Genomic DNA, 115,343 nt, shown 5'->3' on the forward strand with positions numbered 1-115,343 from the left:
ATTTTACTTTCTGATAAAGAAGTAATTAACTTTATATCTAGTAAAGTTAAAGAAATATTAAATCAATATGACATTTTGATAAATGTAGATGAAAAAAGATTTAATTTATTATTACAATCACTTCTTAACAACGAGTCAATCAAAGACTTAGCAAATAGTTTAGTTAACGTGTCAACAGAAACAATAATTAATTTTGTAAAAAATAATTATCAAAACTATAATGAAATTTCAAAAATACTAATCGATGCTGTAAAATCAACATTAAACTTCAATTCATCAACAAACTCAGATTTTGCACAACTATTAATTCCTGTTTTTGAAATATTAAACTCTAAGATTCTTGACAATAACATCGATATTATTGAAAAGATGTTGTACAACTTTCTTGAAAGCGAAAAAATTAACCATAGTGATTTGATATTTTCAATAATTCCAGGAAATATCAAACAATTAATTGACGATTTTGCCAACACACAAGAACTCAAAAATAAATTATCAAAAATACTTGATAATAAAAACAATAAAGACATTTTAGTTAAAACAGTAATTAATGCAATAAAAGAAAAATCAAAATCAAAAACCCAAATAAATGATATAAATGATGTTCTATTCTTTCTTGCAAAGGGATTTTCTCAAAACGAGAGAAAAAATATTCTAGAGTTTATTAAATACATAAAAGATGAACTAGAAATTGAAAAATCTATTAGAAAAATACTTGAAAAATTCTATGAAATTATTAAATTAGATCATACAACTCCACAAAATAGTAAATTAATTGATGATACCACTTTAATATTTGAAGCATTCATTAAAGATGATAAAAATTTCGAAACTTTAATAGATAATTTACTTTATGCTATAAAAAACTCAGATAATTTCGTATCGCTAAAAGACAATACGCATAATTTATTAATTTCTTATATAAAGAACTTATTAAATTTAAATGAATTTAATTTCAATGAGATTTTGAATAAACTTATTTATTCTGATTTAGTAAATAAAAACCAAAATGCTATTAGAGATTTGGTTAAAGCTGCCGTTAACTATTTACTTGAGGATGATAATAAATATTTAGATATGTTGCTCACTTTACTTTTTGGCGACAATAATAATTTAAATAATCAATTCATATCAACAATTTCAAAAAACTTAAAAGGTCATTCATTTAAGGTAATAATTAATCAATTTATTGATAATTTGCTTTCTGGTGATTGAGTAAGTAAATTAAAAAATCAAGATCTTCCGTCCCTTATTTATAATTCATTAAAAGACAAAACTATAATTAACGAAGTTAAAAATAATAAGGAAACAATTATTTCATTACTAAAATTACCTAAAGTCAAATCCTCAATTATTGAGTTAGTAATTGATAAAACTAAAGAATTAGGATTAAATAAGGAAATTTTTAATTATGAAGAATTTGTTTCAAATATCTTAGAAAATTTAATTAATAATTTATTAAAAAAATCTGAAGTTAACAATGTTTTAGATTTAATTATAAATACATTCGAAAACAGCGTAACTTTAGAACAATTTTTGAATAATATCAAGAGTGAAATAAGTAAAAATTCAATTGATTTACTTAAAAGTTTTTTACCTTCAATAATTAAATCTATAAAAGATGCTGATTCGCCAGTAAAAACTTCTCAATTCATACAAAATATCATTAAATTATTAATTAATCAAGAAAATATTATTAAATTGCTAGATAAAACCGAAATTGAAACTAAGTTTGATTTAAGTAAATATAGCGAACTTAAAAGATTTATTTTAAGTGAATTAACAGATGAAGAATTTAATAAAATTATTAACAAAATATCAGTTTCCTTTGTTGATGGAATTCAAAAAACAAATATATATTCAGAAAACATTATTGATGAATTAATAAAACAAACTTTTTCATCGAATAATATCGATCAAGAATTAATTAGTATCATCAATAATAAATTAGTAAAAGCAATAAACAATGAAGCAGTTCAAGAATTAATGACAAAATCATTAATGAAAACCATTCAAAAATTAGATTATGGGTGAATTTTTGAAAATGTACAAAATCCCGAATTTGTTATTTATAAATTAATTAAATTATTGGCTAAAAGTAATGATAAACTAGAATTAACACAAAAAATAATACAAACTCTTTTATCCCAACTTTCATCAAAAGGAACTCAACTAAATCTTAACGATATATTGTTAACTTTCAGCTCTCTATTTAACTTTGGAAGTGAAAAAACTGAAAAAACAATTGTTGAATTTATTAATTATTTAGCTAGTGACGAAGAAATAAATAAATTAACATCAGACTTAAAAACAATAATAAACAATTTATTCAGTAGAGTTAAAAATGATTCTAAATTCTTGAATTCAATTACTACAAAACTATTTGAATCAGTTGAATCAAACTCTATCTTTACACAACAAAGTGATTTTGAAGACTTAATTAGAGAAATATTCAACAACAATAACTTTAATCCATTACTAAATCAAATCATTGATTTATTCTTTAACAATGTTGAAAAATTGGGTAATGCTTCAAGTTTTGAAGACCTATTTAAGATTCTTTTCGCAAACTTTAAATTTAAAGAATTGGGACAAAATCTTGATAATTTATTTAATGATTTAATAAACTCGGAATCTATTAAAAAACTTTTAACAAACATTATAAAAAATCAATTAGTCTCAGCCAAAACCGAATTAACTGAATCTCAAATCTTAAAATTATCAAGTGATTTAGCTAATGATATTCCTGAAATATTTAAGATTTTAGGTATCAAAAATAATTTATTTTCAAGTATAGCTGAGGAATTAGATAACTTAAATAAGAATAATAAACTAATTGAATTCAAACAAATACTTGATGTTATTATTAAGAAAATATCTTCAGACTTAAGTTTTGATTTTAAGAATAAATTAAACAAGTTATTGAAATTAAATTCAATTCAATCAAATAGAGAAGAATTAATAAGTTTAATTACTGTTTATTTACCTACTATAAAAGATAAAATTATTAATGAATCGTTATACGAAAAACTACTTGAAATAAAATATCAACAAGATAAAAGTGTTGAGCTTTTGGTAGATAAAAACGAAATTTATGGCTTACTAAATCTAATTAAATTAGATCCTAATTTTGATAAATTAGTTCTTAACTTAACTAAAAAAATAATAGATAATCCAGATATTTTAATATCAAATGATGGAAAAGAAATCATTAATTCTTTAATATTCAGCAATGAGTCTCAAACTAAAAACATTCTTGCCTCATTAACTCAAAATGTTTTACAAAAATTTGATATTGCAGAATTGGAAAAAACCATCAATAAAATTGTTGAAAGATTCTGCATAGATAATAATTTAATTTACTCAAATGAACAAATTAAATTATTTACCACATCATTTATCGATTACTTAAAAAATGATCAATCTAAATTAAATATAAATAAAATTTCAATTGCATTTAGTAAATCTATTAAAAATTCAAATGATATTGACCAATTTATCAAAAATATTCAAAAAGAATTGTTAGAAATAATAAATGTAAATAACTATGAATTTGTAAAACAAATTTTAAACAGTGACTTTATTTCACCATTAAAACAATTTATATCTGAAAATTTTGACTATTTATACAATAAGATTTTTAATGAAATCAATATATTTGAAAAAATCAAAAATATTGATCTTGCATCACAATTAAATATTAATAACAGCAAAATTAATTCTAACTTCATATCTATAACTAATATGTTAGAAAATGACGATGACTTCAAAAACATATTAAAGAAAATATTAAAAGATGCAATTACTAATATAGATAAATACAAAAATGCTAATAGTTATACTGAATTAATTACTTTAGTTGTTAAAAATCAAGAAAACTTGAGTAAAAATTCAGAACAAATTAAGAAAATAATTGATAAACTATTAAGTAATCAAGAACTAAAAGAGTTGATATCAATAATAATTGAACAAAAATTATTCAATAATATCGACTTAAAAGAAGTTTTTAGTGGAATAACAAATAGTTCAAGATTTGCAAGAAATATTGTTGAATTAATTAATTCAGCTAACACCAAATTTAATTTATCCAACTTAATTCTAGATAATCTAACAAAAGAAATTACTAAAGAAAACTTTTCTATAAATGAGTTTTTATTAAGTATTTTCAGTGATTTTAAAAACAAGTATTTAAGTAATGAAATAGATGTAATTGAATTTATCAAATATGTATTTAATGAAAAAATATGAATTGAAGATAAACAAAATATATTACAGATAGTCAAAAATATAATTAATTCTGATTTGTCTAAAGTAATAAATATTAATTCATTATTAGATCTACTAATAAAAAATGATGAATATTTAGACATTCAATCATTAAAAAGCATTACTGAAATCACAACAGGAACAAAAGAATTCAAAAATATCATCAATAAAATAATAGATAGTTTAAATACAAACAATATCAATCTTGAAAATGTAACAACTTACAGTCAATTAACTTCGGAATTATTAAAAAATATCGATTTTAATGTTATAAAAACAGATATTAAAAACCTTGTGAATAATCTATTAAACAATCATGATATTCAAATTAACATTTCCTTGATTATTGAAAAAATTATCTATAAATTTACAAAAGTTCCTCAAGATAATTCTGTTAGAAAACTTTCTCAAGATATCGCAACTAACTTACACACGGTTCTTGAGTATAATGAATTACTAAACAAAATTATTGATTCGATATTTGATGAGTTAGATAAATTAAAAAATAATGGTAATTTTGAACAAATAATTTCACAAATTCCTAATTCAATACTAGATACAGTAAAAAAAGTTGTATCAGATCCTCTTGATTTTGCTAAATTTATCTTTAACAGCCCTATAATTTCAAACAATTATCAAGGAATAAATTACATAATACAAAACGGTTTAGAAAATATTATTAATATACCTAAAATCAAACAACAAATCACTAATCTATCAAATTCAATCGATGATAAATGAGTTGATAGAAATGAAATTAGTAACTTGATTAATGAATTAATTAGTGATAATAAATTTATCCAACTAATTAAAAATACCGCTACAAATCTTTTAAAATCAAATAAGTGAATTAATCAAAACACTACTCAAGAAATTATTCTTTCAGCTTTAAAACAAAGTCAATTGTTAGATAATAACCAAGACATAATTGAAATTTTAAAGTCAAGATTAAATAACAATTCTTTAGCAAAAACATTCAACAAAATTATTAATAATTTATTAATTGAAAATAAGATAATTAGCGAAACAGAAAAGCTTTCTATTACTTTAACCAATTCTTTATATAGTTCTTTAATTTCAAATGATTCATTTAGTTCATTAAATAAAATTTTAGAAATTGCTAATAATAAAATAAGTTCAAGTTCAACATTTGAAGAATTATTTAGTCAAATGAAATCTGAATTATTTGACTTAATTAAACAAGATCACTACAAAATAATTAAAAATATCTTTGATTCAAAAGTAATTTCAAAAAACAAAGATGAAGTTAAATCATTTATTTACAGATTATTAAAGAATTTTGTTCCAAATAATGTAGAAAACTGAGTTGATAAAATTGATTTAACAGAATATGCATCAAAATATGAATTTAATCAATCAGAAATTAAAAAAGCTTTAATTGATCTATTTAACTCAACTAATATCATTGATATAACAGATGTAGTTATTGATGATATTTCAAATAGAGAGAATATTTATAAAAATACAAATAACATAGAAGAATTTATTCAAACTTTATTATGAAATAACCAAACTAGAGCAAAAATTGAAAATTCATTAAGCTTAATTATTAAAGAATTTATTAACAAACCTAATGTAAAAGATATAATTAAGAAAATTTTAGTTAAAGAATTAAGTGGACCTACTGTAGATTTAATTCTCGAAGGTGTTTCAAATAAGGAAAACCTTATTTCGAACATAATTAGCGTTTATAATGACATTGATTCAGTTATAAATTTAACTAAGAGTGTAGTAGGTTCAGTTACTGAAGAGATAAAATTAAATGGACTTAGTGTTTCGATTAGTTCTATAATTTCTAACATTTTCAACAAAATTAAAGAAAATAATTTTAATTCAGAAAATAGTAAAGAAACTGGATTTAAATTAATTAAAGTTATTTTAGATTCTAAACTAATAAACGAAAACAAGGAAGACTTAATTAAAATAATTAACAATTTAATAAAACTACTTTCAAACGAACAAACAATTTTTCGATTAATCGATAGTCTTTCAGATTCAATCAAAAACCAATTATTTAAATATGCAGGAAAAGATGAATTAATTCAAATAATTAGATTTATAGCAACCAATACTAACTTTACTCAAATAATTAATGTTATCACTCAAGATTTGCTAAATAATGTAAATGCCTTAAAACAAGCAACTAACTTCGATGAATTTATAACTAAGATGTTATCGTTAATAAATCTTGATAACCTAAAAGATAATATAAAAGGCTTAATTAATGATTTACTAACAAATCAAAATATTAAAGAAATTCTAAAGAAAGTTCTAAAACAAACATTAATTAGTTATGGTGCTACAAATGACACTAAATTAGAATTATTAATTTCTGAAATAATTTCTGAAATCGATGTTTTAGTTAAAGATCTAGAATTATTAGATCCAATTATTGATAAAACTGTCGAACTACTTAATTCAGCCAAAAATAGTAATGACCCTAATTCATTCTTGGTTCAAATTCCATCGGAAATTTCACAAATTATTTCTAAAAAAATAATTGATAATCCGTATGAATTTGTTAATGGAGTAATTGAACATAAATCAATAAAAAATAATTTTGACACCTTAACTAGAACAGTTCAAGAAGTTATAATTTTCTTAATAAATAACGGAACTGCTGAAAATATATTAATTAAACAAATTAACTCAGTTGACCCTTCTAATGAATTATTTAATTATTCTAATAAAAATGATTTAGTAGAGTTAATTAGATTTATTTTAAAAGACATTGATTTTCAAAGTGTTATAAAAAATGTGGTTCCTAAATTATTGAATAATCGTGAATGACTCAAAAACTTAAATAATATTAACGAACTAATAAAATCAATATTTAAAATTAATGGAATTATTGATGAAAATAAATTAAATATCAATAATTTAATTGAAAAAATAATTACAAGCGTTCAATTTAAGTCTATTACGACAAAATCATTAATATACATTTCTAAACAAAGTGAAATTAACCTAAATATAAATGGAATTAATGAGTTAATCAGTTCAACTTTAGATACAATAATCCCTATTCTAAAAGAATTAAACCTCTATGAAGAATTAATTTCTGATGTATTAAATATTGTTAAAGACCCAGAAAATATTACAACTACAATCAAAGAATTGGTTGATAAACTTAAAAACAAATTACTAGAAAATAATTTTCAAATAATTCAAAAATTATTAGCTTCAAGAATATTTAATGATCCAAAAAACAAAACAACTTTAAAAGCTATTACTAATGAAATATTAAGTAAATCAAACAATGTCGAAAATATTAAAAACTTCATTAAAACAATAGGGTTGGACAAATTACTTGAAAAATTTAATGTAACTAGTGAACAAGTTAATACTTTAAGTATAAAAATATTGAACAATACCAATAGCATTAACTTAATAAGAGATATTATTTACAACATAATTGATAATTCATCTGAATATTCAACAAGTAAAAATTACAATGAATTAATTAAAAAAGTTTTCAATAAACCACAAATCCAAAATTCATTTAAAACCAACTTTAGCTCTGTAATTAAAGAACTATTGAATGATAATGAAGTAAGAAATATTATCGTAGATCCGCTTACTACATTACTTACGAAACTTGAAAATAACTGATTGTTAAAAAATACTATAAATTCTAAATCGCTATTATCTGAATTGTTAACAATTGCAAATTCAATTAACAACACTTTACATTTGACTGATAAATTGATTAACTCACTTGTTAATGAATTAAAAGTTAATGGACTTGAAGTAAACTTCAATAATGTTATAAACTCAATTTCAAATGGTTTAACAAGTGAATTTGAAAATAATCTAGATCAAAAAGTTACTGAATTAATTAAAATTATTGCAGGAACTAACATTTTTAGAAATTCAACAAATTATGCTGATCTAAAAGTTGTTTTAACAAATCTTTTAGAATATCTAAATAGAAATCAAATTATTTCTAATAGTTTTATAAATTCTTTAAGTTCATCAACTGCAACTGAAATTTACAAATATACTGATGAAACTTCATTAAAAACTGCAATAACTATAATTTTTGATAATCAACATTTAAGAAACAGTATTTTCACAATCTTAGATTCAGTTAAAACAAAAGTTAACAAAATTTCACAAGCAAGCAATTTAACTCAAATTGTGCAAATTTCATTAGACGATTCTTTAGTAAAAAACACAATTAAAGAAGAGCTAAAACTGCTTTTAAGAGATATTTTCACAGACCCAACAATTAAGAAAATTCTTAAAAATGTTGTAAAGCACTTCTTTGATTTTATAGAAATAAATTCAACAAATATACCTGAAGCTGACACATTTATGAATAAAATTGTCGATGGTTTATACAATTTATTAAGTAGATTAGATTTAATTGATAATTTGGTTGATCCGCTTGTTGAACAAATTAGTTCATCGAATGACATAATTAGTTTATTTACTTCAATCTCTTCACAAATTTTTGACAATCTAAAAATCACCGAATACTCAACTTTTAGTAAATTCTTAAAAGATAATTTAGTAACACAAAATAAACAAACAATTATCAAAATAATTAATCATATTATTAATAAATTAACTTCTGACGAAACTAAAGTAAGAAGAATATTGGAAAAACTAGATATTCCATCATTACTCCTAGATGAAACTTCAACGCTTGATAAAAACAAAATCAATAACTTTATTATAAAAATATTGAATAACCAAGACCTTAAAAAACTGTTAACAATTTTAGTTGAAGAAGTGATTAATAATAATTTAGAGTATGCTAAATTAAGTACTTGATGAGAATTGATTAATAAATTACTTAATAGTTCAAAATCAAATGATATTAAAAACTCAATTAAAAAATGACTGATCGACACAGTAAATAGTAACGATGTTGACTTTGAAAAGGGTATTGGTGAATTAGTTGTTGAATTGTTAAGAAAAAGTGGATTTAATTTAATTGAGGATGATAAGAATTTATTTGGTAGAGTAATGAAAAATGCTCTTAAAGCAATTGTTAATACAAATGAATTTGATCAGATAATCAATAAAATTTATGATAATATCAAGAATTTAAAACCTAGTTCAGCAAATCCAATTACTTCAGAAAAAATATCTCAAGCTGTTATGAAAGGTGTTTTAAGTATTATTTCAAATGATGATGGATCAGCAATTCAGGTAGTTAAGATCCTTGATAAATCTGAATTGATCGGAAAAATCATAAATCAAATTGGTTCAGAAGATTTTGTTAAATTAATTGATAGAATTTTTGAATCAAGTAGTTTAACTAAAAACACTGGTATTTATGCAATACTTAAGCCTATACTTAGTCCCGGAAGCACATCTTCAAGCACAAGTACTAAAGTTGAAATAGGAACATTAAACTTACTTTCAATTCCTGATAAAGCAAAGAACTTCTTAGCACAGATATTTAAACCTTTCTATGAAGAGTTATTCAAAAAAGCTATTAATCACTCTCTACCAACATTTAAACAAGACACTGTTGAATATAAAAACTTATTTAGAGTTACTGAAATTGTTCTTTGATTCTTATGAAATAACAATCCAAGTGGAGTAACATATTGAAATACAAACTTGCTTAGAGCAACTACACTTGAAGGAATCGTAAATCTTGCTCATGAAAAGGCTATGTGAGATGATTTATATATCCCAATCTATAAAAAACCAATCGACGTCTTACGTGATGAAACTACATATAGAAAAATAGGATTCATCAATGGTGGATTTAATAAAGAATTTGTTTTTGGTAGTCGTTCGAACTGAACGAACAACAATAATTATGATCCAGATCAACTTCTCGCTTACATTTACTATATAAAAAATGGAAATGACAGACATAATTCTAATAAAACTAAAGAACAAGTGCTTTGAGAAGCCTTGGAAAAAGGATATTTAGGTCCTAAAAAATAGAGATCTCATTATGAGGTCTTTTTTTGCAAAAAATTGACCAAAAAATTCAGAAAATAAGTCTTTAAAAAATAGTAAATCTATATAATATAAAAGAGTAATTTTACTCCTTGGTTTTTAATAACCCTGAATGTCCAAAAGGAGGCTTAATATGGCTAAATACGAAATCATGATGATTGTTGATCCTAAAGCTGACGTTAACGTTGCTTTCGATTTACTTAAAGAAGTATTTGGAAACGGTGTTAAAAAAGCTGAAAAATTAGCTATCAACGAATTATCATACTCAATTAACAAATCAAAACATGCTCAATATGTAAATGCAGAAGTTGAATCAAAACCTGAATTAATTTCTGAATTTGTACGTAAATCTAACATTGTAAAACAAGTTTGAAGACAATTAGTTATCAATCTTGATACAGAAAGCGGTTTAAAACCTGCAAACACTAAAAAAGCTACAAAAAAAGTAGTTCGTAAATCAACACCTAGAAAAGTCGCATCTAAGACTGAAGAATAATTAATAGTTGATTTTAAGATAAGGGGTTAATATGAATAAAGTACTTTTGATTGGTAGAGTTTCATCTGATATAAGGATATTTCAAACTCAAAGTGGAATAAGATATGCTAGAGTGAGATTAGCAATTAATCGTCGTGGAACAACAGATGTAACAGATTTTATTCCATTAGTTGTATGAAGAGCAAATGCTGATTTTATGGCTTCAAATGTATTCAAAGGAACTTTAATAGCAGTGGAAGGTTCAATTTACATGAGTTCTTATCAAAGAGACGGAGCAAATGTGACTTCATTTGAAGTAAATGTTGATAATATTAGTATTTTGGAACCCAAATCAGTTGTTCAATCTAGAATTAATTCATCAAATCAAAATGTTAATAATAAATTTGTTGCAGATATGCCTTCAAGAGATTTTAGCGAACGCATTCAAAGTGTCCCAAATCAACAAGTGCATAGATTTGATGATAACATTTCAAACCAATCATTATATAGCAATACATCAAACAATAGTTTTGCTGGTTTTACAGTTGACGAAACTTTTTCAAGACCTTCTACACAAAGTGAGATGGGTAATACAAAAATGAGTTTTACACCAACTGAAAAACTAAATGAATTAAACCTATCAAATAACCAAAATTCTAAAAATCAAGATTTCTTAAGTAATCTTGATGATGAAGATGATGAATATAGTTTTAATAGTTCTTTATTCGATGATCAAAACTCGTCTAATAAAAATGACACAAGTTTATTTGAATTAGATAGTGATGATGAATTAGAAGATGATATTTTCAACCCTAATCATAGTTTAGATTTCGATTAATAGAAAATAAATAGGAGAAAAAATGAACTTTAAGAAAAATAAAAAAGGTTTTAGTTCAAGAAGAAAAGTTTGTGAATTCTGTGAACAAAACATGAATTATGTTGATTACAAAAATTTAGAATTACTTAAAAAATACATTAGTGGTACAGGTCAAATTAAATCATCATCAATGTCAGGAACATGTGCAAAACACCAAAGAAGCGTATCAAACGCAATTAAAAGAGCTAGATTTGTTGCATTATTACCATACACAATCGTTCGTGTTCGTGTACAAAAATAATGTTTACTCAGTTTAACTAGGATTTAATCCTAGTTTTATTTTTGCAAAATAAAAAGCCCCATGGGCTTAATCTCTAGAACCAAAAAGTCTTAATAAATATCAAATCATATAAACTATGTTAATAAAAATAAATATTGCATCACTTATAGACTCTTTAAGCATTTCCTTAGTTGAATTAAATGCAAATTCATTATTTTTCTTACTAATAATGTAGAATGAGAAGAAAATATTAATTCCTGATATCGCAAGTCCAACTAGTGAATAAATCATCTCAATTGTACTGTTAAACACAAATATACTTGTGATAAACAATACAACAAATCCAACAAGTAAAACTATTGATAAAACTCACATAACCTTTACTTTTATTAACTCAAAATAACCTATAATTCCACAAGCCATAGTTAATAGAACACTAATTAAAAATATTAAGGCAATCAATCAAAGATTATTGGTTGAAATATTATTAGCATACATTGAAATAAATGTTACAAGTGCCATGTAAATAACTGTAAATATATATCCAACAACTAAAACTGGAAAAGGCATTTTTTTGTGTAGATAAGAAAATAAAAATAGTCATACAATAAATACTATTGTTGAAACTAGATAAGTAATGTAAAAACTATCATTAGTAAAGTTGCTTGCAATGAATCTCTCTACATTTTTTGAAAAAATTCCTAAACCTAAAACTAGTGCTCCAAAAACAAATAAACCTATACCTACAAAAATTAAGGTCAGAGATAAATAAGAACTTTTGGTTTTTTTCTTTGTAATTCCATAACTTAATTCATTCATACAAAAATTATATATTAATTAAATAATATTAAAAATAAAGATAATTAATTTAATATAATAAAACTATGCAACAAAACAGTTATACAGAAAAAGATATAAAGAAATTAAATGGTCTTGAAGCAGTAAGAAAAAGACCAGGTATGTACATTGGTGGAACTGATGTAAATGGTTTGCACCATTTGGTTTGAGAAATAGTAGATAACTCAATTGATGAAGCTCTTGCTGGATATGCAAATAAAATTATCGTAACTATAAACAAAGATAGTTCGGTTTCTATTGAAGATAATGGACGTGGAATACCAGTTGGTAAAACCGAAGATGGACGTAGCGCTGTTGAACTTGTTTTTACTGAATTACATGCTGGTGGTAAATTTAATGAAGGCGCATATAAAAGTAGTGGAGGACTTCACGGAGTTGGTTCAAGTGTAGTTAACGCTCTCTCATCTAAATTAGATGTAACTGTTTTTAGAGACGGGCAAATTTGATACACTGAATTTGAGCAAGAAAAAATTATAAAAAGAACTAGTTCAATAGGTAAAACAAATAAAAATGGAACAATAGTCCACTTTATGCCTGACTACTCATTCTTTAAGAAAGCCAAGTTAAACACTGACATTATAAGTGAAAGACTTAAAGAAAGTTCCTTTTTAATTTCTAGTTTAGAAATAGTATTAAATGATGAAATTAATGAAACAAGCGAAACATTCAAATATGAAAATGGAATTAAAGAATTTGTTAATTTTATAAATGATTCTAAAACGCCTATAATTGAACCTTTTTCATTCAAAGATGAAAAAAATGGAGTTGAAGTTGAATTTGGTTTTCAATATACTGACACATATAATGAACTTATTTTAAGTTTTGTTAATAATGTTAAAACTCGTGATGGCGGAACACATGAAACTGGTTTTAAAAGTGCATTAACTAAAGTTTTTAACGCTTTTGCTGAAGAAGAAAAAGTTATCAAGGGGAAAAATACACTTGATGGAAGTGATGTACGTGAAGGACTTACTGCTATTATTTCTCTTAAAGTTCCGGAAAACATCTTGGAGTTTGTAGGCCAAACTAAAGATAAATTAGGTACTCCTGAAGCTAAAGGTATTGTTGAGGATATCGTAACTAAATTCATGAAGCAATGAATCACAGAAAATAAACAAATCGCAAGAAAAGTTCTTGAAAAAATAAAACGTGCTTATGAAATTAGAAATGATGAGCGCAAAAGAAAGAATGAATTGAGACAAACTAAGAACATTCTTAAAACTAAGCAAATTCTTTCTGATAAATTAACTCCTGCTCAATCTAAAAAAGTTGAAGAAAAAGAATTATTCTTAGTCGAAGGTGATTCTGCTGGTGGAACAGCAAAGACCGGAAGAGATCGTAGATATCAGGCAATTTTACCACTTAGAGGTAAGGTGTTAAACACTGAAAAATCTAAGCTTCTTGAAATATTAAAAAATGTTGAAATCAACACAATTATAAATACTATTGGAGCTGGTTATGGAAAAGATTTCGACATTACAAGAGCCCAATATGGAAAAATAGTTATTATGACTGACGCGGATACCGATGGTGCTCACATTCAAATTTTACTTTTAACATTCTTATATAGATATATGCGTCCATTAATAGAACATGGTAGAGTATTTATTGCTCGTCCACCACTATATAAAGTAACATCAAAAGGTAAAAATAAAAATGAAATCATTTATGCATGAGATGATGATGAACTTAAAGAAGTACTTGAAAAATTAACAAGTTATGAAATTCAACGTTATAAAGGTCTTGGAGAAATGAATGCTGATCAAATTTGAGACACTACAATGAATCCAAAAACTAGAACAATAATTAAAGTAGATATAAAAGATGCTTCACTAGCCGAAAGAAGGGTTACTATGTTAATGGGAGATAATGTCCAAGCTAGAAGAGAGTGGATTGATAAGAATGTTGATTTCTCAACGGATGATGATTTTATATTAAATATAGAGAATTAGTAAAAAATAAGTTGACAAATAAATGTCAACTTTTTATATTCATGATAAATTCTAACTAAAATTCTTAAATGTTTGAAAGACCAGACATATCAACATCTTTTTTAGATTCTTTACTTGCAGCAAATAAAGACATTGAATGCAACTTCATCTTTTGAGCTTTAATCAAGATTGGGAAAGTGAAAATTTCCGTGTTGAATTCACTTACTCTTTTATTGTATAATCTTCTACTTGCTGCAATCTCTGATTCAATATATTCACTCGAACTCATTAATTCAGAAACAATTTTTGAAGCTTTTAATTCTGGATATGCTTCAACCGAAATATTAATATCTCTTGAGATATTTTCCATCAAAGTGTTCATTTCTTGGGTTGTTTTAGCATCTTCACTCATCCCTTCACTCTTAAGACTTCTCAATTTTGCAACATTTGTGAAAGTTTCGTTTTCAAATTTTAAATATGCTTTTGTTTCTTCAAATAATTTTACTAATGTATCTTTTCTTTTTTGTAAATTAACATCGATTAATGACGCTGCGTCATTAACTTCAAGTTGTAATCTATTTAACTTATTTGGTCATGATGAAATTCATTTATATGGTCAGTAAATTAAACCAAAAATTAAAATGCAGCTAAAGAAAATCATTAAAGCAAAAAGAATTTTTTGTGAAGTTGTTGCCTTAGGCGAAATAATCTGGTTTTGAACATTAATTTCAGGTTGTTCACTTTGTTCTATTCTAGTGTCTATTAACATAAAAATCTCCTATTTTTGTATTTCAAATAATTTTTTTGATAGTTTAATCAATTGATTTATCACATTTGTTCTACTACTTCAATTTTGATTATTTACACAAATTGATATCCCGACCTGATTACAGTGAATTGCAAAATCATCAGGTAATATTTTGCACATTTCTTTAATTATAGATAAAATTTCATTTTCTTTTACACTTAATTTATTATTAAAAATGCTTTATGAAATAGAAAAGTCATTTAACAATGCATTTTAATCAAAGTCCTTGAAGTACGTTAGTGCTACGATTTATATAATTATAATGCTTTTTTATATAAAAAAGCACACCAAAAGAATCGGTCATGACCGATTTTAAAATTTTTAGTAAAATTATTGATTGATAAGTGTTAAATATTCATTAATTCTTTTGCTCATCACATAAATTTGTTTATTTGTGAATTTATCCATAGACACACCCTTAGGAATAAATCTTCTAATGTGTCTGTGGATATTTTCTATTGAACCTTTTTGGTATGAACAATATGCATCACATTTAAACAAATTGTTATTAGAAATAACTTCGTGCAAGCGCACGTTCTCGGAGCCGTTATCAACCGTTAATGTTGTTATTTTTATGGAATTAACTTTAATCATTTCAAGTAAAGCATCTTTCACTGCCTCAGAAGTTTTGCGTGATAATATTACATAAAGTTTTCTAGTTTTTCTATCTAATAAAGTTACCAAACAATTCTTATCCTTGCTTTGTCCAATCACAGTATCAAGTTCAAAATGACCTTCCTTTAATCTATGGTTGGCCTCATCAGGCCTTTGATGAATACTAACAGCATTTTTAAGAGAACTTTTTTGAACTTTTCTAGTTTTCTTGTGATATTTTCCTACAGAAAGAAAGAGCAAAATATCTATAGATAAATTAAACTCATTTGACTTTAAGCACTTGTATACAGTGCTAGGAGTAGGGCAGAAACTGTTAGGAAACATCTTCTTAAATTTATTAACAAGAGCTTTAGCTGAAACTTTGATTGCTCTTTTTGTAAAATCTTTATTGAATCTATTTTTCCTATAATAACTAACTTCAGATTTTCAAAATCTAATAAAATCTCTTCATTTATTTTTAATAGTCTTTGAATGAAGTCTTGTTCTTTTGGACTTATAAAGCATAAGATGTTCGGCAATTAATTGGAAATCAATATAGTTTACATAATTAATATATTGATCACAGTTGCGACAAACTTTTTTATATTTTTTGACAAAATCACCTTGATTTGTTGTTGAAATTTTCAATAACTTTTTAATGGTGTGTGTTTGAAATCCAATCACTTCTGAAACTTTAGAAAAATTCTTTCCTTCTTTGAATAATCTTAGGCATTCATTTAAATGAAGAATGTTCATTTGATTCGCTTTGAGTAATCTGTTATTTATAACTTTTGAATGAAGAATTCTGATTTCTTCTTCAGAATTTTTGATTAAATAGTGATTGTTTGGTAAATGTTTTTCTTTAGTTTTAATACACACAACTTTTTCAAGAGAATTTTTAATATTTGCTATAATCATATTGGTTCCTTTCTTATTTTTTTGCACTATAATTTTACTAAAAGGACCAAGAATATAAAACAGTCATGCAACAATTGTTGTATGACTGTTCTTTTTTACGATTAAAAATGCTTTTCCCAAATCATAATCTAATTAGTGTTCAAATTTCATCCTTATCAGGATACTTAATCCCTTTATAGCCATCAGCTTCTATTTTTGAAATTGCTTCATTAAAATACTTAATATCTTTTTGAGACAAAATTATTGAAAATTCATGAAGTAAAATACCTTTAGTATTTTCAATAAAAAACACTGACTTAGATTCGCTCATATCATAAAATCTTCGATACTTGACTGGAATTACTTTAGCACCAACATGTCTACCAACAACGACAACGTTATCAATAAGATCTTTATGATAAAATGAATTATTTTTAATATTATAAAGCATGCAACCGTTTTCTTCATCATAAACCTCAGAACTTACGAACGACAATCAAGTACTTAATGAAGGTTTATGTCCTTTAAATGTGAAATATTTGTCACTATTTAAAACGGTTAATAAATGTGTGTTATCTATTTTTCTAGTTTCTTTTTCTTTTTCTACTTCATATATATTAGATGTTTTATAATTACCATCCTCTTCATATAGTTCTCTGCTTATAACGGGTGGAATTAATAAAGTTGTTAAATCCTTTAGAACATTTTGTACATAAGTAGATACATCCTGTTGAACTTTCGAAGACTTATAATCTATAGTATCTTCAAAATTAAATGAACTAGTTTCATTATTTATTAGTAATGACGAGTAATTCGCATTATTGCTTTTTACAATTCAAAATTTACCTTTTTTTGAAAAAATTGGCTTAGTATTTTTTAAGTATTTATACCAATTTACATAATCTTCTTGTGTTTTTATAGTGAAAAACTGTAATAAATCAACTTCAGAGTTTTTTGAATTACTTCTTGGTGTAATTTGGATAAATTTATTAAAGTCTTTGTTTTCAAATTTATAATTAAAATCAGCACCAATATTGTCAAATTCTAATTCTTTGGAAAAATTAGTTTTAAGCAATATGTAATCATTATTATCTATAAAAGGTGTATCTTCATTATGATAAGCAGTTAATCTTTCGTATTTTGTAACAATTTTGCCATTAACTCTAGCTTTGTAAGGAAAGCTTTCGGAGTTGGAAGTAGTAATAATTTTAAAGTATAAATCACTAAGTGAAACTTTATATATAGGCGTATTTTTATACCTAATTTTTAAAAATGATTTTATACCTATAACATTCTTTGGAAAAATATTATTTCTCGTATCAATAAATAACTCATTTAATAAATTAAAATCAAAACTATATTCAAGATTAAATCCAAAATTTTTCATAACATAATCAACAACAGTACTATTGTCAATATTTGAAAAATAACCTGTTTTAAGTCACTGAATTCTATTTTTTTGATTACTAATTACTTTTAAATTTTCAAGTTTAAAAGCTTTAAAGCTAGAGATAATTTTACTATTCTCTTTATAAAATTTTATAAAGAATAATCCTACAATCACAAAGAAAGAAATAAAAATGAAAAAATTTGTAATTTTTCTTAGAATTATTTTGTCTTTCTTTTTCCTATCTTTTATATTCTTAGATATATCGTTACATGAATCAGTTAAACTATTTACTTCATTTCTGTATTCAATATTTTCATTATCATGATAACTAAAATAATTTTTTAATATTTCATTAATAGATGACTTATTTTTTTCATATATATTTTCTATAGGTTCTAAAGTATTATTTTTATAGTCTATTTGTTTTTTTGATTCACTCATTAATTCCTTTCTAACTATAATTCTACCCTGCTTATAAAAAAAAAAAAAAAACAATTTACAATGTTTGATATATGAAAATATTTCATAATTTGCACTATAGACATTCACATTTTTCGTAAATAAAATTAAAAACAATTCGATAAATATTGGGAATCTCGATCTTTTAATTTTTAGTTTTATAATGACATTTTAATTCTTTGGAGAAATTTCAACAATTCATAAACATAACTGCAATAGTCTGGTGATTATGCAAAAATATAAAACGTAAAAACAGAAAAGTCACATGAAATATTTTTCACATTCTTGATCATACTATCAAGTGCAACAATAGTTACATGACTGTTGTTTTTACAACATTTTAAATTTAAAAAGTATAATTAGTGTATGATTAAAAAAATTAATGATAAGAAGAAAATATTAATAAAAAGTTTATTTAGAATTAATTTCCCTTGGTTTATTACAATTTCAATTTTAGTAGCAATATCTTTGCTTATGATTTTATCAACAATACCTTGAATTGTTAATCATAGAGATAATATTACATGAAATATATATAACAATTCTTATGGATGATATTCTGTTTGAGTAAGTTCAATATTCAAAAATGGAATATTTAGTTTTAGTAATTACTCTTTTAGTTCAAATAGTTTTTTAACAATTTTAATTGTTGTATTTTTCATAATTTTAGAATACAAAGTCAATAGTATTTATTTCAAAAAGCATGCAATGCAACTAACTGAAGAAAAAAACATTAAATATATCCCGCTCATTTCATCAATTTCGTTATGTTTATATACTTTTCTTACTTTTATAATTGTTGATCTTGTAATTTTTGCTGTATTAAAGGACGTAAGAAATCAATTGATTAATGGTGCTAATTTTGCTTTTCAAAATTTTAATATTAATTTTTGAAAAAGTGAATTTATAGTTATAGTTGAACAAACCGTTCATTACATTTTTTTAGTAGGATTAATTTATTTAATAATTGATTTTTACAGATATAAAATAAGTAATACTACCTGAGTAAAAATTAGTTTATTAATTCTAATTTTCTCAGTAGTTATTCCGTTTGTTTTAATAATGCTTTGAAGAATAATTTTTAATGTATATCCTAATCAGATACCATTGAAAATTATTCAATGAATAGTTATTATATCAAATCCTTTTGACAGTAGTTTTATCGGAGCGTATCCATTGTTTAGTGAAGTGTTTTTTTTAGAATCAGAAGAAACACAAAAGTTAATAATTGCTAATATTGAAAATATTAAGTGAATTATAAAAGGAATTTATGTAGCTTTCGCAATAATTTATGTTATATTTCACTTCATTTTCAAAAATAGAAAACATGAATAAATTTTATATTTTGTTTAGTTTAATATGTAAAAGAATAGCATTTATATCTAATTGAAACTATGAAAATATTGAAATTTATGATGAAAAAAATAAAAAAATATTGTTATTGATATAATTTAAATATGGTAGATGGAGGATTTATGAAAAGAAATAAAAAAATGTCTTTTTTACTTGTTAGTAGTGTTTCATTGATAGCATCACCTTTAATTAGTTATAATACAAATACTACAATTAACAAGAGCTCAAAGATAGTTTTTGAAGGATTCGAGGGATTTGAGGTTCAAAGTGTTAAAGAATTTGAACAATTTGATAATAAAAATGAAAAAAGTAAATTACCATTCATGTTAATTCTAAATGAAAATATGTCTAATGATGAGTTATCGGATATGATGGAAAAAATAAGAAATTTTGATTCAATTATCAAAATTTCAAGAAGTAAAGTTTTAGATAATTATTTAATGGGTTCGCTAAAAAATGATAAAACCAAACTTAAAAAAATATTTGAATTTTTCGAAAATAATCAGTACATATCCAATGTATACATAAATTATAGTTCTAATTTGATAGTAGAGTCAACTCCAAACGATGATGTAAAATTTGAATCATATAAATCTTATGATGGTTATTTGAATAATTTCATATCAAATAATTACACTAAAGAGTTCAGAGATGAAATTATTGATAAATTCAAGGATTATATGTGATATGACAACAAGCGAATTGGTATTGGTGTATTAGAGGTAGGTGATGAAACTAAATGGTGAAATCACAATGCATTAATAAATGAAAAAGATGAGTTTTATTTCGACATATCAAAAGATACCAAACAAATAATCGTTAATGACCAATCAACATTTTATGTACCTCCTTTTTGAAATATAAAACCACAATATGGTATACATTCTACACAAGTAGCATCTATAATTGGTGGAAAAAACGGTGTTAATCCATTATTAAAACTATACGGCGTTAAATTGAACACATTAAATAATGACGATGTTTATAAATCTCTAGATGATGAAATTAGTTATTTAACAAGACAAAAAGATGTAAAAGTAATCAATAATTCTTGAGGTGAAAAAAATCCATCAAATAAATTGTATAAATATAACTCGTATTCAAGATATTTTGACGAAGTAGCTAAAAAATTTCCAGAGATAATTTTCGTATTTTCAGCAGGTAATAACGGAGGCGAAGAGAACGAACAAAAAAGAAAGCTAAATGCTGAGAAACTATCTTATAATTCGATAATGGTCGGATCGAATAATAGTATAGGGAGCGTATCAGGTTTTTCATCATATAATTCTGATACAGGTAAAAGTGTTTTATTATTGGCGAATGGTACAAATTATAAATTTAAAGATGGTTATGAATCAGGTACAAGTTATGCTGCACCATTTATATCAGGTGTTTTAGGAAACACTTTGGTTAAATATGAAGATAAATATGACTACGGAAAAAATAACATTATTGCAATGGCTACATTGGCAGCATCTACATCTAACGAAAGAAACTACAATTCACACAGTCAATCAAAACTAAATCCAAGAGTTGGTGCTGGAATATTAGATTATTCTAAATTAGACCAAGCTTTTAACAATTTAAAATATATAAAATGATTAAAAGACAAAAGCAAGGTGAATAATACACCTAACAAAAATACAGATAAAAAAGAAGTATCTATCAATAATATTACAATTGAAAAAGGTAAAACAATACGAATATCATTAGCTTGAGAATTTGATGGAAAAACATTTTATAATAGTGATAAAACAAAACCTAATGTAAAAGATTTTGACTTATATCTTTATGATGAAAACGATAAATTGCTAGCATCATCTAAGGATGAAAGGCATAATATAGAATTCATTAAATTTAAAACTACTGAAACTGGAAATTATAAAATTAAAATTTATGATTCCTCATACGATCCTTATAATGAACAAGAATGAGAACTTGCATTGACTTGAACTATTGGATAACTTATGAAAAAAATATTACTATTAAAGATTTTATTTAAACAAAATATTCGTTGAGTATCAGCAACAATAATAGGAATAGTTATAGTTCTAGGATTCTGCTTATCCGCTGTACCTTTTGTTGTAAAATTACCTAGTTCATCGTTAGAATCGACAATAGATTGAGAATATAGCGCATACGATAAATATGCAAACGTTGTTTTTTCTTATTATTTTAAGAAAGGTACATTTAATTTTATAACTGAAAATTTATTAACTTTAGGCTATTTTACAATTATTAATTCTATATTTGTAATCAAATATAATTTCAAATTAAAAAATATTTATCAAATTAAAAGACTTAATAACCTTATAAGTTCTAATAAACTAAATTATATTCCATTAATAGTTTCTGGATCATTATTCTTAGTAACTCTTCTTAGCTTTTTAGTATTCGATATATTTTTCATTAATATCATTGTGGCACAAAAAAAAGACTATTTAAGTTTACAAATAAATAAATTATGATTACAAGAAGTAAAAAATTTATTAAACAGTATATTACATTATATTTTTGTGTTAGGAATTTGTTATTTAATTATTGATTTAGCAAAATATAGAATTTCTAAATTTGTATCATTAAAATTAATTTTCATTATTTTGTCAATAATATTAATCATACCTTTCATTTTAAACACAATAAACCAATCGTTGGTTGATTCAAACGGAAGCTTTTTAAATAAAATTTTGGATTTATTTAGATTTATTCTAAATCCATTTGATGAATGATATTTATTTTATATAGGTAGTGCTAAAGAATATATGAGAAATTTTTCTTTTGAAAACATAGAACAAATTTATCAAGTTTTAAGAATAATTTACTCTTTAGTTGCTTTATCATACATAATATATCATTTTAAAGCAAACAGAGGTAAATATGAGTAATGTAATTTTAGAAGTCAAAGACATTAAAAAAAGTTTTAAAAGTAGACACATTTCTTCGAAAATACTTGAGGTACTAAAAGGGATTAATTTAGAAGTAAAAGAACAACAAAAAATAGCAATCGTTGGTAAAAATGGTTCAGGTAAAACTACCTTAGCTAAAATCATTGCTGGTTTTACTCAACAAACTTCTGGTGAGGTTTTATACAATTATGATTTTGAAATCTCTCCAAAGGAAAAGATAGCATTACAATTTCAAAGTGAAATAGATTTTTATAGACCATACGTTAAAAATATATATAAAGATTTAATTTTAGGATTTAAAAAATTCCTAGATATGGAATTTGTTAATAAACTTGATGAAATTTTAATGATAAATAAACTCATGAAACGTAGATATGATCGTCTTAGTGGCGGTGAACGTAAAAAAGTTGATTTATTCTTTACTTTATATAATAAACCTAAAATTGTTATATTAGATGAATTTACCTCTGGTTTAGATACTGATACTAGAGTAAAAATTAGAGAAGTAGTTGAGAATTACATTGATAAATATCAAGCAACTTTAATTTTAATCAGTCATAATGCTAATGAAATAAGAAAACTGGCTAATGAAATTTATGTTTTAGAAGATGGTGTTTTTAATAACCATATCGAAAATATCCAAGGTAAATTTGCCAATGACGATGATTTAGAAACATTTATTCGTCAAATAACTAATACTATTACTGAAGTTAAACTTTAAGGACTAAGCAATCAACTTGATTGCTTTTTTTAAATAAAAAAGTATCGTTAAATTTGTTTTCTATTTTATAGTATGAATGAATGTATTTCATCAAATGTGGAAACGATAACATTAATGATATAATTTTAAAGTATTAAAAAGAGGTATTTATGAAAAAAAGCAAAAAATTTTATTCACTATTATTAACTGGTGCCATTGTTACAACATCAACATCACTTATCAGTATAAAATCAAATGAAAAAGAAATAGAAAAATCTAAAATAATTATTGAAGGTTTACAAAACTTTAATAATTTATCAATTCATGACATCGATCAAGAAAGTGAAAAAATAGATAATTCCAAATTATCGTTACTTATAGTTTTAAAAGAAAATATATCCAAAGATGAAGTAAGCAAAATAATTGAAAAATTTAGTAATTTTAAATGTAGTATAGGAATAGAGGAAAGTAAATTATTAAATAATTTTTTAATAGGTTCTGTTGATTTAAAAGAGAATGATAATAAATTATTATTTGATTTTTTAGAAAAAAATAAATTTATTAATGTGGTATACGTGAATGTTGAAAGCGAATTTATAGACACAAGCATTTATCACACCGAGGCAAAAGCCCAAGAATATAAATTTGAAACTTTATATATGAAAAATTTCAAAGTCAATAAATATACTGTTGATTTTAGAGATGACATCATTGATAAATTCAGAGATTACATAAATAAAAACAATGATGATAGAATAGGTGTGGGTGTTTTAGAAGTAGGAGATAAAACTGATTGATTCAACCATAACGCTTTAATTGAAAATGTTGAAGATTACTACTTTGATACATCAAAAGAAACAGGGCATATTATAATAAACGATTGATCTAAATTTTATGTACCTCCTTTTTGAAATATTAAACCTCAATACGGAAAACATGCAACACATGTAGCTTCTATTATAGCTGGAAAAAATGGAGTAAATCCATACTTAAAATTATATGGTGTTAAATTGAATTTATTAAATGACAAAAATAATGTATATAAAGCATTAGAAGATGAAGTCCTATATTTAATTAAACAAAAAGATTTGAAGATAGTAAATTCATCATGAGGTTTAATAACAAATGACGAAAATTTAAGAAAATACAATTCATATTCACATTATTTTGATGAAGTTGCTAGAAAAAATCCCGAAATATTGTTTGTCTTTGCTGCCGGAAATAATGGTGATGAAGTTTCGATTGAAAAAAGAAAATTATCCGGTCCGCAGCTTTCGTATAATTCTATTATTGTAGGATCAAATAATGCTAATAGAGAAACTAGTGATTTCTCTTCATATGGATCGAATTCTGGAAAGAAAGTTTTATTATTAGCTAATGGTGAAAATTACGATTTTAAGCAAAAACCAAATTCAAAGGGAACTAGTTATTCGGCACCGTTCATTTCCGGAGTATTAGGTAACACTTTAATAGAATATGCCGACAAATATGACTATGGTAAAAACAATATTATAGCAATGGCCGTTTTATCGTCCTCTACATCATTAGAATTCTCACAAAAAGGCAAAGATTTTCAATCTGGATTAGATGATAAATTTGGTTCTGGTGTATTTAATTATTCTAAGTTAGATCAAGCTTTTAGTAATCTTAAATATATTAGATGAGATAGAGAAAAAAGCACTATAAATAACAAAAATAATCCAAAAACAACCAAAAACGAAATTATAATTGATGACCTTGAATTTAAGCCAAATTCAAATATAAGAATGTCTTTAGCTTGAGAATTTAATGCTGAAACATTTTATGAAAAAGATGAAACCAAGCCGGATTTAAATGACTTTGATTTATATATAATAGATGAAGATAATAAAATAATTGCTAAATCAGTTACTGAAAAAAATAATATTGAATATTTAAGATTCAAAACCAATGAAAAAACAAAATACAAAATTAAAATAACAAATTCGCGATTCGATCCATATAAAAATAATAATATTGAATTAGCTTTAAGTTGAAGTGTAGATGGTAAATATGAATAAAAAAATATACAAAAAATTTATCTTTATAAAATTAATACTTAAACAAAATTTTTGATGGATACTATCAGTTTTAATAGGATTAGTAATAATTTTTAGTTTTATTTCTTTAACAATTCCTTGAGCGTTAAAGCAGGATAAAACATATAATATCGGACGCGGGCCGGAACAAAGTCGCTTTGATGATTTTGCTCGGATGATTTTTCACTTGTATTTCGAAAAAGGATCGCTTCAATTCATAAATACAAATTTCTTTGTTTTAGGTTATTTAACATTTATAAATATAATTTATATAGTTAAATATAATTTCAGACTTAAAAATGTATTTCAAATAAAGAAACTAAATTCTTTAATTAAAGCTAAAAATATAAAGTTTATTCCATTAATTTTTTCATTATTATTATTTATTTTTACAATTGGTTCAATATTAATTTATGATGTGTGTTATTACAAAAACGTTTTAAACGTTCAAAAAGATATATTTTATCTTGATTTAAGTAAATTTTGAATAGATGAATTTTATGTCGTACTTAAATTATTTCTTCATTATATATTTATTATAGGCTTAGTTTACTTGTTTATTGATATTTTCAAATTCGGAGTTTCAAAATTTATCACTCTTAAAATTGTATCTTTAATCTCACTGATAGTTATAGTTTTACCTGCTATATTATGAATAGTAAACTCAAGTATAAGACCAATCGATTCTTCAAATGAAACTAATAAAACTATTCATTTTGTGACATTGTTATTAAATCCTTTTGATGAATGATATTTATTTTATATAGCTACTATGAAAGAATTTATCGAAAGTTACTCATTAGAAAATCATGAACACATTCGTTATATACTTAGAATAATTTATTCTTCTTTAGGGTTCTTATACACTATATATCATTTTGTAGCAAATAGGGGAAAATATGAGTAATGTAATTTTAGAAGTTAAAGATATTAAAAAGAGTTTTAAAAGTAGACATATTTCATTTAAGAAACTTGAAGTATTAAAAGGTATTAATCTAACAGTGAGCGAACACCAAAAAATAGCAATCGTTGGTAAAAATGGTTCAGGTAAAACTACCTTAGCTAAAATCATTGCTGGTTTTACTCAACAAACTTCTGGTGAGGTTTTATACAATTATGATTTTGAAATCTCTCCAAAGGAAAAGATAGCATTACAATTTCAAAGTGAAATAGATTTTTATAGACCATACGTTAAAAATATATATAAAGATTTAATTTTAGGATTTAAAAAATTCCTAGATATGGAATTTGTTAATAAACTTGATGAAATTTTAATGATAAATAAACTTATGAAACGTAGATATGATCGTCTTAGTGGTGGTGAACGTAAAAAAGTTGACTTGTTCTTTACTTTATATAATAAACCTAAAATTGTTATATTAGATGAATTTACCTCTGGTTTAGATACTGATACTAGAGTAAAAATTAGAGAAGTAGTTGAGAATTACATTGATAAATATCAAGCAACTTTAATTTTAATTAGTCATAATGCTAATGAAATAAGAAAACTAGCTAATGAAATTTATGTTTTAGAAGATGGTATTTTTAATAACCATATCGAAAATATCCAAGGTAAATTTGCCAATGACGACGATTTAGAAACATTTATTCGTAAAATAACTAATACTATTACTGAAGTTAAACTTTAAGGACTAAGCAATCTATGTGATTGCCCTTGATTATACTTTCAAGTGCAAACATATTTGTGTTTGTGCTTTTTAGTTTAAATTAGTTTAAAATAAAAAAAGAGAAACCAACTAAAACCAAACAACGTTTCTCTTTTAACCCTTAAATTTGAAATGAGGTCATATGAATTATACACAATTAAAACCAGAAGAAAGATTAATTATTGAAATCAACTACAGTTCCAAAACATTAAAAGAAATTGCAGAAATGTTAAAAAGATCTGTAAGTACAATCTCTAGAGAAGTTAAACGAAATTCGAATATCTATGGAGAATATGATGCTGCATACGCTAATAAAAAAACTAAAATTCGAAAATGCTATTCAAGGAATCATAATGCTTTTGCAGACAAAGAATTTAATGATTTCTTTGCAGCACACTATGAAAAAAATTACCATGGAGTTGAAGCTACTCTTAAACTTTATCAGGAAAAAACAGGTAAAAAAGGTTATTCTATCAGAACTATTTACAAGTGAATTAAATTAAATATTTGAGTCCTGAAAATGAAAAATCGTTTAAGAAAAGGTTATGTTAAGAATGGTAAAAGAAAGACTGATTATAAGATTAGATTAACTCATGGTAACAAGTTTGTTTTCCCTATACCTATGCGGCCTAAAAGTATAGAAACTAGAAAAAAATGGGGTCATTGAGAAATTGACTTAGTTATTGGAAGAAAGGGAAAGGGATATCACAACTTACTAACTTTAACAGAAAGAAAAACACGTTTTACCATTATAAAAAAGGTCACTAGCAAATTTTGATTTGAGATAAACAAGGTGCTGAATGAAATAATTAAGGATTATCCATTCCCATTTTTATCAATAACTTCTGATAATGGATTTGAATTCCAAGCCTTGGGATTAGTAGCCTATAAAAATGACTTATTAATTTATAAAGCACAACCATATTGTTCATTTCAAAGAGGTTCGAATGAACATTTAAATGGACTAATTCGTAGAAAATTCAAAAAAGGATTTGATTTTACAGAACTGAATGACGAAGAAGTTCAAGAACTTCAAGATGAAATAAACAATATGCCAAGAAAAATTTTTGGTTTTAAATCTTCTAGAGAAATGGCTGAACAAGAGTTAAATATAGAAATGATTTTGCTAGATCTATTACCTAATCTTGAATAATAAAATGTGGTCTTTGACCACATATATCCCAATTTCAACCACAATACGTTTTACATAATTATTTTGTTGATAAACTTTCCACTCAAACGCCGTGGAGAGGCTTTTGATTTTTTCCGTTATTAAACCACACTTCTAATGTGGTTCTTTTTCTCTACGCTCAGTCGCCACTCTGGCTTTTCTTTTTAAAAATTTATAGGGAAGCGTCCTAACGGACTGATCTGCTCAAGCGCCGCAAGGCTTCTTTTCTCAAAAAATCTGCCAATTTTAATGTAAAATATTGTTAAGAGAAGCGTTTGCACTTCAAGGTTTAAAAAAGGAGCAATCTATGTGATTGCTTTTTTAATTAAATAAAAAGTCACAATGTGACTTAATATTATTCTAACCCTTGTTTATTCTTAAAGTTCATTTTTATTGGACAACCTTTGAAATTAAATGTACTTCTAAGTTGGTTTTCTAAAAATCTTTGATATGAGAAATGAAGAAATTTCTTATCATTAACATAGAAATTAAATGTAGGTATTTTATCTAAAGTTTTTCTTACAAAGTATATATTTAATTTTCCACCATTATATGGTGCTGCGGGTTGAATCATTTGTGTTTCCATAATAAAATTCGATAATAAAGAAGGTTTGATATCTCTCTCAAGATTTTCTCTAACTTCATTTAATGTTTCTGTTAATTTATTTAATCTTTGATTGTATTTTGCAGAAATAAATACAAAAGGAACTCATGGGACGAAATGCAAAGTATTTCTCATTTTTTTCTCAAATTGAGCCATCGTATTAGTTTCTTTTTCAACAAGATCTCACTTATTAACTACCACAATAATCGGTTTATCGTTTTCTAGTGCATAACCAATAATTCTTGCATCAAAGTGTGAAAGTTCAGTTGTAGCATCAATTAAAATTAATGATAAATCAGATTCACTTAAGGAATTCATAGCTCTCATTAAAGCATAATGATCAACTGATTCAACTAGTTTACTTTTACGCATAATTCCAGCTGTATCAATAACATTGTAAAATTTATCACCAATTTTTACCTTAGTTTTAACACTATCTCTAGTGGTACCTGCTATATCAGAAACAATTGAACGTTCTTCTTTAGCTAAATTATTCAGTAATGAGCTTTTTCCAGCATTAGGTTTACCTATAATTGATAGTTTAAATAATTCTTCCTCTTGTTCTTCACTAAAATCTAGGTTTTTAACAACTTCATCAAGCAATTCACCAACACCTTCGCCATGAAGTGCACTAATTCTAAAAATTTCACCACCTAGTTTGTAAAGTGAATAATCAAAATCTTGATTAGATTCTAATTTATTTGCTCCAATAATAATTGGTTTATTAGACTTTCTTAAAATATTCATAATAAATGCATCATCATTAGTTAATTCCATTGTTCCATCAATTATAAAAACAATTACATCAGCTTCTTCAATTGCTATTTTTGCTTGAATTTGAATTTGTTCCTGAAATGGTTTGTTTTCTATTTCAATTCCACCAGTATCGATTATTTTTATATTTTTACCGGTTCAAGTGATAGTTTCATACAATCTATCTCTTGTGACACCTGGTTCATCATAAACTATTGACGATCTTCTACCAACAAGTCGGTTAAACAATGTGCTTTTACCGACATTGGGTTTTCCTATTATTGCTACTGTATTACGCATCTAATTCCTCAGCTTTATTTTTTATTATATTTATAATATGTTGAACAACTTCATCAAAAGTCATATTGGTGCAATCAACTAAAATAGCATCTTCTGTTTTATGCAATGGATCAACTTCACGATTCATATCTTGAGCATCACGCATTTTAACATCATAAAGCACTTCTTCATAATTGCTACTATAACCAAGTGACAGATTTTGCTCGCATCTACGTTTTGCTCTTTCTTCCGGTTCTGCTCATAAGAAAATTTTAACTTCAGCATGTGGCATTAATTTAAATGTTGTATCGCGACCATCAACAATAAAACCTTTATTGGTTTTAGTCATTTTTTGAACGTAATCCACAACAAAATTTCTTACTTCTTGATACTTAGCAACTACAGCGGCAGCTTTAGAAACATGTTCAGCTCTAATTTGAGTTGAAACATTTTCACCATTTAAATAAACACTTTCATCTTCTTTTAATTCAATCATACCTTCAACTAAAGTGTTTAGTACTGCAAATTTGTCAACTAAATCAACTCCTAATCTTAAAGCATTAAGAGCAATAGCACGATAGAGACTTCCACTGTTTATTGGAGTGTAAGATAATAAATTAGAAATCTCTTTACTTACACTACTTTTACCTGCTCCACTTGGTCCATCAATAGCAACATTAACTTTCTTCATAAAATCCTCATTAAATTATTATCTTATTAATATACCATAATTTTTTAAATTTTAACTTGGTTAACAATAACTCTTGTGGTTTTGGTTAAATCAATAATCGAATCGTCGTCATCTTTTTCCTGAGTATTCAAATCTAATAAGCCACAAAGATATTTAACATCATTACTTTCAAAAGAATAATTTTCCATAAAACTACTGTCATAAATTTGTGAAAATAACTCAGTAAAAACATTATCTAATAACTCTAATTTTGAATTGACTTCAATAAATTTACTCATCTCAGGACTAATTGATTTTTTAGGTAAATTTTCATTAGTTAAATTTAACTTAAAATCAATTTTAGGATCTAAATTTTTAAAAATTTTTTTAACTTTTTTATAATCTTTTTCAACTTCAGAATTATTTTTTAAACTTAGTTTGTAAAGTAGTTCTAAATCATACAAATCTTTAGTTTCACTAATTACAGTTTTATTTTTTATCATATCAATATTTTACTTATTTTGCTTAAATTTTATAAAATATAAGTATGAAACTTTTTAAAAAATTAAAAGATTTCTTTAGTAAAGATCAAACTAGAGAACAACTTGAAAAAATATCACATTATGATAAAGGTTTAGCTAACACTAGTTCTTTTGGTGCTAAAATTCGTGAATTGCAAAATAAACACGTAAAAATTGATGAAGAGTATTTTGAGGAACTTGAAGAAATTTTGATAATGTCGGATATTAACTACAATTTAGTAGACCAAATTATTGAATTAATTAAAGGTGAAGTTAAAGCTAATAAAATCACTGACCCTAAATTAATTGGTGAGATTGTAGCTGATGGTATTTTTAAGGCTTATACAAATAACACAGTTGTTAATACTAATTTAAATGTTAAAGATGATCGTTTAAATGTTTTTATTATGGTTGGTGTAAATGGTTCAGGTAAAACAACAAGTATTGCTAAATTAGCAAATAAATTTAAAAATGAAGGCAAGAAAGTTTTAATTGCAGCTGCTGATACTTTTAGAGCTGCGGCAGTTGAACAACTCAGTGAATGAGCTAAAAGAGTTGATGTTGACATTATAAAACCTGATAAACCAAATCAAGATCCTTCTTCAGTAGTTTATAAAGCAATGGATTATGCAAAAAGTAATAATTATGACTTGTTAATTATTGATACTGCTGGAAGACTACAAAATAAAGTTAATTTAATGAATGAGTTAAATAAAATGGTAGGAGTTATTAAAAAATTTCAAAATGATGCTCCACATGAGTCACTTTTAGTTATGGACGCTACAACTGGTCAAAATGGTTTAAGTCAAGCCAAAGTATTCAAAGAGGTATCTAATTTAACTGGAATTATTTTGACTAAATTAGATGGAACAAGTAAAGGTGGAATAATCCTTTCAATCAAAAATGAATTTGATTTAAATGTTAAATATGTTGGTATGGGAGAAAAACTTGACGATTTACAAGAATTTGACCTTGAATTATTCATTTACGAAATGACTAAGGAATTAATTAATGAGTAAAGAAATAATTATTGATGAAAATGAGTATTATGTAAGTCTCTATGAAAAATATAAGAATTTTTTAACTCAAACTCAAAGTCAAAATTTCTATTTATATTACTTCGAAGATCTTTCATATGCTGAGATTGCTAAAATAAGTGCTACAACTAGAGCAGCTGCACAAGATTCAATCAAAAAAGCTAAAATAAAACTAAAGAAAATACATGAAAGTATTGATGAATAAGTATTTCAAGAAATAAAAAAAGCCATAAGGCTTCAAAAAAGACTTCTTGAAATATTTTTTTATTATTTCAGGACAGTGAGCGCTAGACTCCAGAAGTTGCCTTTGCAACAATAGTTCAATTAATGAACTCAACGTAATTATTATACATAAAAATTCAAAAATAATCAAATTTTATTTTGTGTAAAGTTTTTTTAATTAAAAACACAAACCTATTATTCGGTTTGTGTTTTATCATTCTTACTATCTTTTCGCTTTTCTAGCGTTAATTTTGAATGAAATTCCATTTCCAATAGGAATTCCTTTTCATTTTCCAAGTTCTGGGTTTTCAACATTTCTCTTGAGTGCTCCAAGAACAAAAGCACCAATAACAGTACCAACAACAAGTGAGAAGATGTATCAGTATCATTTTTGAGCAACGATAAATACGAATACCCCCCCGTGAGGAGCAGGAATTGATGCTCCTAAACCTGCTGATAAAGCACCTGCAATAGCTGAAGCAATAATTGATGAAAGGATAACTCTTAGTGGGTCAGCTGCTGCATAAGGAATTGCACCTTCAGTAATAAATGAAATTCCCATTAAATAGTTAATTTTTGAATCATTTCTTTCTTTTTTAGTGAATTTTTGTGGGAATAAATCTGCTGCTAAAGCAATAAGAAGTGGTGGAACCATACCACCAACCATAACAGCTGCCATAATTCATGGTTGATTGATTCCATTTGGATCTAATGATGCTACACCGATAGTGTAAGCAACTTTGTTGATTGGACCACCCATATCAACTGCCATCATACCAGCAAGTAAAGCACCAACACCAATTTTAAATCCAATTGATACACTTGCATTTTTACCAACAATGTATTCAAGACCTAAATTAATGTATTTATTTAAGTAAGCTAATGGTGTATTAACTACAAAGAACATAATAAGAGCAACAATTAATAATCCTAATAATGGGTAGATAAGCATAGGTTTGATTCCATCCATCGATTTAGGAAGTCAAGTAAAGGCTTTACCAAGTAAAACTACTACATAACCTGCTAAGAATCCTCCAATTAAGGCACCGAGGAATCCAGCATTCGAACCAGTTTGAGAAACCATGAAGCTTGAGCTTGCTGCTATAGCTCCAGCAGCCATACCAACTGCTAAACCAGGACGACCTGCAATTGAGTAAGCAATATATCCAGCTAAAACTGCTAACATGAATCCAAAAGCAAATTGTCCTGAATCCATAAAGAATTTAGCTACGACTGAGTATGAACCAAAATTTCCACCAACAGCATCAGTTCCATAGAAAGAGTCGATAAGGAATGATAATGCAATTAAAATTCCACCACCTATAACGAATGGAAGCATATGTGAAACCCCACTCATTACATGTTTATAAACAGTTTGAATAAATGTAGGTTTAGTTGTCTGAGTTGTTTTTTTCTCAACATCTTTAGGTGAATAAATTTCTACATTTTCCTTCAATACCTTATTAATTAAGTTTTCAGGTTCTTTAATTCCTTGAGTAACAGAAGCTTGTAAAAGTTTTTTACCAACAAAACGATCTAATTCAACATTAGTATCAGCTGCAATAATTACTCCAGCTGCTTTTTCAATTTCAGAGTCAGTTAAAATATTTTTAGCTCCACCTGAACCTTGTGTTTCAATTTTAATATCAACATTTAGTTTTTTTGCTGCATTTTCTAATGCTTCTTGAGCCATATATGTATGTGCTATACCAGTTGGACAAGAAGTAATTCCAACTAAAAATACTTTATCTGAATTTACTTGTGCTACTTCTCTAGCATTTATTTCATCTTCTTTAGCTTCAATTAAGTTAAGTAATTCTTTTGCTGATTTAGTATTTACTAATTTGTTAATAAACTCTTTATCTAGAAGCATTTTGCTTAATTTTGCAAGTACTTCTAAATGTAAGTTTTCTTCACCTTTAGTTTCTGGTGCTGCAATTAAAAATACTAATTTAACATCTTGTCCATCTAGTGATTCATAATCCACACCATTTTTAATTACTAAAGCTGCTAATGCAGGTTTTTTAACAAATTTTCCTCTACCGTGAGGAATTGCTAAACCATCACCAAGACCAGTTGTAGATTGCTTTTCTCTGTCCCAAACAGCTTTAGCAAAATCATCTTTATCAGTTAAAATATCATTTTTGAATAATAAATTAACAGCTTCATCGATTACTTCAGATTTATTCTGAGCTTTAGAAAGAACATTAATCGTCGATTCTGATAAGAGATCTTTTATTCTCATTTTTTACCTCCTTTAATGAGTTCTTCAATTTCGTTTTTTGTTGCGATACCTTTATTAAATGCTGTAGCTGCACCACAAGCAATTGAGAAAGATAACGCACTTTGAAAGTCTCTTGATTTATCATATTCATAGATAAATCCAGCAAGCATACTATCTCCTGCACCAACTGTGTTTTCTACATTTCCTTTATATGTGTGTTCATGATAAACTTTTTTATCATTTGTAACTAAGATTGCACCTTTAACACCCAAGGAAACTAAAACATTTCTAGCTCCTAAGTTAATTAATTGACTTGCTTTTTCTACAATTTCTTCATTACTTTTTAATTTAGTTCCAAATATTTCTTCAAGTTCGTCTAAATTAGGTTTAATAAGAAATGGATTGTATTTTAAACAAGATAATAAATAGTTTTTAGTAGTATCTAAGAATACTTTAATTTTTTTATTTGAAACTAACTTAAAGATATTTTCATAAATAGTATTACTAATTGAACTTGGTATATTACCTGATAAAACTAAAATATCGTCATCTTTTAAATTAGAAAGCATGTCATATAAACTTCTTAGGTTGTCCTCACTAATAACTGGACCATTTGCATTAATAGCACTTTCACTATCTTTATCATTGATCTTTACATTAATTCTAGTGATTCCATCCACTTCAACAAATTTGTGTTCTATGTTTAACTCATTTAAACTAGACTTAACAAATTCTCCAACAAAACCACCAACAAAACCTAAAGCAATAGATTTAGTGTTTAAATTATTTAATAGTATAGATACATTAATTCCTTTTCCACCAACTTGGTAGTTTTCTTGTACCGATCTATTAATTTCATTTTCTTTGAAATTATCTGATAATCTAACTTGATAATCTAGTGCTGGTGATAATGTAACTGTATAAATCATTAATTTTCTCCCTTCATTTATAATTCTACAAAATTCTACAAAATTCTTTAAAAACTGCACTAAAATTACAAAAATCTACAAAAAACTGGAAATAATTTTCACATTTTATAATTCAAAAAGTACAATTATGATATATTTTAAATATATTAAGAGGTAAAAATGTTAAAGAAACAAAGACATGAAATAATAATAAACGAAGTTAACTCAAAGGGTGCGGCAACATTAAAAGAGTTATCAAAATTAATGAAAGTTTCAGAGTCAACAGTAAGACAAGATGTAATTGAACTTGACCAAAAAAAGGCAATTAAAAGAGTTCATGGTGGTGCTTATACTAGAGATAATAAGGCTTTAAACTTAGATATTTGACTTGAATCAAGAGAACAACTCGAGCAAGACGCAAAAATGAATATTGCACAAAAAGCACTTGAATTTATAAAAAACAAGAGTTTGATTTTCATTGATGCTGGTACTACCACAAATGAGTTAGCCAAACTTTTACCTAATTCTAAAATTTGTGTTGTAACTAATTCTTTCAGTATAGCTAACACTCTAAGAAATAAAAGTGAAATCGAAATAATTTTAATTGGTGGTAATGTTAAAAAAACAACATCTAACGTAATCGGTTCTCTTGCAATTGATAATCTAAGTATGTTTAACTTTGATGCGGGTTTTTTTGGAGCTAATGGATATGAAAAAAGTGTAGGTTTTACAACTCCAGAACTACAAGAATGTTTATTCAAGAAAGCTGCATTAAATAAAAGTAAAGAAAAATTTATTTTGCTAGACGAAAGTAAACTAAATATGAATTATAAATTTAGCTTTGCTTCAAATAAAGATGATGTAACTTTAATTACCAACGCTGATAAAGATGACATTTCTTTTGAAAAGACAATTTTTGTTTAATAAAAAATGAGTCGTTTAGTAATTGACTCATTTTTTATTAAAAATTATTTTTTAGCATTTTCTTTATCTAATTTTAGAGCTGCACTACGAGCTGCTTCTCAAACAATTTCGTTGAAAGTTGGGTGTGGATGAATTGTGTGAGCTAATTCGTGAACTGTAACTTCTTGTTCCATTGCTAAAGCGATTTCAGCAATGTAATCTGTTGAGTTTGCACCGACAATACTTGCACCAAGAATTTCACCGAATTCTTTATCTACAACTAATTTTACAAATCCTTCAGTTTGTACTGTAGCAATTCCTTTTCCTAAATATTCAAATAAGTATTTTGAACTGAATACATTTCTTCCGGCTTTTTTAGCTTCTTCTTCAGTCATACCAATAAATGAAATTTCAGGAGTTATATAAATACATCCAGGCACTGCTTTTCCATGGTATGTAGATTTTTCTTTATTTCCTAAAATATGTTGAACAGCTACAAGAGCATGCGCATAAGCGACGTGAGCTAACATGTTTTGAGCTGTCACATCACCAATTGCATAAACGCCTCTAACATTTGTTCTTTGGTGTTTGTCAACAAGAACTTCATTAATTTTTCCTAATTTGATTCCAACTTCAGCAAGACCTTCAGAGACTGGTGCTCTACCTGTAGCTGTTAAAATTAATTCAGCTTCAACAGCAACCTCTTTAGAATCTAATGTGTAATATAATTTACCATTTTCAAATTTATTGGTTTGTACATTGAATAATACTTCAACTCCCATGTCTTTTAATGCTTTAGCAGCTGCTTTACCAACCTCAGCATCTGAACCTGGAAGTAATCTATCTGTATTTTGCAATAATGTAACTTTAGTTCCACTTAATGAAAATACTTGAGCAAATTCAACACCAATTACTCCACCACCGATAATTACAAGAGATTTAGGTAATTTTTCTTTGTAATTAATTGCTTCACGCGAAGTAACAATTTTACCTTGTTCATATCCTTCTTTGAATCCTGGAATCATATCAAGTTTTTTAGGTCTTGAACCAGTTGCTAAAATTAAATTTTTAGCTCTATAAACTTTTCCGTTTACTTCAATTTCACGAGCTCCTACAAATTTAGCTTCAGCTTCTAAAATTTTACATTTTGAACCAAGCATTAAGTTTCTAACACTTCCAGAAACTTTATTTACAACACCTTCTTTTCTAAGGTGCATTTCTTTTCATGTTTTTTCTTCATCAAATTTAATTTTGTCAAAGTTAGCAACTAAACCATATTTTGAAGCAGTTTTAACTTCATAAATCATTTCAGTAGATTTTAATAATGCTTTTGTTGGAATACATCCAGTATTTAAACAAACTCCACCTCATGCTCATTTTTCAACAATTAAAGTTTTAAGTCCTGATTTACCAGCCTCCTCAGCTGCTAAATATCCACCAGGACCTGAACCTACAACAATAACATCAAATTCTTCTTCGATAGCTCCATTGTAAGCTTTGCCTTCTTCTAATTGATCTTCTGATTCGACTTTTTCTTCTTTTTTAACTTCTGAAACTGGTGCACTTGGTTGTGAAAAACTTGAAAAGTCAATTAAACTATTGTCAACTGTAACTTCTCCAACAACACTAGCTCCACCTTCATTGTCAGCTTTGGTTTCAACAGGTGCATTATTGTGAACTTTACCATCATCAATTAAGAAAATATCTTGACCAACGTGAATTGTATCACCTTTGTTCATCATAATTTTTTTAATTGTTCCACTAACTGGAGAAGGAATGTCTGAAGTTACTTTATCTGTTTCTACTGAGAAAAGTGAGTCACCTTCTTTAACTGAATCGCCTTCTTTGAAGAAGATTTCAGCAACAACTCCTTCATGTAGAAACGTGAATTGTGTCACCTTTATTCATCATAATTTTTTTAATTGTTCCACTAACTGGAGAAGGAATGTCTGAAGTTACTTTATCTGTTTCTACTGAGAAAAGTGAGTCGCCTTCTTTAACTGAATCACCTTCTTTGAAGAAGATTTCAGCAACAACTCCTTCATGTAAACCTTCACCAATATCTGCAAATTTAAATTTATACATTATTAATATACTCCTAACACTTCTGGTTTTTCAAGTAATTCTTTTACTCTAGATGCAAAACGTCCAACTTCAGCACCATCGATTCAACGGTGGTCAGCCGCTACAGTAACATACATAACTTTTCCAGGTACAATTTGTCCATTTTGAATTACTGGTTCATCAATAATTGCACCAACTCCACAAATAGCTAATTCTGGATAGTTAATAACTGGAACTCCAAATAATGAACCTACTGAACCGTAGTTTGTAATTGTGAATCCTGCACCTTTCATTTCATTAGGTTTGATTGTTCTTTTTCTAGCTGCTGAAGCTAATCTTGAAACTTCAGAAGCTATATCAAGAATGCTTAATCTATTAGCATCATTAATTACAGGTACCATTAATCCAGCTTCAGTATCAACAGCAATACCAACATTTACTGAACCTGGATAATCTAATGTATTTTCTTTTTCATTGTATTTAGCAGCGAATTTAGGGAATTCTTTAAGTGCAATAGCAACTGCTTTAACAATATATGGTAAGAAAGTTAATTTAACATTTTCTTTTTCAAAAACTAAATCTTTAATTGAAGCACGTAAGTTTCACAATCTAGTCATATCAACTTTGTGCACTAAGTTTGTATAAGCAACATTATCTCATGAGTTTGTCATTGCTTTAGCAATAGCTTTTCTCATTGGTGAAACCGGTTCTGAATGAGCTTCAAATGTTGGTTTGATTGGAGTGGTTGGGGCAGCTGGTGCTTGAGCAGGTTGAGAAACTGCAGCAGCTGGTGCGGTCTTGAAGTTTTTAATGTCATCCATTAAAATTCTTCCACCAATTCCACTTCCTTTTACTTCCTCTATATTAATACCCATTTTAGCAGCAAGAGCTCTAGCAATAGGTGTTGATTTAACAGTCATATTTTCTCCTCCTACTTTCTAAAATTTGAATGTCATCAATTCTTTAACTTTTTCAATAATTTTGTCATCATTGATTGCGTGGAATCCTTCACCTTTAGCTAGGGGAACTGTGATATCATATCCAGTAACTCTAGCCATAGGAGCTTTAAGGAATTCAAATGCTTTTTCATTTACACTAGCCATAATTTCAGCTGATACTGAGAATGACTTGACAGCTTCATGTACAACTAATAAACGTCCGGTTTTCTTAACTGAGTTAATAACAGTTTCTTTATCTCAAGGTTTAATTGTTCTTAAGTCAATGAGTTCAATTGAATAACCAGCTTTTTGTTCATTAAGTTTCTTAATAGCATTTAAACAATCATGAACTTGAGCACCATAAGTAACAATTGTAAGATCATTACCTGGAATTAAAACATTAGCTTTACCAATTTCAACTTGGTACATTCCAGCAGGAATTTCTTGTTTTCCAGCACGGTAAATTTTCTTAGGTTCTAAGAATACAACAGGATCTGGATCGTTAATTGCTGCAAGCAATAATCCTTTTGTATCATAAGGAAAGGCAGGCATTACCACTTTTACTCCCGGTACATGAGCGTAAATAGCTTCAAGAGCTTCAGAGTGGTGTTCAAGAGCTCTAATTCCTCCACCCATAGGCATTCTAATAACCATAGGACATGTAAATCTTCCTCTTGAACGGTTTCTAATTCTAGCAGCTTGTGTGAAAATTTGTTGCATAGCTGGATATGAGAAACCTGAGAATTGAATTTCACCAATAGGTTTCATACCTGTTAATGCTGCTCCAAAAGCTACCCCTGCAATAGCTGCTTCAGAAATAGGTGTATCAAATACCCTTTTATCACCATATTTCTTTTGAAGACCTTCAGTAGCTCTGAAAACTCCACCTTCAAAACCAGCATCTTCACCAAAAACAACAACCTTAGGATCATTTTCCATAGCAAGATCCATTGCATGAGTTAAAGCTTGGATATTATTTAATATTAATTTATCTGCCATGATTATTTCCCTCCTTTATTGCTTCAAAATTTGATGGCTTCTTCTTTTTGTTCTTTAAGATCAGGTGTTAAAGTAGCGTATGTGTAATCAAAAATATCATTAATATCTGTGTTTACAAGTTTAAGGTGTTCTTCATATGTTTGTTTTACTTTAGCAAGTGATTCTTCTCAAATTTGTTCTTTTTGTTCATCTGTAAGTACTTTAATATCTTTAAGATATTTTTCAAAACGGTGCATTGGTTCTCATTTTTCTTGTTCTTTTTCTTGTTCTTCAGTTCTATAAATTCTTGGGTTATCTGAAGTTGTATGAGGACCTTGTCTTCATGTTATGAATTCAACAATAACTGGCTTAGATTCATTTTTAGCATAATCAATAGCTTCTTTAATAACTTCATAACTAGCTAAAAAGTCATTTCCATCTACACGCACACCAGCACAACCAAATGCATGCGCTTTTCCTGAAATTGTTGGTGAAATTGTTTCTAAATGATTTGGTGTTGAAATAGCTCATTGGTTGTTGTTAACACAGAATACCGCTGGTCATTCTTGAACAGCTGCAAAGTTAACACCTTCAGCAAATTCACCTTCAGTTGTTCCACCATTACCAATAAATGTAACTGCGGCACCACCAGTTTTTTGTTGTTTTAATCCATAAGCTACACCAGCACAGTGTGAAATTTGACTAGCAATAACGATGTTAACTGGTACAACATTGCTTTCTGTAGGAGTTTTAGCTCCATTTTCATTTCCATTTCAATATAACATTTGATTTAAAACAGGAACACCTAATGCTAACATGGCAGCATTTGAACGAAAGGCTGGCAAGAATCAGTCTTTTTGTTTGTCCATAGCAAAAGCTGTTGCTACTTGAAGAGCTTCTTCACCAAGGTTAGGAGCAAAAGTTAGCATACGTCCTTGTCTTTGTAATTGAAGCATGTAAAGGTCTTGTTGTCTTGATAAAACCATTCATTTGTATGCTTCTAGTAATCTCTCAGGCGATAATTCAGGTTTGAATTTTTTGTCAATAAGATTACCATCAATATCTAGATGACGAACCATTACATTAGGATCGTCCATAACGTTGATTTTCCCATCAACAACTACATATTTATAGTTTTTCATATTACCCTTCCTATCTAAAATTTAATTAATTTTTAGTTCTATATATAGTAATTTTATATATACAACATTTATATTATAAGACATTTAATTGACTTAAATTTTATAAGCAAGTTATAAAAATCATAATATGGAAACAAATCCACTAAAAATATAAAAAAGCCTGATTTATAGGCACTTTTAATTTTCATCTTTAATTTTCTGTATTGAAATTGCTAATTTTTGTGGAACAATTTTGCACAATTCTTCTAGTGGTGCATTGTAAATATTTGAGTATGTTCCAAAGTGCTCAAGTAGTCTTTTTTCAATTGCTGGACCTACACCTTTTATCTTAGAAATTCTTCCTTCAAGAGTTGAGGTAAGATGTCTTTTTCTGAAGTGAGTTTTTGCAAAACGGTCAACTTCAAATTGAACATATCTTAAGAAATTAAGTAGATTGCTTGAGAATTTATTTACATGAATATAATCACTATTTATTATTGCTTTAGTTTCATGTTTACTATTTTTTACTAGTGAAATAATATTAAATTTTTCAATGTTTAATTCCTTAAGAGCTCGCTTAGCTTCATATAATTGTTCTTCAGCTCCGTCAATAACAATCAAATCGCTTTCTGGATTAAAACTATTTTGAGCAAAATATCTTTTCACTGTTAAATACATATACTGAATATCAGCTTTACGATCATTTTTAGTTAAATAGTTAGAATGATTAAATTTTTTATAATTACTTTTTACACTTTGAATTCCATTAAAATAAACTACTGCACCAACTGGTTCAAAATTTTGTAATGTTGAGTTATCAAAAACAATTAGATTTTGGATTTTTGGTAATTCAAGTATTTTTTTAAGCTCAAAAAATGCTTGTAAATGTTTTGTTTCACGAGAATTGTCGACTTTTAGAACATTGTCTTTAATGTTTATTTCATTTTGAGCTTCACAAAGATCTTGAATTTCTTTAAGAATTCCTTTTTTAGGGAATTTTATATTAAAAAACAACATCAAATCGTTTATTAACTCTTCATCTTTAGAATTGAAAATCGCACTATCGCAAGTTTCATGATTATTATAAAATTGCTCAAAATAATTTTGAAGATCACTATTAATAGATGTGATAATTTCAATTACATCAAATTCCTTATTCAAAAGAATTCCATATCTATAAAATAGCACTGTAATGTAAATTTTGTTATCAGTAACTTTAAATGCAAAAACATCGATATTTTTTTGAGTTTCGAGCTCTACAATCTGCGAATCTCTCATTTTTTTAAGTGTTGTAATTGCACTTTTATAATCATTAGCTAATTCGAAATTTCAAATTTGCGCGGCTTCATGCATTTTAGAAGTTAATTCGTTCACAAATCTAGAATTTTTTAAGTTTAAAACTGTTTTGGCTTCAGTAAATTTTTCACTTCAATAATTTATATTTTTATTTTTAATCGGAAGTCCATTTTCATACAAAAATTCGCGCTCCATGATCTTAACCAAATTTGACGCGTTCAAACCCGAAGGGAATGGACCAAAATAAAAAACTGAATCATCTTTAAGTTTTAATAAATTTCTTTCTAACTTGAATTTAAGTTTATTTTCAACTCAGATTTTTAAATATGGATAACGTTTATCATCAATTAAAAGAATGTTAAAAGGCGGGTGATACTTCTCAATTAAGTTTTTTTCAAGAATTAATGCTTCTTGTTCTGTTTTAGTTAAAAAAACTTCAAAATCTTCGATATTTTCAACTAAAGTGTTAGTTTTATAAGAATTTAATCTGCCTTCAAAATACTGTTTCATTCTATGTTTAAGACGTTTTGCTTTACCAACATATAAAACATTTCCCGAATAATCTTTTCAGATATATACACCAGGTTGATTAACTAAATTATCTATTCTTTGTTCAACACTCATTTTTAATCCTTATTGATTAATTATAGTAAATTAAATAATATAAATAACTATCTAGCATATAAAAATATATTGGTAAAATATAACTATGAAAAAATTGAGAGAAATTTTTAAATCAAGCGAAATGCGTCTTGCTGAAAAAAATCTAGTTCAAATCAATAAACTTGAACCAGAAATTTCAAAGTTATCTAATCAAGAATTACAAGAAAAAACAATTGAGTTTAAAAATAGATTAATTAATGGTGAAACTACCGATGATCTTAGAGTAGAAGTTTTTGCTGTTTGTCGTGAAGCTACAAAAAGAATTTTAGGTAAACGTCCATACGATGTACAAATGCTTGGTGGAATTTTACTTGATCTAGGTTCAGTTGCTGAAATGAAAACTGGTGAAGGTAAAACAATTACTTCGATTGCTCCAGTGTATTTAAATGCTCTTGAAGGTAAGGGAGCAATTGTTTCAACAGTTAACGAATATCTTTCTGAACGTGATGCTCAAGAGATGGGTCAAGTTTTTAATTTTTTAGGTTTAACTGTTGGTTTAAATAAAGCACAAATGTCCCAAGATGCTAAACGTGCCGCTTACGCTGCAGACATTACTTATTCAGTTCATGCTGAAATGGGATTTGACTATCTTAGAGATAATATGGTCTCAAATATGTCTGAAAAAGTTCAACGTGGATTACATTTTTGCTTAATTGACGAGGTTGACTCAATTTTAATTGATGAAGCAAAAACACCGCTCATCATCTCTGGTGGTGAAGGAGAGGATACTCAACTTTATTTTGCTGCTGATCAATTTGTTAGAACACTTAATGAAGATGACTATGTTATTGATGATGAATCAAAAGCAATTAACTTAACTAACTCAGGAATTGAAAAAGCTAATAAATTCTACAAAATAAATTCACTTTATGACATTGAAAATAGTGAAATAGTGCACAGAATTGCTAACTCTCTTAGAGCTCATAAAATTATGAAAAACAATGTTGAATATATTGTAAGAGAAGGAAAAATTGAATTAGTAGATGCTTTTACTGGACGGATCATGGATGGTCGTAGTTATTCTGAAGGTCTTCAACAAGCATTACAAGCTAAAGAAATGGTTGAAATCGAACCAGAAACCAAAACTTTAGCAACCATTACTTATCAAAACTTTTTCCGTATGTTTGATAAACTTTGTGGAATGACTGGTACAGGTAAAACTGAAGAACAAGAATTCATCGATATCTATAATATGCGTGTAAATGTCGTTCCTACTAACTTACCTATTGCTCGTGTTGATGAACCTGATGCAATTTTTGCTACAGCAAATGCAAAATGAAAAGCTGTTGTTGAAAAAATTGAAGAGCTTTACAAAAAGAGACAACCAGTACTTGTTGGTACAGCTCAAATTGAAGATTCTGAAATAGTTCATGAACTACTTTCAAGAAAGGGAATTCCTCATCAAGTTCTTAATGCTAAGCAAAATGCTGCTGAAGCTGAAATTATTGCTAAAGCTGGTGAAGTTGGTGCAGTAACAATCGCAACAAATATGGCTGGTCGTGGAACTGACATTAAACTTGCTAAAGAAGCACTTGAACTTGGGGGGCTTTATGTTTTAGGAACTGATAAAGCTGAAGCTAGAAGAATTGACAATCAGCTTAAAGGTCGTTCAGGTCGTCAAGGAGATGTTGGTACAAGTAAATTCTTTCTTTCGCTTGAAGATCAATTAATGAAACGTTTTAGTAGTTATGAAAGTTTTCAAGAAGCATACAGAGATTCTGGAGATAAAGAAATCACAAACAAAAATCTTAATTTTGGATTTAATCATGCTCAAAAGAAAATTGAAGGATTTAACTATGATTCACGTAAATCTGTTCTTAATTACGATGATGTTATACGTCAACAACGTGACTTGATTTATTCACAAAGAGATTTAATTTTGCTTACCGAAGATGCTTCATTTATTGTTGAAAGAATGATTAAATTTAGCATTAAATCAATCACTAATAATGAAGAATATAAACTACACAACGGTAATTTCGATTACCAAAGTTTAGTTAATTTCCTAAATAAAAATATTGGTGAGGTTATTAAATATCAATTTTCTCTTGATGAAGTTAAAATGATTCATGAGCAAGATCTGCCTGAATATATTTCTAAGAAAATTATTGAGCTTTATCAAATTTGAAAAGAAAATGCTTTAATAAATTATGATTCAGAATACATCAATGAACAACTTCGTCAAATTATTTTAAGAATTCTTGATGATAAATGACAAAATCATATTAATATAATGGATAAACTTCGTTCAAACACTAACTTAGTTCAGTATGCGCAAAAAAATCCATATCAAACTTACACTGAAGAGGGTACAAGAAAATTTGAAGCAATGCTAGAAAATATCGCTTATGAAGTTATGCTTTCAGTATTTAGAAGCTCAATCGGTAGAAAAACTAACATTACTAAAGAGATGAAAAGTGATCCAATTTTTATCCAGCTTTCAAGAACTTATACATTTATACCTACTCTAAGTTATGAAGAAAATGAAAAACAATTAATTGAATTGTATAAAACAGTTAAAAGAAGAATTGAAGAATTAGAGAAACCAAAAGAGTAAAAAACTTTGGTTTTTTTATTATTTTTGACCAAAAAATCATTTTAAAAATTTAACTTTTAATATATAATAAGTAAGCATTTAATATATACATATTAATTTGCCTCTAGCTAGTGGGAGATTTATTTAAGAAGATCGCTAGTACCACATATATCGAAAGGATACAAACATGGCTAAAAAAGAAGTAGTTCGTGTTGCTAAATTGCAATTCAACGCCGGTCAAGCTAAACCAGGTCCAGCTCTTGCTGGAGTTGGAATTAACATGCCTGAATTCACAAGAGCATTTAACGACGCAACTAGAGAAAGAGGAAATGAACCAGTTCCTGTAGAAATTACTGTATATAAAGATAAATCATTTGATTTTAAATTATTTACATCACCAGCTTCATTTAAACTTTTACAAGCTGCTAAATTATCTAAAGGTTCACAAAATTCAAAAACAACAATCGCTGGAACAATTTCAGTTGATCAACTTAGAAGTATTGCTGAATACAAATTACCAGATTTAAATACTGATGATGTTGAAGCTGCTATGGCAACAATTGCTGGTACAGCTAAAAACATGGGAATCTTAGTTGAAGGATTTGACGATATTGCTCAAGCAAAAGCTGCTGCTAAAGCTGCTGCAAGAGAACAAGCTTTAAATAAAGCAAGAGAAGAATCACTTGCTAAAGCATCACAAGAATTAGTTGACTCAAAAGGTCAATCAATCAATGTTAATGTAATTGGTGAAGAAGAAAAAGGAGAAGAATAATGGCTAGAAAAGTTTCTAAAAAATTACAAGCTGCTAGAGATAGCTTTGACAGAACAATTGCTTACGATTTAGAACAAGCTATTGAAATCGCTAAAAAAACTTCTTATACAAAATTTGATTCTTCTATCGACCTTGCATTTAACTTAAACCTTGATGTTCGTAAAGCTGAACAACAACTACGTGGAGCTGTTTTATTACCATTTGGAACAGGTAAAAATGTTCGTGTATTAGTTGTTACAAACAACGTGGAAAAACAAAAAGCAGCTAAAGAAGCTGGAGCAGACATCGTTTTAGATGGACCAGCTTTAGAACAAAAAATTAAAGAAGATGACTTTGATTTCGAAGTTATGGTTGCTGACCCAGCTATGATGCCTATTTTAGGTAAATACGGGAAAAAACTTGGACCTAAAGGTTTAATGCCTAACCCTAAAACAGGAACAGTTACACCTACACCTGAAAAAACAGTTGAAGAACTTAAAAAAGGTAAAGCTAACTATCGTACAGATAAAGCAGGTATTGTTCACTCATTAATTGGTAAATCAAGTATGCCTACAGAACACTTAGTTGAAAATGCTAAAGTTTTAATTTCTTTAATTAGAAAATTAAAACCAGCTGCTGTTAAAGGAACATACATGTTAAACTTAACAGTTTCAGCTTCAATGGGACCAAGTGTTAAAATTAAATTAGATAAATAATTTTAGAACGTTGATTAATTTCAACGTTTTTTGTTTAAGTTTGACTATGAATTTAAAATAAGTGTTTAGAAAACACAAATGTGGAAAAAACACTTATTTTTTATATATGAAATATTTCAACTTTCCAAGATAAAAGCAAAAAGATTATTTTTAGCGAAAATTTGTGTATAAATAAAACTTTTTGAAAAATTTACATAAGAATTTTTAGGTTTTATTAAACTTTCCCACTTAGTAGTATAAATAAAACCACCAATTGGTGGTTAATTCTTAGGGAAATCTAACAATTTATTTCTATAGTATTCATATTGTTGTTTTCTAAGTTTAATTTCTTTAGGGAGACCGATTAAAATATTGTTGCTAATATCATCGAATTTATCTAATATCTGAATGATTTTTTGTTGAGTTATTAAATCCGGAAGACTAATTTCTATTTGTCCTAAGTCTACTAAATTAATCTTAGGTGGAATTGCTTTAACCAATTTTCTTTTATTAATTTCTTTTTTTCCATAACTAGATAATAAGCTATATTTTAAGAATTTAGTACATATTAATTTTTTATTTGCTCTTATTAATGCTAATGTAACATAATATGCTAAAGGATTATCATTTTGAACTATAGCAACTTTTCCTATCGAACCTATTCTTGTGAAAAATAAGTCATCTTTAATTGGTTTAATTTTGTATTTTTTAAATTCATCGATTGAAATGTACTTATCTGTTTGGTTAATGTTAGTTATATTTTGAGCACTAATAAAAGGAACTCCGACTTTAGTATATTTTGGTGTTTGATGTGTACCGTCATAAATTTCAGATATTTGGTTTAACTTAAATTTTTTTACAGATTCATCGAAGCTCAATAATGTATTTAAGTAGTGTTGATATTGTTTATTCCGGCGCTCCAACTCGCGCTCCAACTCTTTAACATAAATGTTGAATTTATCAAGTATTTTTACGATTTTGTTTTGTGTATCTATAGAAGGAATTGGAATTTTTAGTTCTTTTAATTCATTTATATTGACTTTTTTAAATGTAGATAAATTTGAATTATTTATACACCATTCGGATATCTCATAAAAATAATGAAGTAAAAATTTTACTGATATTGTATTTTCATATTCTTTTTTCACGCTTAAGTTTGTGAATTGTTGATTTGCTAATGAATCTTCATATAATAATCCAAATTGCCCAATAGTAGCAGTAGTGGAAAGTAGAAATGAGTTTTTTTTAAATAATCCACTACCTTTTACAGCCTCTCAAGTTATCTTTAGCTTTGATTTCTTTAATATACTTCCCTGCTCTTTTAAATCATCTAACCTAAATCAATTGTAAACACCATCTTTTCAATAATCTGGGTTATTTTTGTAAGGGGTATAACCATTTCTTATTTCAAAAACTTCACCAATAGTTTTTCACTCAACTTTTTCATTTTTAATCAAATCTCAAATTTTACTCATAACTCCCCAATTGTTAAATTAATTATATTTTATTAATGCTTTTTTACTAATAAAAATATTATGCTACTAAGTGGGAAAGTAGGATAGAACAATAAAAAATCTTATGTAAATTCTATAAAAGCGAAAGATTTTAAACATATTTAGTTAAAGAACAACTTTTTAAATTATTCTTATAAAGTTAAGAGTTAGAAAAAAATAAGTGTTTTTTTACATTTGTGTTTTGCAAACACTTATTTAAATATTATTATGTTACTAACTGGGAAGGTAGGATATAATAATGGAAATTCTTATGTAAATTTTCAAAAAAACATCAAATATTACAATAATTAACTTAAAAATTGACTTTTTGTTTCTTTCTTGGAAAGTCTTATATTTCATAAATTTATAAATTAAAAAACCTAAATTTCTTTAGGCTTATTTTGACATCTACGACGTCGGCTCATTAATTATTATACATTAATCATAAGTTACGCCGCGAAGATTTTTGAGAAATTGTAAAAATCATTTTTGAGTTCTTAATTCATCGGGTTTTCCGTCTTTTGTTAAAAATTTCTTAATTAGTGCCAACTTGAAAAATTGACTATAAACAAAAACTCTTTCTTCAGATGGTTCCACACCTAAATCTTTAATAATATTTGGATAATATCTTGAAACTAAACAATAACCTGCATAAGAAATTAAATCTACTGGAAAAATAGAATTCTTAATTGAATCAATAACACTTAATTTTATAGCTACTTCAAGATCATCAATTTTAGGCATTAAAATGCCAGGAGTATCCATAAAATAGAAATTATCAACTGAAACTCATTTAACTACAGTAGTTACACCAGGATAGTCAGCAACTTTAAGATTATTTTGATTTGTCATTAAATTAATTAATGTGCTTTTCCCTGCATTTGGTACACCAACAACCATAACTTTAATTTTAGGATTTAGAAATCCTTTTTCTTTTTTCTTATCAACCATTGGTTTCATTATTTGATTGATTTTGTTTAAAATGATTTTTTTAGAAGACTTCTTTCTTAAATCAGTTCATAATACATTTTCGGTTCCAAAACGTTTATTTATTAATTCTTTTTTAGATGAATCCATCATATCTTCTTTAGTAATAATAAAAAGTCTTGGTTTTTGAGGTGAAATCGAATCAAAATCTTCATTATAGGTGCTAATTGGTGAGCGAGCATCTAATACAACAATAAACAAATCACAAATATTCGCATTTTCTTTAATATTTCTCATTGCCTTTGCCATATGACCTGGATATCACTGAATTAGATTTTGTAAATCTTTAGTTTCCATATTTCGTTGCCTCTTTTAATAGTTCATTCAAACGTTTATTTTCAAATTTTAGTTCATCCAATTGTTTTTTTAGTTGCTTATTCTCATCTAAAATCTTTTGCTTATTATCTTGTTTAGATTCCTCATTTATAGTGAAATTATATAAAGTAGTTGAAATTAAATTAAGAAAAACATCCACTTCAGTTGGAGAATAACCATTTAGTTCAAGTGTAAAATTCTTATTTTCTATATTTTTTAATAATTCAGTTAATTTCATTTTTATCCATTTCTTACTTTATTTAGAACAATAGCAGCTGCGGTTGCTACATTAAGACTTTCGAACGAAATTGGAATATAAATAAATTGATTTACGTATTTCTCAATTTCAACAGTAATCCCATTTCCTTCATTACCAAAAATAATTAAGTTTCTTTCAGTAAATTTTACTTCATTCAACTTAATTGAATTTGATTTTAATGTTGTTGCTAAAATGTTGAATTTTCTTGAGTTAACTACTTTTTCAAGGAAATTATAGTCCTTTACATTAATCATTTTCTGTTTAAAAAACGATCCTTGCGATGCTCTAATTACTTTTGGGTTGTAAATATCAAAATTTTGAACTACCAAAAGATCAATATCAAACGAACGACATAATCTAATGATTGTACCGATATTACCTGGATCCTGAACTTTTTCTAAATAAGCAATATTTCTAATACTATTTAAATCAATGTTCACTTCTCAGTCTTTAGGATTATATTTAACAATACCAAAAATATTTTGTGGGGTTACTACATCTGAAACAGATTCAATAATTTCTTTTGAAACTTCAGTGCTACTTTTGTAAAGAAAATTTTGGTTTGGACTGTATTCATAAATATCGATATTCATTTTAGCAACTACAGCTTCATTAACTAAATGTTCACCTTCGACAATAAACATTTTGAATTTTTCACGATATTTTTTGTTTTTTAATTTAATTATGTGCTTAATTTTAGGATTATTAACACTATCTATTTTTTGTCTCATTCTAAAATGAAGTTTTTACCTTTCTGTACTTCAAACAAACTTAAATCTTTTCATTTAAGTTGTCTCATAATTTCAAATCCTACAATTGCAACGCAATTAGCTAAATTAATTGAACGCATCTCTGACATCATCGGAATTCTTAAACAATTATCAACATTGTTTTTTAATATTGACATGTCAATGCCTGTTGATTCTCTACCAAACATGACTCAAATTTCTTTGTTTTTATCAAAATCGTCTTGATAATCAACTTCATCATAAGTTTTAAGTCCATATCTAGTGATATAAAAAATATTTTTATTACCATATTTTTTACTAAATTCTTCATATGAGTCATGAACTTCATGTTGAATATCGCTAAGCATTCTCCCTGCACCATAACGACGTAAATATTTTGGATGTAAATCAAATGCTATTGGTTTGATAATATGCAATTTCGCACCTAAAGCGTAACATGTACGAATAATATTGCCTGTATTAGGGCAGATTTCTGGTTGATATAATACTACATTTAACATATTTCAATTATATTATTAAATGGTAATTTATAAAATAAAAGTAGTCAATGACTACTTGTACTTACTAACAAAATTGTTTAATACTAATTTAATGTTTTCTATTTTAGCCAATGCTTCTTTTTCGCTTGTACCATATGTATAAATATAAAACTTAATTTTTGGTTCAGTTCCTGAAGGACGATAAGAAATAGTTGATTTATCTTTTAAAGTAATTTTGATCATATCCGAAGAAATTTCTTCATATTTATAATCTTTTACTTCATAAGTATCTTCATAGAATTCTAGTTTAGTAAAATTAGTTCTTATTAAATTTATTTTTTCAATTTCACTAAACTCATATGAAACCGTTTCGCTTTGAATGTATCCATACTTTTGATAAATTTTCTCAAGATATTCAACTAGATTCATATTTTGTTTTTTTAGTTCACTAGCTATAAAACTAAGCGCAACAACTGATTGAATTGCATCTTTATCTCTAGCTAATGAAGGTTCTATAAGTGAACCGTAACTCTCCTCGAAAGCGAAAACAGAACCTAATTTATTCTTATTAATTACATCACCTATTCATTTAAATCCTGTTGGTACTTCATAAACATTAATATTGTTTAATTTAGAAATTTTTGCTAAAAGTGGACTTGAAACATAAGAATATACAAGTGAAGAATTTTTCATATAAAACTTATTTTCAATTAAGTAATTAAAAATAATTAATGCAGTTTCATTTCCATTTAATAATCTAAAATCATTATTATGTTTTACTGCAACACCAACTCTGTCTGAATCTGGGTCTGTAACTAATAAAAGATCAATATTTTTATTTTTTGCAGTTTTAATTAGTTCATCAAAAACTTCCTTTAGTTCAGGATTGGGTTTTTTAGCATAAGTAAAATTTGAGTCCTTTACCATATGTTTTTCCACAAAAAAACAACTATCTTCGCTAAAAATTTTATTGAAAATTGTTGGAACAAAGTAAATTCCAGTTCCATGAAGTGGACTATATACAATTTTTAAGTTCGATATTTTTCCACTTTTATTATTTAATTTAGCAATATCGATTACTTTTTCAATATAATCATCTTTGTCTTTTTCTGAAACTAAATGTAAATACGAGTTTTTATTTAGTTTAATATCATTTGCATTTTTAATCTCACAATATTCAACAAAATATTTTTTTAGTTCAAACACTTCATCAGGAAGCAATTGATTAGCTTTGTTATTATAAAGTTTAATTCCATTGTATTCGGCTGGATTATGACTTGCAGTGATATTAATACCTAAATCTGCATTATGTTTTAAAATTAGATAACTGACAAATGGTGTTGGAGAAATTTCTTCGTTAAAAAGAACATTTATTTTATTTTTTGTTAAAAAATTAGCAAAATAAACGCTAAATTCATAAGACATTATTCTATTGTCTCTACCAATGACAATTCATTTTTCATTATCACTCTGATTTTTTAGGTATTGAACAATTCCATTAGCAATTTGTTCAACATAACCATAATTTAGTTTACTCGGACCCTCACCAATTATTCCTCTGATACCAGCGGTTCCAAAATCTAAAAATTTTTCCATATTAAAATTATATTAAATAAAGTATATTACCCAAAAATTAATTTCTTGTCTATATTGTTTAAATCAAAATATCAAAAATGGTAAAATATAAATAATTTTAATTAAGGGAGGTAAAAATGAATAAAAAACAAACTTCGAAATGACGATTTTTAATCTCCACCTTCTTTAGATTTAAAATTATTGATTTAAACATATCAGCGTTTTTGGTAGCACTTTTAATAATTATAACTTTTCTAACAAAGTACACCGCTTTAAAAGTAATAAATTTAAATTTTGAGTATTTATTTTACATACTATTGGGATTTTTTGTTAGTTTGTTTCCTGCACTTGTTGTTGCATTAATCGGAGACACGATTACATTATTTATTTCTGGTAATATTGGATTTTGACATCCAGTGTATGCGGTAACACCTTTATTAATTACAGCAGTATCATTCCTATACTTCAATGTGCTTAGAAAATTAAATCATTATAAGTTATTAGTACCAAACATTTTTATAACCATTACAAATGTAAGTTTAATTATTATTTGTTTTTGACAAATTAATAACACTATAAATGCTGACTATTTAAAAATTGGTAGAGTCTTTGGTATTACTCAAATCAGTGTTGGCGTTATTTATGCACTGATTGGATTAATGGTGATTTTTCAATTAATTTGTGCAATCACAACGATTATTTCAATTGTTAAGAAAAACCAGAAATTAGCTCAATTTTCAATTGCCTTTGGAATTGTGTCTATAGTACTAGTTATTTTTAGATGATTTTATGGTCCATATGCATATTTCGTATTTTTGCAATATATAAATTATTCACCAAACAGAAATTTAAGTGAATTTTATCCCATTTGGATGGCTGCATTTGCATTAAAATCATTGATTAGTATTCCAATTTATACATCAATTTTATTTCCGACCTTAATACCATTTGAATATTTAAGAAATCGCTATATTTTACAAAATAAACAGAACCAATATTAAAAGGAATTACATATGTCAGAAACAGTTAAAAATAAAAAATATCCTCAAAAATCAATGAGACAATCTAGAATTGAAGTTGTTCAAGTTTTATATAAATTCATTATTTTGGAACGTGAAATTGATCCTGCTATTGCTTTTGAGGAATTTGACTTTTTAAATAGAACTCAACTTGAAAAGTTAGAAAAAATTGCAAACAATTATGAATTTATTAAAAAAATGATCAAAATTAACCTTAGTGCTGATTGATCATTTGAGAGACTTAATCCGATAACTAAGGCTATTTTAATTAATGCGACTTACGAACTTTTTGTTTTAGATAAGGCTATTGTTATTAATGAAGCTTTAGAGATTGGAAAAATGTTTTTTGATACTGAAGATTTTCAAGCTAAGAAAAATCTTAAATTTATAAACGCTTGTTTGCAAAGTATCTTCAATGCTTTAGTCATCCTTGAAAAAAGAAACAGAAAATTGGAAAACTCGGATGAAGAAAAATAAATTCAACAAAGCAATTGCTTTATTTAACAATTACTGTAAAAAACAAAACATAAAAATAATTGATATTAACGAAATTGCTGAATTTATAGACAAAAATGTTTACAAAATGACATTTTGAGAAATTATTGAACAAACAAATTCTAAATTGGATACTATAAATAAGTGAGAAGATAAATTAGTCTTAAATTTTATTGAATTTTCGCTTTTAGAAAGATTTTATAAAAAAACAAAAATAAAAAGACAATTAAATCCTTATAACAATTTAACTGTAGAAAAGATTATTGAATTAAATGAATACAAAAGAAATAAATATGTTAATTTCTTAGTGATTTTAGAAAATTTTGATGAACATAATATTTTTATACAAAATCTATTAAAAATAATTAAGTAGGTATATATGAGTGATTTTGAAAAATTAAAAAAAGAAATTCGAAATGAATTCCCAATACTTAAAAACATTGTTTACTTAGATAATGCTGCTCAAAGTTTAAAACCAATTTCAGCAATTGAAGCTATCAATACTTACTATACTTATGAATCTATTTCTGTTCGAACAGGTGATACACCATTAGGTAACAAAATCAACCAAATTTATAAACAAACCAAGGAAAAAATAGCAATTTTAATTAATTCAGATCCTGAACAAATAATTTATACAAGTGGAACTACCGATTCACTTAATACTTTTGCTTTAATGTTTAATCAAATTATTGAACCAAATAAAAAAATCCTAATTTCAGCTTATAATCACTCTAGTAATATGCTTCCTTGAATTGAACTAGCTAAATCAAGAAATGTTGAATTTATAATAAGTGAAGAAATTTATGAAAATATAGATGAAAATATCCAATTAATTTGTTTATCGCAAAGCACAAATAATTTTGATGTTAAATATGACATTAAAAAAATTTACGAAAAAGCCAAAATATACGGCGCTATAGTGCTTAATGATGCTGCACAATCAATAACTCATGAAAAAGTTGACCAAAATTATGCTGATGTTATTGCTTTTAGTACTAACAAACTATTAGGTCCGTCTGGTTTAGGTATCTTAGCAATCAAAAGAGACTTATTAAAAAGAATTAAACCAACTCGTTTTGGTGGTGGTTCAGTTCATGATATAGATAAAAACGGAAATTGAATTCCTAAAGAAACAATTCAAGCTTTTGAACCTGGTACTCCAAATATTGCGGCAATTTATATGTTTAATAAATCGTTGGACCTTTTTGAAAAAATAGGATATGAAAACATTCAAAAAATACTTTTAGAATTATCTAATTATTTATATGACAAATTAAGTAAGTTGGAAAATATTGAAATTCATAGTAAAAGAGGTTCTATAATAACATTATTTAATGTAAAAAATATAAACTCTCAAGATGTTGCAACCTATTTAGGTTCTAAAAATATTTATGTTAATGCAGGTATTTTTTGTGCTCCATTTGTTAGAAACATTAAAAGTGAGCGCTCTTATATTAGGGTTTCATTAGGAATTTATAATAATTTTGATGATATTGATAAACTAGTGAATGAAATAGAAAATGGGGGTGATTTTTATGCATTTTAACCAAAACCAAGCAAGAGAAATTATTATGACCAACTATATAAATAATAATAAAGATAATTTAAGTGAAAATCATAAAAAAGTTTACTCTACTTCATGTGCTGATTTACTAGAAATCGATTTAGACATAGATCAAAAAATAACCAACATCAATACTAATGCTAATGGATGCGCAATTTTTGTTGCTTCAACAAATATTCTTAAAAAAATATTAAAAGGCAAGCAAAATAATGAAGCTAAAAATTTAATTGAAAAATTTATCAAATTCGTTAATCATGAAATCGAATTAGATGAACAAGAAATTGGTGAGATCGATGATCTTTGAGTATTTTATAATGTCAAAACTCATTTGAACAGAGTTGATTGTGCTACATTAACAGCTAAACATATTTTAAATGAACTCAAATAAATTTATTTTTCACATCGATTTTGACTCTTATTTTGTGAGTGCATTAAGAAGTATATTTCCAGAATTAAAAGATAAACCTATTGCTATTGCTACTAAGTCAAGCAAGGCTATAATAAGTTCGGCTTCATATGAATTAAGATCTAAAGGAATTAAGGCTGGGGATTCAGTTTTATCAGCATTAAAAAAAGAACCTAAAACAGTTATTATTGAACCAAGATATGATTTTTTTAGTGCTCTAAGTAATGAAATATTTAGGCATTTGTACAATAATTACACTAAAAAAATGGATGTTGGTTCAATTGATGAAGTTTATCTTGATATGACTGAGTTAGTTAATAACAAAATAAATGCTATAAATCTTGCAAAAAGCATTCAAAAGGAAATTTTGAATAAATTCAAAATTCCTATTTCAATAGGAATAAGTCATACTTGTTTTTATGCGAAAATGACCACAAACATTGTTAAACCATTCGGAGTTGGATTTACAGGTGAAAAAGATGTTAGAGAACACTTTTATGATTTAGATATTTCTGAAATTTTTGGAATAGGCAAGAAAACTGAAACAAAACTCAAAAATTTGGGAATAAATAAATTTAAGGATTTAGCAGAATTAAATGAACAAGACCAATTTGTAAAATCCACAATTGGACAGAATGGTTTCAAATTGATAAGTTCAATCAAAGGAAGTGAACATAATCAAATCGAAAACTTTAAAAAAGTATTTAAGGGAATTGGATTTGAACGATATATTTCTGAAACAACAGATGATAAGTCGCTTCTAGAAAATAAATTAGATTATTTTGCTAATAAAATTTCTTCAAAAATGCAAAATAGAAATTTAGTCACTAACAACATTACTGTTGGACTACGTTTTGAAAATAAAACTTGATTTAATAAATCACTAAAATTATCTAATTACACAAATGATTACATAACAATATTTAACAATGCACTTATTTTATTGGATCAAATTTTTAAGGAAGAAAGTGTTGTCTACGGTGTTAGACTAAGAGCAAATGACTTATTACCTTGTTTTCAAGTTTCTATAAAAAGTAATTTATTCGAAACTGAAATGGATTATAAAGAAAAATCGGAAATAGATAAGTTAGTTGATAATATAAATTATCAACTAAAAGGGAAATTTTTATTTACCGCTTCTGAATTAATTAAAAATAAAAGAAAAAAAAGACAACAACTTGAGTTTGTCGGTGAAGATTTAGAAGAATAAATATTACATTTTGGTAATATAAAGTAAAATATAAAAGGAGAAATTATGAAAATAGGTGTTTACGGCGGTAGTTTTGACCCGATTCATAAGGGCCACATAAAAATAGCTGAAATTGCAATAAAAGAATTAAACTTGGACAAATTATTATTTGTCCCAGCATATATTTCACCTTTTAAAACTGGTAAAAATATTGTTTCTGCTGAACATAGAATAAATATGATTAATTTGGTAAAACCAGATAAAACGGAGATTTGTGATTTTGAAATCAAGAGGAATAATTTAAGTTACACCATAGATACCGTTAGATATTTGAAAAATAAATATAAGGAAGATGAACTATTTTTAATCATTGGAAGTGATAATATAAACCTATTGCATAAATGAAAAGATATTGAAGAAATTGCTTCATTAACAAAAATTTGTGTATTCAAAAGGACAAAAATCATAAATAAAACAAATATCAAAAAATATAATTGTTTATTACTAAAAAATCCTATTTATGAGTATTCATCAACAGAATTCAAAAAAGGTTATTTAGATAGTGTTGATGAAAAAGTAATAAATTATATTGGTGAAAATAAATTGTATTCCAAAGAATTGGTTCATAATATGTTAAGTGCCAAAAGAGCAAAACATTCAGTTGCAACTGCAGAATTTTCAGCCTCACTTGCCAAAAGTTGTGGTTATGATGCAAAAAAAGCTTATTTTGCAGGGTTATTTCATGACATCGCTAAAGAGTGAGATCCTGAGAACTCCCTAAAATTTATTAGAAGCATTTTAGGTGATTCAGTTAATTTCTTAAAACATGAACTACATCAGGTAGCTGGTTCATTGTGAGTTAAATATGTTTATAAAATTAACGACGAAGATATCGCTCATGCAATTAGGGTTCATACAACAATGAATGAAAACGGTGTTTCAGAATTAAATACATTAGATAAAATCCTTTATATTTCAGACAAAATTTGTATGGGAAGAAAATTTCCAGGTATTCAAAAATTAAGAGAAATTGTTCACAAAGACTTAAACAAAGGTTTTTCATTAGTTGTTAAAAGAACGTACTTGTTTGAAAAAGAAAAGGGGACAGAGTTTTCTGAATGACAAGAACAAATTTACCTAAATTATATTAAAGAGGTAGAAAATTATGAAGCATAGATTACAAAAAATACTTTCTGAAGCCGGAATAGCTTCGAGAAGAAACTCTGAACAATTAATTAAAGATGGAAGAGTTAAATTAAATGGTCGAATTGCATCTTTAGGTGATAAAGCTACTTTTGGAGACGATATATTAGTTGATGACAAACCAATAAAAAGAGAAGAAAAAGTTTATTTTGTATTGAATAAGCCACCTAAAACTGTATGTACATTAAAAGATAATTTTGATAGAACAATAGTTACAAGTTTAATTAATACTGATGCAAAAATTTTTCCTGTAGGTAGATTAGATTATGATACTACGGGAGTTTTAATTTTAACAAATGATGGAGATTTATGTAATAAATTGATTCATCCAAGATATCAAATACTTAGAAAATATCGTGCAAGATTAGATGAACCGCTAACTAATGAACAAATAAAATTATTAAATAAGCCAGTTTTAATAAAAAACAAACCTTCTTATCAAAAAGTTGAACAACTTGATACAAAAACATATTTAGTTTCACTTTCTATTGGCACATACCACCATGTTAAAGAGTTGTTTGAAACTGTTTCAAGAAAAGTCATTAATCTTAAAAGAGTTGAATTCGCAGGAATAACATGTGAAAAAATTCCTGTTGGTGAATATAGAAAACTAAATTTTAAAGAAGTCAAAATGTTAAAAGCTTTAACGGAGGCTAAAAATGAAAAAACTAAAAAAGTTTAGTTTACTTTTTGCTTCTATTTCACCTTTTATTTTAATGTCTCAAAGTTGCTTTAGTTCAACTTTTGATAGACAGGCGGATTTAGAAAACAAAGAATTTGAAACTCAAATAACAAATTATTTGAACAAAATTAAAAGTAAAAATAACGAATTTAAAAATTTTTTAAACAACAAAAACAATTTAACAATTCCATTAAATAATATTGATGACTTTTATAAAAAACCAAATCAAATTGCAATCGAATTATCCAATCACTTAAACAATTTTATAAGTGAATTATCTAAAAACAAAGATGAAGTTGATAAATTTGAGGAGTTAAACATTTTATTAGACTCTTCGAAAGAAGATAATGAAATCAAATTAATTGACTTAATCAACAAATTAAACTTTATCAACAATGACGTTCAAAAACTAGTTGAAGAAAAACAAACATTAACAAAAAATGGTGATGATGCTTATTCAGTTTTGATTAATGACCTAGAACAAAACCTTTCTGTAGGTCTTTTTACAGGTCAAGGTCAGAAAGATACCATTAACCGTATTAAGAATTCAATAAATTCAGTATTACACTTACCTTTAGGTGAAGAATGTGATTGTAAAAACATTTTTTACAAATCTAACTATTATGACTCAAGTGTTATTGACATTAACTACAACTTAATTAAAGCATATTTAGGATTCAACTCTGAAAATGGAAACACTTCTAAAGAAGATTATCAAGAACTACTAAAAATTCATACCCATGCACTTGCTAACATTATACGTGAATGATTATTTATTACAGTTGAAAACGAAGATAGTCAAAAAAACGCAAGATTTAGACTTAATCAATGAATCGCTTTGATAAGAAATAATTCTAAGACTTTTAATTTCATTAATTCAAATAATGAATTAGTAAAATTATTTGATGCTATTGAGTCAAGTTTGATGTCGTTAAATAATTCTATTGATGAAATCAACAAAAACAATTCAGGAAAATATCCTTTTGAAAAATTATTAAGTTTTATAGTTGATATCGATAAAGAAACTAAGAAATTAAATGATGGAATAATGGGACAATTAAACTACACCATCAAAGAACTCTATGAACTATTAGATAGTAAAATAAAATAAAATCACCAAATTTTGAAAAGGTGATTTTTTTAACTATTTTTCTTAATTAATTCATTGTTATATGATAAAAAGGCACTATTTGCTATCCATTCTTTAACTCTTTCAGGAAAATGAGTTGTCATACTCATGACAATTCTTATCAATGCTTTTATATTTGCAGCTTCGTATTTTTTTGGTGTTGGAGTTAATTTTCCGGCAGTAAATTCATTTATTTTGATTAAGACCATTTCATCAAAAACCTTGCTTTCCTCATAAATTAATCTTTTTTTTAGCATTTGTCAATGAATGTCTGCATTCTCATTTTCACCAATCAGCATTTTTATAAAATCTACAACTACATAATATCTAACATGATTTTTTGGATTAACCCTTGATCTAACTTTGTCATTATCGATAATTTTTTTTAATTCATTCATAGAGCCTCTTTTTAATTATACTTTTAATTTATCAAAAGGCCCATAAATATAAAAAAATAGGAATTTTTTCATAAAAATTCCACTTTTTTATATTGAATTAAAATTATTATTGATAATAAAGTATTCTAGAATCTTAGAATCGTTATCTTTTTTTCCATTGTAAAGAATATGAATAATTTGCTTATTTTCTTCAATTAAATTAATAAATTTATTATTTTCACTAATTTTTAATAACTGTTTATTAAAAACGTTTATAAACAACAATGCTTTTTTACCGAAGAAAATAAATAATAATCCCTTGAAAAATTTAGATTTTTTAATAATGATTTTATAATTAAAGCAAATTATAAAAATTTTCTTGTTTGTATAAAAAAATATCAAGAATATGCAAATTCAACTAATTAAAGCAATTAAAGAAATAAATAGAACTCAATAATTGTGGCTTGAAAAAGATTTATAAGCGCCAAATCAAACGAAGAGAATTAACAAAATTGAAATAATAATATTAATATATAATCAAAAATTAAATTTATGATAATAGTTTTTATTCTTCATTTATATTTTCTTCCAACTTCTTAAGTTCCTCATTTGATATACTACGCGTGTATTTGCAATTTGGAAAGTTTTTACATCCGACAAATTTTTGTTTCTTTTTATTTCTTCTAATAACAAGAACACCAGAGTCTTCAGGACATGATTCTTCTAGAGCTAACTGAGTGAGAACAGTTTTTTCCATAACATCTTTAGCCTTATCAAAAGTGTCGTTAAATTTTTCTCAAAAATTATTCATTACAATGTTCTTAGAAACTTTTTCTTCCGCTATTAAATCCAATTCTTCTTCTACCTTAGCAGTATATTCTTCATTTATTATATTGCTAAATGATGATGTAAGTTTATCAATAACATTTTTGCCAAAAAGAGTTGGAACTAATGAAGAAGATTTTGAAACAACATATTCCCTATCTTTAATTATTTTAACTGTAGTAGCAAATGTAGAAGGACGGCCAACTTTAATTTTATCTAACATTTCAATTAGAGAACCATCTGTATATCTAGGAGAAGGTTTTGTTTCGTGATCACTAAATTTGAATTCCTTTACCTTAACTTCTTGATTTAATTCATAATTTGGATCACCCAACTCAACTTCTTTTTCATCATCTAGTATATAGTATCCATCAAATTTTATTGATGAAAAACTATTTCTAAATTTATACACATCATTTTCATATGTATAAGTTTTGATAGTTCTAATAGGTTGAGTCATTAGAGATTGCATTGTTACTCTATAAATTAATTTATAAATTGCAAATTCCTGTTTACTCATTTCAGGATATAAAGCTAAAGCATTTTCAGGAGTTAACGAAACATCAGTAGGTCTAATAGCTTCGTGAGCATCTTGATCACCAGAGAAACCCTTAACTTCCAGAGCAACATACTCCTTACCAAATTTATCATTAATATAAACTTTAGCACTATCGATAAATGTTTGACTTAATCTTGAAGAATCGGTACGTGGATATGAAATAAGCCCTCCATCTCCAAAACCTTCATAAAGTTTTTGTGCAGCAGATTGTGTTACTTGAGCAGAATATGGACTCTTTTTATATAAAGCTGCTTGTTTTAATGGTATTACCGAAGACATTTTTTTATCAACAACATTAATATCAGTAACTTTAATAATTTTTTTAGCGTTTTCAAAATGTTTTTTAACTGAATCAATTTCGTTAGGTAAAATTCAATCTCTCTTATCGCTTGAATTATTTAAATTAATATAACTAGCAACGATTTTTGAACCGCACAATGCATCTAATTTATAGTATTGTTCAGGTACAAAAGCTTCTATTTCTCTTTCTCTATCAACAACCAATTTTAATGCAATTGATTGAACACGACCTGCACTGGCTTTAGTTGGTGAATTAGAAATTTTTTGATTAATTAAATAACTAAGTCTAAAACCAATTATTCTATCTAACATTCTTCTTGCTTTTTGCGCTTCAACAAGATTATAATCAATTAATCCTGGTTTATCGATAGCCTTTAAAATAGCATTTTTTGTAATTTCATTATACTTAATTCTGTTGTATTTTTCTTTAACATCTAAGTATTCAACTAAGTGTTCTCCTATTGCTTCACCCTCGCGATCCGGGTCAGTTGCAATAAAAACTTTGTCACATTTTTTAGCAATTGATTTTAATTTTTTAATTAATTCTTTTTTGCCTTTTTCTAATGTATATGATGGTTCTCAATTTTCAATATCGATACCTAAACCATATTGCCCACTAGTTTTTAGTTTAGCAATGTGGCCAATACTAGCTTCAACAACATAATCCTCACCTAATATTTTTTTAATTGTATTTACCTTATTAGGTGACTCTACTATAACTAATGTTTTCATATATTTAATATTTATACCACAATTTACAAAATTCAGTAATATTATTGCCTTTGCTTGAATAACAAAAAATAGATCTTTTTAAGACCTATTTATTCTTTTAGTTTAAGTATTGCAATTGTTTCAAAATGCATTGTTTGTGCAAATATGTCATATCCTTTATAAAATTCAATTTTATATTCATGCAATAAAAATTCTAAATCACGCAATTGAGTTTTAAAGTCACATGAAATGTATACTAACTGTTGTGGTTTTCAATCAAGAATTTTATTTATTAATTCTTTATCAATACCTGATCTAGGTGGGTCTAAAATCAAGGTAGTTTTTGCAAAATCAAAATTTTCTTTTTTAATGTTTTTTGCATCACCAACAACATATTTACATTTATTATTAGGAATGTTATTTATTATTAGATTGTGATTAGATGTTTCAATTGCCTTTTTATCAATTTCAATACCGTAAATACTAAAGTTTTCATTGTACAAACAAATTCCTAATGTACCCACACCACAATACAAATCAATTAAATGATTATTATTTAAATTAATAAAATTATTCACATCTTCTATTATTTTAGAAAAAGTCTTGGTATCGATTTGAAAAAAAGAATTTATATCAACATAAAAAGGCTTATTGTACAAAGTTATAATTGGTTTTGTTTGAATATCTGCATTAGAAAATAAAAGATTATCTTTGTTACTTCTAATTTCTAATTTCAATAAATTATTTTTATCTTCGATAAGATTTTGTAACTTGGAAATGTCAATTTTATCATTGTTGACATTTATCCTTATAAAATAATTATTTTGATCGTAAATTCTTCCAATCACTTCATAAACATCTAATCTTTCATAGCTATCTAACTTTGATAAAATATCACTTATTTTTCTAAATAGGCTTTGATTGTCGATTATTGGGCAATCACTAATTTTTATTAGATTATTTGTATTAAATTCATAACTAAATAAATTATTTTTATTATTAACTTTTTTTACAACAAATCTTGATTTATTACGATAATGAGTTATGTTAAGTGATTTTTCAATTTCAATTTTTTGATTTAATAAATTGGGAAATTTTCAATTAAAGAATTTATTAATCAATTCAGTCTTTAACTTAACTTGTTCTTCATAATCTAACCCATATAGCGGAGCAGAACCTGAAATTGTGTAAAATAAATCAATTTTTTCTCTCTTTTCTGAAGTTATTAAATACTTATGAACAGATCCAAAAAAATATTTAGAAAGAACTTTAGTGATTTTTACCAACGCCTTTTCATTTACAAATAATCCTAAAACAAATATTGGTTTATTCTGATAGAAACACTTACCAAGTCCTTCATACGTCATTTCAACACATTCTAATTCAACGATTGAACCTACTTCTAATTTATTTTTCATTTAATGTCTTTTCTATCTTAGCTAATAATTCTTCAATATTTGAATCTAACATATCGATTTTTTTATTTACATCTTCTATTATTTCTACTTCACTTTGACTATCAGATTGAAAATTAATTTGCTCTTTAATGGTTTTTTGTGTTTTCTTTATAACACCATTAGCAAAATTTTCTATTTTTATCTTCGAGAATCTATCATCAGTTTTGGAAAATGAATATTGTTTAATAGAATCCAAAAACGATAAACCATCTTTGTCTCTAACTAAAATAAGGTCATTATCTCTGGTTGAATAAATTTCATTTATGATATAAGGTTCAAATTTTCTATTCTTAAATAATGGCTTTCCTTTGTTATTTTTCGAAACATAAAGAATGTCTTTTGCTCTTATTTTCTTAATCATTCCATCGTCAGTCAGAAGGGTTAAAACATCATTATTTTGAGCGACTGTAAAAGCAACAATATAATCATTATTTGTTAAATTAGCACCTTTAATTCCTTTTGCCTTAGTTCCGTAAATATTTATATCATTTTCAGTGTATTTATTGCATAAACCAAAACTTGAAACTAAGATAATGTCTTTTGCCCCATTACTTAAACAAGCATTTATAACTCTATCATCATTTGAAATACTGATAGCTGTATAAGTTTTAACAGTTCTTGAAACTTCAAAATCTTTGATTGGGGTTCTTTTTACAATACCATTTCTTGTAGCGATAGTAACAAATAAATTACTATTTCAATCGCTTACTTCTATAACACTAACCACAACTTCACCACTTTGTAAATCTACAAAATCTGAAAGGTGAATTCCATTATCTTTTCACTTACACTCTTCAATTTTATAAATTGGTATTATTGCATAATTACCAAAATTTGTAAAAATTAAAAATGTATCCATAGTATTTACTTGATTATAAAAGGTTAAATAATCTTCATCTTTCAAAACATATGTTGAGAAATCATTAGAATCAATAACTTTTTGACTAAGTCGTTTTATATATCCGAATTTTGAGATTGCAACATTTATAATTTCTTCTTTAATTAGATCTTTTTCATCATAGTCAAAGTTATATTCCCTTTCAACAATTTGAGTTCTTCTTGGGGAAGGAAATTCATTTCTTAGATCTTTTAGTAAATTAATCAAATAGAAAGTAAACTTATCTTTATCATCTAAAAGAGAATTAATATAATTGATTTCATTTTCCAAATAATCTTTTTCATTTTTAAATTCGTTGTAATCAGTTTTTGAAAGTTTATAAAGTCTTAATTCAGCAATGGCGGTAGCCTGATTTTTCGTGAACCCAAAAATATTCATTAAATCTTGAATAACACCCGCTTTTGATCCTTCACTTTTTCTGATAACCTCAATTATCTCATCTGTAATTTCAGTAACTTTAAGAAATCCCAAAACAATTTCTAATCTTAGTTTATGTTTTTCAACATCATAAGTTAAAGTTTTAGTCTTAATATCGCTTATATGTTCTACATATGATGTAATTAAATTATTTAAGTTCAATAATTGTGGGGAGTTATTTTTTATAACCATATTATTATAGCTATAATTAATTTGTAACTTAGTTTTAGAAAAAAGATATCTCATTATACTTTTCTCATTAGCATCTTTTTCCAATGTGATTACAATCTTTATACCTTCGCGGTCTGATTGATCTTTTATTTCCAAAACACCATCCATTTCATTTTGAGAAATTAAAACGTCTATTGAATAAATCAAATCAGATTTAATGACACCATAAGGAATTTCAGTAATTTCTATATATTTATTTTTATTGTCACTTGTTATTGTGAATTTTGAAAATAACTGGATTTTATTTTTAATAGTTCTTCCGGTTTCAAAAGATTCTTCAATGCCTTTGGTGCCATAAATTGTTCCTCCAGTAGGAAAATCTGGACCTTTAACAATTGAACATAACTGTGAAAATGATAAATTTGGATTTTGTAATTTAGCAATAGTTGCGTCAATTATTTCTTCAAAGTTGTGTGGTGGCATTTCAGTAGCCATTCCAATAGCAATACCTGTTGTTCCATTAATAAGTAAATTAGGAAAAATTGAAGGTAAAACAGCAGGTTCTAGTTCAGAGTCGTCAAAATTAGGAACAAAATTTACTGGATTTTTCTTTAACTCACCTAAAATTAACTCAGCAACTTTACTCATTCTTGCTTCTGTATAACGCATTGCAGCTGCACCGTCATTATCGATCGAACCCACATTACCATGCATATCTACAAGGGGCATAGAATTTTTTCACCACTGAGCCATATTAACCATAGCTTCATAGACAGAACTATCACCATGGGGATGAAATCTACCAATAACATCCCCTACAACACGAGCTGATTTTTTAAATGGTTTATTATGAAAAAGCCCCAATTCATACATTGAGTATAATATTCTTCTTTGAACTGGTTTTAATCCGTCTCTCACATCAGGAAGAGCTCGTTGCTGGATGATGTATTTAGAATATCTTCCAAATCTCTCAGCCATTATTTTATCTAGGGATTCATTAATTATTTTTTCAATTACGCTATTTTTATCCATGTTTTACCTTTTTTATTTACTAATTATATATTATTTTATAGCTTAAAACTGGGCTAAATTTTTCACATTTTAGGAAATTTTGAGTTAATTTAGTAAAATACTACTTAAATTTTGTGTATTTTTTCTAAATTTACCTATTTTTTAGTACAAAAAGGAAAAAATTTTGTAAAATAATAATGAAAAGGGGACTTATGACAAAAAAAGAATTTATTAGCAAAATCGCTGAAAGATGCGACGTTCCGGTAAAAGAAGTAGATAAATTTTTCGATGCATTCGTTTTTGTTCTTAAAGAAGAATTAATTGCTGAAGAAAGAGTTCAACTTTCAGATTTAGGAACATTTACAACACAAATTAAACGTGGACGTACAACAACAAATCCATTTAGTCCTACTAAAGAAGTTATTACCGTGCCTGAAAAACGTGTTGTAAAATACAAACCATCTAAATATTTACGTGAATTAGTAGACTTTTAATTAGCTAATTATTGGTATGAAATCTAATATTCCTGGGAAAGTTAATTCAACTTCTTTGGAATATTTTTTTATGTTTAAATAAGTTATTGAAATATCTTCTATCATAAAATTCTCAATTATTTCGGGTTCTACAATCAAAAATTTATTTTCAGCAAAAAAATATAGGACATAAAAGGAAATGCCTCCAAATTTCTTTATTTTTAATAAAAATTCTAGTTGATGAAGCTTAAAATTAGACTTTTCTATCCGTGTTCCATGAGTACTTTTTGCCTCAAAAGCTATAAAAGTACCCTTTAAACAACCTCAATAGTCTACTGTTGATTTTCCTTTTGCAACATTTTTGTTGTTAGTATTTTTTAACTCAATACTCTTCTTTTCTATGTGAGCTAAATTGTTTTTTATGTAAAAGTTGCAGGTTAAATTTAATACTGTTTCTAAAAACATACCTCTATTTTTATGTAATATCATCTCATAGATAATATGTCTTCAAAATTATCGATAAACAAAAAGTGAACAAAAAATAATATAAAAAAGATTTCATTTCATTTTAATAATAAATTATAAAAAGTAAATAAATAATATATTATTTAAATATTGGAGGACTTATGAAAAATACAATTATTATTGGAAACTGAAAAATGAACAAAACATATTCAGAATCAGTTAAATATGTTGAAGATTTTGAGAAATTATACAAACAAAACTCAAACAAAATCATTCCTAACTTAACTTTTGGGGTTGCTGTACCTTTTACAAGTTTAGCAGTGGCAAAATTAAATAAAGTTAGTGAATTACACTTTGGAGCCCAAGATATGTCATTGCATGAAAAAGGTGCTTATACTAGCGAAGTATCCTCAGATATGATTGTTGATCTTGGTGCAAAATATGTAATTTTAGGACACTCAGAAATAAGAAGTTACCACTGTGAAACAGATGAAGTTGTAAATAAAAAGGCTAAACTAGCTATTGCTAAAGGATTAACACCTATTGTTTGTGTTGGTGAAACACTTGAAGAATATGAAGCCGGGAGAACTAAAGAAGTTGTTGCGCAACAACTAGCTCTTTCTCTTAAAGATTTGGATTTGAGTAAAATTGTTTTGGCTTATGAGCCAATTTGAGCTATTGGAACTGGTAAAGTTGCTACACCTGAAATTGCTGAAGATGTATGTAAATTTATTAAAGAAAAAACTTCTAAAGATTTAATTGTTCAATATGGAGGAAGTGTATCACCTAAAAATATTAAAGAACTACATGATCAACCAAGTATTGACGGATTCTTAGTTGGTGGTGCTTCATTAGAACCAGAAAGTTTCTTAGCTTTATTAACATTAGGGAAATAATTAAAAGAAAAACTGAAGTAATTCAGTTTTTTATTTAACCCTATAATCAAGGTGCAAAAATAATTAAACAAATTGCAACATTAGCAACTATTAATCAAAACAAAGACACTTTCTTTCTGTAAAGAACAAAAGAAATAATTGATGAAATTGGAACATAAATATATAGAACTATTAATCTTCATCCACTAAAAAATATAGCTTTAGAATTGCCAAAATCAAATTTAAAGTAATCTGATGCTGAATCATTGAATATTAAATAAGGAAAAATAACATTGGTAATTAATTGTACTGCAAGAGAGATCACTATTCCAGCCACAACAGGTTTTAAAATTACTATTAAGCGTTTAAGAACTGGTGAATCATTAAATTTATTAATATATTTCATACAGTAAAACATCATTAAAATTGCAGGTGCAATAAAGAAAATGTATGTAATGATCGTCAGAATATGTCCATATCAACTTCCATTACCAATAAAATATCCTGTAAAAAAGGCGAATTTAGTTGAAAGAATACCAGGAGTTGAATTTGAAACAGTAAAAGCGTTGTTAATCATTGTTTCAGTAATTTCAATATTAAAATTTTTAGCAATAAATAATCAAATTCACTTAAAAATAGGCATAAAAATTTGTCCGCCACCAAAAACACTCAATGAAGCAATAATAAGAAATAGAAAAGTTAATAATAAAGCTAAAATAAACATTATTTATCTCCTTTTTTATTTTTCATACCTTTTCTGTATGATATGTAATGAAATAATCCAAAAAAAATAAAAACTATTATCATAATAACAATTGGAATATTAAATGGACTAGGAATAAATAAACAAAACGCAAACGTAAATAAAAATAAGACTAATCATAGCGGAATTGACATCTCTTTTTTGCTAGATTTCATATATTCATAACCAAAAGCTAAAAGTACACCACTAATCGCTGTTAAAACACCGACAGAAATTACACTAATGTAATTCTGAGGTAATAAATAAATTAAAAAATAGAATAAATAAGCTAATAAAATATGAGGCAACATAGCAAAAAAAGTAATCAATGAGCCTTTTCAAAATCCAAAAACTTTTATAGCTAGATATGAAATAGCTTCAATTACGGATGGTCCAGGCAACATATTTGAAACGATAACTATCTTGTCAAATTCTTCAATAGTCATTCATTTCTTTTTATCAACCGCTTCGTTTTTCAATACTGGCATTAATGCATTACCTCCACCAAAGCCAATGAAAGTCATTTTAATAATCAAAAGTATCATTTCTCAAATCTTGGGTTTTTTCTTCACAACTCCTCCTTTAAATTCAACAAAAAAACAACCTTTAGGGTTGTTTTGATGAAATGGGGCGAACGACGGGATTCGAACCCGCGAATGACGGGACCACAACCCGCTGTGTTAGCCGCTTCACCACATTCGCCATGTGTATTAATTATATATGAAAATATAAATTTATAAAACTTTTTGTGGCTTTTATTTATTGTATAAAATGTCAAATCTATTCGTGAATTTTCAACCAAAATATAACACAAAGAATTTTTATTTTATTGTTATATAATTTAAGCGGCACGGAGGTTTGCATGAAAAATTTCTATAATGATTTAATTAAAGAATTAAAAGTTAAAAGACTAACAAACGGGTTAATCTTTGGATTATTAACTTTATTTTTAGGTTGAACTGGTATTAATTGATGATATGTTAAAAAGAATAATTTATTTTACACTTCAATCGGTATTACAATTATTTGTATAATTATTCCTTCAATATTTATTTTTGTACCTGTTTTATCAATGATTCTTTCAATTATTCCTACTGTTTGAGGATTAACTAACTTTATTTATGGAATAGTAGTTCTTATTAAATCTTTTGAAAAAGAAAATCATGAAGTATATGTATAATAAAAAGCTCAAAAGAGCTTTTTATTATACATATTTCTCAGGATGTTTGGCTTTCATTTCTTTTAAGAAATCATCCTTGCTTAATTTTCCATATTTATTCATTAAGTGAACGCATTCTTCATATTCATTTAATGCTCATTCAGTATCTTCAAATCCACCAACACTTGTTATTCCTGGACGTTTTCAGTTTTTGTATGTGCTGAAGAAAGTCTCAACTGATTTAACAAATTCTTCTGGTAAATCCTTAATTGAGTTTATATTATCTAAACGATAATCATCGTGGTGAACAGCAACTAATTTTGTATCTGTTTCACCGTCATCAATCATTTTCATAGCTCCGATAATTCTTGCATTTAATTTAACACCAGGAGCAAACACTTCAGGAGAATAAACTAGAACATCAAGTTCATCGCCATCTCAATCAAGAGCTTCTGGAACAAATCCATAGTTACATGGATAAACAAAATCTCCTCTTAAAATTCTATCTACTTCGATTTCATTTGTTTTACGGTTGTATTCATATTTAATATTTGAATTTTTTTGAATTTCAATTTTTACTTGTATTACATTTTTCATAATTAATATATTACCACTTTTTTACTTTTGTGAAATAAAGCTAATAGAATTAATGATTAAATTCAGCAAATTTACTTAAAATTCCCTCATATAAATCCGCTTTAGGATTTCTATTTTGAGTAATTCTTTCAATAAAACTACCATAACTAGCATTTCCGGGAATTAAGATGTATGAGGCTGATCAATCTCTAGCAACTCATTGTTTTGTTTGAACATCATAAAACTGCTCTTTATTATTAATATCTAAGTTTCCGTAAAGTTTACCTACTTCAGAATTACTAATTAAATCGTTAACTATTTTATAATCATTTACTACACCGGCACCCTTAGTGAAGTTATCATTAAAGTCATTTATATCATCACCAACTTTCATAACAACTCTAAAACTTACACTTTTTCCTTCTTCAATCTCTAATTTATTTGAGCTAACAAAGTTCATTCTTTCTTCTTTAGAACTTTTTCCATTAGAAGTTGTTCATGGTTTAGCAACTGAACCCGAAGCATTTGTTCCTTTCATTCATCAAATTCATTCAGGCATGTAAACATTATCTAAACCAAGTTTATTTAAGTTTGTTTTAGAAGGTTCGATATGGCTCTTTTGTTGTCTGTTAGAGTTAAACATAACAACACCACCATGGTCATATACATATTTAATAAATTCAATTGCCCCTTTAACTTCTGTTGAAACAGCTGAATTTACAAAATTATTCCATTCTGTCCCATTATAAGTTTCATTGTTTATTAATAAGTAATTTTGGTATGCCATATTATTTAAAACAGTTTCATCTAAGTCCATAAAAACAACAGGAATGTATTCATTTTCATTTGTTGCTTGCACTTCAATAGTTGTGCTTTGTCCTTCTTTATTTACTACAACTTTATCTGTTACAATGCCATCTTGTTTACTCATAACATCAAAAGCATGTTTTGCTAAATTATAAACCGTAAGACCCATAGCACTTTTTTCAGGTGCTAATGTGTTTCATAAGTTTGATGAAGCGTTTAATTTAGAATTTAACGCTACTTTAGCAAGCGCTTTTTGATCTGCCAACTCTTTTGCATGAGCTTTTTCCATTTGTTCAATTTTTGCTTTTAATTCTTTAACTTCTTCATCATTTGTGCATGAAATGGTTGCACTTAATAAAGGTAAAGTTACAATAGTTGAAGCAAAACCTAAAGCTAATAATTTTCTTTTTTTCATTAATATCTCCTATAAATTTTATTTATCTTTTCGATTTATCATATGGAACACCAAGAGCTTCGGGTGAAACAGTTCTTTTACTAAACGCAATTAAAGCAATAATAGTTACAACATATGGTACTGCTTGGAATAATGCTCCATATCTCTTAATTTCAGCAATTTCGATAACTCCATAAAATGATCATGAATATAGAAATGCGAAAATCATAGAAACAAATACTGAATAGTGAATTTTTCATTGTGAAGTGATCATGATTGAAAGTGCCATGAATCCTAAACCTTGAACATCTATAGATTTAACAAACAATGTTCATTGCATTTGAACAAAGATTGACCCAGCAACACCTGCGATTAAACCTGAAATAAATACACCTTGTCATTTCATTCTTGAAACATTAATTCCGGCAACATCTGCAGCTTGAGGATTTTCACCAATTGATTTAAATCTAAGACCTCACCTTGTTTTTTGCATCACAAAGATGCTTATCACTACAATAATAATTGTAATAAATATTTTTCAAGAAACTAAATTTTCTCAGGAATTAGGTGATGGATTTAATGTTAATTCGGTAGTTCCGTAGTTTTGTAGTATACCAGCACCTTGTTTTGTACGTAAAATATAAACTCCAAATGCTGAAATTCCAGTTATTAAAAGTGAAATTGCAAAACCAGCAACGGTTTGATTACCTTTTAATTTAATTGTCATAAAACCAAATATTAATGCAAAAATCCCTGTAGCTAAAGCAGCTAAAAAAGTAATAGGTATTTGGAATCACATGCTTATTTGACTTTGATCAAAAATCAAATCTGTAAGAATAAAACTAATAAAGCAAGTTATAAATGCTCCGAAGACAACAAAACCATTAATTGCAATATTTACTATTCCTACTCTTTCAGAAAAAATTCCAGAAATAGAACCAAGAAGTAAAACACAAAAGATTAAGGTTGCGAAAATAACAACTGTTACTGACATTATTTTTCCTCCTCAATCACTAAGTTCGAATTTCTAAATATTTTATTATTAACAAATTTCTTGAATGTTTCTTTAAATAAATCTTCTTTATACTTTTTAAACTTATTTTTGTTCTCTCTTTTTGTGTTCTTATAATAAGAAATGTAGTCACTATATACATCAAGTCCAGCTAGTCTAACTTTTTCGTTGTATTCAAATTTTAGTTTCGCTAATTCTTGATATACTGAATTAATATCTACATCTTTTTTGTTTAAGTCTCTCTTGAGTTTTTCACTTAGACTTAAATAATTTCTAGTTTCATTTTTAAATTCTTTTTTACGTTGAATGCTCATTTTCTTAACATCTTTTACTCTTGTTTTATGTTTGTTGTACATTGTTTTTTTATCAGAGTAATATTCTTTTCTAACTTTTCGATATTCTTTATTTCTAACTAAAATCATTCATTTGATAAATGATTTAATTGGTGTTAGTTTACTAAATATTACAGCAATAGCAATAATAAATATCATTAATCCAGTAACTATTGGATAAAACTCATTAACAACTCCTAATTCAGAGAAAAGAGGAACTTTAGATGTATAAATAATGCTATAAAATATGCTTGAAAATAATACACCAATAGGATTGTTTAATGCAATTAAGGCAACAGCAATTGATTCAAACCCCATTGCTATAGGTCCAGATTCTAAACCTGTAATAGCACAATCTTTAATGACAAATAAGAAAAATCCCGCTATTCCACCAAGTGCACCCGAGATTGATAGCACACTTATAGTTAATGCTTTTTGATTTACACCAACATAATCAGCATTGTGTTTATTCAAACCAATCATTTTAAGTTTGTAACCGATAGATGTATTTTTATAAATAAATCAAAACACTGCAGATAAAAGCACCAATAAAATAACACCAATTATTTTAAATGTTTCAATTTGATCAAAACTAATTGATAATCTTGATGTTGTATATGGTAATGTTGAGAGAAATATACCAATATTTTCATCCGAAATAGGTATTAAAATTTCATTTTCCTTTGCTAATAATCATTTTCCAACACTAACAATAATTCAGTTTAAGAAAATTGTTGATATAACTTCATGCACATTAAAATATGCTTTTAATAAACCAGATATCATTCCACAAATGAATCCAACTACTATAAACAAGAGCATTCCAAAAAATAGCGTTAATGTAGAAGGTTCAAAATTTCTGTTTAGGATCATAAATGAAAAGAATAATAATGCAGGTAAAGTCATCTGTCCTGACACACCGACATTAAAATATCCTGTTTTGAATGCTACAGCAATAGCTAGGCCTAAAAACCCAAAAATTGCAAAATATAATCAAAAGTTGGTTATATTATATTCATCAAAAGCTGATGTTAATAAGCTAGCGATAAATTCGAAAGGATTACCAAATGTCCCGCTACTGATAAAAATATAAAATCCATATGCAATACCAGATAAAATAATTCCTACTAATATTGCTCAAATGGAACTAAAAACTTTTTTGATTGTTGATGAACCATTTTCGAAAGTCAAAACTTTTTGAAGTTTATATTTTTTATCTCTAAATTGTTCATTAAAACTACTAATGAACTTATTTTCTTTTGGATTATTCATTTTCACCTCCAACTTTCTTGTGAGACATATAAACCCCAATTTCAGATCTACTTAAATTCTTAGATTCTCTGACTACGCTCAATTGTCCTTCATTTATAACAGCAATTGTATCAGCTAATGCGATTACCTCATCAAGTTCATATGAAATGAGTAAAATCCCTTTACCTTTGCTTTTTTCTTCTAAAATTTTCTCATGAATGTTTTTTATTGCACCAACGTCAAGGCCACGTGTAGGTTGTAAAATAATTATGAAATCATGTGGATTTTCCATTTCTTTACCTACAATAAATTTCTGTTGGTTTCCACCCGAAAGAGATCTGGAAAGTGAATTCCCTCTTCTTGCACCTCTGACATCAAATTTATCAATAATTATTTCGAGATCCTTTTTAATATTTTTTCTCCTGAAAATACCAAACTTAACATATTTAGGATCTCACAATCTTCTTGATTGCATGTTATCAAAAACACTATAATCAAGAATCATTGAATGTTTATGTCTATCACTTGCAATATATGAAAATCCTAACTGAGAGATTTTGTATGTGCTTAATTTATTTAATTCAATGAATTCATCTTGATCTTTATTAAAATCACTAATAAGCTTGATGTTTTTAAGTACATTGATTAAATAAACAATTAATATAGGGACTATTACAAGCAATAATAAAATACATAAAGTTAGCATTAAGTTTAAGGGTATGACTTGAGAGATTGTTTTAGAAATCCCCATTAAAATTATTAAAATAAGTGTTATTGCAGCTAAAATACTTAAATAAACAATATTTATTTTTTTATCTTTTTTAAGCATACTAAGATAATTTTGTTTAATTAAATTAGTTTTCTTTAGTTTTAACGAACCTGAAGTAGGTTTCTTCAAACCAGAAACAACATACTCTAAGTCAGTTTGTCCATTACCTTCAACACCAGCTATAGCAACTATTTCGCCAGAATGAATATCTAAACTAAAATTCTTAAGAGGTTTATCTCCTTTAGTAGATACATTTTCTATTTTTAAGATAACTTCTTTATTGGAATTAATTGAGTGATTATTTAGAATAGTTTCAACTTGTCCACCGACCATAAGTTGAGCCATCTCTTCGATCGAAGTATCTGAGACCTTAAAATTTCCGGTAACTTCACCATGTCTTAATATAGTTGCATAATCAGCAACTTGTTTAATTTCTTTTAATTTATGTGAGATGAAAATTATTGTTTTACCTTGTTCTTTAAAAAGTTTAAATGTTTGAAGTAAACCTTGAATTTCTTCATCAGTTAAAACTGCAGTAGGCTCATCAAAAATCAAAATTTCTGAATCCCTATAAAGCATTTTCATTATTTCAACTTTTTGTTGAACAGAAACCGGTTCACTACCAGTTTGTTTATTAAGGTCAAAATGAAGATTAAATTTTTCTTGAATATTTTGAATTTTTTTAATTGATGGCTTTCTGTTAATTATTTTAAATTTAGAGAATGTTGTTTCATTACCTAAAATAATGTTATCTATATTTTTGTAAACATTAACTAATTTAAAATGTTGATGAACCATACCAATTCCAAGATCATTCGCTTGATTAGGTGACAAAATTAATGTTTTTTTGTCATTGACTTTAATAAAACCTTCATCAGGTTCATAAAGACCAAACAAAATAGACATTAAAGTACTTTTTCCTGCTCCGTTTTCTCCAATTAAAGCATGAATTGTTCCTTTTTTTACGCTAAAATTAATGTTTTTGTTTGCTCTTATATTTCCAAATGATTTTGAAATATTTACAAATTCAATTGCGTTTTCAATTTTATTATTCATTACAAATAAACCCATTAAAAGTAAAAAGGCTTTAAAGCCTTATCACTCAAATTATTTATTAGCGTTTTCCTTAATAGCTAAAACAATTTTTTCAACTCTTGTTAATTGAGTTTCTTCATTTTGTTGATTTCCATCTTTATCATAATATTTAGATGATGAAATAAAATCTTTTTGTTCTTTACTTAAAGCTTCAAATCTTCCTTGTGCGTTCTTTAATGCTTTGTCATAAAGTTTTCTATCCTCTTCATTTTCTAATCTTGAAGCCGAGAATTTAGTTCAACCATCTGTGTATGAACCTTCAATGTTATAAATCTTTGTAACTTCATCGCTTTCGAGATATTTGTTATTATCTCTAAATATGTAGTCAAACACTAAATCATAGTATGTTTGCCCATATTCTTTAGTAATTGATGAGGCGAACCTTGTAGCATTTGAAGTGTAAGCATAACCTTGATCAGAGTCTACACCAATAACTATTTGGTCAGTTTTAAGATTATTAATAAGTTCAAGAACAACTCCTGTTGCAGGACCAGCCACTGGTAAAATTACTGTTGGACGTCCTGATTGACCTTCATTAACACCGTTAGCTTCCATAACAGCTTTAATTTTTGGCTGGAAGGTTGATTCAGAAGGAGCAAAACCAGTTGTCGATTCAAATGTTCCCGATGGTAATGTATTGTGAACAGTCTTTTTATTACCTTCAATTAAATTATAATCATAAATTCCCCTAATAAATCCTTCATTAAAATTCAATACTCCAGGGAAATTCCCACCACCGAATGATGCAACAATTCTTTTTTCAGGATTATTTGGGTATTTTAATGCCAAATACTCTGCAGTTGCATTTCCAACAATATAAGATGATTCAATAAATTTACTATTTGCGTTTATTAATTTTTTATATGGACTTTCAGGAATTTGAAATTCTGAACAAATAATTAAAGGTGTATTTTTTGTTTTTTGATCATACTTTTCTAAAAAAGCAGCTAAAGTTGAACCATGTGTAAATCCATTAATTACAACTATATCAGACTTAGAAAATGTATTGTTGTAAAAGTCATTGAAGTTCGCTACCGCTGATGGGACAACAGGATTAAATTTAACTTTTCCTTTAAATTTTGGATCAGCATCAAGTTGATCTTTTAATGTCAATAAACCTTCTCAACCAGATTGGAATAAAGCCTTATCTTTTAGTTGACCAACATCAATTAAATATGTAATTGTAATAGAATCTTTTCTAAGTTCAAGATTAGCCATTTCTCTTTTAACTATAGGTGTGATTCTATCGGATTCTTTGATGTATTCTTTTTGAGAATCTTTGCTACATGCAGCCGAAAGAACTGTAAGGGGTACAAATGATGAAATAGATGCACCCATTATAATAAATTTTGTCTTTTTCATATATCTCCTAATTTTTGTTATATTTAAATTTTATTTTATTCTAGTTTAAATAACCAAAATTTAGCTAATTTGTGGAAATTTTCACATTTTATTTTTTAAGCAGTTCTTTAATAAAAAAATACAGAGATAAAATAAACTCTGCTACTATTTATAAAAAGTAAAAATACTATACTAATTTACCTGATAAACGTCTCTTTTCATTATCAACATTTATGATTTCTAAATTAATGTCATCGCCAATTTTGATTAAATTTATATCTTTAATTTTTGAACTATGAATAAATACAGAATCCTTAATACCTATAAATACAAAGATACCAAAATCCGTAATGTTTTGGACTCTTCCAACAAATGAGTCACCAACTTTAATTTCTTCAAATTCTGTAATATTATCATTATTTATAAAACCTTTTTTGTCATCTCTAATATCTTTTCCTGGATTTAATAATGAATCAATGATCAAGTTTATAGTGTAATGATCGCTATTGAATTCCTTTGCTAATGATTCAACATCAATTTTTTGGCCAAAAATATGATTATTTTGATTGTATCTATATGATTTCATTATTTTTTTAGCTAAATTATAGCTCTCAGGGTGAATATTAGTTTGATCAAGGAATTCTTCAGAATTAAAAATTCTTAAAAAACCTATTGCTTGTTCAAAAGTTTTTGCTCCAAGTGATTTAACTTTTTTAAGTTCATTCCTATTTTTAAATTCACCATTTTCTTTACGATAATTAACAATATTTTTCGCAACTGTTTTACTTATTCCTGAAATTTTTGTAAGTATAACTTCAGTAGCACTATTAAGGTTTACACCAACACTATTTACAACTTTTTCAACCTTAAAATCAAGCGCTTGCGCTAATTCATTTTGATTTAAATCATGTTGATATTGTCCGATGCCAATTGATTTTGGGTCAATTTTTACAATTTCATTCAATGGGTCTTGAAATTTTCTACCAATATTGATTGCTGAACGCATTTCAACCTTTAATTCTGGAAACTCTTGAATTGCAATTTCACTTGCTGAATAAACACTAGCTCCAACCTCTGAAACCATCTCAACAGGAATGTTTAATTTTAGATATTTTACTAATTCACGCATGAATTGACAAGTTTCATTAGATGCTGTTCCATTACCAACAACAATCACATCAGGACTAAAAGTAGCAATAACTTTAGCACTTATCTGACTCGCTTCTTTAACCTTTAAAACTGGTTTGTTTGGATAAATTACAGCAGTTTCAAGTAAATCACCATTTTCATTTAACATAGCTAATTTACATCCATTTATATAAGCTGGATCAACCGCTAAAACTCTTTTGTTTTTCACTGCAGGCATCATAAGCATTGATTCGAGGTTATTTGCGAAAATTTCAATTGAACTTTTCTCAGCTCTATCGAATAAATCATTAAATACTTCGCGTTCAATAGAAGGAATAATCAAACGTTTTAATGAATCGTCTGTGGCATTTTTTACAAGAGAGAAAGTTCTTTTATTTCTAAAGAACATATTAGAAATGTTATAGTGTAAAAACTCAAACTTAATTTTGAAGTTCAAATCAATGATTTTGTTTTTTAATGCTCTATTTATAGCTAAAATTTTGTGATTTTGTATTGTTTTAACACTTTGACTAAAGTTGTAATAGTTTTCATAAGTTTTAAGCTCGTCAACACTATTTTTCTTTTTGTTTGTTTGGATTACACCGTAATTTACAAATTGTTCCTTAACAAAATCATGAACTTTTGGATTTTGACTTATTCACTGTGAAATAATAAATAAAGCTTGTTCGATAGCAAATTCAACACTTTCAATCTTTTCATCGATAAACTTTGCAGCATGTTTATAAGGATTATAGTTTATGTCTGTATTGTTAAAAATTTCATAAGCTAGTGGTTCAAGTCCAAGGGCAATAGCTTCAGAAGCTTTAGTTTTTTTGCCAACTTTAAATGGTTCATAAATTGCCTCCAAATCTGCTTTTTTAGTTGTATTATTGATCTTTTCCTCAATTTCTTTATTCAAAAGATTACGCTCACTTAGTATTTTAATTATACTTTCTTTACGTTCTTTAAGTTCTTCCTGATATTTAAAAATTAAATAAACTTGATGAATTTGTTCTTCATCAAGTCCTCCTGTGATATTTTTACGGTAACGAGCAATAAATGCTACTGTAGATCCTTCTTCAATGAGTTTTAAAACTGAACTAATTTGTTCAACTTTTAATTTTAATTCTTTAGATACTATTTCTAGTGTATTCATTATTTTTTACCTTTTACTAAATTGTTGAATTTATTTTTTTCATATACTCTTTTTATTTTCATATCCTTAAGCACTTTTAATAAGTATTTAGCATCAAATTTATTTAAACTATTATTTGTTTCAATAACAACATCTCTAATAGTTTCATCGATAGCATTTTCATTAATAATAATAGTATGTGAAGGAATATTTGAAATATTAAAAGTTGCACCATCTTGAAAAACTATAAGTGAGTAAGCACTAAATTTGATGTTTGCTAATTTATACAAATGTTTAATGTGTTTAGTATTTTGCAAAATTGGATTTCCAATAGCGAATTTCTTACCTTTACGATCTGTAAGTTGCAATTCGCTCGATTCAGCCAATCCAGAGATATTATCTTTATAAGCTTTGGTTTCAACAACAACAGCAATGTTTTCATTAAATATTATTCCGTCAATTTCAAACATATTTCCATCATAAGAAAAAACACCACCTTCGATAAAATACATATTATTTCTTCTAGCTGCATCTTTAAGCTTACTGGTTACATTGTGTTCAAAAATAAATCCTTGTTTATCCTTCTTATATTTAAAAATAAATAAATATGTTAGAAGGGCAACTAAAGCAATTAAAAGTAAACCAACTATTATTCCACCTGCTATTGTATACCCTAAATTTTTAGTATATATATTAAAATTTGAAACGATTTCTTCATTATTTATTATTAAATTTTGAGTCATGTTTATATTATAGTTTAATAATAAAATATTTTATTTTTAATTATTAAAAAGTCTACTAGCAATCACTCTAGTTATTCTCTTATTAATTTTGTCATGAATTACATATGTAAAACTTAAAAAATAAAAATGCGAGAATTTAATAATTCGCATTTCTAATCAACAATAATTTTTGCAAATCTTTCTTTTCCATTTATATCTTTAGTAATTTCAAGATTATATGCATATTTTAATTCCTCTCAAATATGCATATGTTGTGGATTTATTTCAAAATAAATTTGTCCATGTCTTTTAAGAGCTCAAGTAGATCTTGAAAGGATTTCTTTGTAGAAAAAGAAACCATCATTAGGAGCTTTCAATGCAATTGCCGGTTCAAATTTTTCAACAGATTCTGGTAATTCTTCTAGGTCAGATAAATATGGAGGATTTGAAATAATTACATCAAATGGTTCTTGAAAGATCATGTCAGAGACACCAGAAAACAAATTACTTAATCTTATATCAATATCAACTTTATTTGTTTGTGCGTTGATTGTTGTTTGTAAAATAGCATTATTGTCCACATCAACAGCAACTATTTTCAAATCTGGACGATGCTTTTTAAGAGCAATTGAAATAAAACCAGAACCGCAACCAATTTCTAAAACTTTAGAATTTTGAGGTATTTCTTTTATAGCTTTTAAAACTAATTCTTCAGTCTCATATCTAGGGATTAACACATTAAAATCAAGAAAAATTTTTACATCTGCTAGTTCAACAAATCCCATAATTTTTTGAACTGGCATTCCCAAATCAAGTTTTCTTTGTTCATCTTCAATAATCACTTGCTCAAGTCCGTATCTTCTTTTTTCAAGGAGTAAGTCTTCTCTTGTTGGCATTTTATAAACCTGCTTCCTTAATTTTCTCGTTTTGTTCTTCAGTTAATAGTGCGTCAATAATTGAATTAATTTTTCCGTCCATAACTGGAGATAAACTTGTTGAGAAACTAATTCTATGATCTGTTACTCTGTCTTGTGGATAGTTATATGTTCTTATTTTTTCACTTCTTGCACCTGAACCGGCTAATTTTCTATATCCGGATTCTTCTTCTAATTTCTTTTGAATTTCTAAATCATAAAGCTTAGATTTAAGAATTCTAAGTGCAATTTCTCTATTTTGAATTTGAGATTTACCTTCTTGACATGAAACAACAATACCAGTTTTAAAGTGTGTAATTCTTACAGCACTATCGGTTGTGTTAACTGACTGACCACCGTTACCACTTGAGCGGAATACATCAACTCTAATATCTTCAGGTTTAATCTCAATTTCTACATCATCATCAATTTCAGGCATAACTGTAACCGTTGCAGTACTTGTGTGAACTCTTCCCTTGGTTTCGGTAACTGGAACTCTTTGAACTCTATGTACACCACTTTCAAATTTTAGTTTTGAATATGGTTTTTCACCAGAAACAGAAAAAGTTATTAAAGTGAAACCACCTGCTTCAGCTGGTGTTGAATCAAGTGTTTTTCATTTGAGATCATTTTGATCACATCATTTTGTGTACATTCTAAACAAATCACCAGCAAAGATATTAGCTTCATCACCTCCAGCAGCACCTCTGATTTCAACTATAACATCTCGATTATCGTTTTCATCTTTAGGTAAAATTAAAATTTTCAATTCATCAGTTAATTTAGACATAATCTCTTCAGAGCTAGAAATTTCCATTTTAGCCAAACTAACTAATTCATCATCTTTTTCTTGCAACATCTCTTTTGAAAGAATTAAATTATTTTCTGCTTGTAAATAAGAATTAAACGTTTCAACAATATCTTTAATTGAGTTTATTTCTTTTGTTATTTTAGTGTATTTCTTGATATCAGAAACAACCTCAGGATCAAGTAGTTGTTTTTCCATTTCATCGTGTTTTTCTTTAATTTTTAATAGTGAGTTATACATTGTTTGTTCCATAGTTATTTTATTATAGCAAAATAGTGAATTTTAATATTATAAAATGCTTTGGTATTGGTAGTTAAATATATGAAACATAGGTTTGACTAAGTATTAGTAAATTATTGGTAAATAAAAGTTTAACTCATAACAATTATAAAAACTAGTAGTGAAAGTATTTCTCCAAAAGTTTTCCATCTCTCAATATTTTTTTATTCTAGTGTTTTTTTATATTATTTTATATAATTAAGAAATGTACGAAATAAATTTAGTTAAACTACCAAGAAAAGTCTTAAGAGAAAAATCATTGGAAGTGCCAATTCCTTTGTCAGATGAAGATATTGAATTAGCTGAAAAAATGATTTATCACGTTGATGACAGTCAAAAACCTAACACAAAATTTAGACCTGCAGTTGGAGTTGCTGCTGTACAATATGGTGTATTAAAAAGAGTGTTTTATATCCATGTAAAAGATTATCAAGATAGAACTATTTTTAGAGATGTTTTATTTAATCCTATGGTTCTTAATAAGGCTGTGATGCTTAATGCTTTGGCTGAAGGTGAAGGATGTTTAAGTGTTGATGATAGTTGACCTAATCAAGAGGGATTTGTTCATAGAGCAAATCGAATTGTTGTAAGAGCTTATAGTTATTTTCAACAAAAAGAAGTGACATACGATGTTTCTGATTATGTAGCAATAGTAATGCAACATGAATTGGATCACCTTGATGGTAAATTATTTATTGACCATATTAACAAAAAACACCCTTGAAGAAAAAAAGAAAAATGTAAATATTTATAGAAACGGGTAAAAATGGAAAAATTTATCAATACACTAAGTAATGTTCTAGATTTTAGATATACAACCGCAATTATGATTGTTTGATTCATTTTGGTATTAATTTTAGGATATTTATGAGGGTTTAAACGTGGTTTGATAGCAAATATAATTAACATCGTAATTATTTTTGCGGCATTAGTTATTGCAGCAATAATATCCGTATTAGTTAAACCATCTTTAAGCAATATTTTAATCAAAACTGATGATACAGGAATGTTAAAAGATTCTGGACTTATTGACAATATAGTTGGGTATTTGGCATTATTTATTCATTTAATTACATTAATAATCTTTATGATTATTTCAGGAATTATTGGAATGTTTAGAAAAAAACCTAAAAGAACTTTTACAAGACCTTTTTATGGTTTAATTAGCATAGCGGGTTCATTACCTATTGCTGCTATTTCTACAGCAATAATTACACCAATTACTAAACATGATAATGGAATGAGTAAATTTGTCGGTGCCTTGAGTATTGGATTTTCTTTTACTACCGCCAATAGTGCAGAAGGCATTATAGAATCTTTAGTTAAAACTACAGAAAGTATTAATAAAATTAATAGTGATAACCCCAAAGAAAGAGAAGAAGGGGCTAAAAGTATTCTTAATGATCCAGCTATAGGTAACCTTTTAGACAAGTTAATTGAAAACAATAAAAAAGAAGAAAGAAAACCTAGTGAATCTGTAAAACCAAATACTCCAAATGAATCAACAAGTCAATCACAACCTAATCAGCCTGTTACACAACCTTCACAAAAAGATTCAACAAACAAGATTCTTGAAGAATTGATTGGTGATAATGTAAATTTAATCCAAAACCTTAAAAATAATAAAGAAGTTGTTGAAAATCTAAATAAAATAACTGAAATTAACACTGAAGAAATCACAATTGAACAAATAGATGAACTTACTAGTGATTTTATAAGAAATGCTAGAAAAAATTTAGGTGATTCTAAACAACTAAATGCATTATTATCAATTGTTGAAGAAAATGGTTTATCAACCTTGTCTAACAATGGTGTTAAAATTGTTGAATTAGGTATTACGTTAATTAAAAATGAATTGGGTAGTGAAAGCAATATTAAATTTGATGAAATTAGCAACAAACTCAAAGATATCGTTAATAAGGCAGTTGAATTAAAAAATTTAACTAATTAGTTCTAGATGAGCACATCAAATTGTGCTTTTTTATATTAAAAAATCAACCATTGTGGTTGAAATTTTAATGATTATGAATTATTTTGCGTTTAACATTATTTCAATCAATGCATTCACATGCGAATTTTGAGTAAGTTGGATCAAGGGAAATGTGATCTAAATACTTTGAGTATGTTTTTTTAAATTCAGGATTTAATTTGTAAAATACATTAGCACCATTTTTAAATGACTCAACTAATTTTAATTTTCTTAAATACATGAAATGTTTTGAAATATTAGCTTGTTTTTGACCAGTGAGTTCTACAAGAGACTGAACATTGCATTCATTTTCTTCACAAAGATACAAATGAATTAATAACTCTAAATTTATTTTTGAAGAACAAACCTTAAAGAAATCTTCTAATTTAATCAATATTACTTATCCTTAATACCTTTTGAAGCAGTTTTTTTAGAACTATTTTTTTTAGTTGGGTTTAATGCATTATTTTCTTTGTTTTTTGTTGCCTTTTTAACTACTTCAGGCTTGATTGTTTCTTGTGTATTGGTTACTTGTTCTTTTTCTTCATCATTAAAGTATAATGCTCATTCTTTAGATAATTCATTAATATCTTTAGAACTATTTTCATTATAGAAATCATCAGAAAGATTTAATGCAATTTCTTCATCATCATTACTTCTAGTGAAGTTATTTGCTCCATAATTTGAATTAATAAATTGTAGTATTTTAGCATCTTCATAACATTTCATTTCACTATTTTTAATGATTGCTCAATTAATAATATTTACTAGTTTAACGTCATAATTTTTGGATTTTAAGAATTTGTATTTATCCTTGAATTCAATGAAGTTATTTACATTTTTAACATAACTAAAATCGTCGAAAATATAAGCTTTATAAGGTTTTTTATCAACTAATACCATTAAATCAATATTCAATGTTCCAACCGAGTAATTTTGAACTAATTCAATATTAGTTTTATTTCTTGTAACTTTGTCAATATCATTAACAACAATTTCAGATATGTTGTTTTCATAACTAGTTATTGTTGAATTTTTGCTACGATTAATGGCGATTTTTACAAAATCACGTCTTTCTTGGTCAGTTTTTTCAAGAAATTCTAATCAAAGTCTAAAAATCATCGTATCTGTACTATTTGTGTTATTTGAAATATCAGTTGACTTAATTGTCTTAATAACAATCATTTTATCTTTTGCACGAGAAATAGCAACATTTAACGCGTTCATACCACCTGTACGACCAACATATGTTGAGAAAATTTTAGCTGTTTTATCGTAAGCTACCGTAGCTACAACTAGATCAGCCTCATCACCTTGAATATTTTCAAGATTTCTTATCATAAGCCGATTTTCACGCATTGCCATTTCAAGATCAGGGTATTTTTGAATAATTAAATTAGTAATGTAATCGCCTTGTTTAGCATTAAACGAAAGTAAAATAATTTTCTTGTAATTATCGATATTTTCCTTAAGAATTTCTATAGCTGTGTTGGCTTCTACAATGTTTTTATTGTCTTCTCATTTACCATTTACTTGAATAACTTCAATAGCATCTTCTTCGTTAGAGCCTGCAACATCAACTACATCAAGCTGTGATTTATAGAAATGTTTTGATGAGAAAGTCATTAAAGAAGCATGGTTAGCACGGTAGTTTTTGTCAAGTAGAATTTTAAATACACCTAAACTTAGTGCATAATCTAAAAGTGACTCAACATTTCCAAAAATTGTATCATCACTACTTCTTACACCAAATCAGTTGGTTGGACGCATTTGGTTTTCATCACCCGAAAGAATTTTTGTTTTTCCTAGGTAAAGCAATGGTAAACCTTTTTCAATGAAAATCTGTGATGATTCATCAAGAATAACATAATCAAATTCACCTTTTTCTCAAATACTTAAGTCTGTATCAGGAGTGGTGATTACAACAGGAATAATTTTCTTAATAATTCTTCCGTAATTTTTTATGAATTTATGCGGATCCATATTTGCTAATCTAATTGTTGCAGCAAATTCTTTGTACATTTGCAAATCTTCCGAGCTAAAACGAGTAATTTTTCTTATTGTATTAATTGTCATTATCTTCTTAATATTTTCAATTTCAGTTAATTCATTACGATCATAATCGGGTTGTCTACTTGAAATTGATTCAACTCACTCTAGTTGCTCGTATGAAACTGAAGCTGTTTTAATAAAGAAATCACTAATTTGACCAGAATAATTACGTGGTAATAAATTCTCAATTTCTTTAGCACGTTTTCTTAGTTGTCTGTAGTGTTTAAAGTTTTCGGGATTTGTATATCTTGTAAAAGCATTTGATTTATCATTTAATCTCATGAACTCTTTTTTTCATGGACCAAATTCAGTCAAATCTATAGTTCCACTTTGTGAAACGCTATGAGGCATTTCAACATTTTTAGCTAAAACTCTTAAATTATCATAATCAGTTTTATTTAAACCTGTCTCACTTAAACATGTTGCAGATTCTTTAATGTTTGAACTAAATGGTTTGTAACAATTAGACATTAAGAATCTATATGTATCAAGAATTTTATCAACCGACTGACTTTTGTTTATATCTTTAGTAATTTCAATTCATTTTAATTCATCATCCTGAATTATTTGATTACCGCCAGCTGGAAGTGATTTAAATTCACTAAAGTATTCTAAATAATCGATGAATGCTTGAAGAGGTTCATAAAAACTTCTTTTACTAAAATCTTTGCTTGTTAATAAACACAAGCAGAACATTCTAAGATCTTGTAAACGGTTTCTGATAACTTCAAGAGCCGCTTTTTTTTGTGAAGCTACTAATGCAGTTCTTCCAACAAAAAGAATATTAGCAAGTAAATTAACAATTGTTTGAGATTTACCAGTACCAGGAGGACCTCAAATAACTGTATCTTGAATTAATGATGATAAAATAGCTCTATCTTGTGAAAAATTGGTTTTAGTAATATTAAATAATTTTGGTTTATCAGTAAAAATTTGTTTATCTAATTTTTTAGCATATGCAGATTTAAGAAAATCGATGTTAAAGATTTTATCAATTTCATCATTATCAATAATTTCCTTCATTCTCTTTCTTGAGTATCCACCACCAGGTAAAAATATACCTAAAACCATACCAGTATGGAATTGAATTGTTTTGTTATTAATGTTGTCTGGATTTTTCTTCTCAAATGGTGTTACTATATTCTCCGGAAGAGGAAAAACATTATTTCAATCTCTACTTAACCTAAAGATGATTTGTTCAATAGACATTCCTGAGTAGTCAAAAGTTATATTGATATTAAATCCAGCATTATTAAGAATAAACACAAGTTTCTCGTTTAATTTAATATTTTTATGAACGATTAAAAATGGTCTACCATTTTTAAATTCAATGCTTACTTCATGGAAAAATAAAGGTGCATAAATTTTCTTATCCTCAATAGAAACTGAAACGTATAGAAAACCAAGGTGCATTGGTCAAATATTAGTTTCATCTAAAACTGAAAGCGCTTTTCTATCAAGAATCTTTCATTTCAATGCAGACTTTTGAATATCCACTCTTATTTTTTCAATTAATTTTGGTTTAGTATTTTCAAAGTTGGTGAATAATTGTGATTTAATGTTATCGCTTAATTCAAGGTCATTATTTTTAAAAAGTTCAATCATTAAAGAAGGTTCATCAATACTTTCGGCAGCTTTTCTAACTCTTGAAAGATTCGATTCAATAAATGGTAGTTCAATTTTAGCTCCGCTTGTCGCACTGACTCTTACCAGAGCACTAAAGTAGTCTCTACCAAAAACTTTGTAAAAATCATAGAAATGATTTGTATTAAGAGATGTAAAAACTGAAGGGTCATTTTGAGTTACTTCAAGTAAATTATCTAAAATTGCAGCATATCTTTGATTAGGGTTTTTTACAAAACTATTTGATTGATTCATATTATTTACCTCTTAATAATTCTAATTCTTCTTTTACAGCAGAAGTATATTCATTTAAAATGATTGAAAGTTTTTTAGAATTCAACATAATTCCACTAACTTTACCTAATTTCTTAATATTTTCAATTTGTATTTCTTCAGGGTTTATTATTTCTACAACTAATCTCGAACTTGTATTTGATATATGTTTTATATTATCTTTTCCTATATATTCAAGCAATCTATTAACATTAATACCACTCTTTTTAGATTGATAAATTGTATTGCCTTGATTTTTTGACTCTTTAGATCATTTTATTCAAATAAATCCAAGAGTTATAATACTTAAAAAAACAATTTTTAACTTGATCTTAAAATTCATATATTAATTATATTATTTAAAATAATTAGTAAAAGTATTTAAAATAATATAAAGTGGAAAAATAAGAGCGAATTCCAATCAATTCATTTCATAAACTTAATAAATATTTAAATAAGTACTAAATTAATAAAAATAAATAATCTAATAAATTACCTCATTTATAAAAAACACAACTATTAACTAGTTGCGCTAAAATAAAGTTTAAAACTTGTAGTTGCTAATTTGACTTAAAACATTTTTATCTTCTTTGAAATGTTTAAACTCTTTTTTTGATTTAATAGTTCAAATATTAAGTGGTAATCTAAATGACGATATTAATTCTTTATTTCTTTTGTAAAGTTTTGCCCAAGGATGTAAATAATCAACTGTGTCAAGAATTTCTTGTTTCGAAATTTCTTCTATTTGACTTTTCTTTCAAAATAGGAATCCTAATTTTCATTTAGGATTTATTTTTTTTAGTTTTCTTAGACTATTGAAATTAAAGGAACTAAAAACTAATTTATCTTCAATGTTCGGGTACTGTAAACATAAATCGTTGATTCTTTGTTCAATATTTTCATATTCAATAACATCAGTTTTGATTTCGATATTAATCATTTTAAAAGTCTCAACATAGGCGTATAAATCCAAAAACTCTTTCAATGTTAATAATTTTTGTTTAGGTGTTGGAGTCTTAAAAAATGAAGAGTAATCAAGATTTTCAACTTTTTCATAATTTGTGTTTAGTATCTTAAAATCTTCTTTTGCAGTTCTAAGTGTATTTTCATCATGGATCACAACCAATTCACCATCTTTAGTTTGATGAACATCCATTTCAACACCATCAAAACCAAACATAAGTGCTGCATCAAAGGCTAGTTTTGTATTTTCTGGTGCAACTGCTGAATAACCTCTGTGTCCTAAAATTAATTGTTTTTTCATTTCATTACCTCTTATCTTTTTAGTAAAAGCTACTTAATACTATTAAGAACTTCTCTTAATTTGCCAAAGTTTATTTGTTCACCTACTTGTTCTTTAATTTCAGAATATACTACTTTGTTTTCTTTATCTAAAACAAAAATAGATCTTCCAAATAATTGCAATTCATCAATTAACAATCCAGCTCTTTTAGCAAAATTTTTGTTTCTATAATCTGAATACATCTTAATTGATCCAGTAGGATGCATTGATTTATATGAATTTAATGCAGACGGTAAGTCCACAGAAATACCAATGTAATCAAATTCTGGATATTCTGAAGTAATTTTTGACAATTCTAGTATTTGAAAATCACAAACACTAGTATCAACAGATGGATATGTTGTTAAAATTTTGTATTTTTCTTTATCAAATTCAACAGTTAGTCCAGCAAAACTTCCTGCTGGATATAAATCACTAATATCATTAAGAGAGTCACCTACTTTCAATTGTTCTCCGAGTAAAGTAACCTCTAAATCTTTAAAAAATATTTTTTTCATATTAATCCTTTCTTATAAAACTTATAAATATTTCACCAACTTTTTCAAATCCTAATGAATAATATAATTTTCCAGCATTTGGATTATCAAAGAATAAAATTGGAGTTTTGTTGTTTTTTATTATTCAATTACACAATCCCATTAATGAATCTTTAGCATAACCTTTATTTCTATACTCATTCAAAGTGTAAACTCCTCCAATCATAGCTGCATTTTTTGTTGAACAAGTTACAGCTGCGTGAGAAATTATTTTATCAAATTCTCTAACAATAAATGGTACATAAAAGTTTTGGTCAAATTGCTTGGTCATAATTTCAACACTAGTTTGACTTTCATCGATGGTAGTAAATTCTTTAATTTGTTTTCTTCCTTCAATTATTAGTTCAATTTCATCACGTTCAGCCATTCTTGATAGTAATCCATACTGTTTAGTTCAAGTTGGTTTATCTAAAATTAATAGCTCTTCCGCCGAATTTCTAGCTTTAAGATTTAATAAATCTAAAGTATTTTGAACAACTCTCACATTGTTTTTTTGGTAAATGATATTTTTTATGTTATTTGTTTTAATTACTTGGGAAATCTCTTTTTCGCTAATTAACGAATCTTCATCAACTAAAATTAAAGTTCTTAGAAAAACAAATGCTATTGCCCTTATTTTGTTTTCTACCCTAATAATATAAGTTTTGGTTGTTTCACTTAAAATACCAAATTGTTCAATATCACCGATCACAAAGAAATTATGATAAGGTTTTTTATTAGCTAAAGCTAAAATTTCATCTTTAATGTTTTCATCAGCTAATTCTAATTTTAATGATTGTTTATTTTCAAATTTAATATGACAATAAGCTCCTTTATTTTTTTCAAGATAATCCTGGTGATATTCCTCGGCAAGATAATAATTTTTAAGTTCTAAAACTTCAGTTGCAAGTTCTTTATTATAATTTTTGGAAATTTGCTCTACAACTTGTTTAATAACCTGTTCATCTTTAGAATCAATAAAATAAATTCCATTTCTGTATTGAGTTCCAATATCTTCCCCTTGCTTATTTAATTCAGTTGGATCAATAACTTCAAGCAATTTTTCAGTAATTTCTCTAAGTGAAATTACATTTTCATCATAGAAAATTTCAACAGCTTCAACTGCACCAGTTTTCTGTGACTTTACCTCTTGATAAGTTGGATTTTTTGTTTTTGAATTTGCATATCCTACCGTTGAATTTATAACACCTTTTATAGTGTTAAAATATGCTTGAACGCCTCAAAAACATCCTCCTGCTAAATATATTTTTTTCATATATTATCCTTTCATAAATACGTCTTTAATATTTTTTTCTTTTCAAAAACCTTCTTCTTTACTTTTGGATTCGCTCTCGGTTAATAATAATTTTTTATGATATTCTTTTTCAAAATCAGTTTTTGTGTAATAAACACTTTTTGGATTTGAACTTATATAATGAACTCTAGCAAGACCAAATTCAACTAATTTTAGGTTTAAATCTTCATTATTTCTTGAATAAATCACTCCTAGAGTTCTCTCGTATTTATCCAGTCCAAGATCCTTAAGTTTGATTATTCTTTGACTTCTTCAAATTAGATCTATCAATTCATCTCTTGCTTTAATTGCGTAATGATTTTCAAGTGGTGCTAGATTATCTTTATTATCTCTTCCATCTGAGTAAACTTTATAAGTTTCAGGAGTATCAATACCATATAATCTAACTCTTACCTGTTTATCATCCTTATTTATAATTATTGTGTCACCATCAATAACATTAATAACAAAATATTCATTTCCATACTCAACTTTATCCTTATTTTTGCCTACTTCAGTGTTATTTTTAACTTCAGTACCACATGAAGCACTAATAAAAATGAAGCTAAACGAACTCAATGAACTTATTCATAAAAATAAACGCTTTAATTTCTTCATGTCAATCCTAGTAATATTGTATATCAAAAAATAGCATTTTTAAGAAAAAGTTGAAAAAAGAACTAAAATGAATTAAAAATGAACTTTTTTGAAAAAAATGTGGAAAGATCAAAATAAAAAATAGGCAAAATGCCTATCACCATACTAAGCTTTATTATTTGAACCAAATTCGTGAATTTTGTCTCTAACAGTTTGACACATAGCTTCATATCCAGGTTTTAATAATTTACGTGGATCAAAGTTTTTGCCTTTAAGATCTTCACCAGATTCGATGTATGCACGTAAAGCTTTATGGTTAGCTTGTTGTAATTCTGTGTTAACATTAATTTTTGTAACACCTTCACTGATAGCTCTTTTAATTTGGTCAGTTGGAATACCACTTCCACCATGTAAAACTATACCAATACCAGCAGCTTTAGAAATTTCTTGTAAAGTTTCAAAACTTAATGATTTTCATGAAGCTGGGTAAGGTCCATGAATGTTTCCGATACCAGCTGCTAAAACATCAATTCCTAAAGCAGCCATTTCTTTAGCTTGTTTTGGATCTGCTAATTCACCATTTCCAACAATACCATCTTCTTCACCACCAATTGTTCCGATTTCAGCTTCAACTGACATATTGTGTTTTTTAGCTAATTCAACTAATTCTTTAGTTTTAGCATAGTTTTCTTCATATGGTAAGTGTGAACCATCAAACATTAATGATGTATATCCAGCTTCAACAGCTTTTTTTGCTCCTTCATATGAACCGTGGTCTAAGTGTAAAGCAACAGGAACAGTAATTTTTAAGTCTTCAACAAGTCCTTTAACCATACCTACAACAACATTAAACCCACCCATGTATTTTAATGCACCTTCACTTGTAGCAACAATAACAGGTGATTTTTCAGCTTCAGCTGTTAATAAAACTGCTTTAGCTCATTCAAGGTTATTAATATTAATGTGAGGAATTGCGTATTTACCTTCTTTTGCTTTTCTAAGCATTTCTTTAGCGTTAACTAATGCCATAAAATATTCCCTTTCTTTTTTAGCAAACTACAATTACTTATTTGATGGACTTCAAGTACCATTATTATTACGAATGAAACGCCCGTCAACAGTTAATAAACGATATAATTCACCTATTTTCTTTTCTCTTAGTTTTACATATGGTAAATCATCATTAACTAAATTTTGAATTCAATATCCTCTTAATTCATCTTCAACAACTTCGAAGATTTCATTAAATTCAAAAGCACTTTCGTGTTCTTCTTTATAAACAAAATCAATCGCAATATCTAACATTGTTCTCATAGTCGCTCCTTTAATTTTTTTAATTATAAAATAATTTTATATTTATTTAATTGTATCAATATTTAATTTTTTTAATTAGTGGAAATATTGCTTACTTTTTATTTTTCATTTGTTTTAATATGACTGGTACCAACATAATTAAAATCATTATAATTAATATAAAAATTGAAATAATGTAACCATTTATTTTTGACTGTAATATATTTACATCGATATTTACCAAGTTATTATGCAGTTGGTAAATATAAAGTGATAAATCAACGAAAACACTAATTAAATTAGCAAAAATGGCAAAATAAATTATAAAGACAATAAAGTAATTCATAATTTTAAGTATTTTTTTGTTTTTGTCTAAACTTTTTGCATAACCATAACATGCAGTTGCAATAAAACCAAAAATTATCAAACTTACTCAATCACTAAGTAAATTGGCGAAATTATAAACGTTCGACATTCCGCTTCCGTAATTATTAAAGAATTCATCGGTAGTTTTTGGGTATAAAAGTGAACCAATTATAAATAAAATAATAACTATCGGAATACTTACAAGAGAATAAATTACACCAACAACTGGTTTTTTTGAATTAATTTTGTGGATAAATTTATCTCAGAAAGGAATTTCTTTTTCCTTTATCAATTCTTCAATAAAACGTGGAATTAGAATACAGAAACCATTCACAATCCCTAAAACACCTATTCCAATAAAAATATTAATCAATCCAAAAACTCAAGCAAGATTTTTTTCAGCTAAAAACTCTAAATATTCCTTAAAGTCTCCACGACCATTTAAACTCATGGAAATTGCCATAATTAAGTGAATTATAGTGACTATAGTAAGACCAAAAAGAAGAATTTTAGGTGTAGATTCAGGTTTTTTTAAGTCTTTTTCAATACCAGTAGAAACATAAAAACCATCATAGGCAAAGAAAATTCCGGCTCAAGAAAGACAAACACCTAATCCTGGGATAAATGCATATGAATGTAAAGTATTTTTGATATCAAAATTATATTTAGGAAGATAATTTATATTAACTTCATTTCTTTTTTCAAAAAAGAAAACTAATGCTATTACAATCGACATCAAAATTGCAATTAGCTTAATAACTAAGGTAATTGTATTTTGGATATTAGCAATTTTAATGCTTAAACCAGCACTTAAAATTAAGTAGACAACGATGATCAAAAGAAAAATCATTCAGATTAGTCAATCAAAACTAGTATTAAAACTTGGTGAAATATTAAAAGCTATAAGACCATCTTGAATTGACATCAAAGCAAAAAGTGGCATAAAAAAGTATGTGAGTGTTAAATTAATATAAAAGGCAAAATTTTTGCTCATTTGATATGTCATTCAGCTGTTAAACGACCTGGATCAGCCTACAAAACTAAGCTCACCTTTAGATTTAGCCGAAATTCCAACAAGTGAAAAACTCATCATAATAATTATAACTGATGCAATTGTTCAAGAAATTCCACTCATTATAACACTTGAATTATTAAAATCTAAAACAGCTTTAGACTTAAAAAAGATTCCAGCACCGATGCTTGAACCAATTACAAGAAGCATTCCAAAAATAAAGTTTAACTTTTTAGGTTCTTTCCTATTTATATTCATTTTACATTTGTTCTGGTGCAGATACACCAAGTAATTTTAAGCTGTTGTATAAAACTTCCTTCACTGCCTTAACCACAGTCATTAATGAAGTTTCATTTTCACTACCTAAAATTTTTGTATTTGAATAAAAACTGTTAAAAGCACTAGCTAAGTTCATGACATAACTACTTAAAAGTTGAACTTTTTTAGTTTGTGCAACACTTCTTAAAACGTCAGGTAAAATGTCTAATTGAATGATTAATTTTCTTGTCTTTTCATCAAATTTAGCATTAATAATTTCAGAATTATTATTGTTGTATTTTTTAATTAATGAGCAAGCTCTTGAATGAGCATATTGAACACCAAAAACTGGGTTGTTGATATCTTTTTGATTTGCTTTATCTATATCAAAGTCAAATTTAGTATTTGCATCTCTAGTAAGCATTGTGAATCTAATAGCATCAGAACTACTTGCTTCAAGTAAATCAGCTAAAGTTACACTTGTTCCAGCACGTTTAGACATTTTAAATTCACTTCCATCCTTGAGCAATCTTACAAGTTGAACTACTAAAATTTCCATGTCTTTTTTATCATAACCTAGACATTGAAGTGCGATTTCCATTCTATTGATATAACCGCTATGATCAGCTCCTCAAACATTAATTAATTTATTAGCTCTTTGAAGTTTATCATTATGATATGCGATATCAGGTGTAAAATAAGTTAGACTTCCGTCAGATTTAACTAAAACACGGTCTTTATCATCTCCAAAATCACTTGTTTTAAGGAATGTTGCTCCATCTTTTTGATAAATATAATTTTTTAATTTTTCATAAATTGGTTCAATTTTATTTTTATTATATATATCATCCAGTTCGCTAGTAAACACATCAAAACTTACGTTTAGTTCGCTTAAATGTTCTCTAATTTTGTCTAACAATTTAGAAATACAAATTTGTCTGAATTTCTTGATTTTTACTTCAAAATCATTTAAAAATTCATCTCCATATTCATTTTTAATTTCATTAGCAAGCCAAATAATATCTAAACCACGATAACAATCCTCTGGCATTTGCATTTCTACACCAAAGAGATTAAAGTATCTTACTTTAGTTGAATCAATTAAAACATTAATTTGATTTCCTGCATCGTTAACATAATATTCAGCTGTAACATCAAAACCAACATGTTTAAGAATTCTTACTAAGGTATCACCGATGATTGCACCTCTAGCATGTCCAACGTGAAGAAATCCTGTTGGATTAGCTGAAACAAATTCAACAATATATCTATCTTTCACGTTAAAAAGTTTTGTTCCATAATTGTTTTTATTGTCAATAACATTGTTTAAAACAGTTAAAAATGCTTTATTAGATAAAACAATATTTATAAAACCCGGTCTAGCAACATCAACACATTCAATTAATTCATTAGAAACTAATTTTTGTTGGATTAATTCTGCTAATTCCATTGGATTTTTAGATGAAAATCTTTTTACAACCATAGCAATATTTGTTGCGTAATTGTATTTGGTCTGTTCATCTTTTTGGATGTTTGGTTCAGCTAATGTGAAGTTTAGCTCAGCTAATTTCAACTCACTAGACACAATATTTTCATTTTGAAAATCAGCAATAATATTGATTAAAATTTCTTTAATTTTAGCGTTGATATTGGTCATTTTTTACCTCTTTTTACATATATTTTTTATATTTTAACTTATTTTATTCTTTTTTATATAAAATATATATGTTATGCAAAAAATATATGTTTGTGGACCTACTGTTTATAACTCAGTACATATCGGGAATATTCGTCCAATTTTAACTTTTGATATTATAATTAGGGCAGGAAAGAAAATCGGAGAACAATTTTATTTTGTACATAATATCACCGATATTGACGATAAAATCATAAAAAGAGCAATTGAAGAAAAGGTAAGCGAAACTGTAATATCTTCAAAGTATGCAGATGAATATATTGAATTACTTAAAAAATTCAATATTGTTTCAGTCGATAAATTTGAATATGTAACCGATAATCTTGATTTGATTAATGAATATATAGAGAAATTAGTCGACACTAAAAATGCTTATCTAGATAAATATAACAATGTTTATTTTGATGTTGAAAAAAATAAGAATCACTATGGTTTTATATCAAATCAAAATATTGAAAAAATGCAATTCGAGGATGAAAACAACATAAATAATAAAAATAATCCAGCTGATTTTGCTTTATGAAAAAAAACTGATTTAGGAATTAAGTACAGCTCAAAATTCGGAGAAGGTAGACCTGGTTGACATACAGAATGTTGTGTACTAATTTACAAACACTTTGGAAGTGAAGGTGTTGATATTCATGGTGGTGGAATTGAACTCATTTTTCCTCATCATGAAAATGAAAACATTCAACATCATGCACTATTCAAAAAAGACCTTTCTAAGAAGTGAATTAGAACAGGGATGCTAAAAATTAATGGTGAAAAAATGTCTAAATCATTAAATAATTTCATTTTAGCTTCTGAGTTTTTAGATAAATACAACTCGGACATTTATCGTATGATGATTTTAAATACACAAATTTCTGGTGATTTAGATTTCAATGATGAAACAATTCATAATTCAAAAGTTCTATTAAGTAAATTTAGAAAAATTTTGTTTAACTATCATGTAAACAGTAATCAAACAGATGTAAGTGTTCAAAAACAAATTGCAAACGAAATTTTTGATGATATTTATAATAATAATTTTGCAATTGCGACAAGAAAAATAAACGAATTAATTAAAAACATTAATAAACAAAATAATACTGATGATATATTAACATTAATAGAAATATTTAACACTTTAGGTTTTAATACAAAAATTGAAAATTTAGATTTTTATAAAAATATCTATTTTAGTTGAAAAGAAAAATTAGCTCAAAAAAAATATGATGAAGCTGATAAATTAAGAGAAGTTTTATACACAAATGAATTAATCTAATTTTACTAGTATAAAAATTTTTAAGAGAGAAAGAAAAATGAATAAACAAGACAATAAATTTAACAACCACAAAAACAAAAAAGAACTTAAAAAAACTCCTAATATGTCAAAATTATTAGTGTGTGGTAAAAACTCTGTTTTGGATGCCATAAATAATGGTTGACCAATCAAAAAAGTTTGACTACAAAATAATAAGAATGGGGAGTTATTAGTTGAAAAAAATATTAAATACCAAGTAGTTGACAAACAAACTTTAGATTTATTGACAAGCGAAAATCATCAAGGTTTTATTGCAGAATTAAATGAGTTTAATTACTCTAATTATGATGAATTAATTAACGATAAACCTAATTTAATATTAATTTTAGACCATATCCAAGATCCACATAATTTTGGTGCAATAATTCGTACTGCTAATGCGGCGGGTGTTAAACATGTAATTATCCCTAAAGATAGGAGTGTTGAAGTCAATTCTACAGCACTCAAAACTTCTTCAGGTGGTTTTATAAATATGAAGATCTTTAGGGTTAATAGCATTCAATCAACAATTGAAAAACTTAAAAAAGATGGTTTTTGAATTTATGTTTCAGCACTAGAACAAAATTCTGTGTCATATAGTGATATCGAGTACAATAAACCAACCGCTTTAATTGTTGGTAATGAAGGAAGTGGTTCTTCAAAAACAACAATAAAGCAAGCTGATCAGTTGATTCATATCAATCAATATGGAACAGTACAATCGTTAAATGTTTCGGTTGCTACAGGTATTTTACTTTTTGAAATTGTAAAAAAGCAAAATGGATAAAAACATTAAAAATTTAATACACATCGAAATATTAAAATACTTTAATTTAAATAACATCACTAGAATTAGTGATAGTTTTTTAATAAACTTTTTGGAGATCAAATATAAAAAACTAATAATAAAGAATATAAACTTATGAACTATAAAATTCTTTTTCATTTCTAAATATAAGGAATATTTATTAAGCGAAATTATATACTCAGTTTACTTAAAGATTATTGAAAGTAATGAGTTAAATATAGAAAATGTAGAACAATATTTAATGGGTGCTGTTAAATATTCTTCGCTAAGTTGCATCAAAAAATATGTCAAAAGACAAAATCTTTTCGAAGAATCATTAATTCCCATAAAAAATAATGGTGATATCAAAGATTTTTCTACAACACAAGAAATTAACCATGAATTATCAAAATTAGATTTTAAAAGTTTTTTAAAATCACTTAATGAAGCTGAGAAGAAGTTTATTAAAGAAGATGATGAAATTAATTTATATTCTTCATTTAAAAGAAACTTAATAATCGAAAGGATTCAGTTTAAATATAATAACTATTTTAGTTAATTTTCATTTAAAAAGGTAAAATTGTAATGTTATTATAAAAGAAGGGAATGAAATGATTAAAAATATACAAAAAGAGAAATTAACAAACATTTTAACTCTTAAAGCAGTTTTTAAAGGTGATGAATTACCTAAAAATCTTGAACAAAAAAAATCAGTAGTTACAAACTACTTTTCAGATGATTTAGCTTATGTTTATTTAGATGAAAAATCTAAATTAGACTTTAAAACAGTAAATGATTTTGCTAAAAAAATCGCTTTATCAAGTACTGTTGAAACACAAATTGATTTAGATACTTTTGTGACAGAACAACTAAGTATTTCTGAAGTAGTCAGAGCTTTTGTTGGTGGAATTAATTTTGTTAGAGCAGAACTTTGAAGTGCTAAGACTAACAAAAAAGACGAAGAAGTTAAATTACACTTAGTTTCATCGGCAAATGAATCTGAATATTCTGCTGAATTAAATAAAACATTAGTATTATCAGAATACCTAAACTTCACAAGAGAACTACAAATTACACCTCCAAATATTTGTAATTCAGAATGAATGGCTGATAAAGTTTTTGAAAAATTATCTCAAAACAAGAACTTAAAGATTACAGTATTAAATAAAAAACAAATCGAAGAACAAAAAATGGGATTATTACTTTCTGTAAATAGAGGAAGTGTTTATGAACCAAGAGTTGTTGTGGTCGAATACAACGGTAATCCAGAATCAAATGAAAAAACAGTTTATGTTGGAAAAGGAATAACATTCGACTCGGGTGGATACAGTTTAAAACCTGGTAGAAGCATGTTAGGAATGAAATTCGATATGTCAGGAGCAGCTATTGTTGGAAATGCTCTTGGTGCTATCGCAGAACTACAACCTAAAGTTAATGTCGCTGCTGTTTTATGTATTACCGATAACAGAATTAATGGAGACGCTTCATTACCTGATTCAGTTTGAACAAGTATGAATGGAAAAAGTGTTGAAATTAACAACACTGATGCTGAAGGACGCTTGGTTATGGCTGATGGTTTAACATATGCAGTAAGAAATTTAAAAGCTACAAGATTGGTTGATGTCGCTACCTTAACTGGTGCTATTGTTGTTGCTTTAGGTTCAACATATACAGGGGTTTGAACAACAACTGAACAAGCTTGAGATGAATTAAGTAAAGCTGCCCAACAACAAAATGAATTAGTTTGAAGAATGCCTCTTGATGAAGAATTTGCAAGAGAAATAAGAAACTCACATGTTGCTGACTTAAAAAACACTGATCTTTCCGGTGCCGGAGCTGGTTCTTCAAGTGCAGCTATGTTTTTAAAAGAATTCACAGAAGATGTTGAATACATTCACTTAGATATCGCTGGTACAGCAGATATTGCCGGAAAACCTTTTGCACCTATGATGAAGACTCTAGTTCAACTAGCTTTAAATAAATCGAATTAACACAAGACACTACTCACGTAGTGTTTTTTTAGTGTCTTGGTTTTTTATCAAATAATTGCGTAAAAATTTAAAATAAAAAAATGGCGATCACGAGAGGATTCGAACCTCCGACAACAAGCTTAGAAGGCTCGTGCTCTATCCAGCTGAGCTACGCGACCACGCATTAATATTGTAGCACATTTTTTTAATATGTAAATAATTAAATAAACTTTATTAAAAATTGTGTTTTTCCCAAAAAAAATGTTTAAAATTTAACTTTTTGAAATTATTTATTAAGTAATTTCTTAATTTCTTGGTCATAAATTGGTTTATTATCAACTCAAGGAGTTTCTAAAATGATTGGAATATTATCAAAATCAGGATCATGAACAATTTTTTTCAGAGTGTCAAACCCAATCTTTCCTTTTCCGATATTTTCGTGTCTATCTTTGTGAGAATTTAAATCATTTTTAGAATCATTTAAATGAATTACTTTGATGTATTTGTATACACCAGAATTTTTTAGCTCGTTTTTAAAATTATCATAATCTTGCAAGTTATATCCAGCATCTCAAACGTGACAAGTATCCAAACAAACTTGCACTCTATCATCATTAACATTTTCAATTAAATACATTATTTGTTCATAATTAATTCCAATTTCACTTCCTTTACCAGACATTGTTTCAATACAAATAACAACATCCTTAGTCTTTGAAATTATATATTTTAAACTTGAAACAAGAGTATCTAATGAAGTTTTAGGATCAAAAGTTGTGTATGATCCAGGATGTAATACAAGATATTTAGCACCAATTAGATTCATTCTTTCTATTTCCTTAATTAAAAAATCAACAGCAAATTTGTATTTTTCTGGGTTAGCTGCGTTTGTGATGTAAGGAGCATGAACAATAATATCTTCTGGTTTTATCAATTCTTTAAAGAATTGATTATATTTGTCAGTTAAATATTTTTCAGGATTTACTCTTTTTGTAGTTTGGGGTGCCCCCAAATATATCATCATACAATTAGCTTTATTTGCCAAACTTTCTTCAACAGCACCAACAAGATAATTTGGCGATTTAAATGAAATATGACTTCCTAGTTTAATCATTTTTTCTCCTTTAATAAAATAAAAAACAGTTTAATAAATAATAAACTGTTACTTTTGAATTATAGACGGTTTAATTAATTTAGATGTTGGAGTTTTATTAATATTGTGAACTCATAGAATATTCTCGATTTCAATTCCTATATTAGTATAGTCAATAAAAATTTTTGATCTATATGAGTTCATATGGTCGTAAATCGATTGGTAACCAATGTCTGTTAATCTAAGCGATTTATCACCTAGAACACTAAGAGCGATAAATAATTCATGGGTTGAACATACTATATTTGAAATATTATTTTTTCTTGTGTGTTTGTTGAAATTGTTGATAGCAACCTTATCTCTTGAATTTAAATCCACAATTTCATATTGAATTTTTAGTTCATTGCATGCGTGTTTAAATCCAGCAATTCTATCATCTGCAGTGGATTTGTTTAATTTTGGGTCATTTACAAAAACCATTTTTTGATTGTCAATTACTGAATTATAGAATTTGTGTGTTAAAAGATAAAATGCATGTGTTTCATCAATTTTTACTCAACATAAATCATCAACATCATATCCAAAAATTACAATTGATGTATCTTCAATAGTTTTAATGAATTCTATTAATTCTTCATTAATTTCAGGTAAAAATAAAACTATTGAATTTGGTCTTCAAGAAAGTACGAATCTAACTGTTTCAATATATTCTTTTACACCTTTTTCAGAATAAGTTATATTTACTTTTCTCTTGTGAATTCTCGCAGCTTGAATAATACCATTGCAAATATCTTTTACACTATTTTGAGGCCATTCAGGTATAATAACAAAAATAGAATTATCTCTTCCTCTTATTAATCTTGCTCCATGGTTTGGATAATATTCGAATTGTTTAACTACTTTATCAATTCTTTCTTTTGTTTTTTTAGAAACGTATCCATTGTTATAATATCTACTAACTGTTGAAATGGAAACTTGCGCCATTTTTGAAATATCTTTGTAAGAAATTGTTTTCATAAATATATGATACCATAAAATGAAAATTAATTTCCACATTTTACATTATTTTTTCATTCAATACGTAAAATTATTCTGATATTAATTATTTTCTTCAATTATTTATAATTTATTATATAATAACAAAGCCATTAGAACAATAACCCAGTAACTTGGTCAGGGCGTAATTGCAGCAGCCACATCAGGAAGTGTTGTGTCTGATGGTCTTTTATAAAAAATAAAAAAACTCTAAAAAAATATTTTGGAAAATAAATTTTAGTGTTATAATTAATTAGCAATAAACGCGAGTGTAGTTTAATGGCAGAACTTCAGCCTTCCAAGCTGACTATGAGGGTTCGATTCCCTTCACTCGCTCCATTTCTAGGAAGCTAGACCAGAATGAAGATTATTTCTTCATTTTTTATTATTTTTTTAATTTTTGAAAAAATAAACAACTCAAAAAAAGAAATTATTATATAATTACACAAGTACTATTTTAAATATATTTAAAAAGGAGTAAAAAATGCCTAGAGAAGGTTTTACATTCCAATGCACAGAGTGCAAAATGGAAAATTACATTAGCAAAAAAAATAAAAAAGCTCACCCAGAAAAAGTTGAGTTAAAAAAACACTGCTCAAAATGTAATGCACATACAACACACAAAGAAAAGAAATAATTAGAGCTATGCTCTTTTTTATTTTTAAATTAATTTATAATTTAATCTAGTTAAGGAGAAAAATGAATAGAAATAAATTAGAACAATTATTTGAAACTAAAAAAATTGATGCTTATGTTTCTGAAGCACCTCAAACTAGATTATGATATGCTGGCGTTCAAACAACTGATGGTGTTATCATCATCGAAAGAAACAAAGCTTATCTATTTGTTGATGGCAGATATATTGAATATGTTTCAAATAATGCTAAAAATGTCGAAGTTAAATTAATGGTTGGAACAACTTTAAGAGAATTTTTTGAACAAAAACAATATAAACATGTTGCATATGACGAAAACTATTTAACCAAAGCAACTGAAAATTGATTAAACAAATTGATCAACCCAGAAAAAGTAACTTGAATCAATGCACAACAACTAAGAATTAATAAGAGTGAACATGAATTAGAACTAATGCAAAAAACTGTCGACATCTCATTGAAATCTTACGAACAACTTTTGCAATGAGTTCAACCAGGAATGACAGAAAAAGAAGTTGCTGCAAAATTAAATTACCTTCTTAAATTAAATGGAGCCGAAAAAGAAAGTTTTGATGAAATTGTCGCTACAGGAGCTTCATCAGCTGAACCACATCATCACCCAACAGACAAGAAGTTAGAATTTGGTTCATTACTAAAAGTTGATTTTGGTGCATTATATAAAGGATACTCAGCTGATATTACAAGAACTTCAATTCTTGGTGGTGAGGAAAATGTTAAAGATCCTAAAATGTTAGAAATATTAAACATAGTTAAAGAAGCTGCTAGACTTGGTAGAGCGCATGTAAAGCCTGGAATTAAAGCTTCAGAAGTTGATAAAGTATGTAGAGATTACATCGAATCTAAGGGTTATGGAAAATATTTTGTTCACTCAACTGGACATGGATTGGGAATTGATGTTCATGAATTACCAAGTGTTTCAAAATTATCTGAAACAATACTTGAACCTGGAATGATTATTACAGTTGAACCAGGAATTTACATCGAAGGTCTTGGTGGAGCTAGAATTGAAGATGATGTTTTAGTAACAGAAACTGGACATTATGTTTTTTCTAGACCTGATGAAAAATAATAACACAAGTTATAAGCTTTGCTTATAACTTTCATTTTATTTAAAATATATTACTAAAGTGTAATATATAATATATAATTATTATACTGAAATATTGGAGGAATATGAAAAATTATTTTATTTTTATGTTGAAAATGACTTCAAAAAAGAAAAACACCTATATATTACCATCAATAATAATTACATTAAATTTATTTATCGGGTTAATTCTAAATGTAATTAGTTTTAGAGAATATCATTATCCGGTTTTCTTTTTTTCACTTTTATTTGTAAATCTCATAGCTAGTGTTTTTTATGGTTGCCTCAAATCATTAAATATTTTTAGTGATTTAGAAAAAAATGGAACTGATTTAATTCTATTTTCTAAACCAATATCAAGAAAGAAAATGATATTAAGTAAAACTTTGACTTTTGTTTTAATAGGTTTTGTTTGATCGCTAATGAATTGAATTTCATGAACTGTTGGATTCTTGTCAAAAATTACAGAATTGAATTATTTTTTATTTTCATTAATGATGATTTTAAGTGTATTTTTTGCTTATATTATTTTTGGAATCATATCAAGTTTAATTTCATTAAAATTTACCCAAAAAGTAGCAATGATTTTACCAATCCTTATGACAGCTAGCCCTTTTTTGGCTGGTATTATGATAAGAACAATAGTACGTTCTGCAAGAAAAATTAGCGATGAATTATTAAAAACTAAATATGAATATCATCATTCAAAAAATGAAGCGGATGTTGTAACTTTCTTTCTAAACAATGAAAAAGATAATTATTACATTATTCCTAATGGTGATTTTAAAAAAATAGATTTTGATCCGTACCAAAAAGATTACATAAATTTAGTAGACGAATATTCAAAAGACGCTGCAAAAGAATGACAAATTTCTTCATGATTATTCATTCCATATCAACTTGTAAATTCTTTTAATACAAAAGATATTGATATACTATCACTAATAAAAAATAATGAAAAATCATTTGATAATTCAATTTTATACTATAAAGATAATGATAGTCTTTCTTTTTCGTATAAATTAGTTGATAATGCAGATTTATTAAAACTTAAAATTTCTGAAAATAATGATAATTCATTCATTATTCCTTCATTGTTGAAATCCGATTCGAAGATAAATAATGATCTAATAAACAGAAACATTATTTATGTTAGAAATAATGCAGATAAAATTGATATTGACTTTCCTGAAGATGAGTTTTCTTATTCTAATCCTAATAATTTAATTGGAAAAATATATTGAGAAAATATTGAACAATTATTAAAAAATAAGGATTTTAATGATTTTGCTAAATCATTTTTTGAAAAAATAAATGAGCAAGTAACAAATAATAGAATCAATGACCTTAAAATAATTAAAAGTTTAATTATAAGAGAAATTGAAAATGAATTAAACAATGATGATTCATGACTTTTTAACTTTTCCAACAAAGAAATAACTCTTTTTGATGAGAACGCTGTTAGAAATAAAAAAATTTCTTCAGAAATAGAGAGAAAAATTTATTTTTCCATTTCCCTTATGTATTATCTTTATTTTAGTAAAAATGATTCAATTTTACTAATTTCTCTTTTATTAAATGATGATCCCCTAAAATATTACAGTCCTGGACAATATGAGATAAAAATTGATCAATTCGTTTATAAAATAGGTGGTTTTGAATCATATAGTACCAAAGAAGTCGTTAAAACATATCCTAATGGCGAGAAAAAAATAGTTTTTAGATATGAATTAGAAAAATCAGATAATTTCATATTTCAGGCTATAAATGAAGTTTATTCAATACAGAGAGATAAAAAAATTGTAAATAAAACTTTTTACCCATTGATTTGAACTAGCTTAAGTGTTTTATTATTATCACTTAATGGATTTTTATATTATAGAAAGGACTATAAATAATGAAAGAAACTATATTAAAAGTAAATAATTTGACAAGACTGTATGATAAAAATGGTTATGGTGTTAAAGAATTAAGTTTTGAAGTTAAATCTGGTTCATTTCATGCTTTTATAGGTGAAAATGGAGCAGGAAAAACAACAACAATTAAATCGATAATTGGTGCAACTTTTAATTTTAGTGGTGAAATTTTAATAAAAAATATAAATAATAAAATATCAGAAAGTAAATCAAATATAGGTTATGTTCCTGAAAAAGCTCAATTTCCGAAGGAAATCACTGTTTATGAATATCTGAAATCACTTGCTTTATTAAATAATTTATCGAAAACCGAAGCTGATAATAAAATTTCAGAACTACTAAAAAAATTTGATATTGAAGACTTAAGGAATAAAAAACCATCATTTTTCTCATCCGGTCAAAAGAAAAAAGTATTACTAATCCAAGCTCTAATTCACAATCCAGAATTAATTATTTTAGATGAGCCAGCAGCTAATTTAGATCCAACAGCTAGATTTGAATTGTTTAATTTATTAAGCTCACTAAACAAAGAAGGAAAAACAATTTTAATAAGTAGTCACATTTTAGCCGAAATTGACCAATTCGTTGATAGTTTAACTCTAATACATAAAGGTAAATTAATTTATAATGGAATAAAATATAAACCTCTCGAAGATATATATTATGAAAAAATTATTCAAAAATAAATTGATATTTTTTACACTAGTTTCTCTCTCAGCAACGGCCCTTAGTTGCACGAATAATTCCGAAAAAATTAATTTTCAAAAAATAGGAGATCAAAAGAATAAATTTATTTCTGATAATAAATTTATACAGCAAATAATTGATTTTCAGTTTGATAACATAACACAAAAAAAAGAGTTCATATACAACCAATCTAAAATAATTCACAATAAAAAACAAGAATTAAAATCAGCTTTGGTTTGATTTAATCCTTTAAGACCTAATCTAATAAATACACAAAGTGATTATAGAAATTTAGTTGAAACAAGTTATAAAATATTGGAAAAAAACATAACTCAAAACTGATTATGAATTTTGGATAACATTCAGGATTTTCAATTTGTTTTTAATCCTTATGGATCAAAATTTGATGATGAAAATGATAATTACTTTGAAAATATTATTAGAAGTGTCTATCAATTTAATCCTAGTTTAAGTATTTCTATTAAAAACAAAGATGTTGTTGATTTATTACAAATCGCACTTGAAAAAGATGATTACGACAAGTTTGAAAATAAAGTCGCTAATTATTTAATTTATGATTCAAATAAGGCCATTAAAATTTTAACTTATACTTATCAAAATAATAAATTCATCACTTTAATTCCTGATTTATTTTATTCTCCAGATACAGAAAATATAAATGAATTCAAGAATAAATTAATAAATCTGGAAAAAGAAAATAATTTGTCCAAAAACACACTGATTAATAACGATATCGAATACAATGAATATTTTGGAGAAGAATACGATTCTAGAAAAAGTTATTATAAATTCAATGATTTAAATCAATATAAAAATTTTAGTTATACATATACCGACATTCAAAAAACGACATTAAAAAGATTACTAACTGAAGAAAAGTTCAAAAAAAATAGAATATATAGATATACATGAAAGGCTATAAATGAGTAGGAAATACAAAATTTTAACTACATTGTTAAGTTTATTTAGTGTTGTTTTTTTATCTTCATGCAAAGATTCAGGAATTGAAATTAGAAATTCGCTTAGTAAAATAGTAGATAATAAATTTGACTATATTGAAAAGGAAGATAATTTAGAAGTTAAAAGAACTGAAAAGATTTTAAATGACTTATTAGATAAGGTTTTTGCTGATAATATAGTTCAAAAAACAGAATTTTTGAATAATCAAAATAATAAAAATTATCAAAATGAACAACTGAAAAAATTGAAATTTATGTTTGAACAATGTCAAAATGAAATAAGTTTAATTAGCGATCCAAATGAACAAAAAAAGAAAGAAATAGAATTTTATGAAAAAAACATTTTTCCGTTCTACTCGGAGAATTGGTATTTTATATTAAAAAATCTAAATATTTTTTATGTTCATTTTTATGATTGATTAACTATTCCTGAAAATCAAGACTTAAATTCATCCCATTCAGAAGAATTTTTAGACTCATTAAAGAACTTAAAACTACCTGATGATATTTGATTAACATCTTCGTTATTAGATAAACTGGAAGAAGGGGAAGAATCTGCAGAAAGTTATAACAATTATATTTTCTATCTTTCGAAAGGTAAAATTATTTTTAGAATCAAAATTGATAAAAATTCAACAAAAAACAATAAATTAGAAATAGAACCATGAATTTGATATTTTTCATTTTCAAAAACTAACAACATTTCTATTAAGCTAATATCAAATATCTTACACTCAGCTTATGTACATGGTGATCAAATCGGTTATGATCGTTTTGAATCTGATTTGGTTAAAAAACTTAGATATGGTGTTCCTTCTAAAATAATATTAAAAATTAAGGACAATTATGAGATTTAAGAAATTATTATTTGTTTTGCCGTTATTCAGTTTGATTCCTATAAGCACAGTTAGCTGCCAAGATAACAGTGAAACATACAAAAACATAAAACAAAAACTGTACACAGAAGAGTATAAATTAAATCAAAATTGAGAAAAATTTCTCAATCAAGAAGTTATTGAAAAAATATTAAATTTAATTTATAAAGATAGTAATGACAAACAAGATTTTATCAATAATCAACTAAAATTAAATAAAAACAAAAATTACTTAAACCAAATTAAAAAAAGTTTAATATTTTCTAACAATATTTCGCTTAGTTTTGGTCATGATGGTGGATTCTTTTCGAAAAGACCATATTTACTTAGTGATTCAATAAAAAACGTTGAAGAAGCTAAAACAAAAAATTGACTTTGATTTCTTTTTAATATTGCAAAAATTGAGTTTGTTAGTTTTCCAGTATTTGATCAGTTTGTGTCTTCAACTGAAGAAAGTTCATTGGAAGCTAAGAAATCGGGTATGGAATTAGGTTTATTCTATACTCCTAAATCTAATATTTTTATAGATTTTACCTACAAAATAGAGATAGAAAAGGATTATTCTGAAACCTATCAATTTTATTTATTAACAAATGAAGGTTTTATAATTAACCTAAACATCACTAAATACATTGATAATTATTCGTGAGAATTCGAAAATATAATAAATAATGATGGAGAGGATTTTATTAATCAAATAAGCAATCTAATAAACTACATTGATGATGAATCTGAAAGAAAAAATGAATTATTAGACATATTTAACAGATTTAACCCAGTACATGATTTATTCAAGTCAAAAATCAACAATTTAGAAAATTTAAGTGAATATAGAGTTGAATTTGATAATTATTCATCTGAGTTAACTAAATTTAAAAATAAGCTTGCTATTTGAAAAGGAAGCGACCTTTCTGAGTTGTACGAACCAACTAAAGCCGAAAAACCAAAAAAGGATGAAGTTGAATTATTTTCTTATTTATATATTTACCCAAAGGTTTTCTTCAGTAAGGATAAAAATAGCTTTTTTGATATTAGACAGTATGTTAAAAATACAATTACATTCTCTGAAATAACCGAAAATAATCAAACTAATAATATAATATATAATGATTATTATGGTGGTAGACCGATAAGATATACTTTTTTTGATATAAAGATAGAGGAGAATTAAATATGGAACTAACTTTCATTATTCACTATACAGGTAAAAATGGCGATGCATTAAAGTTTGTTAAAGAAATGACTGAAAGCGGAATTGTAAGAAGAATAAGAAGTAAAGAGGGTAATTTACAATATCAATATTATGAGTCTTTTGATGATAAAGAAACCATTTTACTAATTGATAGATGAAAAAATCAGGAAGCACTTGATTTACATCATGATTCAACAGAAATGGAAGAAATTCTTAAACTAAGAAAAAAATACAATTTATCTCTCAAGGCTGATAAATATATACCAGATAACCAAACAATAACTACTAAGGATCAAAAATTTATTAATATGTAAAATTACTTTGTCTGACACTTCGTTTAGCGTTTAAGCGCTATTTTTTATTTAAAACAAAAATGAAGCATTAAGCTTCATTATATTTTTGATTATTAGTTACCTTTAACTACAGACATAACTTCATCAGCAAAGTTTGATTCAACTTTTTGAATCCCTTCACCAACTTCAAATCTTACTGCACTAACTAATTTAGATTGTGCGTTTGCTAAGTATTTTTCAACTGAAACACCATCATCCATTACAAATGGTTGTTTAACTAATGTAATTTCAGATAATTGTTTGTCTAATCAACCTTCAACAATTTTTTCTCTAATTTTTTCAGGTTTACTTGCAAAGTTAGCAGGTTCAACAAAACCAGCTTTAATTTGTTCCATTCTTTCAGCAGGAATGCTTTCGACTAAAACGAATTCTGGGTTCATAGCAGCAGAGTGCATTGCAACATTTCTTGCAACTTCTGAGTTTGAACCTTCGACTGTAGTAATTGAACCGATACGTCCATTAGTGTGAAGGTAAAGACCTAAAACTTGGTTTGCACCAGCAACAACTCTCACAAAACGACGAAGTGAAATTTTTTCACCAATTGTTGCTGTAGCTTGTGTACAAGCTTCAGATACTGTAACACCACTTTCAAGAACAACTTGTTCAGCTTCTTCAAGTGTACTTGCATTTGATTTGAATAAACCATTAGCAACTTCATTTAATAAATTCTTGAAGTTTTCATTTTGAGCAACGAAGTCAGTTTCACTGTTAACTTCGATCATAACTGCTGATTTTTCATCACCAACAATAGCTACTAAACCTTCAGCAGCTATTCTTCCTGCTTTTTTAGCAGCTTTAGCAATTCCGTTTTCACGTAATCATTCAATAGCAGCTTCAACATCTCAGTTTGTTGCTTCTAAAGCTTTTTTACAATCTGATAATCCAGAGTTTGTTCTTTCTCTTAATTCTTTAATTAGGTTGATGTTTGACATAATTATTCCCCTCTTGATTCTTCAGTTTGTGATTTAACTCTTCTTGGTTGAGATTGTAAAGGTTGTTTTCTTTGAACTCCTTGGAATTCTGGTAAAACAATTTTTTCATCTGGTTGGTAAGCAAATAATTCTTTACCACCTTGAGCTTTAACAATAGCATCAGCAAGAATTGTCATAATTAATGAGATACATTTTGCAGAATCATCATTAGCAGGAATTCCAAAATCAACAAAATCTGGATCTGCATTTGTATCTAAAATAGCGATAACTTTGATGCCTTTTCTTTTAGCTTCTTTAACTGCGATTGCATCTTCATTAGGATCAGCAACAATCATAACTTGTGGTAAACGTTTCATTGAACGAATTCCATCAAGGTTTTTGTGTAATTTATCTAATTCTTTTTGGAAAAGAATAGCTTCTTTTTTAGTGTATCCTTTGAATTCATTTTTAGCTTTAGCTTCAAGTTCTTCCATTTTTTTAACACGTGACATAATTGTTTGATTATTTGTTAATGTTCCACCTAATCATCTTTCTGTTACGTATAATGAGTTTGATCTTTCAGCTGCTTCTTTAACAGCACTTTGAGCTTGTTTTTTTGTTCCTACAAAAATGAAAGAAGCTTTTTTACTTGCTAATTTATTTACAAGTGAGTAAGCAAATTCAAGATATTTTTGTGTTTTAGTAATATCAATGATGTGTGCACCTTTATTTTTTTTGTTAGGTACAATGTAATCTTTCATTTTAGGGTTTCAAGCATGTGCTTTGTGTCCAAAGTATGCACCCGCTTCTAATAATTTATCCTTTGATACAATAGGATTTTTTGGTTGTTTTTCAACTTTTTCTACTTTATTTGTCATTTTTCTCCATTTTTTAGTTTGTTAGTTTAACTTTTACTTCCAACGCCTAGCACTTCACAAAAAGCACACCCATGCGAATCCATAAAAGCAATTTGGTTTAATTCAAATTTTAATTAATTTAGTATTAAATATATTTAATACTTTTTTATTTTACCATAATAGTTGTTTTGCTGAAATAGATTTTATTAGGTAAATAATTTAACTTTTATAGACAAAAATATGGTAAAAAAACAATAATGTATATTCATTTTAAAGGAATAGTTTCCTTATTGTTTTTTGTTATAGAAACACTTTTTTAAAATTAAAATAATAAAATTTTTAGTAAGTTATTAGTGCTCACATCGAGATTGCTAATTTAACTTATTTATCTATTTTATAGTTATATAGTATAAAATAAACAAGGAGAAAACATGCCTCAAAATAAACGTGAAAGTTTAATTTACACAGTTATGATGTGTTTTGTAATGGTTTTATGAATGTCATTTTATAGTGTTTTTCTAAGAACCTTAAAATTTGATGCATCAATTTTTACTGAAGCTTGATTAGGCTTTCCGCTTGCATATATTGTTGCACTTTGTTGTGATTTATTATTTGTATCAAGGACAGCTAAGTTTATTGCTTTTAAGTGAATAAAAGTAAAACCACAATCTCCAACAATAGCCAAAGTTTTAGCTATATCTGGTATGATGGTTGTATTTATGGTTTTAATCATGTCGCTTTATGGTTCTATTGTTGCATGTGTTGCGACAAATGACTGAAAAAATTTATTTTTCATCTATATTAATACAGTTTGAAAAAACTTTTTAATGGCATTCCCATTTCAAATTCTGATTGCCGGAACTCTTGTGAGATTTGTGTTCCGCAAACTTTTCCCAGTCGGTTCCATTAAATAATTTAAGTCAGGAATTGGTTTTAATCAGTCCTGATTTTAATTTATTTTTATTTGATATATTATGTTAATTGGTAAATATTTTTTGTGATCTAAGTTATCATTTAACATGAATTAAATTCAATGAGTACAATAGCTAAAAAGTCAAAATAAATATATTACTAAAATGTAATATAATGATATAAT

Annotated in this window: 98 protein-coding genes, 3 tRNA genes and 1 pseudogene (1 of these 102 cut by a window edge); 47 read left to right on the top strand and 55 right to left on the bottom strand. The window is 26.6% G+C overall.

Features of this window, described 5'->3' with window-relative positions; translation table 4 throughout:
- From FOY43_RS01725 to rpsR, 4 genes are all read left to right on the top strand, one after another.
- Nucleotides 1–10,200: the 3' portion of a GDSL-type esterase/lipase family protein gene (locus FOY43_RS01725; RefSeq protein WP_146308845.1), read on the top strand. 2,046 nt of this gene lie to the left of the window's left edge; the window shows 10,200 of its 12,246 coding nt (coding positions 2,047–12,246); its start codon lies off the left edge, out of view; it ends in the stop codon at nt 10,198–10,200.
- Nucleotides 10,201–10,348: 148 nt separating this feature from the next.
- Nucleotides 10,349–10,711, top strand: a complete 363-nt coding sequence (rpsF, locus tag FOY43_RS01730; protein ID WP_146308846.1) for a 30S ribosomal protein S6 — start codon at nt 10,349–10,351, stop codon at nt 10,709–10,711.
- Between the two features lie 31 nt (nt 10,712–10,742).
- Nucleotides 10,743–11,528, top strand: a complete 786-nt coding sequence (locus tag FOY43_RS01735; protein ID WP_146308847.1) for a single-stranded DNA-binding protein — start codon at nt 10,743–10,745, stop codon at nt 11,526–11,528.
- Nucleotides 11,529–11,550: 22 nt separating this feature from the next.
- On the top strand, nt 11,551–11,808 hold the full coding sequence (gene rpsR, locus FOY43_RS01740) for a 30S ribosomal protein S18 (RefSeq protein WP_146308848.1): 258 nt from the start codon (nt 11,551–11,553) through the stop codon (nt 11,806–11,808).
- 66 nt (nt 11,809–11,874) lie between these two features.
- On the opposite strand, the gene FOY43_RS01745 is transcribed toward rpsR, so the two are convergent.
- On the bottom strand, nt 11,875–12,606 hold the full coding sequence (locus FOY43_RS01745) for an MAG0110 family membrane protein (protein ID WP_146308849.1): 732 nt from the start codon (nt 12,604–12,606) through the stop codon (nt 11,875–11,877).
- Between the two features lie 65 nt (nt 12,607–12,671).
- On the opposite strand from FOY43_RS01745, the gene parE reads away from it, so the two are divergent.
- Nucleotides 12,672–14,597 carry a DNA topoisomerase IV subunit B gene (parE, locus tag FOY43_RS01750; RefSeq protein WP_146308850.1) on the top strand — a complete coding sequence of 642 codons (1,926 nt, stop codon included), beginning with the start codon at nt 12,672–12,674 and terminating at the stop codon, nt 14,595–14,597.
- Nucleotides 14,598–14,661: 64 nt separating this feature from the next.
- Here parE and FOY43_RS01755 read toward each other — a convergent pair whose 3' ends face one another.
- The 3 genes from FOY43_RS01755 to FOY43_RS01765 all read right to left on the bottom strand — a co-directional run bounded on the left by FOY43_RS01755 (nt 14,662) and on the right by FOY43_RS01765 (nt 18,706).
- Nucleotides 14,662–15,345 carry a LemA family protein gene (locus tag FOY43_RS01755; protein WP_146308851.1) on the bottom strand — a complete coding sequence of 228 codons (684 nt, stop codon included), beginning with the start codon at nt 15,343–15,345 and terminating at the stop codon, nt 14,662–14,664.
- A gap of 369 nt (nt 15,346–15,714) precedes the next feature.
- Entirely contained in the window at nt 15,715–16,923 is a 1,209-nt protein-coding gene (locus FOY43_RS01760; protein ID WP_146308596.1) for an IS30 family transposase, read from the bottom strand.
- 10 nt (nt 16,924–16,933) lie between these two features.
- A complete protein-coding gene (locus tag FOY43_RS01765; RefSeq protein WP_146308852.1) occupies nt 16,934–18,706 on the bottom strand; it encodes a hypothetical protein in 1,773 nt (590 codons plus the stop codon).
- 384 nt (nt 18,707–19,090) lie between these two features.
- Between FOY43_RS01765 and FOY43_RS01770 the strand changes: the two genes are divergently transcribed.
- From FOY43_RS01770 to FOY43_RS01805, 8 genes are all read left to right on the top strand, one after another.
- Nucleotides 19,091–20,059 (top strand): hypothetical protein, encoded by a 969-nt coding sequence (locus FOY43_RS01770; protein WP_146308853.1) that lies wholly within the window; start codon nt 19,091–19,093, stop codon nt 20,057–20,059.
- Between the two features lie 140 nt (nt 20,060–20,199).
- Entirely contained in the window at nt 20,200–22,041 is a 1,842-nt protein-coding gene (locus FOY43_RS01775; protein ID WP_162847760.1) for a S8 family serine peptidase, read from the top strand.
- Nucleotides 22,042–22,044: 3 nt separating this feature from the next.
- Nucleotides 22,045–22,962 (top strand): hypothetical protein, encoded by a 918-nt coding sequence (locus FOY43_RS01780; protein ID WP_146308855.1) that lies wholly within the window; start codon nt 22,045–22,047, stop codon nt 22,960–22,962.
- Complete coding sequence (locus FOY43_RS01785) at nt 22,955–23,704, top strand: ABC transporter ATP-binding protein (RefSeq protein ID WP_146308856.1); 750 nt, start codon at nt 22,955–22,957, stop codon at nt 23,702–23,704. Before FOY43_RS01780 ends, FOY43_RS01785 begins: the two co-directional genes overlap by 8 nt.
- Before the next feature lie 149 nt (nt 23,705–23,853).
- Nucleotides 23,854–25,722 carry a S8 family serine peptidase gene (locus FOY43_RS01790; protein WP_146308857.1) on the top strand — a complete coding sequence of 623 codons (1,869 nt, stop codon included), beginning with the start codon at nt 23,854–23,856 and terminating at the stop codon, nt 25,720–25,722.
- On the top strand, nt 25,715–26,647 hold the full coding sequence (locus FOY43_RS01795) for a hypothetical protein (protein WP_146308858.1): 933 nt from the start codon (nt 25,715–25,717) through the stop codon (nt 26,645–26,647). Before FOY43_RS01790 ends, FOY43_RS01795 begins: the two co-directional genes overlap by 8 nt.
- A complete protein-coding gene (locus tag FOY43_RS01800; protein WP_146308859.1) occupies nt 26,640–27,389 on the top strand; it encodes an ABC transporter ATP-binding protein in 750 nt (249 codons plus the stop codon). Before FOY43_RS01795 ends, FOY43_RS01800 begins: the two co-directional genes overlap by 8 nt.
- 160 nt (nt 27,390–27,549) lie before the next feature.
- Nucleotides 27,550–28,560 (top strand): IS30 family transposase, encoded by a 1,011-nt coding sequence (locus tag FOY43_RS01805; RefSeq protein WP_146308860.1) that lies wholly within the window; start codon nt 27,550–27,552, stop codon nt 28,558–28,560.
- Nucleotides 28,561–28,933: 373 nt separating this feature from the next.
- On the opposite strand, the gene der is transcribed toward FOY43_RS01805, so the two are convergent.
- Genes der through FOY43_RS01820 form a run of 3 tightly spaced genes read right to left on the bottom strand, consistent with a single transcriptional unit; the run spans nt 28,934 to nt 31,387 of the window.
- Nucleotides 28,934–30,235 carry a ribosome biogenesis GTPase Der gene (gene der, locus FOY43_RS01810; protein WP_146308861.1) on the bottom strand — a complete coding sequence of 434 codons (1,302 nt, stop codon included), beginning with the start codon at nt 30,233–30,235 and terminating at the stop codon, nt 28,934–28,936.
- Nucleotides 30,228–30,905 carry a (d)CMP kinase gene (gene cmk, locus FOY43_RS01815; RefSeq protein ID WP_146308862.1) on the bottom strand — a complete coding sequence of 226 codons (678 nt, stop codon included), beginning with the start codon at nt 30,903–30,905 and terminating at the stop codon, nt 30,228–30,230. Before cmk ends, der begins: the two co-directional genes overlap by 8 nt.
- A 44-nt stretch (nt 30,906–30,949) precedes the next feature.
- On the bottom strand, nt 30,950–31,387 hold the full coding sequence (locus FOY43_RS01820; RefSeq protein ID WP_146308863.1) for a hypothetical protein: 438 nt from the start codon (nt 31,385–31,387) through the stop codon (nt 30,950–30,952).
- 44 nt (nt 31,388–31,431) lie between these two features.
- Here FOY43_RS01820 and ftsY point away from each other — a divergent pair, with 44 nt between their 5' ends.
- Both ftsY and FOY43_RS01830 read left to right on the top strand, forming a co-directional pair.
- Nucleotides 31,432–32,424 carry a signal recognition particle-docking protein FtsY gene (ftsY, locus tag FOY43_RS01825; protein ID WP_146308864.1) on the top strand — a complete coding sequence of 331 codons (993 nt, stop codon included), beginning with the start codon at nt 31,432–31,434 and terminating at the stop codon, nt 32,422–32,424.
- On the top strand, nt 32,417–32,647 hold the full coding sequence (locus FOY43_RS01830) for a sigma factor-like helix-turn-helix DNA-binding protein (protein ID WP_146308865.1): 231 nt from the start codon (nt 32,417–32,419) through the stop codon (nt 32,645–32,647). Before ftsY ends, FOY43_RS01830 begins: the two co-directional genes overlap by 8 nt.
- Before the next feature lie 240 nt (nt 32,648–32,887).
- Here FOY43_RS01830 and FOY43_RS01835 read toward each other — a convergent pair whose 3' ends face one another.
- Together FOY43_RS01835 and pfkB are read right to left on the bottom strand one after the other, a co-directional pair.
- The gene (locus tag FOY43_RS01835) at nt 32,888–34,909 is read right to left on the bottom strand and encodes a PTS fructose transporter subunit IIABC (protein WP_146308866.1); all 2,022 of its coding nucleotides are present in this window, start codon (nt 34,907–34,909) and stop codon (nt 32,888–32,890) included.
- Complete coding sequence (gene pfkB / locus FOY43_RS01840; protein ID WP_146308867.1) at nt 34,900–35,817, bottom strand: 1-phosphofructokinase; 918 nt, start codon at nt 35,815–35,817, stop codon at nt 34,900–34,902. Before pfkB ends, FOY43_RS01835 begins: the two co-directional genes overlap by 10 nt.
- A 159-nt stretch (nt 35,818–35,976) precedes the next feature.
- On the opposite strand from pfkB, the gene FOY43_RS01845 reads away from it, so the two are divergent.
- Nucleotides 35,977–36,720, top strand: coding sequence for a DeoR/GlpR family DNA-binding transcription regulator (locus FOY43_RS01845; protein ID WP_146308868.1), 744 nt, complete (start codon nt 35,977–35,979; stop codon nt 36,718–36,720).
- Nucleotides 36,721–36,764: 44 nt separating this feature from the next.
- On the opposite strand, the gene lpdA is transcribed toward FOY43_RS01845, so the two are convergent.
- From lpdA to FOY43_RS01875, 6 genes and pseudogenes are all read right to left on the bottom strand, one after another.
- Nucleotides 36,765–38,597 (bottom strand): dihydrolipoyl dehydrogenase, encoded by a 1,833-nt coding sequence (lpdA, locus tag FOY43_RS01850; protein WP_236094551.1) that lies wholly within the window; start codon nt 38,595–38,597, stop codon nt 36,765–36,767.
- Nucleotides 38,581–38,784: pseudogene (locus FOY43_RS01855) on the bottom strand (biotin/lipoyl-containing protein); the annotation flags it as partial. The gene lpdA and the pseudogene FOY43_RS01855, both read right to left, overlap by 17 nt.
- 2 nt (nt 38,785–38,786) lie before the next feature.
- Nucleotides 38,787–39,683, bottom strand: coding sequence for a 2-oxo acid dehydrogenase subunit E2 (locus tag FOY43_RS01860; protein ID WP_146308869.1), 897 nt, complete (start codon nt 39,681–39,683; stop codon nt 38,787–38,789).
- 18 nt (nt 39,684–39,701) lie between these two features.
- Nucleotides 39,702–40,700, bottom strand: a complete 999-nt coding sequence (locus FOY43_RS01865) for an alpha-ketoacid dehydrogenase subunit beta (RefSeq protein ID WP_146308870.1) — start codon at nt 40,698–40,700, stop codon at nt 39,702–39,704.
- 2 nt (nt 40,701–40,702) lie between these two features.
- On the bottom strand, nt 40,703–41,821 hold the full coding sequence (gene pdhA / locus FOY43_RS01870) for a pyruvate dehydrogenase (acetyl-transferring) E1 component subunit alpha (RefSeq protein WP_146308871.1): 1,119 nt from the start codon (nt 41,819–41,821) through the stop codon (nt 40,703–40,705).
- A gap of 177 nt (nt 41,822–41,998) precedes the next feature.
- Nucleotides 41,999–43,720, bottom strand: a complete 1,722-nt coding sequence (locus FOY43_RS01875; protein WP_146308872.1) for a GIY-YIG nuclease family protein — start codon at nt 43,718–43,720, stop codon at nt 41,999–42,001.
- A gap of 85 nt (nt 43,721–43,805) precedes the next feature.
- Here FOY43_RS01875 and secA point away from each other — a divergent pair, with 85 nt between their 5' ends.
- From secA to rplA, 3 genes are all read left to right on the top strand, one after another.
- Entirely contained in the window at nt 43,806–46,316 is a 2,511-nt protein-coding gene (gene secA / locus FOY43_RS01880; RefSeq protein ID WP_146308873.1) for a preprotein translocase subunit SecA, read from the top strand.
- A 166-nt stretch (nt 46,317–46,482) separates the two neighbouring features.
- Nucleotides 46,483–47,067: a 50S ribosomal protein L11 gene (gene rplK, locus FOY43_RS01885; RefSeq protein ID WP_146308874.1), complete on the top strand. Its 585-nt coding sequence runs from the start codon at nt 46,483–46,485 to the stop codon at nt 47,065–47,067.
- Complete coding sequence (gene rplA, locus FOY43_RS01890) at nt 47,067–47,762, top strand: 50S ribosomal protein L1 (RefSeq protein WP_146308875.1); 696 nt, start codon at nt 47,067–47,069, stop codon at nt 47,760–47,762. Before rplK ends, rplA begins: the two co-directional genes overlap by 1 nt.
- Nucleotides 47,763–48,022: 260 nt before the next feature.
- On the opposite strand, the gene FOY43_RS03880 is transcribed toward rplA, so the two are convergent.
- From FOY43_RS03880 to FOY43_RS01920, 6 genes are all read right to left on the bottom strand, one after another.
- On the bottom strand, nt 48,023–49,216 hold the full coding sequence (locus tag FOY43_RS03880) for a restriction endonuclease subunit S (RefSeq protein ID WP_201273903.1): 1,194 nt from the start codon (nt 49,214–49,216) through the stop codon (nt 48,023–48,025).
- Nucleotides 49,217–49,672: 456 nt separating this feature from the next.
- Nucleotides 49,673–50,518 (bottom strand): ribosome biogenesis GTPase YlqF, encoded by an 846-nt coding sequence (gene ylqF / locus FOY43_RS01900; protein WP_146308876.1) that lies wholly within the window; start codon nt 50,516–50,518, stop codon nt 49,673–49,675.
- Nucleotides 50,508–50,774: a DivIVA domain-containing protein gene (locus tag FOY43_RS01905; protein WP_146308877.1), complete on the bottom strand. Its 267-nt coding sequence runs from the start codon at nt 50,772–50,774 to the stop codon at nt 50,508–50,510. Before FOY43_RS01905 ends, ylqF begins: the two co-directional genes overlap by 11 nt.
- A gap of 2 nt (nt 50,775–50,776) precedes the next feature.
- Nucleotides 50,777–51,526, bottom strand: coding sequence for a TrmH family RNA methyltransferase (locus tag FOY43_RS01910; RefSeq protein WP_146308878.1), 750 nt, complete (start codon nt 51,524–51,526; stop codon nt 50,777–50,779).
- Nucleotides 51,511–52,044 (bottom strand): tRNA (cytidine(34)-2'-O)-methyltransferase, encoded by a 534-nt coding sequence (locus FOY43_RS01915; RefSeq protein WP_146308879.1) that lies wholly within the window; start codon nt 52,042–52,044, stop codon nt 51,511–51,513. Before FOY43_RS01915 ends, FOY43_RS01910 begins: the two co-directional genes overlap by 16 nt.
- Before the next feature lie 51 nt (nt 52,045–52,095).
- Nucleotides 52,096–53,619 carry a phospho-sugar mutase gene (locus tag FOY43_RS01920; RefSeq protein WP_146308880.1) on the bottom strand — a complete coding sequence of 508 codons (1,524 nt, stop codon included), beginning with the start codon at nt 53,617–53,619 and terminating at the stop codon, nt 52,096–52,098.
- Between the two features lie 116 nt (nt 53,620–53,735).
- Here FOY43_RS01920 and FOY43_RS01925 point away from each other — a divergent pair, with 116 nt between their 5' ends.
- Genes FOY43_RS01925 through FOY43_RS01965 form a run of 9 tightly spaced genes read left to right on the top strand, consistent with a single transcriptional unit; the run spans nt 53,736 to nt 61,270 of the window.
- Nucleotides 53,736–54,599, top strand: coding sequence for a hypothetical protein (locus FOY43_RS01925; protein ID WP_146308881.1), 864 nt, complete (start codon nt 53,736–53,738; stop codon nt 54,597–54,599).
- Between the two features lie 12 nt (nt 54,600–54,611).
- Nucleotides 54,612–55,094, top strand: coding sequence for a transcription antitermination factor NusB (locus FOY43_RS01930; protein ID WP_146308882.1), 483 nt, complete (start codon nt 54,612–54,614; stop codon nt 55,092–55,094).
- Nucleotides 55,081–55,485 carry a hypothetical protein gene (locus FOY43_RS01935; RefSeq protein WP_146308883.1) on the top strand — a complete coding sequence of 135 codons (405 nt, stop codon included), beginning with the start codon at nt 55,081–55,083 and terminating at the stop codon, nt 55,483–55,485. The genes FOY43_RS01930 and FOY43_RS01935 overlap by 14 nt, the downstream gene beginning before the upstream one ends.
- Before the next feature lie 6 nt (nt 55,486–55,491).
- Nucleotides 55,492–56,661 carry an aminotransferase class V-fold PLP-dependent enzyme gene (locus FOY43_RS01940; RefSeq protein WP_236094553.1) on the top strand — a complete coding sequence of 390 codons (1,170 nt, stop codon included), beginning with the start codon at nt 55,492–55,494 and terminating at the stop codon, nt 56,659–56,661.
- Nucleotides 56,651–57,067: an iron-sulfur cluster assembly scaffold protein gene (locus tag FOY43_RS01945; RefSeq protein ID WP_162847761.1), complete on the top strand. Its 417-nt coding sequence runs from the start codon at nt 56,651–56,653 to the stop codon at nt 57,065–57,067. Before FOY43_RS01940 ends, FOY43_RS01945 begins: the two co-directional genes overlap by 11 nt.
- On the top strand, nt 57,054–58,295 hold the full coding sequence (locus FOY43_RS01950) for a hypothetical protein (RefSeq protein WP_146308885.1): 1,242 nt from the start codon (nt 57,054–57,056) through the stop codon (nt 58,293–58,295). The genes FOY43_RS01945 and FOY43_RS01950 overlap by 14 nt, the downstream gene beginning before the upstream one ends.
- A 45-nt stretch (nt 58,296–58,340) precedes the next feature.
- Nucleotides 58,341–59,450 (top strand): nicotinate-nucleotide adenylyltransferase, encoded by a 1,110-nt coding sequence (locus FOY43_RS01955; RefSeq protein ID WP_146308886.1) that lies wholly within the window; start codon nt 58,341–58,343, stop codon nt 59,448–59,450.
- The gene (locus FOY43_RS01960) at nt 59,440–60,159 is read left to right on the top strand and encodes a pseudouridine synthase (protein ID WP_201273904.1); all 720 of its coding nucleotides are present in this window, start codon (nt 59,440–59,442) and stop codon (nt 60,157–60,159) included. The genes FOY43_RS01955 and FOY43_RS01960 overlap by 11 nt, the downstream gene beginning before the upstream one ends.
- Nucleotides 60,137–61,270 (top strand): MAG0770 family lipoprotein, encoded by a 1,134-nt coding sequence (locus FOY43_RS01965; protein ID WP_146308888.1) that lies wholly within the window; start codon nt 60,137–60,139, stop codon nt 61,268–61,270. The genes FOY43_RS01960 and FOY43_RS01965 overlap by 23 nt, the downstream gene beginning before the upstream one ends.
- A 29-nt stretch (nt 61,271–61,299) precedes the next feature.
- Here the strand turns inward: FOY43_RS01965 and FOY43_RS01970 are convergent, their stop codons facing one another.
- From FOY43_RS01970 to FOY43_RS01985, 4 genes are all read right to left on the bottom strand, one after another.
- A complete protein-coding gene (locus FOY43_RS01970) occupies nt 61,300–61,686 on the bottom strand; it encodes a hypothetical protein (RefSeq protein WP_146308889.1) in 387 nt (128 codons plus the stop codon).
- Nucleotides 61,687–62,230: 544 nt separating this feature from the next.
- Nucleotides 62,231–64,081: a type I DNA topoisomerase gene (topA, locus tag FOY43_RS01975; protein ID WP_146308890.1), complete on the bottom strand. Its 1,851-nt coding sequence runs from the start codon at nt 64,079–64,081 to the stop codon at nt 62,231–62,233.
- An 89-nt stretch (nt 64,082–64,170) separates the two neighbouring features.
- The gene (locus FOY43_RS01980) at nt 64,171–65,478 is read right to left on the bottom strand and encodes a class I SAM-dependent RNA methyltransferase (RefSeq protein WP_146308891.1); all 1,308 of its coding nucleotides are present in this window, start codon (nt 65,476–65,478) and stop codon (nt 64,171–64,173) included.
- Nucleotides 65,468–68,035: a DNA topoisomerase IV subunit A gene (locus FOY43_RS01985; RefSeq protein ID WP_146308892.1), complete on the bottom strand. Its 2,568-nt coding sequence runs from the start codon at nt 68,033–68,035 to the stop codon at nt 65,468–65,470. Before FOY43_RS01985 ends, FOY43_RS01980 begins: the two co-directional genes overlap by 11 nt.
- A 128-nt stretch (nt 68,036–68,163) precedes the next feature.
- Between FOY43_RS01985 and FOY43_RS01990 the strand changes: the two genes are divergently transcribed.
- Nucleotides 68,164–68,508 carry an HU family DNA-binding protein gene (locus FOY43_RS01990; RefSeq protein ID WP_226364430.1) on the top strand — a complete coding sequence of 115 codons (345 nt, stop codon included), beginning with the start codon at nt 68,164–68,166 and terminating at the stop codon, nt 68,506–68,508.
- Here the strand turns inward: FOY43_RS01990 and FOY43_RS01995 are convergent, their stop codons facing one another.
- Complete coding sequence (locus tag FOY43_RS01995; RefSeq protein ID WP_236094555.1) at nt 68,509–68,952, bottom strand: Holliday junction resolvase RecU; 444 nt, start codon at nt 68,950–68,952, stop codon at nt 68,509–68,511.
- 161 nt (nt 68,953–69,113) lie between these two features.
- On the opposite strand from FOY43_RS01995, the gene tpiA reads away from it, so the two are divergent.
- Nucleotides 69,114–69,848 (top strand): triose-phosphate isomerase, encoded by a 735-nt coding sequence (tpiA, locus tag FOY43_RS02000; RefSeq protein WP_146308893.1) that lies wholly within the window; start codon nt 69,114–69,116, stop codon nt 69,846–69,848.
- Nucleotides 69,849–69,888: 40 nt separating this feature from the next.
- Here tpiA and FOY43_RS02005 read toward each other — a convergent pair whose 3' ends face one another.
- The 3 genes from FOY43_RS02005 to FOY43_RS02015 form a co-directional block, all read right to left on the bottom strand.
- On the bottom strand, nt 69,889–70,551 hold the full coding sequence (locus FOY43_RS02005; protein WP_328592688.1) for a chromate transporter: 663 nt from the start codon (nt 70,549–70,551) through the stop codon (nt 69,889–69,891).
- Entirely contained in the window at nt 70,551–71,141 is a 591-nt protein-coding gene (locus FOY43_RS02010) for a chromate transporter (RefSeq protein WP_146308895.1), read from the bottom strand. The genes FOY43_RS02005 and FOY43_RS02010 overlap by 1 nt, the downstream gene beginning before the upstream one ends.
- A gap of 54 nt (nt 71,142–71,195) precedes the next feature.
- Nucleotides 71,196–71,271: transfer RNA gene (locus FOY43_RS02015), tRNA-His, on the bottom strand.
- Nucleotides 71,272–71,431: 160 nt separating this feature from the next.
- Here FOY43_RS02015 and FOY43_RS02020 point away from each other — a divergent pair.
- Complete coding sequence (locus tag FOY43_RS02020) at nt 71,432–71,749, top strand: hypothetical protein (RefSeq protein WP_146308896.1); 318 nt, start codon at nt 71,432–71,434, stop codon at nt 71,747–71,749.
- A gap of 24 nt (nt 71,750–71,773) precedes the next feature.
- On the opposite strand, the gene FOY43_RS02025 is transcribed toward FOY43_RS02020, so the two are convergent.
- From FOY43_RS02025 to prfA, 10 genes are all read right to left on the bottom strand, one after another.
- Nucleotides 71,774–72,325: an inorganic diphosphatase gene (locus FOY43_RS02025; RefSeq protein ID WP_146308897.1), complete on the bottom strand. Its 552-nt coding sequence runs from the start codon at nt 72,323–72,325 to the stop codon at nt 71,774–71,776.
- A 49-nt stretch (nt 72,326–72,374) separates the two neighbouring features.
- Nucleotides 72,375–73,526 (bottom strand): HAD family acid phosphatase, encoded by a 1,152-nt coding sequence (locus FOY43_RS02030; RefSeq protein ID WP_146308898.1) that lies wholly within the window; start codon nt 73,524–73,526, stop codon nt 72,375–72,377.
- A gap of 22 nt (nt 73,527–73,548) precedes the next feature.
- Nucleotides 73,549–74,499, bottom strand: coding sequence for an ABC transporter permease (locus FOY43_RS02035; protein WP_146308899.1), 951 nt, complete (start codon nt 74,497–74,499; stop codon nt 73,549–73,551).
- Nucleotides 74,499–76,121: an ABC transporter permease gene (locus tag FOY43_RS02040; RefSeq protein ID WP_146308900.1), complete on the bottom strand. Its 1,623-nt coding sequence runs from the start codon at nt 76,119–76,121 to the stop codon at nt 74,499–74,501. The genes FOY43_RS02035 and FOY43_RS02040 overlap by 1 nt, the downstream gene beginning before the upstream one ends.
- On the bottom strand, nt 76,114–77,925 hold the full coding sequence (locus FOY43_RS02045; protein WP_146308901.1) for an ABC transporter ATP-binding protein: 1,812 nt from the start codon (nt 77,923–77,925) through the stop codon (nt 76,114–76,116). The genes FOY43_RS02040 and FOY43_RS02045 overlap by 8 nt, the downstream gene beginning before the upstream one ends.
- 51 nt (nt 77,926–77,976) lie before the next feature.
- The gene (locus FOY43_RS02050) at nt 77,977–79,326 is read right to left on the bottom strand and encodes a BMP family ABC transporter substrate-binding protein (RefSeq protein WP_146308902.1); all 1,350 of its coding nucleotides are present in this window, start codon (nt 79,324–79,326) and stop codon (nt 77,977–77,979) included.
- Nucleotides 79,327–79,492: 166 nt separating this feature from the next.
- The gene (locus FOY43_RS02055; protein WP_146308903.1) at nt 79,493–81,589 is read right to left on the bottom strand and encodes a helix-hairpin-helix domain-containing protein; all 2,097 of its coding nucleotides are present in this window, start codon (nt 81,587–81,589) and stop codon (nt 79,493–79,495) included.
- Nucleotides 81,589–82,311, bottom strand: coding sequence for a nuclease-related domain-containing protein (locus FOY43_RS02060; RefSeq protein ID WP_146308904.1), 723 nt, complete (start codon nt 82,309–82,311; stop codon nt 81,589–81,591). Before FOY43_RS02060 ends, FOY43_RS02055 begins: the two co-directional genes overlap by 1 nt.
- 152 nt (nt 82,312–82,463) lie before the next feature.
- The gene (locus FOY43_RS02065) at nt 82,464–83,186 is read right to left on the bottom strand and encodes a peptide chain release factor N(5)-glutamine methyltransferase (protein WP_146308905.1); all 723 of its coding nucleotides are present in this window, start codon (nt 83,184–83,186) and stop codon (nt 82,464–82,466) included.
- A 1-nt stretch (nt 83,187) separates the two neighbouring features.
- Nucleotides 83,188–84,252, bottom strand: a complete 1,065-nt coding sequence (prfA, locus tag FOY43_RS02070; RefSeq protein ID WP_419179393.1) for a peptide chain release factor 1 — start codon at nt 84,250–84,252, stop codon at nt 83,188–83,190.
- 244 nt (nt 84,253–84,496) lie between these two features.
- On the opposite strand from prfA, the gene def reads away from it, so the two are divergent.
- A complete protein-coding gene (gene def, locus FOY43_RS02075) occupies nt 84,497–85,045 on the top strand; it encodes a peptide deformylase (protein WP_146308907.1) in 549 nt (182 codons plus the stop codon).
- Between the two features lie 12 nt (nt 85,046–85,057).
- Nucleotides 85,058–86,242 carry a hypothetical protein gene (locus FOY43_RS02080; RefSeq protein WP_146308908.1) on the top strand — a complete coding sequence of 395 codons (1,185 nt, stop codon included), beginning with the start codon at nt 85,058–85,060 and terminating at the stop codon, nt 86,240–86,242.
- A 64-nt stretch (nt 86,243–86,306) separates the two neighbouring features.
- Here FOY43_RS02080 and FOY43_RS02085 read toward each other — a convergent pair whose 3' ends face one another.
- From FOY43_RS02085 to argS, 11 genes are all read right to left on the bottom strand, one after another.
- Nucleotides 86,307–86,654 (bottom strand): ArsR family transcriptional regulator, encoded by a 348-nt coding sequence (locus FOY43_RS02085; protein ID WP_146308909.1) that lies wholly within the window; start codon nt 86,652–86,654, stop codon nt 86,307–86,309.
- A gap of 2 nt (nt 86,655–86,656) precedes the next feature.
- The gene (locus tag FOY43_RS02090) at nt 86,657–90,190 is read right to left on the bottom strand and encodes an AAA domain-containing protein (protein ID WP_146308910.1); all 3,534 of its coding nucleotides are present in this window, start codon (nt 90,188–90,190) and stop codon (nt 86,657–86,659) included.
- A gap of 1 nt (nt 90,191) precedes the next feature.
- Nucleotides 90,192–90,551: a PTS glucose transporter subunit IIB gene (locus tag FOY43_RS02095; RefSeq protein WP_146308911.1), complete on the bottom strand. Its 360-nt coding sequence runs from the start codon at nt 90,549–90,551 to the stop codon at nt 90,192–90,194.
- Nucleotides 90,552–90,752: 201 nt separating this feature from the next.
- Nucleotides 90,753–91,472: a glycerophosphodiester phosphodiesterase family protein gene (locus FOY43_RS02100; RefSeq protein WP_146308912.1), complete on the bottom strand. Its 720-nt coding sequence runs from the start codon at nt 91,470–91,472 to the stop codon at nt 90,753–90,755.
- Between the two features lie 29 nt (nt 91,473–91,501).
- Nucleotides 91,502–92,008, bottom strand: a complete 507-nt coding sequence (locus FOY43_RS02105; RefSeq protein ID WP_146308913.1) for a redoxin domain-containing protein — start codon at nt 92,006–92,008, stop codon at nt 91,502–91,504.
- Nucleotide 92,009: 1 nt separating this feature from the next.
- The gene (msrA, locus tag FOY43_RS03895) at nt 92,010–93,302 is read right to left on the bottom strand and encodes a peptide-methionine (S)-S-oxide reductase MsrA (RefSeq protein WP_146308914.1); all 1,293 of its coding nucleotides are present in this window, start codon (nt 93,300–93,302) and stop codon (nt 92,010–92,012) included.
- A gap of 3 nt (nt 93,303–93,305) precedes the next feature.
- Nucleotides 93,306–93,938 (bottom strand): thermonuclease family protein, encoded by a 633-nt coding sequence (locus FOY43_RS02115; protein ID WP_146308915.1) that lies wholly within the window; start codon nt 93,936–93,938, stop codon nt 93,306–93,308.
- 144 nt (nt 93,939–94,082) lie between these two features.
- The gene (fba, locus tag FOY43_RS02120) at nt 94,083–94,946 is read right to left on the bottom strand and encodes a class II fructose-1,6-bisphosphate aldolase (protein ID WP_146308916.1); all 864 of its coding nucleotides are present in this window, start codon (nt 94,944–94,946) and stop codon (nt 94,083–94,085) included.
- Between the two features lie 33 nt (nt 94,947–94,979).
- Nucleotides 94,980–95,231 carry a DNA-directed RNA polymerase subunit delta gene (gene rpoE / locus FOY43_RS02125; RefSeq protein ID WP_146308917.1) on the bottom strand — a complete coding sequence of 84 codons (252 nt, stop codon included), beginning with the start codon at nt 95,229–95,231 and terminating at the stop codon, nt 94,980–94,982.
- Nucleotides 95,232–95,322: 91 nt separating this feature from the next.
- Entirely contained in the window at nt 95,323–96,846 is a 1,524-nt protein-coding gene (locus FOY43_RS02130; RefSeq protein ID WP_146308918.1) for an amino acid permease, read from the bottom strand.
- A 1-nt stretch (nt 96,847) separates the two neighbouring features.
- Nucleotides 96,848–98,503 carry an arginine--tRNA ligase gene (argS, locus tag FOY43_RS02135; protein ID WP_146308919.1) on the bottom strand — a complete coding sequence of 552 codons (1,656 nt, stop codon included), beginning with the start codon at nt 98,501–98,503 and terminating at the stop codon, nt 96,848–96,850.
- A 73-nt stretch (nt 98,504–98,576) separates the two neighbouring features.
- Here argS and cysS point away from each other — a divergent pair, with 73 nt between their 5' ends.
- From cysS to FOY43_RS02155, 4 genes are read left to right on the top strand one after another with little or no spacing between them, the layout of a single operon-like run.
- Nucleotides 98,577–99,809, top strand: a complete 1,233-nt coding sequence (gene cysS / locus FOY43_RS02140) for a cysteine--tRNA ligase (protein WP_146308920.1) — start codon at nt 98,577–98,579, stop codon at nt 99,807–99,809.
- Nucleotides 99,810–99,846: 37 nt separating this feature from the next.
- On the top strand, nt 99,847–100,614 hold the full coding sequence (gene rlmB, locus FOY43_RS02145; RefSeq protein WP_328592689.1) for a 23S rRNA (guanosine(2251)-2'-O)-methyltransferase RlmB: 768 nt from the start codon (nt 99,847–99,849) through the stop codon (nt 100,612–100,614).
- Complete coding sequence (locus FOY43_RS02150) at nt 100,607–101,173, top strand: hypothetical protein (protein WP_146308921.1); 567 nt, start codon at nt 100,607–100,609, stop codon at nt 101,171–101,173. The genes rlmB and FOY43_RS02150 overlap by 8 nt, the downstream gene beginning before the upstream one ends.
- A gap of 52 nt (nt 101,174–101,225) precedes the next feature.
- A complete protein-coding gene (locus FOY43_RS02155; RefSeq protein ID WP_146308922.1) occupies nt 101,226–102,605 on the top strand; it encodes a M17 family metallopeptidase in 1,380 nt (459 codons plus the stop codon).
- 81 nt (nt 102,606–102,686) lie between these two features.
- Here the strand turns inward: FOY43_RS02155 and FOY43_RS02160 are convergent.
- The 3 genes from FOY43_RS02160 to FOY43_RS02170 all read right to left on the bottom strand — a co-directional run bounded on the left by FOY43_RS02160 (nt 102,687) and on the right by FOY43_RS02170 (nt 104,694).
- Nucleotides 102,687–102,763 (bottom strand) — tRNA-Arg (locus FOY43_RS02160).
- A gap of 107 nt (nt 102,764–102,870) precedes the next feature.
- Nucleotides 102,871–103,698 carry a deoxyribonuclease IV gene (locus FOY43_RS02165; protein WP_146308923.1) on the bottom strand — a complete coding sequence of 276 codons (828 nt, stop codon included), beginning with the start codon at nt 103,696–103,698 and terminating at the stop codon, nt 102,871–102,873.
- A gap of 48 nt (nt 103,699–103,746) precedes the next feature.
- The gene (locus FOY43_RS02170; protein WP_146308924.1) at nt 103,747–104,694 is read right to left on the bottom strand and encodes a LacI family DNA-binding transcriptional regulator; all 948 of its coding nucleotides are present in this window, start codon (nt 104,692–104,694) and stop codon (nt 103,747–103,749) included.
- Between the two features lie 283 nt (nt 104,695–104,977).
- Between FOY43_RS02170 and FOY43_RS02175 the strand changes: the two genes are divergently transcribed.
- The 9 genes from FOY43_RS02175 to FOY43_RS02215 all read left to right on the top strand — a co-directional run bounded on the left by FOY43_RS02175 (nt 104,978) and on the right by FOY43_RS02215 (nt 112,440).
- Nucleotides 104,978–105,051, top strand: a tRNA-Gly gene (locus FOY43_RS02175).
- Between the two features lie 145 nt (nt 105,052–105,196).
- Nucleotides 105,197–105,349, top strand: coding sequence for a 50S ribosomal protein L33 (gene rpmG, locus FOY43_RS02180; RefSeq protein WP_006886739.1), 153 nt, complete (start codon nt 105,197–105,199; stop codon nt 105,347–105,349).
- 62 nt (nt 105,350–105,411) lie between these two features.
- Nucleotides 105,412–106,458 carry an aminopeptidase P family protein gene (locus FOY43_RS02185; protein WP_146308925.1) on the top strand — a complete coding sequence of 349 codons (1,047 nt, stop codon included), beginning with the start codon at nt 105,412–105,414 and terminating at the stop codon, nt 106,456–106,458.
- Nucleotides 106,459–106,562: 104 nt separating this feature from the next.
- Complete coding sequence (locus FOY43_RS02190) at nt 106,563–108,374, top strand: ABC transporter permease (protein WP_146308926.1); 1,812 nt, start codon at nt 106,563–106,565, stop codon at nt 108,372–108,374.
- Nucleotides 108,374–109,078, top strand: coding sequence for an ABC transporter ATP-binding protein (locus FOY43_RS02195; protein WP_146308927.1), 705 nt, complete (start codon nt 108,374–108,376; stop codon nt 109,076–109,078). The genes FOY43_RS02190 and FOY43_RS02195 overlap by 1 nt, the downstream gene beginning before the upstream one ends.
- The gene (locus tag FOY43_RS02200; RefSeq protein WP_146308928.1) at nt 109,056–110,030 is read left to right on the top strand and encodes an aromatic motif membrane protein; all 975 of its coding nucleotides are present in this window, start codon (nt 109,056–109,058) and stop codon (nt 110,028–110,030) included. The genes FOY43_RS02195 and FOY43_RS02200 overlap by 23 nt, the downstream gene beginning before the upstream one ends.
- A complete protein-coding gene (locus tag FOY43_RS02205; protein ID WP_146308929.1) occupies nt 110,023–110,916 on the top strand; it encodes an aromatic motif membrane protein in 894 nt (297 codons plus the stop codon). The genes FOY43_RS02200 and FOY43_RS02205 overlap by 8 nt, the downstream gene beginning before the upstream one ends.
- Nucleotides 110,906–112,105, top strand: coding sequence for an aromatic motif membrane protein (locus tag FOY43_RS02210; protein WP_146308930.1), 1,200 nt, complete (start codon nt 110,906–110,908; stop codon nt 112,103–112,105). The genes FOY43_RS02205 and FOY43_RS02210 overlap by 11 nt, the downstream gene beginning before the upstream one ends.
- A 2-nt stretch (nt 112,106–112,107) precedes the next feature.
- The gene (locus FOY43_RS02215; RefSeq protein WP_146308931.1) at nt 112,108–112,440 is read left to right on the top strand and encodes a putative quinol monooxygenase; all 333 of its coding nucleotides are present in this window, start codon (nt 112,108–112,110) and stop codon (nt 112,438–112,440) included.
- Nucleotides 112,441–112,532: 92 nt separating this feature from the next.
- On the opposite strand, the gene tsf is transcribed toward FOY43_RS02215, so the two are convergent.
- Together tsf and rpsB are read right to left on the bottom strand one after the other, a co-directional pair.
- Entirely contained in the window at nt 112,533–113,411 is an 879-nt protein-coding gene (gene tsf, locus FOY43_RS02220; RefSeq protein ID WP_146308932.1) for a translation elongation factor Ts, read from the bottom strand.
- Nucleotides 113,412–113,413: 2 nt separating this feature from the next.
- Nucleotides 113,414–114,268 carry a 30S ribosomal protein S2 gene (rpsB, locus tag FOY43_RS02225; protein WP_146308933.1) on the bottom strand — a complete coding sequence of 285 codons (855 nt, stop codon included), beginning with the start codon at nt 114,266–114,268 and terminating at the stop codon, nt 113,414–113,416.
- A gap of 410 nt (nt 114,269–114,678) precedes the next feature.
- Here rpsB and FOY43_RS02230 point away from each other — a divergent pair, with 410 nt between their 5' ends.
- Nucleotides 114,679–115,161, top strand: coding sequence for a DUF2798 domain-containing protein (locus FOY43_RS02230; RefSeq protein ID WP_146308934.1), 483 nt, complete (start codon nt 114,679–114,681; stop codon nt 115,159–115,161).
- The last annotated feature ends 182 nt before the right edge of the window (nt 115,162–115,343 follow it).

Source organism: Mycoplasma anserisalpingitidis (assembly GCF_007858495.1).
Taxonomy (GTDB): domain Bacteria; phylum Bacillota_I; class Bacilli_A; order Mycoplasmatales; family Metamycoplasmataceae; genus Mycoplasmopsis; species Mycoplasmopsis anserisalpingitidis_A.